Source organism: Mycobacterium sp. E740, from assembly GCF_001672895.1.
GTDB lineage: Bacteria > Actinomycetota > Actinomycetes > Mycobacteriales > Mycobacteriaceae > Mycobacterium.
In genome coordinates this window covers 1-97589 of the sequence record NZ_LZKP01000157.1, presented here as the reverse complement: position 1 = coordinate 97589, position 97589 = coordinate 1, and the positions used below count along the sequence as shown (strand labels likewise).

Annotated in this window: 93 protein-coding genes, 2 tRNA genes and 1 pseudogene; 57 read left to right on the top strand and 39 right to left on the bottom strand. The window is 67.4% G+C overall.

Translation table 11 applies throughout. The features are described 5' to 3' along the window. A partial coding sequence (locus A5663_RS15165; RefSeq protein WP_231976797.1) for a hypothetical protein occupies positions 1-882 on the bottom strand: 882 nt, incomplete at its 3' end. 133 nt (positions 883-1015) lie between these two features. Further along, entirely contained in the window at positions 1016-1870 is an 855-nt protein-coding gene (locus A5663_RS15160) for a Bax inhibitor-1/YccA family protein (protein ID WP_068150553.1), read from the bottom strand. Between the two features lie 175 nt (positions 1871-2045). On the opposite strand from A5663_RS15160, the gene A5663_RS15155 reads away from it, so the two are divergent. Genes A5663_RS15155 through A5663_RS15145 form a run of 3 tightly spaced genes read left to right on the top strand, consistent with a single transcriptional unit; the run spans position 2046 to position 5593 of the window. Continuing rightward, the gene (locus A5663_RS15155; protein WP_068150503.1) at positions 2046-3095 is read left to right on the top strand and encodes an enoyl-CoA hydratase/isomerase family protein; all 1050 of its coding nucleotides are present in this window, start codon (positions 2046-2048) and stop codon (positions 3093-3095) included. Then, positions 3092-3868 carry an enoyl-CoA hydratase gene (locus A5663_RS15150; protein WP_068150500.1) on the top strand — a complete coding sequence of 259 codons (777 nt, stop codon included), beginning with the start codon at positions 3092-3094 and terminating at the stop codon, positions 3866-3868. The genes A5663_RS15155 and A5663_RS15150 overlap by 4 nt, the downstream gene beginning before the upstream one ends. Before the next feature lie 9 nt (positions 3869-3877). Further along, positions 3878-5593, top strand: coding sequence for an alpha/beta-hydrolase family protein (locus A5663_RS15145; RefSeq protein ID WP_068150497.1), 1716 nt, complete (start codon positions 3878-3880; stop codon positions 5591-5593). Here A5663_RS15145 and A5663_RS15140 read toward each other — a convergent pair. Both A5663_RS15140 and A5663_RS15135 read right to left on the bottom strand, forming a co-directional pair. Then, complete coding sequence (locus A5663_RS15140) at positions 5590-5970, bottom strand: rhodanese-like domain-containing protein (RefSeq protein WP_068150550.1); 381 nt, start codon at positions 5968-5970, stop codon at positions 5590-5592. The two genes, A5663_RS15145 and A5663_RS15140, sit on opposite strands and share 4 nt — an antisense overlap. An 8-nt stretch (positions 5971-5978) precedes the next feature. Beyond that, entirely contained in the window at positions 5979-6524 is a 546-nt protein-coding gene (locus A5663_RS15135) for a cysteine dioxygenase family protein (RefSeq protein WP_068150494.1), read from the bottom strand. A 252-nt stretch (positions 6525-6776) separates the two neighbouring features. On the opposite strand from A5663_RS15135, the gene lpqV reads away from it, so the two are divergent. Both lpqV and A5663_RS15125 read left to right on the top strand, forming a co-directional pair. Next, positions 6777-7214 carry a lipoprotein LpqV gene (gene lpqV / locus A5663_RS15130; protein ID WP_068150490.1) on the top strand — a complete coding sequence of 146 codons (438 nt, stop codon included), beginning with the start codon at positions 6777-6779 and terminating at the stop codon, positions 7212-7214. 28 nt (positions 7215-7242) lie between these two features. Continuing rightward, positions 7243-8229, top strand: coding sequence for a patatin-like phospholipase family protein (locus tag A5663_RS15125; protein ID WP_197503412.1), 987 nt, complete (start codon positions 7243-7245; stop codon positions 8227-8229). On the opposite strand, the gene A5663_RS15120 is transcribed toward A5663_RS15125, so the two are convergent. Together A5663_RS15120 and A5663_RS15115 are read right to left on the bottom strand one after the other, a co-directional pair. After that, positions 8226-9071, bottom strand: coding sequence for a patatin-like phospholipase family protein (locus A5663_RS15120; protein WP_068150487.1), 846 nt, complete (start codon positions 9069-9071; stop codon positions 8226-8228). The genes A5663_RS15125 and A5663_RS15120 overlap by 4 nt on opposite strands. A 23-nt stretch (positions 9072-9094) precedes the next feature. Further along, positions 9095-10144 (bottom strand): dihydrodipicolinate reductase, encoded by a 1050-nt coding sequence (locus A5663_RS15115; protein ID WP_068150483.1) that lies wholly within the window; start codon positions 10142-10144, stop codon positions 9095-9097. A gap of 173 nt (positions 10145-10317) precedes the next feature. Here A5663_RS15115 and A5663_RS15110 point away from each other — a divergent pair, with 173 nt between their 5' ends. The 3 genes from A5663_RS15110 to A5663_RS15100 are packed head-to-tail and all read left to right on the top strand — an operon-like array spanning position 10318 to position 13473. Next, a complete protein-coding gene (locus A5663_RS15110; protein WP_068150479.1) occupies positions 10318-11913 on the top strand; it encodes a serine/threonine-protein kinase in 1596 nt (531 codons plus the stop codon). 42 nt (positions 11914-11955) lie between these two features. Then, complete coding sequence (locus A5663_RS15105) at positions 11956-13146, top strand: lipid-transfer protein (protein WP_068150476.1); 1191 nt, start codon at positions 11956-11958, stop codon at positions 13144-13146. Between the two features lie 18 nt (positions 13147-13164). Further along, a complete protein-coding gene (locus A5663_RS15100) occupies positions 13165-13473 on the top strand; it encodes a hypothetical protein (RefSeq protein WP_068150473.1) in 309 nt (102 codons plus the stop codon). Here the strand turns inward: A5663_RS15100 and A5663_RS15095 are convergent. The 6 genes from A5663_RS15095 to A5663_RS15070 form a co-directional block, all read right to left on the bottom strand. Further along, a complete protein-coding gene (locus A5663_RS15095) occupies positions 13470-14465 on the bottom strand; it encodes a YncE family protein (protein ID WP_231976796.1) in 996 nt (331 codons plus the stop codon). The two genes, A5663_RS15100 and A5663_RS15095, sit on opposite strands and share 4 nt — an antisense overlap. Before the next feature lie 392 nt (positions 14466-14857). Further along, a complete protein-coding gene (locus tag A5663_RS15090; protein ID WP_068150469.1) occupies positions 14858-15274 on the bottom strand; it encodes an STAS domain-containing protein in 417 nt (138 codons plus the stop codon). A gap of 70 nt (positions 15275-15344) precedes the next feature. Next, complete coding sequence (locus tag A5663_RS15085) at positions 15345-15794, bottom strand: ATP-binding protein (RefSeq protein ID WP_068150466.1); 450 nt, start codon at positions 15792-15794, stop codon at positions 15345-15347. Between the two features lie 32 nt (positions 15795-15826). Continuing rightward, positions 15827-16174, bottom strand: a complete 348-nt coding sequence (locus tag A5663_RS15080; protein WP_068150463.1) for an STAS domain-containing protein — start codon at positions 16172-16174, stop codon at positions 15827-15829. Positions 16175-16301: 127 nt separating this feature from the next. Then, on the bottom strand, positions 16302-17234 hold the full coding sequence (locus A5663_RS15075; RefSeq protein ID WP_231976798.1) for an esterase family protein: 933 nt from the start codon (positions 17232-17234) through the stop codon (positions 16302-16304). Between the two features lie 100 nt (positions 17235-17334). Beyond that, positions 17335-17616, bottom strand: a complete 282-nt coding sequence (locus A5663_RS15070; protein WP_231976795.1) for a DUF732 domain-containing protein — start codon at positions 17614-17616, stop codon at positions 17335-17337. Between the two features lie 222 nt (positions 17617-17838). Between A5663_RS15070 and A5663_RS15065 the strand changes: the two genes are divergently transcribed. Together A5663_RS15065 and A5663_RS15060 are read left to right on the top strand one after the other, a co-directional pair. Then, complete coding sequence (locus A5663_RS15065) at positions 17839-18207, top strand: hypothetical protein (RefSeq protein WP_068150457.1); 369 nt, start codon at positions 17839-17841, stop codon at positions 18205-18207. 63 nt (positions 18208-18270) lie between these two features. Further along, on the top strand, positions 18271-18930 hold the full coding sequence (locus tag A5663_RS15060) for a hypothetical protein (RefSeq protein WP_197503411.1): 660 nt from the start codon (positions 18271-18273) through the stop codon (positions 18928-18930). A 10-nt stretch (positions 18931-18940) separates the two neighbouring features. Here A5663_RS15060 and A5663_RS15055 read toward each other — a convergent pair whose 3' ends face one another. Then, the gene (locus A5663_RS15055; RefSeq protein WP_068150451.1) at positions 18941-20179 is read right to left on the bottom strand and encodes a M48 family metalloprotease; all 1239 of its coding nucleotides are present in this window, start codon (positions 20177-20179) and stop codon (positions 18941-18943) included. 11 nt (positions 20180-20190) lie between these two features. Next, a complete protein-coding gene (locus tag A5663_RS15050) occupies positions 20191-20739 on the bottom strand; it encodes a TetR/AcrR family transcriptional regulator (RefSeq protein ID WP_068150447.1) in 549 nt (182 codons plus the stop codon). Between the two features lie 185 nt (positions 20740-20924). Here A5663_RS15050 and A5663_RS15045 point away from each other — a divergent pair, with 185 nt between their 5' ends. Further along, positions 20925-22136 carry a cytochrome P450 gene (locus tag A5663_RS15045; protein ID WP_068150443.1) on the top strand — a complete coding sequence of 404 codons (1212 nt, stop codon included), beginning with the start codon at positions 20925-20927 and terminating at the stop codon, positions 22134-22136. Here A5663_RS15045 and A5663_RS15040 read toward each other — a convergent pair. Further along, the gene (locus A5663_RS15040; protein WP_068150440.1) at positions 22129-22782 is read right to left on the bottom strand and encodes an SDR family oxidoreductase; all 654 of its coding nucleotides are present in this window, start codon (positions 22780-22782) and stop codon (positions 22129-22131) included. The two genes, A5663_RS15045 and A5663_RS15040, sit on opposite strands and share 8 nt — an antisense overlap. A 160-nt stretch (positions 22783-22942) precedes the next feature. Between A5663_RS15040 and A5663_RS15035 the strand changes: the two genes are divergently transcribed. The 3 genes from A5663_RS15035 (at position 22943) to A5663_RS15025 (ending at position 25252) form a co-directional block, all read left to right on the top strand. Further along, on the top strand, positions 22943-23614 hold the full coding sequence (locus A5663_RS15035) for a LuxR C-terminal-related transcriptional regulator (protein ID WP_068150436.1): 672 nt from the start codon (positions 22943-22945) through the stop codon (positions 23612-23614). A gap of 152 nt (positions 23615-23766) precedes the next feature. Beyond that, positions 23767-23994 (top strand): hypothetical protein, encoded by a 228-nt coding sequence (locus tag A5663_RS15030; protein ID WP_082974157.1) that lies wholly within the window; start codon positions 23767-23769, stop codon positions 23992-23994. A 49-nt stretch (positions 23995-24043) separates the two neighbouring features. Then, complete coding sequence (locus A5663_RS15025; RefSeq protein WP_068150434.1) at positions 24044-25252, top strand: hypothetical protein; 1209 nt, start codon at positions 24044-24046, stop codon at positions 25250-25252. Positions 25253-25273: 21 nt separating this feature from the next. On the opposite strand, the gene A5663_RS15020 is transcribed toward A5663_RS15025, so the two are convergent. Together A5663_RS15020 and A5663_RS15015 are read right to left on the bottom strand one after the other, a co-directional pair. After that, positions 25274-25894, bottom strand: coding sequence for a TetR/AcrR family transcriptional regulator (locus A5663_RS15020; RefSeq protein ID WP_068150431.1), 621 nt, complete (start codon positions 25892-25894; stop codon positions 25274-25276). Beyond that, positions 25887-27140, bottom strand: coding sequence for a cytochrome P450 (locus A5663_RS15015; protein WP_068150429.1), 1254 nt, complete (start codon positions 27138-27140; stop codon positions 25887-25889). Before A5663_RS15015 ends, A5663_RS15020 begins: the two co-directional genes overlap by 8 nt. A gap of 389 nt (positions 27141-27529) precedes the next feature. On the opposite strand from A5663_RS15015, the gene A5663_RS15010 reads away from it, so the two are divergent. From A5663_RS15010 to A5663_RS22675, 5 genes are all read left to right on the top strand, one after another. Continuing rightward, positions 27530-28210 carry a TetR/AcrR family transcriptional regulator gene (locus A5663_RS15010; RefSeq protein WP_068150532.1) on the top strand — a complete coding sequence of 227 codons (681 nt, stop codon included), beginning with the start codon at positions 27530-27532 and terminating at the stop codon, positions 28208-28210. Continuing rightward, a complete protein-coding gene (locus A5663_RS15005; protein WP_068150428.1) occupies positions 28207-29145 on the top strand; it encodes a R2-like ligand-binding oxidase in 939 nt (312 codons plus the stop codon). Before A5663_RS15010 ends, A5663_RS15005 begins: the two co-directional genes overlap by 4 nt. Positions 29146-29266: 121 nt before the next feature. Next, positions 29267-29818, top strand: coding sequence for a hypothetical protein (locus A5663_RS15000; protein WP_231976794.1), 552 nt, complete (start codon positions 29267-29269; stop codon positions 29816-29818). Beyond that, the gene (locus A5663_RS14995) at positions 29815-30372 is read left to right on the top strand and encodes a hypothetical protein (RefSeq protein ID WP_068150423.1); all 558 of its coding nucleotides are present in this window, start codon (positions 29815-29817) and stop codon (positions 30370-30372) included. Before A5663_RS15000 ends, A5663_RS14995 begins: the two co-directional genes overlap by 4 nt. Continuing rightward, complete coding sequence (locus A5663_RS22675) at positions 30369-30884, top strand: hypothetical protein (protein ID WP_231976793.1); 516 nt, start codon at positions 30369-30371, stop codon at positions 30882-30884. Before A5663_RS14995 ends, A5663_RS22675 begins: the two co-directional genes overlap by 4 nt. Here the strand turns inward: A5663_RS22675 and A5663_RS14985 are convergent. After that, a complete protein-coding gene (locus A5663_RS14985) occupies positions 30841-32160 on the bottom strand; it encodes a hypothetical protein (RefSeq protein WP_068150526.1) in 1320 nt (439 codons plus the stop codon). The two genes, A5663_RS22675 and A5663_RS14985, sit on opposite strands and share 44 nt — an antisense overlap. 393 nt (positions 32161-32553) lie before the next feature. Between A5663_RS14985 and A5663_RS14980 the strand changes: the two genes are divergently transcribed. Further along, positions 32554-32627 (top strand) — tRNA-Leu (locus A5663_RS14980). Between the two features lie 261 nt (positions 32628-32888). Here the strand turns inward: A5663_RS14980 and A5663_RS14975 are convergent. Further along, positions 32889-33257 carry an STAS/SEC14 domain-containing protein gene (locus A5663_RS14975; RefSeq protein ID WP_068150521.1) on the bottom strand — a complete coding sequence of 123 codons (369 nt, stop codon included), beginning with the start codon at positions 33255-33257 and terminating at the stop codon, positions 32889-32891. A gap of 181 nt (positions 33258-33438) precedes the next feature. Here A5663_RS14975 and A5663_RS23595 point away from each other — a divergent pair, with 181 nt between their 5' ends. Genes A5663_RS23595 through A5663_RS14945 form a run of 7 tightly spaced genes read left to right on the top strand, consistent with a single transcriptional unit; the run spans position 33439 to position 41539 of the window. Further along, positions 33439-33537, top strand: coding sequence for a potassium ABC transporter ATPase (locus tag A5663_RS23595; RefSeq protein ID WP_231976792.1), 99 nt, complete (start codon positions 33439-33441; stop codon positions 33535-33537). Continuing rightward, on the top strand, positions 33534-33623 hold the full coding sequence (locus tag A5663_RS23590; RefSeq protein ID WP_068150420.1) for a potassium-transporting ATPase subunit F: 90 nt from the start codon (positions 33534-33536) through the stop codon (positions 33621-33623). Before A5663_RS23595 ends, A5663_RS23590 begins: the two co-directional genes overlap by 4 nt. Then, positions 33623-35293, top strand: coding sequence for a potassium-transporting ATPase subunit KdpA (gene kdpA, locus A5663_RS14965; RefSeq protein ID WP_068150417.1), 1671 nt, complete (start codon positions 33623-33625; stop codon positions 35291-35293). Before A5663_RS23590 ends, kdpA begins: the two co-directional genes overlap by 1 nt. A gap of 2 nt (positions 35294-35295) precedes the next feature. Further along, positions 35296-37446, top strand: a complete 2151-nt coding sequence (gene kdpB / locus A5663_RS14960) for a potassium-transporting ATPase subunit KdpB (RefSeq protein WP_068150415.1) — start codon at positions 35296-35298, stop codon at positions 37444-37446. 1 nt (position 37447) lies between these two features. Beyond that, a complete protein-coding gene (locus A5663_RS14955; protein ID WP_068150411.1) occupies positions 37448-38320 on the top strand; it encodes a potassium-transporting ATPase subunit C in 873 nt (290 codons plus the stop codon). Further along, positions 38313-40850: a sensor histidine kinase KdpD gene (locus tag A5663_RS14950; protein ID WP_068150408.1), complete on the top strand. Its 2538-nt coding sequence runs from the start codon at positions 38313-38315 to the stop codon at positions 40848-40850. Before A5663_RS14955 ends, A5663_RS14950 begins: the two co-directional genes overlap by 8 nt. A gap of 11 nt (positions 40851-40861) precedes the next feature. Next, positions 40862-41539, top strand: a complete 678-nt coding sequence (locus A5663_RS14945) for a response regulator (protein WP_197503413.1) — start codon at positions 40862-40864, stop codon at positions 41537-41539. A gap of 49 nt (positions 41540-41588) precedes the next feature. Here the strand turns inward: A5663_RS14945 and A5663_RS14940 are convergent, their stop codons facing one another. The 4 genes from A5663_RS14940 to A5663_RS14925 all read right to left on the bottom strand — a co-directional run bounded on the left by A5663_RS14940 (position 41589) and on the right by A5663_RS14925 (position 46298). Further along, positions 41589-43184 (bottom strand): NAD(P)/FAD-dependent oxidoreductase, encoded by a 1596-nt coding sequence (locus A5663_RS14940; RefSeq protein WP_068150404.1) that lies wholly within the window; start codon positions 43182-43184, stop codon positions 41589-41591. Beyond that, a complete protein-coding gene (locus A5663_RS14935; RefSeq protein ID WP_068150401.1) occupies positions 43181-43957 on the bottom strand; it encodes an SDR family oxidoreductase in 777 nt (258 codons plus the stop codon). Before A5663_RS14935 ends, A5663_RS14940 begins: the two co-directional genes overlap by 4 nt. Before the next feature lie 28 nt (positions 43958-43985). Next, positions 43986-45362: an HNH endonuclease signature motif containing protein gene (locus A5663_RS14930; protein ID WP_068150398.1), complete on the bottom strand. Its 1377-nt coding sequence runs from the start codon at positions 45360-45362 to the stop codon at positions 43986-43988. Positions 45363-45437: 75 nt separating this feature from the next. Further along, positions 45438-46298, bottom strand: a complete 861-nt coding sequence (locus tag A5663_RS14925; RefSeq protein ID WP_068150393.1) for an alpha/beta fold hydrolase — start codon at positions 46296-46298, stop codon at positions 45438-45440. A 34-nt stretch (positions 46299-46332) separates the two neighbouring features. Between A5663_RS14925 and A5663_RS14920 the strand changes: the two genes are divergently transcribed. The 8 genes and pseudogenes from A5663_RS14920 to narI all read left to right on the top strand — a co-directional run. Beyond that, complete coding sequence (locus A5663_RS14920) at positions 46333-48213, top strand: propionyl-CoA synthetase (protein ID WP_068150388.1); 1881 nt, start codon at positions 46333-46335, stop codon at positions 48211-48213. A 269-nt stretch (positions 48214-48482) separates the two neighbouring features. Next, positions 48483-48968, top strand: coding sequence for a DUF4383 domain-containing protein (locus tag A5663_RS14915; protein ID WP_068150384.1), 486 nt, complete (start codon positions 48483-48485; stop codon positions 48966-48968). Between the two features lie 81 nt (positions 48969-49049). After that, a complete protein-coding gene (locus A5663_RS14910; protein WP_068150381.1) occupies positions 49050-49472 on the top strand; it encodes a DUF4383 domain-containing protein in 423 nt (140 codons plus the stop codon). Positions 49473-49630: 158 nt separating this feature from the next. Further along, positions 49631-50839 carry a NarK/NasA family nitrate transporter gene (locus A5663_RS14905; protein ID WP_156744494.1) on the top strand — a complete coding sequence of 403 codons (1209 nt, stop codon included), beginning with the start codon at positions 49631-49633 and terminating at the stop codon, positions 50837-50839. Next, positions 50836-54525, top strand: a complete 3690-nt coding sequence (locus A5663_RS14900) for a nitrate reductase subunit alpha (protein WP_068150375.1) — start codon at positions 50836-50838, stop codon at positions 54523-54525. Before A5663_RS14905 ends, A5663_RS14900 begins: the two co-directional genes overlap by 4 nt. Beyond that, positions 54522-56186 (top strand): nitrate reductase subunit beta, encoded by a 1665-nt coding sequence (gene narH, locus A5663_RS14895; protein ID WP_068150372.1) that lies wholly within the window; start codon positions 54522-54524, stop codon positions 56184-56186. Before A5663_RS14900 ends, narH begins: the two co-directional genes overlap by 4 nt. After that, complete coding sequence (gene narJ, locus A5663_RS14890; protein ID WP_068150369.1) at positions 56186-56839, top strand: nitrate reductase molybdenum cofactor assembly chaperone; 654 nt, start codon at positions 56186-56188, stop codon at positions 56837-56839. The genes narH and narJ overlap by 1 nt, the downstream gene beginning before the upstream one ends. Then, a pseudogene (narI, locus tag A5663_RS14885) lies at positions 56838-57572 on the top strand (respiratory nitrate reductase subunit gamma); the annotation flags it as partial. The gene narJ and the pseudogene narI, both read left to right, overlap by 2 nt. Before the next feature lies 1 nt (position 57573). Here the strand turns inward: narI and A5663_RS14880 are convergent. After that, positions 57574-58236: a metalloregulator ArsR/SmtB family transcription factor gene (locus A5663_RS14880; RefSeq protein WP_068150363.1), complete on the bottom strand. Its 663-nt coding sequence runs from the start codon at positions 58234-58236 to the stop codon at positions 57574-57576. Between the two features lie 90 nt (positions 58237-58326). Here A5663_RS14880 and A5663_RS14875 point away from each other — a divergent pair, with 90 nt between their 5' ends. The 7 genes from A5663_RS14875 to A5663_RS14845 all read left to right on the top strand — a co-directional run bounded on the left by A5663_RS14875 (position 58327) and on the right by A5663_RS14845 (position 64492). Next, on the top strand, positions 58327-58785 hold the full coding sequence (locus A5663_RS14875) for a DoxX family protein (protein WP_068150356.1): 459 nt from the start codon (positions 58327-58329) through the stop codon (positions 58783-58785). Positions 58786-58879: 94 nt separating this feature from the next. Beyond that, positions 58880-59218: a ferredoxin gene (gene fdxA / locus A5663_RS14870; RefSeq protein WP_068150518.1), complete on the top strand. Its 339-nt coding sequence runs from the start codon at positions 58880-58882 to the stop codon at positions 59216-59218. A gap of 60 nt (positions 59219-59278) precedes the next feature. Then, positions 59279-60688, top strand: coding sequence for a wax ester/triacylglycerol synthase family O-acyltransferase (locus tag A5663_RS14865; protein ID WP_068150352.1), 1410 nt, complete (start codon positions 59279-59281; stop codon positions 60686-60688). 5 nt (positions 60689-60693) lie between these two features. Next, positions 60694-61140, top strand: coding sequence for a pyridoxamine 5'-phosphate oxidase family protein (locus A5663_RS14860; protein ID WP_068150350.1), 447 nt, complete (start codon positions 60694-60696; stop codon positions 61138-61140). A 24-nt stretch (positions 61141-61164) separates the two neighbouring features. Continuing rightward, positions 61165-62130, top strand: a complete 966-nt coding sequence (locus A5663_RS14855; RefSeq protein WP_068150347.1) for a nitroreductase family protein — start codon at positions 61165-61167, stop codon at positions 62128-62130. A 26-nt stretch (positions 62131-62156) separates the two neighbouring features. Continuing rightward, on the top strand, positions 62157-62792 hold the full coding sequence (locus tag A5663_RS14850) for a response regulator transcription factor (protein ID WP_068150343.1): 636 nt from the start codon (positions 62157-62159) through the stop codon (positions 62790-62792). Next, complete coding sequence (locus tag A5663_RS14845; protein WP_068150339.1) at positions 62789-64492, top strand: GAF domain-containing sensor histidine kinase; 1704 nt, start codon at positions 62789-62791, stop codon at positions 64490-64492. The genes A5663_RS14850 and A5663_RS14845 overlap by 4 nt, the downstream gene beginning before the upstream one ends. On the opposite strand, the gene A5663_RS14840 is transcribed toward A5663_RS14845, so the two are convergent. The 9 genes from A5663_RS14840 to A5663_RS14800 form a co-directional block, all read right to left on the bottom strand. Continuing rightward, positions 64489-65478: an NAD(P)H nitroreductase gene (locus tag A5663_RS14840; RefSeq protein ID WP_068150515.1), complete on the bottom strand. Its 990-nt coding sequence runs from the start codon at positions 65476-65478 to the stop codon at positions 64489-64491. The two genes, A5663_RS14845 and A5663_RS14840, sit on opposite strands and share 4 nt — an antisense overlap. 85 nt (positions 65479-65563) lie before the next feature. Next, on the bottom strand, positions 65564-66514 hold the full coding sequence (locus tag A5663_RS14835; protein ID WP_068150335.1) for a Ppx/GppA phosphatase family protein: 951 nt from the start codon (positions 66512-66514) through the stop codon (positions 65564-65566). Further along, a complete protein-coding gene (locus tag A5663_RS14830) occupies positions 66507-67004 on the bottom strand; it encodes a DUF501 domain-containing protein (protein ID WP_068150332.1) in 498 nt (165 codons plus the stop codon). Before A5663_RS14830 ends, A5663_RS14835 begins: the two co-directional genes overlap by 8 nt. After that, positions 66997-67686: a septum formation initiator family protein gene (locus tag A5663_RS14825; RefSeq protein WP_068150329.1), complete on the bottom strand. Its 690-nt coding sequence runs from the start codon at positions 67684-67686 to the stop codon at positions 66997-66999. Before A5663_RS14825 ends, A5663_RS14830 begins: the two co-directional genes overlap by 8 nt. A gap of 15 nt (positions 67687-67701) precedes the next feature. After that, complete coding sequence (eno, locus tag A5663_RS14820) at positions 67702-68991, bottom strand: phosphopyruvate hydratase (RefSeq protein WP_068150513.1); 1290 nt, start codon at positions 68989-68991, stop codon at positions 67702-67704. Positions 68992-69061: 70 nt separating this feature from the next. After that, on the bottom strand, positions 69062-69793 hold the full coding sequence (locus tag A5663_RS14815) for a lytic transglycosylase domain-containing protein (RefSeq protein WP_068150325.1): 732 nt from the start codon (positions 69791-69793) through the stop codon (positions 69062-69064). A 109-nt stretch (positions 69794-69902) separates the two neighbouring features. Next, positions 69903-70955: a nucleoside triphosphate pyrophosphohydrolase gene (locus A5663_RS14810; RefSeq protein WP_082974154.1), complete on the bottom strand. Its 1053-nt coding sequence runs from the start codon at positions 70953-70955 to the stop codon at positions 69903-69905. An 83-nt stretch (positions 70956-71038) separates the two neighbouring features. Then, positions 71039-74677 (bottom strand): transcription-repair coupling factor, encoded by a 3639-nt coding sequence (mfd, locus tag A5663_RS14805; protein WP_068150322.1) that lies wholly within the window; start codon positions 74675-74677, stop codon positions 71039-71041. Between the two features lie 61 nt (positions 74678-74738). Beyond that, positions 74739-75344 carry a TetR/AcrR family transcriptional regulator gene (locus A5663_RS14800; RefSeq protein WP_068150510.1) on the bottom strand — a complete coding sequence of 202 codons (606 nt, stop codon included), beginning with the start codon at positions 75342-75344 and terminating at the stop codon, positions 74739-74741. An 86-nt stretch (positions 75345-75430) separates the two neighbouring features. Here A5663_RS14800 and A5663_RS14795 point away from each other — a divergent pair. The 9 genes from A5663_RS14795 to A5663_RS14755 all read left to right on the top strand — a co-directional run bounded on the left by A5663_RS14795 (position 75431) and on the right by A5663_RS14755 (position 82752). Beyond that, positions 75431-75502, top strand: a tRNA-Gln gene (locus tag A5663_RS14795). 86 nt (positions 75503-75588) lie between these two features. After that, a complete protein-coding gene (gene glmU / locus A5663_RS14790) occupies positions 75589-77061 on the top strand; it encodes a bifunctional UDP-N-acetylglucosamine diphosphorylase/glucosamine-1-phosphate N-acetyltransferase GlmU (protein ID WP_068150319.1) in 1473 nt (490 codons plus the stop codon). Positions 77062-77137: 76 nt separating this feature from the next. Then, on the top strand, positions 77138-78118 hold the full coding sequence (locus A5663_RS14785) for a ribose-phosphate diphosphokinase (RefSeq protein WP_068150316.1): 981 nt from the start codon (positions 77138-77140) through the stop codon (positions 78116-78118). After that, positions 78119-78463 (top strand): arsenate reductase (glutaredoxin), encoded by a 345-nt coding sequence (gene arsC / locus A5663_RS14780; RefSeq protein ID WP_068150313.1) that lies wholly within the window; start codon positions 78119-78121, stop codon positions 78461-78463. Next, positions 78460-79137, top strand: coding sequence for an LpqN/LpqT family lipoprotein (locus A5663_RS14775; RefSeq protein ID WP_068150308.1), 678 nt, complete (start codon positions 78460-78462; stop codon positions 79135-79137). The genes arsC and A5663_RS14775 overlap by 4 nt, the downstream gene beginning before the upstream one ends. Before the next feature lie 24 nt (positions 79138-79161). Continuing rightward, the gene (locus A5663_RS14770; RefSeq protein ID WP_068150306.1) at positions 79162-80073 is read left to right on the top strand and encodes an oxidoreductase; all 912 of its coding nucleotides are present in this window, start codon (positions 79162-79164) and stop codon (positions 80071-80073) included. Positions 80074-80168: 95 nt separating this feature from the next. Then, a complete protein-coding gene (locus A5663_RS14765; protein ID WP_068150303.1) occupies positions 80169-80867 on the top strand; it encodes a 50S ribosomal protein L25/general stress protein Ctc in 699 nt (232 codons plus the stop codon). Between the two features lie 6 nt (positions 80868-80873). After that, positions 80874-81452, top strand: a complete 579-nt coding sequence (pth, locus tag A5663_RS14760; RefSeq protein WP_068150302.1) for an aminoacyl-tRNA hydrolase — start codon at positions 80874-80876, stop codon at positions 81450-81452. 61 nt (positions 81453-81513) lie between these two features. Then, entirely contained in the window at positions 81514-82752 is a 1239-nt protein-coding gene (locus A5663_RS14755; RefSeq protein ID WP_068150299.1) for a S9 family peptidase, read from the top strand. Between the two features lie 100 nt (positions 82753-82852). On the opposite strand, the gene A5663_RS14750 is transcribed toward A5663_RS14755, so the two are convergent. The 5 genes from A5663_RS14750 to A5663_RS14730 form a co-directional block, all read right to left on the bottom strand. After that, positions 82853-84487: a fatty acyl-AMP ligase gene (locus A5663_RS14750; protein WP_068150295.1), complete on the bottom strand. Its 1635-nt coding sequence runs from the start codon at positions 84485-84487 to the stop codon at positions 82853-82855. Between the two features lie 324 nt (positions 84488-84811). Next, on the bottom strand, positions 84812-85774 hold the full coding sequence (locus A5663_RS14745; RefSeq protein ID WP_068150292.1) for a 4-(cytidine 5'-diphospho)-2-C-methyl-D-erythritol kinase: 963 nt from the start codon (positions 85772-85774) through the stop codon (positions 84812-84814). A gap of 46 nt (positions 85775-85820) precedes the next feature. Continuing rightward, positions 85821-86744 carry a 16S rRNA (adenine(1518)-N(6)/adenine(1519)-N(6))-dimethyltransferase RsmA gene (rsmA, locus tag A5663_RS14740; RefSeq protein ID WP_068150289.1) on the bottom strand — a complete coding sequence of 308 codons (924 nt, stop codon included), beginning with the start codon at positions 86742-86744 and terminating at the stop codon, positions 85821-85823. Continuing rightward, entirely contained in the window at positions 86741-87868 is a 1128-nt protein-coding gene (locus A5663_RS14735; protein ID WP_068150285.1) for a resuscitation-promoting factor, read from the bottom strand. The genes rsmA and A5663_RS14735 overlap by 4 nt, the downstream gene beginning before the upstream one ends. A gap of 89 nt (positions 87869-87957) precedes the next feature. Continuing rightward, complete coding sequence (locus tag A5663_RS14730; protein ID WP_068150509.1) at positions 87958-88806, bottom strand: TatD family hydrolase; 849 nt, start codon at positions 88804-88806, stop codon at positions 87958-87960. A 24-nt stretch (positions 88807-88830) separates the two neighbouring features. Between A5663_RS14730 and metG the strand changes: the two genes are divergently transcribed. The 5 genes from metG to A5663_RS14705 are packed head-to-tail and all read left to right on the top strand — an operon-like array spanning position 88831 to position 95130. Next, positions 88831-90378, top strand: a complete 1548-nt coding sequence (metG, locus tag A5663_RS14725) for a methionine--tRNA ligase (protein ID WP_068150281.1) — start codon at positions 88831-88833, stop codon at positions 90376-90378. Positions 90379-90386: 8 nt separating this feature from the next. Next, entirely contained in the window at positions 90387-91736 is a 1350-nt protein-coding gene (gdhA, locus tag A5663_RS14720) for an NADP-specific glutamate dehydrogenase (RefSeq protein WP_068150277.1), read from the top strand. 49 nt (positions 91737-91785) lie between these two features. Further along, positions 91786-92967 (top strand): NAD(P)/FAD-dependent oxidoreductase, encoded by a 1182-nt coding sequence (locus A5663_RS14715; protein ID WP_068150274.1) that lies wholly within the window; start codon positions 91786-91788, stop codon positions 92965-92967. Next, positions 92964-93869 (top strand): RNA polymerase sigma-70 factor, encoded by a 906-nt coding sequence (locus A5663_RS14710; protein ID WP_068150271.1) that lies wholly within the window; start codon positions 92964-92966, stop codon positions 93867-93869. The genes A5663_RS14715 and A5663_RS14710 overlap by 4 nt, the downstream gene beginning before the upstream one ends. 13 nt (positions 93870-93882) lie before the next feature. Further along, positions 93883-95130: an aminodeoxychorismate synthase component I gene (locus A5663_RS14705; RefSeq protein WP_068150268.1), complete on the top strand. Its 1248-nt coding sequence runs from the start codon at positions 93883-93885 to the stop codon at positions 95128-95130. Here A5663_RS14705 and rsmI read toward each other — a convergent pair. Continuing rightward, positions 95086-95922, bottom strand: coding sequence for a 16S rRNA (cytidine(1402)-2'-O)-methyltransferase (gene rsmI / locus A5663_RS14700; RefSeq protein ID WP_068150264.1), 837 nt, complete (start codon positions 95920-95922; stop codon positions 95086-95088). The genes A5663_RS14705 and rsmI overlap by 45 nt on opposite strands. Before the next feature lie 24 nt (positions 95923-95946). On the opposite strand from rsmI, the gene A5663_RS14695 reads away from it, so the two are divergent. Beyond that, positions 95947-97488 carry a dolichyl-phosphate-mannose--protein mannosyltransferase gene (locus tag A5663_RS14695; RefSeq protein ID WP_068150261.1) on the top strand — a complete coding sequence of 514 codons (1542 nt, stop codon included), beginning with the start codon at positions 95947-95949 and terminating at the stop codon, positions 97486-97488. Positions 97489-97589 lie beyond the last annotated feature (101 nt).

The following is a 97589-nucleotide window of genomic DNA, read 5'->3' as shown; positions in this document are numbered from 1 at the left end:
GTGTGCACTCAGATCGCGGAATCGCCTCTTAGCGGCGGGATTTGCGATCTGAACGCACACTAGACGCGCTCGGCGCACCCGATTGACGATGTCGGCCGGATGAGTGCCTGCGACCACGCGAATGTGCGTCCATCCGCGGTACGCAATGAATTCGGACCGCACGATGTCGCTGCCTAGGCGCGAAGGCAGGCGGTGCAGTTCGCCGTCGTACTCCACGGCGATCATCACGTCGTCCCACCCCATGTCGAGGCGGTAGCGAGGTCGCCCGAAGTCGTCATAGACGGGTATCTGGGTACGCGGCCTCGGAAAGCCGGCGCGGATGAGCAGAAGGCGCAACCAAGTTTCGCGCGGCGACTCCCCGCCTGGGTCGTACAGGTCGAGAACTGGTTGGACCCGCGGCACCCCCGGCGATCCCCGGTGTCGCCGGGCGAGGCCGGCAGCGGCGTCACGATCGAAGCGGGTCGCATTGCCGAGCGCGTCGAGGAAAGCGACGGCTTTGTCGCCGCGAGTCAGTCGCGCCAGGTCGAAAGCCGTGCGCTCCGGCGTCGTCACGGGTATGCCCTCCACCAGTTGCCACTCGTCATCGGCCACCGTGTCTCGGCGCGTCAGAATCCCGTGCGGCGGACGCGCATTCGACCAGAGGAGTTCGATCGCAATGTCATCGGCAACGTATTTCGAACCGAGCAGCTCGGCGGCGGCGAGACCGGCCACCACCCCGCGGCGACGAGTCCACAGCCAGGCTGCGATCGTCCGTTGCCTCAACGCCGGCGACACGCCGCCAACGAGGTACACGTCGGGGAACAACGCCTGATAGCGGGTTCGCAGCTGATGCTTGTTGGCGACGAGCCCATCGCGCAGCGCCTCGCTTCCCAGAAAGGGCATCTCCACGCCCCGCACTGAAGCGCATCGCCCCGACAGAACCGCTCGGTGACGCCGCCCGTGACAACTGGTCTGTGGATAACAGCAAAAACGAAAAAGCCCGGCACATTTCGTGCCGGGCCTTCTCGTCAGGCTGCTAGTCGCTGTTGAAGTACGACAGCAGCCGCAGGATCTCGATGTACAGCCAGACCAGCGTGACGGTCAGACCGAGCGCGATGCCCCACGCCGCCTTCTCCGGCGCACCGGCGCGGATCATCTGATCGGCCGCGTCGAAGTCGATCAGGAAGCTGAACGCGGCCAAGCCGATGCACACCAGCGAGAAGACGATCGCGATCGGGCCACCGGCGCGCAGGCCCATGCCCTCACCACCGCCGACACCGAACATCGCCAGCACGAGGTTGCCGAGCATGAGCACCACGACGCCGAACAGGCCGGCGACGATCATGCGGGTGAACTTCGGCGTCACCCGGATGGCACCGGTCTTGTAGACGACCAGCATGCCGAAGAACACGCCGAACGTGGCCAGCAGCGCCTGGGTGATCAGCGCGCCCGCGCTGCCGCCGGCGACGACGACATTGCCGAACACCCACGAGATCGCGCCGAGGAACAGACCCTCCAGCGCCGCGTAGCTCAAGACGATCCCGGCGTTGTCCTGCTTACGGCCGAACGTGGCGATGAGCACGAGCACCAGGCCACCGAGTGCGCCGACCATCGTGAACGGCATCGCCAGGCCGGGGTTCATGCCGACCAGGAAGTAGGACACGACCGCGACAGCGCCCAGCACCGCCAGCGTGATGCCGGTCTTGGTGACGACGTCGTCGATGGTCATCGGCCGAGCGACGCCCGCCTGCCGCTGCTCGGGATACTGCGTCACATAGGGGTCGGCGTGTACCGCCTGCGCACCGTAGCCGGCGGCTCCGGTACCGAATTGCGCATATCCGCCCTGCGTCTTCGGCAGGGATCGAAATACCGGGTTGCTGGATTCCCGCACCGTCGGTTCCTCTCCTGAGATGTGGTTCGACATTCGCGAACACACCGTCAACGATCCATGTCGCTGGTCGGTTCCCTGCTACCGGACGAACCTGGTAGCCAAACTTCCCAGCCTCTTCACAGGAAACCCTACCCGCAGACACCGCAGGCCGGGCAACGTTCTAGATTGCATAGCCGTGGGCGAAAACGAGGATGTCCTAGTAAGTGTCGATCGCGGCGTCGGCCTGATCACCCTCAACCGGCCCAAGGCCATCAATTCGCTCAACCACGCGATGGTCACCGCGATGTCACGCGTCCTCGCCGAGTGGAAGGACGACGACGACGTCACTGCCGTCGTGATCGACGGCGCCGGCGAACGTGGGCTGTGCGCGGGCGGCGACATCGTCGCGCTCTACCACAGCGCCAAGGCCGACGGTCCGCATAAGGGACGCGAAGCGCGAACGTTCTGGTACGACGAATACCTGCTCAACGCCCAGATCGGTCGTTTCGGCAAGCCCTATGTAGCGCTGATGGACGGCATCGTCATGGGCGGCGGCGTCGGGGTCAGTGCGCACGGCAGCGTCCGCGTCGTCACCGACACCACAAAGATGGCCATGCCGGAGGTCGGCATCGGCTTCGTGCCCGACGTCGGCGGCACGCTGATCCTGTCGCGCGCGCCGGGCCTGCTCGGCTATCACGCCGCGCTCACCGGGGCGAACTTCGACGGCGCCGACGCCATCGCGATGGGCTTCGCCGACCATTTCGTGCCCCACGACCGCCTCGCCGACTTCAAATCCGCCGTCGTCGCCGACGGCATCGACGCCGCCCTTGCCGCACACGCCGTCGAGCCACCGCCGAGTCAACTTGCCGCACAACGAGACTGGATCGACCACTGTTATGCCAACGACACGGCGACCGACATCGTCGCGGCGCTGCGCGGCCACGGCGCGGGGCCGGCGGGTGAGGCGGCCGACCTCATCGAGACCCGCTCCCCGATCTCGGTCTACGTCGCGTTGGAAGCCGTGCGACGCGCCGCGAAACTCGACACACTCGAAGACGTGCTGCGCCAGAATTACCGGACGTCGTGCGCCTCGTTGCTCAGCCACGATTTCGTCGAGGGCATCCGCGCGCAGGTCGTCGACAAGGACCGCAACCCGAACTGGTCGCCCCCATCGCTGGCGGCCGTCACCACCGCCGACGTCGAGGCCTACTTCGCGCCGGCCGACCGCGAACTGGAGTTCCCATGACCGATTACGAAACGATTCTGGTGACCCGCGAGGACCGCGTGGCCACCATCACCCTGAACCGGCCGAAGGCGCTCAACGCGCTCAACAGCCAGGTGATGCATGAAGTCACCACGGCAGCAGCCGAATTGGACAGCGATCCCGGCATCGGCGCGATCATCCTCACCGGCAACGAGAAGGCCTTCGCCGCCGGTGCGGACATCAAGGAGATGTCGAGCCTGAGCTTCGCCGACGTGTTCGGCGGCGACTTCTTCGCGGCCTGGGGGAAGTTCGCCGCCACCCGCACCCCGACGATCGCCGCCGTCGCCGGCTACGCGCTGGGCGGCGGCTGCGAGCTGGCGATGATGTGTGACCTGCTGATCGCCGCCGACACCGCGAGATTCGGGCAGCCCGAGATCAAGCTCGGCGTGCTGCCGGGAATGGGCGGCTCGCAACGGCTCACCCGGGCGATCGGCAAAGCGAAGGCCATGGACCTGATCCTGACCGGCCGCAACATGGACGCCGAGGAAGCCGAGCGCGCGGGCCTGGTCTCGCGCGTCGTGCCCGCCAACTCGCTGCTCGACGAGGCCAACGCTGTCGCCAAGACCATCGCCGGGATGTCGCTGTCGGCGGCGCGGATGGCCAAAGAAGCCGTCGACCGCGCATTCGAGACGACCCTGGCCGAGGGACTCCTCTACGAGCGCAGGCTGTTCCACTCGGCGTTCGCCACCGAGGACCAGACCGAGGGCATGACTGCCTTCACGGAGAAGCGCGCACCGAACTTCCGCCACCGCTAATCTGCGGGGGTGACCGACACCCGCGACGACACCGACACGACGGTAGAAGAACCGCCGCGGGCGGAACCAGGCCGGAAGTCATCCGGCAAGCCGTGGTGGGTGCGCCACTACACGTTCACCGGAACCGCGCTGGGCCTGGTCTTCATCTGGCTCTCGCTGACCCCGTCGTTGCTGCCGCGCGGCCCGCTGTTCCAGGGCCTGGTCAGCGGCGCTGCAGGCGCTTTCGGATACATGCTCGGCGTATTCGTGGTGTGGCTCACGCGCTACATGCTGTCGAGGGACAGTAGCCCGCCTGCGCCGCGCCAAGCGTGGATCGCCCTGGTGATCATCGGCATCGTCGGGCAGATCCTGATGATCGTCTATTTCCACATTTGGCAGGACGAGGTCCGCGACCTCAACGGTGTTCCGCGGATGGGCTTCTGGGACCATCCGCTGACCGCTGTGCTGTCGATCGTGACACTGTTCGTGCTCGTCGAAATCGGCCAGTTGATCGGCCGGCTGGTGCGCTTTCTGGTACGGCAACTCGAACGCATTGCGCCGCCGCGGGTTTCGGCCGTCGTCGTTGTCGTGCTGTTGCTCACCCTGAGCATCGCGCTGCTCAACGGCGTGGTGGTGCGCTTCGCGATGAGCACCATCAACAACACGTTCTCCGCAGTGAACGACGAGAACGATCCGGACTTCGACGCGCCGACCTCACCGTTGCGGTCCGGCGGCCCGCAGTCGCTGGTGAGTTGGGAGTCGCTGGGCCACCAGGGCCGGATCTTCGTGGCGGCCGGACCGACAGTCCAGCAGTTGTCGGCGTTCAACGGCCGACCGGCCATCGAGCCGATCCGGGCTTACGCGGGACTGCATTCTGCGGCCGGCATCCGGGCTACCGCACAGCTGGCGGCCCGGGAACTGCAGCGGACCGGCGGGCTGAACCGCGACGTGGTGGCGGTGGCCACCACCACCGGGACGGGATGGATCAACGAGGCGGAGGCCTCGGCGCTGGAGTACATGTACAACGGCAACACCGCGATCGTGTCCATGCAGTACTCGTTTCTGCCGAGCTGGTTGTCGTTCCTCGTCGACAAGGAGAACGCGCGGCAAGCGGGGCAGGCGCTGTTCGAGGCCGTCGACGGGTTGATCCGCGAGATGCCCGAAGCGCAGCGACCGCGGCTCGTCGTGTTCGGCGAAAGTCTCGGCTCGTTCGGCGGTGAAGCACCGTTCCTGGCGCTCAACAACCTCGTCGCGCGCACTGACGGCGCCTTGTTCAGCGGTCCGACGTTCAACAATACGATCTGGACGCAGCTCACCCGCGATCGCGATCCCGGTTCGCCGATGTGGCTGCCGATATACGACAAAGGTGAGAACGTCCGGTTCGCTGCCCGCGCCGAGAACCTGGGCCGCCCCGACGAACCGTGGCGCCAACCCCGGGTGGTCTACCTCCAGCACGCGTCGGATCCAATCGCGTGGTTCAACCCGGATCTGCTGTTCGCCGAACCGGATTGGCTCAAGGAGCCGCGTGGCTACGACGTCTCCGGGCGGATGCAGTGGATCCCGGTGGTGACGTTCCTTCAGGTGTCAGCGGACATGGCGGTGGCCGTCGATGTTCCCGACGGGCACGGCCACGTCTACGTCGAGGACGTGGCCAATGCGTGGGCCGCGATCCTGCAGCCGCCGGGCTGGACGCCACAGCAGACCGAGCGCCTGCGCCCGCTGCTGTCGAGTGACGAGAAGGATTAGGCCGGAACGGTTTCGGCGATCAGCGCGTGGTATCCGCCGACGACGTCGGTCGCGCGATGCAGCCCGAGGTCGAGCAGCGATGCCGCGGCCAGGCTCGAGGTGTAGCCCTCCGAGCACAGCACCACCCACTCAACGTCGTCGTCGACGGCTTGCGGCAGCCGGGCATCGCTGGTCGGATCGCAGCGCCACTCGAGCACGTTGCGCTCGATCACCAACGCCCCCAACGCCGCGGGCACCTCACCCTCGAGCGCACGCTGGGCCTGCGGCCGGATGTCGACCAGGATCGCGCCCCGCTGCACCGCCGCGGATGCCTCCGAAGCAGGCAACCGGCGCAGCCGGGCGCGAGCGTCGTCAAGAACACGGTCGATACGGCTGATCGCCACGGTCATCCCTCCGGCGCGTCGGTGAGCTCGGTCCGATTGCGGCGCAGCGTCTTCCGATCGGTCACGTCGTAGTACGACATCGCAGTGAGCGGCGGCGAATAGGCATGCACGCTCAGTGCGGGCGCGACCGCAGCCGAGCTGTCCCGCTCGGGCGCCCACACCACGTCGTGCACCCATCCCAGCGGGAAGGCGGCCTGATCGCCCGCCGACAGCCGGCGCTGGCGCAACGCCCCACCGTCCCAACGAGTCTCGCGCAGCGCTCCCGACACCACGGTCAGTGCACCGAGTGAGCCGCCGTGGTCATGCAGTTCGGTCGAGCGGTCCGGCACCCAGCTGATCAACCAGATGTCGAGTTCGTCGTCGCCGTGCAGGCGCGTGAACCACCGCTCGTCTGGCGGCGGGCCACCGACCGGCAGCAGGTGGTCGAAGCGGCCGCTGAGCACGTCATCGGCGGCGCGGTCGCTGGCGAGCAACAGATCGGGTAACCGCAACCGCGTCGGCGCGGACACCGCCGGCGCGACGGAAGGCAGGACTGCAGGGGAGGCCATGAGAGCTCCAAGAGGGACGACACGGGCAGGGACGGGCGTTAGGCCCGACAACACCGCCGACGTCCACTGGTCACGACGAGAAGTGTGGCAGTTCGTCGCGCTTCCCTGCCATGGGCGGCGGACGGGCCCGCAGCGGCGAGCCTCGTAGCCGCAGGCCAGACCGCACGCACAGGGACCTCGCGCATACATTCACCATGAGCGAAACCCTCGGTCGGTGTCTGCCGCCATGGGCCGATTGCCTAGATTGGCGTCATGCGCAGGCACTCTGGTCTCACCGCGGCTGCCGTCGCGACCGCGATCCTCATCGCAGGCTGCTCGTCGGAAAGCGGCACCGCTCCCGAGGAGCCCTCGGCCCCGACCGCGTCGACGTCGGCGGCCCACGGTCCGGAAACCAGTGCTGCTGCACCAGGTTCCGTCGCAGTCTCCCCCGGCGGTGTGACCACCGCGGTCGGCGCTCCCGCCGATTCGACCGAGGACGAGTACTTCGCGGCATGCAACACAGCACGGCAGTGGATGGCCGCGCAGGGTGGCGAGGCGAAGACGCAGGTCGAGCCGTATCTCCGCATGCTGCAGTCCACGGACTCGGCGGGCCCCGGCACCTACGACACGGCCTGGTCCAAGTTGACGCCACCCCGGCAGGCCGCGGTCATCGTCGCCGTGCAGGCAGCAGCCGACGGCCTCTGCGGATAGCGCCCGGGCCGCGCGCGACAATGGCGGCATGGCTGGCAAGCGGGTGGCGCTGGCGCTGGGCAGCGGGGGTGCCCGCGGCTACGCCCACATCGGGGTGATCGAGGAACTGCAGGACCGCGGTTACGAGATCGTCGGTATCGCCGGGTCGTCGATGGGCGCACTGGTCGGCGGGTTGCAGGCCGCGGGGAAACTCGACCAGTTCGCCGAGTGGGCGAAGTCGCTCACGCAGGGCGCGGTGCTGCGCCTGCTCGATCCGTCCATCACAGCCGCGGGCGTGCTGCGCGCGACCAAGATTCTGGACGCGGTGCGCGACATCCTCGGCGAGGTCAGGATCGAGGACCTGCCGATCCCCTACACCGCGGTGTCGACGGACCTGATCGCCGGCAAGTCGGTGTGGCTGCAGAGAGGACCGGTGGACGCCGCGATCCGGGCATCGATCGCGATCCCGGGAGTGATCGCGCCGCATGTGCTCGACGGTCGCCTGCTCGCTGACGGCGGCATCCTCGAACCGCTGCCGATGGCCCCGATCGCGGCCGTCAACGCCGACCTGACCATCGCGGTGTCGTTGGCGGGCAGCGAAGCCGGCGGCACCGACGAACCGGCCGAACCGGGGTCGCGCGCGACGACCGAATGGCTGGCCCGGATGTGGCGCAGCACCACGTCGCTGTTCGAGTCCAACGCCGTGCTGGGGCGCTTCGGCGCCGGCGCCGACGAAGACTCCGAATCCGCCGAGGAACTCGTCGACGCGACCAAGGAAGTGGCGGCCGTGCCCAAACTGGGCAGCTTCGAGGTGATGAACCGCACCATCGACATCGCGCAGGCGGCGCTGGCCCGCCACCAGCTGGCCGGTTACCCACCCGATCTGCTCATCGAGGTGCCCCGTACGGCGTGCCGGAGCCTGGAGTTTCACCGCGCGGCGGAGGTGATCGACGTCGGGATCGAGTTGGCGGCTGCCGCGCTGGACGCGTTCGATCAGCCCGATCGTCCCGAAAGCTCAACTGGCACAGAGAGTTAGAGGCCGAGGTAGGCGGCCACGTCCGCAGCGACACGCCTGCCCTGTCGGCGCCCGGCGTGCGCTGACGGAATCCGGCAGGCGGGGTCGAGCGGGTTGGCTCCGAAGGCCGCCAGGGCGTCGTCGGCGGCGAACACGGCGAAGGCGTTCCGCGCGTCGACCTCGTCTTTGGCGCCGGAACCGAACGGCGAAGGCGACGAGAGGCCCTGTGGGATCAGCGCGACCACCACGTCGCAGTCGTCGGCGAGCGCGAGGTTGACGGTGCTGCCGACGCCACCGTCCATGAACCGCCGCGCTCCGATGGTCACCGGCGGCCACACGCCCGGCACCGCACAACTCGCCGCCACCGCGTCCACCAGTGCGACCCCCGACGCACGGTCGAAGGCGACCAATTCGCCGGTGGCGGTGTCGATCGCCGAGATGCGCAGCTCACGGTCCGGCCAGTCGTGTGACGGCAACCGGTGCTCGATCACCTTGCGCCGGACCGGTTCGGTCACGGTGTCGGCCGCCAGCGCGATCGCCCCGATCCGCTGCAGCTTCTCGGTTTTCGAGCCGGGCGTTGTCATCGCCCGGAGGAAGACCTCGGTGATGTCCTCGATACTGGCGCCGGGGTCGATCTCCGCGGACTCCACCGCCGTCTGCCTGTCGAACAGGGCCGACAGCGCGAGCCCGCTGCCCAGTTGCGCCGCGACCGCCGATCCGGCCGAGGTGCCGACCAGCACGTCCGAGGCCAGCAAGGCGTCGGCCGCCGCGGGCGACTCGTCGGCGATGCCGGCCAGGACGCCGGTCTCCCACGCGATACCGGCCAGGCCGCCGCCGGCGAGTACCAGTGCTCGTCTCGTCACAGCCCTCGAGTGTGCCAGCTCGGCTACCCGAGCCCCGGTGCCGCCTTGCCGCTGATCAACGGCAGCTCGAGATACGTCGCGATCCCGGGTTCGGCGGCGCACACGGCGGGCACGGAGTTCACGCAGTGTGCCGCGGTACCCACGATGCCGTACTCCGGGCCCTCCCCGCCGACGGCCGACTGGAAGCCCTTGACGACGATGTTGACATCCGGGTTGCCCCGCACCTCCATCTCATAGCGCTGCCCTTCGGGGCCGAAAGTCCATGCGGGATCGAGGTTTTCCTCCCCCATCAGCCAGTTGACCGTGACGCGAACGACCGGCTCGTCGTCGACGACGGCCTCCCAGTGGAACTTTCGCCCCGCGACCTGTCCCGGCTCGATGACCCCGATCGGAGACTCGATCGGCGCCGTCGCGACGGCGATCTCCTGCGTCGAGCGGACTCGCGAGTCCGCACGGAAACCGACCTTGTCCACGATCATCTTCACGGCCTGGATGAAGCCGCCGTCGAGCAGCTTCTGCATCGGTCCGCTGAGCGCCTTGTCCGGCACCTCGCCGAACCCCATCACGTGCCGGACGACGTCGGGGGCGTCATAGGTCCGCAGGTCCGAATATTCCTCGGCGCGAACGAAACTCACCGCGGTGGAGAAGGCGGAGAAGAGCAGCGGGAACTTCTCGCTGATCCCGCCGGGGGCGATTCCGGTGCCGTGCAGCGTCGCGTTCCCCGCGATCGCGGCCTCGCGAAGCGGGGCGGCCTGCCGGTCGCTCGGGTAGACCCAGCCGACGGGCGTGATGACGTTCTTGCCCGAGCGCAGCAGGGCCGCCACCTGATCGGCGTCGGGCAGCAGCGGTGAGTAGATCACCGCGTCCGCGTCGAGCCCGAGGATGTCTTCGACGCTGTTCGTCGCGGTGACGCCAAGAGGTTCAGTGCCGATGATCTCGCCGACGTCCTTGCCCGCCTTGTCCGGCGAGTGCACCCAGCAGCCGGCGAGCTCGAGTTCAGGGTGTTCGAGCACTCCTTTGATCGCTGCGACGCCCACACCCCCGGTTGCCCATTGCACGACCCGCAGGCCCATACCGACTCCTTCGCAGCCGAACTAGAACACGTTCTACTCCTGCAGGTTTACACCACGAACCGCACGCGCGACCACGAGTTCACGTTCGGCGATAGAGCCGCATCCGGCGCACTCCCCGATTAGGGTGTTTTCGCCGGCTACCGCACGGCTGCCGCACCGCCCAAGGAGCATCGATGACCGACCCCGAGCGGGAGGGATCACGAGTCGGCTCCCAGATCGGCCCCTATCGGCTGCGGCGGCTCTTGGGCAAGGGCGGCATGGGTGAGGTGTACGAAGCCGAGGACACGGTCAAGGACCGCATCGTCGCGTTGAAGTTGCTGCCCGAGTCTGCCTCGAGCGACCCTGTGTTCCGCAAGAGGCTACAGCGCGAGGCACACTCGGCGGGCCGGCTGCAGGAGCCCCATGTGGTGCCGATCCACGATTACGGCGAGGTCGACGGCCTGCTCTACGTCGACATGCGCATGATCGACGGCACCGATCTGCGCAAGGCGCTCAAGGACTACGGTCCGATGGCGCCCGCGCGTGCGGTGGCGATCGTCAAGCAGATCGCCGCCGCGCTCGACGCCGCTCATGAGAGCGGCATCATGCATCGGGACGTCAAGCCCGAGAACATCATCCTGACCCGCGACGACTTCGCCTACCTCGTCGACTTCGGCATCGCCAACGCCGCCACCGACGAGAAGCTCACCGAACTGGGCACCGCCGTCGGCACCTACGCGTACATGGCACCGGAGCGGTTCACCGGCGACGAGGTGACCTCCCGGGCGGACGTGTACGCGCTGAGTTGTGTTCTGCACGAATGTCTCACCGGTTCCCAGCCGTTCCCCGGCGACAGCGTCAGCGTCGTCATCACCGCCCACCTGATGCAACCCGTCCCGAAGCCCAGCCAACAGCGGCCCGGCGTCCCGGCCGCGCTGGACGCGGTGATCGCCCGTGGCATGGCCAAGAACCCGCAGGACCGCTACGCCACTGCCGGCGACCTGGCCGCCGCGGCGAATGACGCTCTGACACAACGGGATCAGGATCAGACAGCGACGATATTGCAACGCAGCCAGCCGGCGCCGAGCGCGCCGCCACCAGCCGGCTGGCACCACACACCGCCACCAATGCCCCGACCGCCGGGTCTTGCCGGCCACCCGGGACCGCCGGGACCGCCACGCCCGCCGCGCAAGAACACGACGTGGATCCCGATCGCCGTGGCCGCTGCCGTCTTTGCGTTGGTGCTCGGCGCAGTCGGGATTTGGTTCCTCGTCAAACCCGACGACGAGTCGTCCGCGTCGGCCACGAGCGACACCGAGCGCACGACATCCAATGAGCGCACCACCCGGCGCAGCGCACCGAACCCCGACTCGTTCGACGCCAAGCTGCTCGAGCTGCTGCCGAGCGGCTACGACGACACCGTGTGCGAGGCAGTGCACCCGCCGGCCACCGGCGCGTTGGCCACCGTTGATTGCCGGCCACCCGCCGCCGATGGCAGCCCTCCAGACGGGCGATACTCGCTGTTCGCCGACCAGCAGACCCTCGACAAGGCTTTCGACGACTCCGTCGCGGCGAACTCCGAACTGCTGACGTGCCCGAACAGCGACGTCGGCTCACCGACCACCTGGCACTACGACGCGACGCCCGACCAGGTCGCAGGTCGCATCGCGTGCGGCGTCTTCGACGGCAACCAGGACGTGGCGTGGACCAAGAACGTGGATCTGCTGCTGGGTGACGCGCAGAGCGACAACCTCGACGAGTTGCACAAGTGGTGGTTGAAGTACGGCTGACAGGTATGTTTCTGTCAGCGCAGCGCAGCGAAAGGATTGCCCATGGCTGAGCGAGTGTTCGTCGTCGGCGTCGGAATGACGAAGTTCGAGAAGCCCGGCCGCCGCGAGGGCTGGGACTACCCCCAGATGGCCAAGGAGTCCGGCACCAAGGCACTCGAGGACGCCGGCATCCACTACTCCGAGGTGCAGCAGGGCTTCGTCGGCTACGTCGCGGGCGACTCGACATCGGGCAACCGCGCGCTCTACGAACTGGGCATGACGGGCATCCCGATCGCCAACGTCAACAACAACTGCTCGACGGGTTCGACGGCGCTGTTCCTTGCCGCGCAGACGATCCGCGGTGGGCTCGCCGACTGCGCGATCGCGCTCGGCTTCGAGAAGATGCAACCCGGTTCTCTGCAGGGTGGCCACGACGACCGCGAATCGCCGATGGGCAGGCACGTGAAGGCGATGGCCGAGATCGACGAGTTCGGGTTTCCCGTGGCGCCGTGGATGTTCGGCGCCGCCGGCCGCGAGCACATGCGCCAGCACGGAAGCACCGCAGAGCATTTCGCGAAGATCGGCTTCAAGAACCACAAGCATTCGGTGAACAACCCCTACGCGCAGTTCCAGGAGGAGTACACGCTCGACGACATCCTGGCCGCGAAGATGATCTCCGATCCGTTGACCAAGCTGCAGTGCTCGCCGACCTCCGACGGCTCGGGCGCCGCGATCGTGGCCAGCGAGGCGTTCGTCGACAAACATGGTCTCGCGGGCCAGGCGGTGGAGATCGTCGGCCAGGCGATGACCACGGACTTCGAGTCCAGCTTCGACGGCAGCGCCAAGAACCTCATCGGTTATGACATGAATGTCAAAGCGGCACAGCAGGTTTACGAGCAGTCCGGGCTCGGGCCCACCGACTTCCAGGTGATCGAGCTGCACGACTGCTTCTCGGCCAACGAGCTGCTCCTCTACGAGGCGCTCGGGCTGTGCGCTGAAGGCGAGGCCCCGAAGCTGATCGACAACAACGACACGACCTACGGCGGGCGCTGGGTGGTCAACCCGTCGGGCGGGCTGATCTCCAAGGGCCATCCGCTCGGCGCGACGGGCCTGGCGCAGTGCGCGGAGCTGACGTGGCAGCTGCGCGGGACGGCCGACAAGCGACAGGTCGACAACGTCACCGCGGCGCTTCAGCACAATATCGGCCTGGGCGGCGCTGCGGTCGTGACCGCATACCAGCGCGCCGAGCGCTGATGGAGCATCATTGAGGCGATGAGGATCATCCGCGTACTGGCCGCCGCCGCGGGCGCCTGTGGACTACTGGCCGCGCCTGCCGTACTGGCGTCGGCGCAGCAGGAGACTGCCGCCGAAGTGATCGAGAAGCTGCAGAACCAGGGGTACACCGTCCGCATCGACAAGATCGGCACCGGCCCGATGGACAAGTGCGTCGTCACCAGTGTGCGTAACCCGCAGCAGTTCACCCAGTTGAAACCGCTGCTCGGCGGCCATCAGGACGGGGTGCTGTTCCCCGAGGTGATCAGCCAGCCGGTCTCGGTATCGCTGGACTGCAGCGCCCGCTAGCGAAGCGCCGGTTCGAGTTCGCGGACGTCGGCGGCGACGATCGGATCGGTCGCCACGAAATGCGAGTACAGCAGCGGCATCGCCGAGTCGACGGCGAACATCGTCACTCCGCCCGCATAGTCGGCGACATACACCCGGCCGGCGCGCGAGTCGACCGTCACACAGGACGGGCGGCCCTCGACGGTGACAGTGTCGACAACCTTCAACGTGAGTGTGCACAGCACCGCGACGCGGTCATAGTCGACGACGTAGGCCCTGGTCCCGTCCGCTCCCATCGCGAGTTGCGTGGGCGCGCCGCCCAGTTCGACGACGCGGGTGATGCGACCCGTCGACAGATCCACGACGTGCACCAAGCCACCCCGGGCGCGGTCCGAACTCAGGACATAGGCGGTGTCATCGGCGACAGCGATGTCGCGGATCGGTGAGCCGATCCGCACAGCGCGTCCCAGCCGTCCGGTCTCGAGTTCGACGACCACCACCGCGCTGCCGCGGGCGTCGGTGGTCGCGACATAGAGATGCGTGCCGCGCGCGTCGAGCGCCAGGGCGTCGATGCCGATGCCGGCGCCAGTAGCGACGTCGATCGTGCCGACCCGGTCGGCCGGGATGTCGATCACCGCGACGTTGATGTAGCCGTCACCGGTTCGCCCGGCGTACACCCGCTTGCCGTCGGGGCTGACGGCCAGTGCCGTCACGTTGTCTGCCAGCGGATAAGCGGCGATCACCGTCTTCGTGGTGGTGTCGATGACGGCGACCTCGTCCTCCTGGCTCCATGACGACGTGCTCACGTAGGCGCGGTCGTCATGCACGGCGACGGCGAACGGCTCGCCGTTGAGGGCGATCATCGCCTCGGCCGCCAAGGCGCGTCCGTCGAGCACCGCGACGCTGTCGTCGCCGGGATGCGTCACCACGACTGAGCCGGTCCCGGCCGCGGCGATGTCGCCCACGGGTCCCCGATTCAGCGCCGTATGCGCGGCATGAACGTGTTCAGGCATCAAAAAGTCAACCATTGTTCTTCGGTACCTCCGCCGGCATGGCGTTCACCGGCCCTAGACTCCAGGTCATAGCGCACCCGTAGGCGCGATCTCGAAAACGAGTCTAGCGACGGAATCCGACGCGTTTCCGCGCCGAGAACGCCGACCGACGGCGATTGCCGCAACCCTCTCAGACACCGCTTAGAAAAGTCTTCGTTACCTGCCGGCCACCTTCGATGACAAGCCTAATTCCGGCCGCTGAACTGTGGAAACGGTAAATCCAGCATGACTTCGAGAATGAATGTGAAATGGCTCGCTATAACGTTTTCTTATTTTCCGCCGTGAAATTGAGCCCTAGATCACAAAGCGACACGGCAGCAAACCGACCTCAGCGGCCCCGGCGGTCACAATCGCTACGGCTGTCCCACCAACCGCAACGATGCCCGCCCCAAGCGCGTCGGTTCTGACAACAGAGCCCGCGGGATCAACTGCTCAGGGTCGCACAGCGTCAGGACCCTGGCGACGGCCGCGCTGGGCAACACGCTCCAACTCGTCCCCGAGCGGGCCAAACGCGCATTGAGCGCGTGCAGAGCCGCTATGCCGTCGAACGCGAAGAACTCCAGGCCGGAGAGGTCGAGGAGCACGCGACGGGCGTCGCTGACCGCCTCACCTACCGCGGTGGCGAACTCCTTGGCATTAGCGGCGTCGACCTCACCACTGACCGAGACGGTGATACGCCCCGTCCTGCCGCCCGCCCAGGCGCTGGTGGTGACGCTCAACTGGCGCTTGGGCAGAGACGACGGCAGGGAGTGGATGGGCGCGACGGACATCCTGCGCTCGCTTCCTGCGACGGTGACTCAGCATCGCGGCTTTACCCGCCGCGGCCGATGCTCAAACCAGTTACGCGGAAGTCGCGAAGCGCTCTTGTGACAGCAGCGGGCAGTCGTTGAACTGGAGTTGCACGCGCGTACCGGAATCTGATCTGTCGATCGTTGCGCGGTCCGACAGTGCCTGCATCAACTCGATGCCGCGACCGCGGGTGTTCGGCTTGCCGTCCGGCACCTTCTCCAGCCAGCTGCCCTGGTCGCTGACCGTCGTCACAAGCCGGCGATTCCGTCCGTCGTAACGGGCGGTCACCGACATCGTGCCGGGCCTTCCAGACTGGAAGTAGGCGAACTCGGCCGCGTTGGTCAACGCCTCGTTCACCGCGAGCAGCACGTCGCTGAACCGGTCGGCGTCGAACCCGAAATTGGTGCGCAGCCAGTGCGCAAAAGCATTGCGGAACTCGGCAACGGTATGTGCGTCTGCGGGTCCGTTGCTCGAAAATCCAAGTTCCGTCGGAGAGTTCATGGTGAGGTCTGGTTACCCCGTGGGGCCCGTCCTCATGCAGTGAGGTTGTCGAGCGCGACGTCGAGCGTCGAGAAAAGGTCGATCAGATCGGCGATTCCGGTGATCTTCAGTGGTCGGCTGGTGGCCGGCCCGTCCGCGACGACGGCGAACCGGATCTGGGTGCCGTCGGTCTGATTGTGCGTCTCCATCAGCACCTGCATCCCCGCAGACCCGAGAAACTCGACGTTGGTCAGGTCGACGATCAGACCCGTCGGGTCCTTGGCCAGCGCCGCTGCCACGGCGTCCCTCAGTTGAGGCGCCGTGAGCATGTCGAGATCCCCGGATGCGGCGACGACAGCGACGCGGCCCACCCAGTTCTCGTTACAAAGTTGTCCGTCCAACCCTCAACCTCTTGTTTCGGCACCACCGCAGCGGTCATGGCCTCTCACGAGAGGCTGCGGTCTCAACCCGGGCAATAGGGTAGCGAGTTCACCTGACGGACGCACCGGCGGGACCCAACCTGCTCGGTCAGCGTGGAGCGTTCCCGAGAATCCGCACCAGGTCCGGCTTCATCGCCTGCAGCTGCGAACCCCAGTATCCCCAGCTGTGCGTTCCGTCGGCCGGGAAGTTGAAGACCGCGTTGCGCCCGCCCGCTGCCAGGTACTTCTGCTGGAACTCCTTGTTGGTCGACCGCGTGATGTTCTCCAGGAACTGCGCGCTGTACTGGGCGCCGAAGTCCGCGCCGGTGTCGAATTCGGAGATCGCGCCGTTACCGCAGTAGATCCACAGCGCGGTGTTGTTGGCGACCAGCGTCTTGATGTTGACCATCGGGTCGTTGCGCCGCCACGCGGGATCCGACGTCGGCCCCCACATGTTCGACGCGCTGTAGCCGCCCGCGTCCTTCATCGAGAATCCGATCAGAGTCGGCCACAGGCCGTTCGACGGGTTCAGGTAGCCCGACAGTGAGCCGGCGAAAATGAACTGCGTCGGATGCCAGACGGCCAGGGTCAACGCCGCACTGCCCGACATGGACAGCCCGACGACGGCGTTGCCGGTCGGCGCCTGTCCCCGGTTGGCCGCCAGCCACGCGGGCAGCTCCTGGGTCAGGAAGGTCTCCCACTTGTACGTGACGGTGCCGGCGCTTCCCGCCGCCGGCTGGTACCAGTCGGTGTAGAAGCTGGACTGGCCGCCGACGGGCATGACGACCGAGATGCCGGACTGGTAGAACCACTCGAATGCGGCGGTGTTGATGTCCCATCCGCTGGCGTCGTCGCGGGCGCGCAGCCCGTCGAGCAGGTAGACCGAATGCGGCCCGCCGCCCTGGAACTGGACGCGAACGTTGCGGCCCATCGACGGTGACGGCACATCGAGAGATTCCACGGGCAGCCCGTCACGTGAATACGCTGCCGCTGAGGGTGTTTGGACCACCACACCCGCAAAGAGCAGCGCCGCGAACAGCACCGCACAGACCGACTTCACGCCGGCAAGCTAGCAACGCTGTCAGGCCGTAGTCATCGCGCCACGCGCTGCTTGACCAGCTTGTGACCAAACCTCAGCTCGGTCAGCAGTCGAGCTCGATGACCGCGAGGCTGACGATGTCGCCGGCGGCAGGCACCGAGATGCCGAGATCTTTGCTCACCATCATCACCGAGTCGGATGCGGGTACTCCGCGCCCGGCTGCGGCGCAGACCTTGTGCCCCGCGGAGAGCAACTGTTGCGGGGTCAGGAAGACGTATTGATCCTGCAGTTGGCGCAGGAACTCCGATTCGTCCGCAGCTGCCGGCGCGGCGACGGTGACTGCGCCCGCACCGGCGGCGATCAGCGTTCCGATGATGCGTCGCACGGAAATCTCCTTCGAAAGAATCATGTGTCTTGCGGCGCACACGGCAGCGCCGGGAGCGGCGGACGAGCGCGTAGAGCGGACCCCCGAACGCTCTGTTTCTCTCTCTGCCCGCATTGACGGTCGCGTCACACCCTACCTTTGTTAGCGCAGCAAAGCATCTCCACGGCGCTCTTCGCGATACGGTGTGTGCACGCACACAACTTCGCGAGCGAGAGGGTGGCAATGAGGTACAACTCCTTGGCCGCGCGACGATGGATCCTCGCCGGCGGGTTCGCGATCGCGGCGGTGACGCCGACGCTCGGAGTGATCGCGGCCGGCCCGTCGACATCGCCGGCTCAGCTCGCCGACTGCCCGACCGGTGAGGAGCCGGACCTCTACGCCGGCCAGTGCGTTCCGTATCTGGTGCCGAACTCGCACAATGCTGCTGCCACCGCCGTGACGAGCGCCGGATGTCCGCCCGGCGTCAGCGGCGCGGAATGCGGCGGCACGACCGGCAACGAATCCGGTTCCCCGCAGCCCCGGATGCCGGCAGTTGTCCCCCCGCAGCAGCCGGAAGAGGAACTCGCGCAGGTCGTCACGCCGGGGTACTAGCGTCGTCGCCGGTTTCTCGGAAACCAACGGAAGTCACCGTCGGCCTCAACTACTTTGGCTTGTGTGGAACCACCCCACAGCCACGTACGGGACGCTTCCGCTTCGGTGGTACACCACGGGGATTACCTGCACCGCCGCGATGACCACACCCTGTGCGGGCTGGCGCTCGCGAGCCCGACGCCGCTCAGCCACCCGGCCGCGCCAGAAGAACTATGCGCGGACTGTGAGGCGAAACTGACGGAGTACCACCTCGCGTGGTGGCGTGAGCGAGCCCTGACATTGCAGGCCGAGCTCGATGAACTGCGCGCCACGTACGGCGCTGTGGCGCAGAACCTCGAGGCTGCCGCCAATCGAGAAGCGCGCGCCGAGCCCGCCGACGTCGAGCCGGTGTCCTTGCTCGACCATGTGCGGGTCGAACTGTTGGCACTGTGCCGGCAATGCGAAGAAGCGGTCCCCTACTGGCGGTTGAAAACCGCCATGCAGGCGTTCAGCGACAAGCTCAGCGGCGACGAGCGAGTTCTCCTGGCCCAGGAGATCGGTGCCGACGGCTCGCTGATCCGTTGGTGCACAACAGAAGTCGTCACTCTGGGCTGGCAGGTCAGCAACAGTCCGGTCCAGGGCGAGGCCGAGGAGATGTGGGACGCGTGGACCCACGATGCGTACCAGACGCCGAAGAAGAACAAATGGCGACTCGGCCGCGGGCGGTCGCAGGACGCCAGTTGAGCCGACCGGCCTAACGGCGGGCGTCGGCGGCTTTTGCCATCTCGATCCGCTGCATCGCCGGCGGGTGCGTACCGCGAAACAGCAGCACCCACACCGGCGGGTCGGGATCGACGAGCCCGGTGAGCGAGAAGTGTTTCTGAGCCGCGACGGCGCTTGCCGGATCGTCGGTGACGCGCAGCGCGAGCCAATCGGCTTCCGCCTCGTAGTGGCGTGAGACGAAATTCTGTGCAGGCAGCATCAGCACTGAGAATGCGAATGCGCATACCAGGGCAAGCGGTACCACGGCCGGGTTCCGGATGCCTCCGCGACGCTCGGTGGCCCAGGCGATGGCCGCCAGGACCGGGATCACGAAAAGAGCGAACCACGCGCAGCGCTTCCAGACGTGATTGCGCGCGACGTGAGCCAGTTCGTGCGCGGACACCCACACGATCTCGCCCTCCGAGAAGCGACCGTCGAGCAGCGTGTCGTCGAGCACGACGTGGCGTGTCGGGCCAATGCCCGACACCCGTGCGTTGGCGACCGTCGTGCGACGGCTGGCGTCGGAGACGTCGACGGATTCGATGTGGACGCCGAGCCGGTCCGCGAGCCTTTCGACGTGCGCAGCGAGGTTGTGATCAGTGACCGGTGTGAAGCGGTTGAACAGCGGCTCGATCACGAGTGGCTGGGCGAGCACGACCAGCACGGCCAGTACTGCGACGGCGCCGCTTGCGAAAACCCACCACCGTCGTCCGATGCGCACGGCGAGGTAGACCACGGCGGCGACCGCCAGCACCACTACGACCGTCGTCACCAGAAGCCCGAGCGACCGGTCCACAAGCCACGCCCCGTAGGCCTGCGACCTGAGGCCGTAGCGCCGATACCACCAGAGCTCGACCGCATCTATCGGCGTCGTCGCAAGCCAGACGGCAATCCAACAGCACGCCGCGACTGCCGCGCCGCACCGCACATGAGCCGTCGGCGGCAATCTCAACAAACGCCGGACGACGGCGGCGAGGCGGCGGCCTTGCCAGGCGAGCACTGCGAGTACCGCCAGCTCCACAAGAGTCGACACGACCCAGAACCAACCGGCCACGGAAGTGAACTGGTGTATGCGGTCGAGTTCGGTCGTGGAGAAGTAGCTTTCGGTGTCGAGGTGCGGCATGTCGAGCACCGGCACCTCCGTACGCAGGAGCAGGAACGCCGACGCCATCCACAGCGTCGCGCCCAGCACGAAACCCAGCAGCGTTCGTCGTCGCGCGAGGCTGGGCATTCGTATCGGCATCATCCGGCGAAGGCGGGGGCGATGAAACGTCGCAGCAGCCGCTCCTCGACGGCTTCGTCGGCGGTCGGCCAGTAGGCGAAGGACACGACCACGCGAACGATCCACTGCGCCGCCTCCGGATCGTCGTCGGTGATTCCGGTGAGGTCTGCGGCGATTCTGCGCAGCACGGTCGACGAATGCAGGTCGCCCAATTGTGTTGCAGTGCCTGGGGAAAGCGTCAACCGCCGAATCGGGTCCGCCCTGATCTGGTCGAGAGCCACCTTGATCGCGGTGATGACCCGCTCCGATCCGCTCAGCCCGTCGACCGCCTGGCGAACCGTATCGACGACCCGCGCGGCAAGCCGCGTCAGCACCGCGTCGCGGATTTGCGTTTTCCCTCCGGCATAGCGGTAGATCGTGGCCCGGGAGCAATGCAGCCGGGCCGCCAGGGTGTCGATGTCGAAGGCATCCAGTCCCCTGGCGACGACGAGTTCGGTGGCGGCGTGATAGATGCGGTCGGCGGCGGCCTCGCGGCGGGTGCCGCCGACAACCCAGTCTTCGCGAGCCATCTATCCCCCATGCGTTCGGTGTAGGCACATCTTCTCAATGTTGAGACGAATTCGCGGGTTGATCTCAGAATCGATGCAGGTGAGCGGGTGCTCGGTGAGACGGTACCGTCTGGCGGTGCGCGCTCGGGATTTCGACTTCGGCGGAATGTGTTGACGTGCAACCGGGTTCGCGTCAGCGTTGGAGAATGGATGGTGCGCTCGGACTCGCGCTCTTCGACGATCGCTACGTTCAGGACCCGTATCCGCTGTATGCGCGGATGCACGAGACCGGACCGGTCCACCGCGTCGGGAACTCAGGCTTCTACGCCGTGAGCAGTTGGGACGCCGTCAGCGAGGCGATCAATCGCTGCGACGACTTCTCCTCGAACCTCACCGCGACCATGGTCTACCAACCCGGGAGCGGCGTGTCGGCCTTTCCGGTCGGTGAACTCGGCGGCCCCACCCAAGCGCTGGCGACGGCCGACGAGCCGTCGCACGCGGTTCACCGGAAAGCGTTGCTGCCGCAGCTGGCCGCCAAGCGCATCCGTGCCTTCGAGCCGTTCATCGCGGACACCGCCGGGGTGATCTGGGACAGCCACGCCGGCGGCGGAAGCATCGAATGGATGGCGGCGATGGCCAACCGGTTGCCGATGATGATCGTCGGGCGAATCATCGGCGTGCCCGACGCTGACGTCGACAGGCTCATCCGGTGGGCCTACTCCGCGACCCAGGTCGTCGAGGGACTCGTCACGCAGGATCAGATGGAAGCTGCGGGCGTCGCGGTGATGGAACTCGGCGCCTACATCACCGAACAGTTCAGGCAGGCGGCGGCGGACCCGCAGGACGACCTGCTGGGTGACCTGGCGGCGGCGTGTGCCGATGGCAGGCTCGACGACATCACGGCGCTCGCCATGATGATCACGCTGTTCAGCGCCGGCGGGGAATCCACCGCCTCGCTGATCGGTTCCGCGGCATGGCTTCTCGCGTCCCGCCAAGACATGCAAGAGCAGGTGCGCGACGAGCCGCAACTGCTCGACGCGTTTCTCGAAGAGACACTGCGTTATGAGCCGCCGTTTCGTGGCCACTATCGACATGTGGTGAACGACACCGAGCTTGGTGGCGTCGAGCTGCAAGCGGGCTCACGGCTTCTGCTGTTGTGGGGTGCGGCAAATCGCGATCCGGCACACTTCGACGACCCCAACGAGTTTCGCTTGGATCGGACTGCCGGCAAGGGACACATCAGCTTCGGCAAGGGCATTCATTTCTGCGTGGGAGCGGCGCTGGCCCGGTTGGAGGCCAGAATCGTTGTCGCCCAGTTGCTCGAGCGGACATCCTCAGTGGAAGCGGCTGATGTCGGCCGGTGGTTGTCGAGCCTCCTGGTGCGCAGGCTCGAGCGTCTCGAGTTGTCACTCAGCTGAGGTTGCTCAGTGCATCTTCGATCGGCACATCGCCGTTGTTGAACTCGATGGTGTTGCCGACGGTGCTGTCGTCGGCGAGGCAGGCCGCCGCGACCAGCGCGACGTCTTCTCGTGAGACGTCCCCGTCAGCGGCTTCGGGTCCGACGGCGATGCGGCCGGTGGCCGGCTCGAGGGTCAGCCGACCGGGCCCGAGAATTGTCCAGCGCAGGGTGCTGGCGCGTAGGTGCCCATCGGCAGCGGCCTTCGCTTCGGCGTAGTGGAAGAACGAATTGTCCTTCGGGACACCATGTTTTGGCCCGGCGCCGAAATAGGAAACCATGATGAATCGGGGCACTCCGGCGCGCTCGGCCGCGTCGATGACGCGGATTGCGGCGTCGCGGTCCACGGCGTAAGTGCGCGTCGGGTTGCCGCCGCCGGCACCGGCGGAGAACACGACCGCGTCGTGTCCGGTCAACATGTCGGCGAGCGCGTCGGTGTCGAGGTTCTCGATGTCGGCGACCACCGGATCCGCTCCCGTCGCCCCGACGTCGTCGGAGTGACCCGGGTTGCGGAAGACCGATTTCACTTCGTCGCCGCGGTCGGTGAGGATTGCGGCCAGCCGCAGGGCGACCTTGCCGTGGCCACCGATGATCAGGACGCGTGCCATGACCCCAATGTAGCCGCGGGTGCCGGTTGGTGCCGTGATGCGCTTTGTTGCCTCGCAGAGGTTTTCGGTTCGATTTGACTCAAGCCGAACTCACGCCCGGCGAAGCGGTGCTTTCATGGGGCGAGCAACTGCAACGCGCGATGTAGGGGAGATCTGTGGGGTGACATCGCCAATCGAAGGTGAACGTTCGACATCAATCGTCATCGTTGGCAGCCATCGCGTCGTATACGCCGGCATCGAGGCGTTGTTGAATCGACACCCGGGCATCGACATCATCGGCTATTTCGCCGGTCCGGCGGAGTTCGCGGCGGCGCACTGGACCGCGACGCCGGGCCCGGTGGTGTTGTTCGACCTGCCGTGTACGGGCGGTGGACCAGACTTGGATGCGCTTCGTCAGATCTGCGACTCAGGCCACCGCGTCATCGTCTACACGTGTCTGGTCGACGACGACGTCGTATCAGCCGCGCTGTCCGCGGGCGCCGTCGCGTGTATTGCCAAAGACGAGCCCGAACACGCGCTGGCAGCGGCGATCCATGCCGCGCGCGGCGATCGTCCGCAGATCGTCCCGAGGATGGCCCAACTGCCGCGCAATGGCCGTCGGAGGGCCCGCCCGCATCTGAGCCGCCGAGAACAACAAGTGCTCATCGCCTGGTTTCAGACCGAGAACAAGGATGCGGTTGCCGAAAGGTTGTACATCGAGCCGTCCACGGTGGCGACCCACCTGCAGAGAGTGCGGGCGAAGTACGCGGCAGTCGGCAGACCAGCACCGACCAAGGCGGCTCTGGTCGCAAGGGCGATCCAGGACGAGATTCTCAGCGTCGACGATCTGTGACGTTCGAGGCCGGTGTCATCTGAACAGATGAACTCGCCGATTTTCTGGCAGTTAGCTGTATAACGCTTGCGTTAATAAAGCCCAAGCCGCGGTCGAGCCGACGCTTCGTCGGAAATACGCGGTGGCCGGGTAAAAGACGAAAGGGCACAAGCATGATGAAAGCGATCGCCGCCGGGGCGCTGGCCGTGGGCGGGTTGCTGACTCTTGGCGTGGGCGTGGCAAACGCCGACGAGGTCCAGGTGGAGGGCGGGTACGCGACGCTGGCCGCCTGCCAGGTCGACGGTCCTAACGTCGAGATCGCCCAAGGAGACGCCAATTACGGGCATTGGGATTGCCGCCAGGACGGCGATGGCCTCTGGTACGTGTGGTTGAGCAGTTGATGGCAGCAGGGCCGACGGACAGGGGTTCCGCAGTCGACAGAAAGATCGGATGAACGAAGTTCGAAGCACCGTCTACCGGCGCTGCGCTCTCACCCTTGCGTCGGTCGCGGTCACGACGACCGTGTGTCTCGGAGCGGTACCGTCCGCTTGGGCCGATCCGTTCGACGACGACGGCGGCTCATCCGAGATCGCGGGCGATTCCGGTTCCCACGACGACCCTGCCGACGGGCCTGCCGCGCCGGACCTCGGCGAGCCGGGCGGCGACCAGCCCGGCTCCGCACCGGAGGCTCCTGGTCCCGACGCGGATCAACCGGGCCCCGCCGGAGCGCCGGAGGATCCGGGTGACCCGGGTTCGAACGTCGCCGACCCCGCCGTCGATGCCGACACTTCCGCACCCGACATCGCCGAGGTGTCGCAGGAGGCCTTCGACGAGGCGCAGCACACCGATGCGGTGGATGTCGACTCGTCGGCCGCATCCGAGACTGAGGTCACCGAGCTCACCGAGTCCCTCGACTCGATGGTCAGCACCACGACCAGCTCCACGTCGTCGACGTGGAGCAGCCAAGTGACGCAATGGAACTCGTCGTGGACGACGTATGACAACTGGTACCGTCCGGTCTTCACCAATCCGTACAGCACGCCGCTTGAGCTCATCTACTTCTACGACAACGCCACCCGGGTCTTCGAGGTCCCGTCGATGCAGCGCGCGGTGCTCACCGCCCCTGATGCAGGTGTTTATAGCTTCACTGCGGTGAACCGGGATTCATCGGGTAAGCCGGCGACGGTCTCCACCGGGAGCTTCTCCGGTGGTGGTTACCGGCCGGCCCCGGGTCAGCCGCCTCCCGCAAAGCCCAAGCCGCCAACGACTTTCAAGAATGTCCTGGTGCAACTCAAGTACAACGACGGGGCGTCGAAGCCGTTCCGGGTCAAGACTCTGGCAGACCTCGGCGACGATCCGTCGGTCGGCGGCCGCCGTGTGCTGCTCGACGGCGAGACCCCCGCATGGGGAACGTGGAGCAAGACCGGTGGCGGTGAGCGCTTGTTCGAGGTCACCAGCACCCAGCAATTGCCCGGCCTCAGCAAGCCGTCGCAAAGTCCACTGCCGGGGTATCAGGTACAGCTTGCCAACGACGAGGCGGCCCCGGCAGAGAAGACGTGGGTCACACCGTTGGTCATCGTCGCGGCCGTCGCCGCAGTGCTGGCGGTCGGTGCGGTTCTGTTCTTCGTGCTGAGGCGCGGGCAGCGTACGGCGCCGTAGCGCACGATTCCGCAGAGACGTTCAATAGATCGACAGCGACTGCAGCCGTCGATAGAGGATCGCTGGACCGAGCCATCGCGCAACAAAGCGGCGTAGTTCGATCCCGTCGCGTGGTTGCCGGCCGGGATCGGTCAGGAGGGACTGCACTGTGCGCAGGGTCATTTCAACGAGTTCATGAAGCGCGGCGGTGTCGAAGCCGTGCAGCTTCCAATCGACTTCGAGGCGGCGGAAGAACGACAAGCAGAATGTGACCGCCGTGTCGGAAGTCAGCGACGTGACGGCTTCGCCTTCATCTCGGCGGGTCAGCAGACTCTCCAGCTGAGGGTCACCGGAGAGGTGCTCCACGCCGAACGAAACGCTCTCGACCACTGCGGCGACCGGGTCGTCAAGCCCTCTCGCGTGTTCTGCAACCTGGTCGAGGAACCCGTTGACGGCGCGCATCGAGCTGGCGATGAGCAGCGCGTCAGCATTGGGAAAGTAGCGGTACACGGTTTGGCGAGTGACACCGAGCCTGCGGGCGACGTCGGCCAGACGTATTGCCGGTCCGCGTTCGGCGACCTCTTCGTCAACTGCGGTCAGAATTCGCGAGATCGCCTCCTCGTCCGAGGATGGGGTCACACCCGCCCAGCCCCGACTACGCATGTGCCGTCACCAGGCTTTCGCAGGTGAATTCGATCGGAAGAGTTGTCGGACCGGTCATTCCCAGCAGTGATTTCCACGGTGCCGCACCGACGCGCTGGGGAGCGGTGAGCCGGCGCGTGAGGACTGTGAGTGCTTCCGCCAGTTCACGGCGGGCGAGGTTCGCCCCGAGACAGTAGTGCGCGCCACCGCCGAAGGTCAGAATTGCAGGCACACCCTGGCGCGCGATGTCGAAGCGGTCCGCATCGTCATAGATCGCTGGATCACGATTAGCCGCAAGGGTATTCGCGAATACAAAGGTTCCTGCTGGAAAGATGTAACCACCGAACTCGACGTCCTCGACGGCGACTCGCGGCACGATACTGGCCGCGGGCGAGTGGCGCATGCTCTCCTCGACCGCCTGCATGGCAAGTTCCGGGTGGTCGCGCAGCTTCGCCCATTGATCTGGATGTTCGCAGAGCACCTGCACCGATGCGGCCAGTTGGTTCCGGGTCGTATCCGTTCCGGCCATCAGGAAGCCGGCCGCCAGCATGCGCAGCTCGCCGAGATCGAGACGGTCACCGTCGCTTTCGGCGCGGATGAGTTCGGAGAGCAGATCATCGGTCAGACTGTTTCGACGGGCGGCGACCATGTCGTCGACGTAGGCGTCGAGCTCCCCCCATGCACGCATGATCGCGGACTCGTCGAAGGCGGCATCCGGCTGGAAGTTGAAAGCTTTGAAGATTTCCTCCGTCCAGTCCGAAAACAGCTGCCAATCCTCGCGAGGCGCACCCAGCAGTGCGCAGATGATCGGGGTGGGATACGGACGCGCGATGTCGGTCACGACATCGCACCGTCCCGCTTCCGCCACCTGATCGATCAGCCCGTTCACCACCTCGTGGATCGTGTCTTGTAGACGTGCTGTCGCGCGCGGAGTGAACGCCTTGGAAACCAGTTTGCGCAAACGAACATGTGGGTCTCCCTCCAAACCCAGGAGGCTGTTGGCCAGCTTGTCGTACAACGGGCCCGACGTTATGCCTTGCGCTGCCAGGGTGATACCGGGAGGAAGGCGGAATCTGTTGTCGCGCAGTATCTCCCGAACCGAACTGTAAGACAGGATTTCTGGGCCGAGAGGGCCTATTGCGATGGGCGCGCACGATTGCGCCCTTCGGACATCATCGAGGATGTCATGTGGGGTGGCCGTGAGGCTGTAGTCCAATGTGGGCAGCCCAGCTTCAAAGACGCTAGGGGCGGCACGGTGAGCGTTCATCGATGCCTCGACTTCCCTCGGAGGCCCGTTAGGGTGGGTAGAGACGTATTGAGCATAAGTGTATGACCATCGGCTGAACTGGTCAACGCATTTTCGCATATGCGCTGTTACGAGGCAGTTACTGACCGCTGTGGTCATACGTTTTAACTTTTAGCGTCTGACCAGGTGAAACGGCCTGAGACTCGATCGTCGCGTCGATGATCGCCTTGCCAGCGCAAACCGTATTGCTGCGGACAATGATCCTGACGCACAACGGTTCTCGATTGGTTGCGGCCTCACATCGCGCCGGTCGAGGGCCCTTGTGCGTTTGGGCTGTCACCGTCCGCCGCCACTTGACCGTGACGCCGATCACAGTAATATGACCAGTGGTCATCCGTGAGGAGGTGGCGATGCCGACGGTGACATGGGCCCGAGTCGACCAGAGCCGCCGCGCCGCTGTGGTCGAAGCCGCAGAGGCCGAGTTCGGCGCGCACGGCTACTCGCAAGGCAGCCTGAACGTCATCGCGCGCCGCGCGGGTGTCGCAAAGGGCAGCCTGTTCCAGTACTTCGCGGACAAGCGCGACCTCTACGCATACATCGCCGACCTCGGCAGCCAGCGGGTGCGTGCACACATCGAAGATCGAATCCGCGAGCTCGACCCGAGCCGCCCGTTCTTCGAGTTCCTCACCGATCTGCTCGACACGTGGGTGGCATACTTCGCCGACCATCCACAGGATCGCGCGTTGCACGCCGCGTCGAGCTTTGAAATCGACACCGACGCCCGCGTTTCGGTGCGCACGGTCATCCACCGCCACTATCTGGAGGTGCTGCGTCCGCTGGTGCGCGGTGCGCACGCGCGCGGCGATCTGCGTGCCGATTGCGACACTGACGCGCTGCTGTCGCTGCTGCTGATGATCTTCCCGCACATGGCGCTGGCCCCCTACGTGCGCGGCATGGATCCCATTCTCGGGCTCGACGACCCCACGCCGGATCAACCGGCGCTCGCGGTGCGCAGGCTCGTGTCCGTCCTCGCGGACGCATTCTCTTCCCACAGCCCAGCCGAAAAGACGACCAAGGAGGTCCAAAGATGACACGGAAGAATTCGGCGTCGCTCGATGCGGGTGGCCTCAACTGGGACAGCCTGCCGTTGAAGTTGTTCGCCGGCGGCAACGCGAAGTTCTGGAATCCCGCCGATATCGACTTCTCCCGCGACCGGGAGGATTGGGAGTTGTTGAGCGAACGCGAGCGCGATTACGCCGCTCGACTGTGCGCGCAGTTCATCGCCGGCGAGGAGGCCGTCACGCAAGACATCCAGCCCTTCATGGCGGCGATGCGGGCCGAAGGACGTCTGGGCGACGAGATGTATCTGACCCAGTTCGCGTTCGAGGAGGCCAAGCACACCCAGGTGTTCCGGATGTGGCTGGACGCCGTCGGGTTGACCGACGACTTGCATCACTACCTCGACGAGCTCCCGGCGTATCGGCAGATCTTCTACGAGGAACTGCCGGCTTCGTTGGAGGCGTTGAACGCCGACCCGTCCCCCGCCGCGCAGATTCGCGCATCGGCGACCTACAACCACGTCATCGAAGGCATGATGGCATTGACGGGATACTATGCGTGGCATCGTATTTGCGTGGACCGCGGCATTCTGCCCGGCATGCAGGAGTTGGTGCGGCGCATCGGTGACGACGAGCGGCGCCACATGGCATGGGGCACTTTCACTTGCCGGCGCCACGTCGCTGCGGACGACTCGAACTGGCAGGTGTTCGAGGAGAGGATGAATCAACTCATCCCGTTGGTCCTGCAGAACAGCGATGACGGGTCCGCACTGTACGACGAGGTTCCGTTCGGATTGGCGGCAGACGAGATCAAGCAGTACGCAAGTGACAAGGGAATGCGCCGATTCGGCACCATCAGCAGTGCCCGGGGCCGCCCTGTCGGTGAGATCGACCTGGACTACTCGCCGCTGACGCTGGAGGACAGCTTCGCCGACGAGGACAGGAAGGCGCTGGCCGCCTCGGCGTAGACGGTGTCTCCAGTCGGTCGAACCAAAACCTGACGGATCCCTACTAGCATCCAGCAACGTGGGTGGCGAACCTCCGGTCCGCGTGACGCGGACGCGTCGAGTGGCGCAGAGGTTGTCCCGATTGAACTTCGCGAAGCTCAGACGCGTCGCGCTTCTGCTGGTTCTGGCAGCCACCGCCGCGTTCGGCGGCCTCGACACGGTCGATAAGCGCGTCACCCCGTTCAGTGTTGCGGAGAAGTTCAGCGACGGTCAGTTCACGATCACCGTCGAGCGAGCGCGGTTCCTGCGCGAACTCAAGGGCGGCATCGCGACCATCGGCACCGCCCAGCCGGGCAAGGTGTACCTCGGCGTGGTGGCGAACATGGAAAACACCGGCACCGTGCCCGGACGCCTGCGCAATCTCTTCGACCTGCAGGATCTGCCCGATGCAGAATTTTTCGGAGCGTTTCGGTACCGCGACGGTTCATCGCTCCAAACCCTGGGCCCGGGCCTGACCGAACAGTTGGTGTTCACGTGGCTGCTGCCCGAATCGAGCGCGCAGCCGGTTAAGGCGGTGACGATCCGGGTGTGGAAGAAGGTGTATACGCAACTGATGGTCACGTACGGCGGCAAGGAGTGGATCGATACCGACGATTACGGCCAGAGTGTCGTTCCGGTGCAGGGACTCACATGAAACCGCGCACGCGTCGGGCGCTGGTCGTGATCGCCACTGTCATCACGATCGCCGCGGCCGCCGTGGTATGGCAAAACCTTCCGACACCGCCGGACATCACCGGACCGTTCGACGTGCACGGCGACGCGGGGCAACGCACCGCCGGCCGCGATATCGCGGTGACGGTCACCGACGTCCGTGTTACCCCGATGGTGAATTCCGTTGCTCCCGCGGGCATTTGGGTGGTGGTCGATGCCACCGTGGAGGCGCCGATCAGCACCGAGCTGCCCCGCAGTGATTTGATCGTCGGGCCGAATACGTACACCCCCACCGACCGCTTCTTCCTCAAGACCCTCCGCAACGACGTCAGTCCCGGATTCGAGCAACGAGGATCGTGGGTGTTCGACGTCGCGCCGGCGTTGGTTGCGCCCGGGTCGTCCGAGCCGGTGACGCTGCGGGTGTGGACGGGTTTCGACGAGCAACTCGATTCTCGACTGATCATCGATATTCCGCGTGCGGACATCGACCGAGCACAGGCCGTGACACTCGAACCTCCCGGGGACAGTGCCTCATGAGAAGTTGGTTGTCAGCGCTGTGGGTGCGGAACCTGATCGGGGCCGTCGTTGCGGTGGTGGCACTAGTCGTCGTCATCGCGACCACGCTGGGCGATCAATGGGTGAAGTACCGCCAGACGACGGTGCCCGAAGTTGTTGTGGCGAAAGGCCAATCAGGCACCGCCGGCGGGTTCACCTGGAGAGTCGAAACGATCAAGCACATGAACCGCAAACCCCTACGGTTCGGACCCGACCTGCCCGATGGTGCTGTGCTGACGGTCATCACGGTGGACAGGTCGGGTCCGGCACGCGAGAATCCGGCGACCTGCGATGGTGTCATCACCGACGGCGCACGACGGTGGGCGTCCGAGAAGGCGGGCGGAATCGCACCGATGCCACGCGACGGTGTCTCTATGCGATGTGAGAGACCCGGCCCGCAGCAGTTCGCATTCGTGCTGCCCCAGCACGTGGTGCCGACTGCACTCGACGTCACGACCTCTGAGGGTCGACTTCTGGTGCGGATGCTGCTGTAGCGTCTTCCTTTTCGAGCTGCTCGAGGCAATACGCCACCGTCGATGCGATCAGACAGATTCGCAGCGGTTCGATGATCAGATGCGAGGCGACGGCGATCGTCTCGGCGAAGCCGTGCCAGAAGTTCAACGGATGCGGTCCGAGAAGCCATGCCACGAACCGGAATAGATACCCGTTGCCCACTTCGGGGTGGTAGAAGGCGCCCGACATGTCGAGCCATGCCAATCCGAGGTATCCGAAGATGTACAGGGACAGGGCGAACACGCCGCCGTGGAGGATGAGGCGCGCCGAGTCGGCGATGGTGCTGTAGTTGCCCAGCTTGGAGAGCAGCCAGGAGCGCACCTTGTCGCCGAGTGTTTTGGGCACGTCCCATCCACGCTCTTCGAGCCTCTTTCGGCTCGCGGCCGCGCGGTCGATCATCACGTCGGCGCGCCTGCCCACAACGCGGCGGGCGGCGCGGCGCCAGTCCGGCATGGATACGCCGTACACGATGCCTGCGACGGCGAGCCAGAGTAGCGGGATCGTGGCTCCCCCGAACACCGTCCGCAGCACCGCCATTGCGGCGTCCCAGACGGCCTCCAGACCCGCAAAGTGCGAAAACAACTCGGCGCGTGTGTCGTTGAACCAAACGATGATCCGCCGCTCGCCGATCCAGCCCATCGGGTTGATCACCCAGCCGACACCTTCGCTGGCGGCGAAAGTCAAGGTGAGGAACACCCAGAGAGCGTCGACGTAGACGCGTACGGCGATCATCCAGCCCGGCAGCTTGTCTTTCAGCTTGCTGAGGACATAACGAAGGACCAACGCCGAAATGATGATGGCCCATGTGGTCGTGCTGACCGGCAGCTGGTCGGGATGAAGCTGGGTGGGGGGCTCGCTCGATGTCAGAGCCTTGGTCACGGAATCGTTGATGCGATAGTTGAGCGCGACCGTCTCGAACTCGAGCCAGTCCTCTGCGAACAGCTTCCACGCCAGATAGATCGCGAAGAACGGCACGATGATGTTGGCGAACACGTCGATGCTGCGGGCCGACCGCCGCGGCAGCGCCGCGAGCGCGGGAATCGCCGAGCGCAGCACCAGGAACATCGCCACGTATGAACCGAGCCGCGCCATACCGGCGAAGGGCATGATCAGCGAGGCCCAAACGTCGTTGTCCCAGCCGACCCAGGCCGCCAGTTCGATGGCGCCCTTGCGCCCCAGCCACCCCAACAGATACAGCGCCGCGAGTTGCGGAAAGTGGCGCCACCACAAGTCGAACGGTCGCAACACGTAGCGCACGGCCACATCTTAGGGCGGTTGCGGTCGCGGCCGCGGGCTGACGAGCCGATCCGCTCGCTGCGTCGGGTCAGCGCCTCGGTAGGTTTGACTCACCCGCTAAGCGCTGCAAATGACGGAGACGCTTTTTCCTGCTCAAGCACAATGGGATGCGCGACAGGCAGCAGAGGCCTCTCAGCAAGCTCGAGCGCGGCCTGACTTCGGTCTGTTCGTTGAAGGGCGTGTATTCAACTGGTGAAAGATTGCGTTATCTATCGTCGCTCTAATCCCAGTTCTGAAGCTAATTCAGTACCTGTGGCGACGGTTCGGACCAAAAAAGGAGCCGATCTATCTCGTACCGACCTATGACCCGCGGCGATAGATTGCTACAGGCGAACAGCTAGGCTTATCGCTGCTGCCCCCGTAGTCCAATCGGTAGAGACACGACACTTAAAATGTTGCCAGTGTGGGTTCGAGTCCCACCGGGGGTACGTCAAGCCGTCCGCCCAATGTATCAAATCCTTGTCAACGAGCAGCCCTGAGAAGCTTTGCGCCGCTGGTGATCTGCGGAAATGCTGAAAATCTATGACTGTTCTTGAGTCCGCGGCCTCTGCCAATTGGGCTATGGGGCTTTGAAGCTCAGCATGCCGATCAGCACGCTACCCAATCCGCCGAGTGTTGGGTTGTCCGACGCCCAAGCCGATAAAGCGTCGGTCAACCCAACACTCGGGCCCGGTTCGGACCCGGCGTCCTCAGCCGGCCGCCCACTCCTTCGCTCGATCGAGCTCATCGAGCCCGAACAGCGCAATCTCGCCCGGCACCATCCACGCCAGCGCGTGCAACGCGTGGCTGACCCATTCGTGATCGGTCACGACCGCGATCCGTTTGAACGCCGAGTGGTGCTGAAACACCGCGCCCAGTCCGATCTTCAGATCCTCGACCAGTCCCCCGCGCCCGAACCCTTCGTAGTCGTCCGCGATCACCTCGACGATGCGGATCTCCCCGGCGTCGATCATCTCGTCCATCGCCGGTTTGAACTCCCGCAACTCGTCGCCGCTGATCCTCCCGGACACGCGAAAACCCGTCACGCCCGCCGGCATGTCCGACAGCACTTCGATCATCGAACCCACCTTTCATAGCCGTTGCTTCACCGTACTGCGGCACGGCAACAGAAGCCGTAAAGGTGTGAACCGTCGGCGTTAAGAAACCGTCAACGACCCTCGTCGCGGGCACCGCCGAGGTCTAGCTTCAGCTTGGCCCTCACAGAGGGGGCCTCGGATCCGGTGCCACGACCGCGAATTCATGAAAGGAGACGAGATGGGTGTCCTGATGTTCGTCGCGCTGACAGTGCTCTTCTTCGCCGTCCTCGGACTCACCCAGAAGCTGGTCGAGCGACTGTGAGTCACGAGAACCTCGTCGGCATCGTGCTCGCTGTCCTGACCGCCGGCTTCCTGTTCACCGCTCTGCTGTTCCCGGAGCGATTCTGATGACCGACACCACCGCTGGGCTTCTGTTCCTCTTGTCACTGGTCGTCGCGCTGGCGGCCGTTCACGTTCCGCTCGGCGACTACATGTACCGCGTCTACAGCACCGACCGCCACCTGCGCGGCGAGCGGTGGATCTACCGGCTGATCGGCGCCGACCCCGGAAGCGAGCAGAACTGGGGTGCTTACGCCCGCAGCGTGCTCGCCTTCTCCGCAATCGGCATCCTCGCGCTGTTCGCCTTCCAGTTGATCCAAGGCAGACTTCCGCTGCACCTCGACGACCCGGCGACCCCGATGACACCGGCACTCGCATGGAACACCGCCGTCAGCTTCGTCACCAATACCAACTGGCAGGCCTATTCGGGCGAGTCCACCCAAGGACACCTGGTCCAGATGGCGGGCTTGGCCGTGCAGAACTTCGTCTCCGCGGCCGTCGGCATGGCCGTCGCGATGGCGTTCGTACGAGGACTTTCGCGACGCAGCACCGCCTACCTCGGCAACTTCTGGGTGGACCTGGTGCGCGGCACAATTCGCGTACTGCTTCCCATCTCGGTCGTCGGCGCCGTCGTCCTCGTCGTCGGCGGGGTAATCCAGAACTTTGACCTGCATACCCAAGTGGTGAGCACGCTCGGGGGCGCCCAGCAGACCATCCTTGGCGGGTCCGTCGCCAGTCAGGAAGTCATCAAGCTGCTCGGCACCAACGGCGGCGGATTCTTCAACGCCAACTCCGCGCACCCGTTCGAGAATCCGACCGCCTGGACCAACTGGGTGCAGATCTTCTTGATCCTGCTCATCCCGTTCTCGCTGCCGCGCACCTTCGGCCGCATGGTCGACAGCAAGAAGCAGGGCTACGCGATCGTCGCCGCGATGGGAATCATCGCGACCCTCAGCGTCAGCCTGATGATGGTGTTCCAGCTCCAGGCCCACGGCACGGTTCCCACCTCGGTCGGCTCCGCGATGGAAGGCGTCGAACAGCGTTTGGGCGTGGCGAATTCGGCCGTGTTCGCCGCGGCGACCACCTTGACCTCCACCGGTGCAGTCGACTCGTTCCACGACTCGTACACCAGCCTCGGCGGCATGGTCACGATGTTCAACATGCAGCTCGGCGAGGTCGCTCCCGGCGGTGTCGGCGCCGGCCTCTACGGTATGTTGATCCTGGCGATCATCACCGTTTTCGTCGCCGGTCTCATGGTGGGACGCACACCCGAATACCTCGGCAAGAAGATCACCCCTCGCGAGATCAAGCTCGCCGCAACCTATTTCCTCATCACACCGCTGATCGTGCTGACCGGAACCGCACTCGCCATGGCAATGCCCGGCCAACGGGCCGGCATGCTGAACACCGGACCGCACGGGCTGTCAGAAGTGCTCTACGCGTTCACATCCGCGGCGAACAACAACGGCTCGGCGTTCGCCGGTCTGGCCGTCAACACAGAGTGGTACAACACCGCACTCGGAACAGCGATGCTGTTCGGCCGGTTCCTGCCCATCATCTTCGTGCTCGCCCTCGCCGGAGCGCTGGCCGAGAAGGGCACGACGCCGGAGTCGATCGGCACGCTGCCCACGCACCGACCGCAGTTCGTCGGCATGGTCACCGGCGTGACACTGATTCTGGTCGCTCTCACCTTCCTGCCGATGCTCGCGCTCGGCCCGCTTGCCGAAGGAATCCACTGATCATGGCTGCCACGACAGTTGAACGAAACCCTGAACGCACACAACCCGTCTCGCCAAGCCGGGGCGGACTGCTCGACCCGAAGCTGCTGTGGGCGTCGATGCCCGAGGCACTGCGCAAGCTGAACCCGCGCACCCTGTGGCGTAACCCGGTGATGTTGGTCGTTGAGGTCGGCGCGGCATGGAGTACGGTTCTCGCCATTGCCCACTCCTCGTGGTTCGCATGGTCGATCGTGTGCTGGCTGTGGCTGACGGTGATCTTCGCCAACCTCGCCGAAGCCGTCGCCGAGGGGCGCGGCAAGGCACAGGCCGACTCCCTGCGCAAGGCGAAGACGGCCGCGACGGCGCGGCGGCTCATCGACTGGCGGGCCGGCCTGCCCGGCCGCGAGGAAGAGCTCGCCGCCACCCTGCTGCAACCGGGCGACATCGTCGTCGTCGAGGCCGGACAGGTCGTCCCCGGTGACGGTGACGTGGTGGAAGGCATTGCTTCCGTTGACGAATCCGCCATCACCGGCGAATCGGCGCCGGTCATCCGGGAATCCGGCGGGGACCGCTCGGCCGTCACCGGCGGTACGACCGTGCTGTCGGACCGAATAATCGTCAGGATCACCCAGAAGCAGGGCGAGAGCTTCATCGACCGGATGATCGCGCTCGTCGAGGGCGCCAACCGGCAGAAGACGCCCAACGAGATCGCGCTCAACATCCTGCTCGCCGCGCTCACGATCATCTTCGTGTTCGCTGTCGCGACGCTGCAACCGCTGGCCATCTACTCCAAGACAAACAACCCCGGCGTGCCGGACTCGTTGGCGCTGAATGCAAGCGGCGTGAGCGGCATCGTCATGGTCGCCCTGGTCGTCTGCCTGATCCCGACGACGATCGGGGCGCTGCTCTCGGCGATCGGCATTGCCGGCATGGATCGGCTGGTGCAACGCAACGTACTCGCCATGTCCGGCCGCGCCGTCGAAGCGGCCGGTGATGTCAACACATTGCTGCTGGACAAAACCGGCACCATCACGCTGGGCAACCGGGAGGCCTCCGGATTCATACCCATGAGCGGCGTGTCGGAAGAAGTGCTGGCCGACGCGGCGCAATTGTCCAGCCTCGCCGACGAGACACCCGAAGGCCGATCAGTCGTCGTCTTCGCCAAGCAGCGCTACGGCCTTCGGGCCCGCCCCGCAAGGGAACTCGAGAGCGCACACTGGGTGCAGTTCAGCGCCACCACCCGCATGTCCGGTGTGGACCTTCCCGACGGGCGAAAGTTGCGCAAGGGCGCAGCCAGTTCCATCGCAGAGTGGGTCCGCAACGAAGGTGGACGGACACCTGCCGAATTGGGAGACGTCGTCGACGCCATTTCGGCCGGCGGTGGCACGCCGCTGGTAGTCGGCGAAGTCGTCGAGGAGAACGGTGTCCGCACCGCAGGGGTGTTGGGCGTCGTTCACCTCAAGGACGTCGTCAAGGACGGGATGCGGGAACGCTTCGACGAGATGCGCCGGATGGGCATCCGCACCGTGATGATCACCGGCGACAATCCCTTGACCGCCAAGGCTATTGCCGACGAGGCCGGAGTCGACGACTTCCTGGCCGAGGCCACCCCCGAAGACAAGATGGCCCTGATCAAGCGGGAACAGGCCGGCGGCAAGCTCGTGGCCATGACCGGTGACGGCACCAACGACGCGCCCGCGCTGGCGCAGGCTGATATCGGCGTGGCCATGAACACCGGAACATCGGCCGCCAAGGAAGCCGGCAACATGGTGGACCTGGACTCGGACCCGACCAAGCTCATCGAGATCGTCGAGATCGGAAAGCAATTGCTGATCACCCGTGGCTCGCTGACGACGTTCTCGATCGCCAACGACGTCGCGAAGTACTTCGCGATCATCCCCGCATTGTTCGTGAGCCTGTTCCCCGGCCTGGACCTGCTCAACGTCATGCGGTTGCACAGCCCGCAGTCGGCGATCCTGTCCGCGGTGATCTTCAACGCGATCGTCATCGTCGCGCTGATCCCCCTGGCATTGCGCGGCGTACGCTACACGCCGAGCAACGCCTCGAAGCTGTTGAGCCGCAACCTCTGCATCTACGGCCTCGGCGGCATCGTCGCGCCGTTCATCGGCATCAAGCTCATCGACCTTGTGATCAAGCTCCTGCCGGGGATGTGACATGAAATTCTCGTATGTGGTTCGGCAACACTGGGCGGCGCTGCGCGCGTTGCTCGTGCTCACCGTCATCGTGGGCATCGCCTATCCCGTCTTCGTCTGGCTTGTGGCACAGTCGCCCGGCCTGCGTGAGAACGCCAACGGCTCGATCACAGTCGTCGACGGAAAGGCGTTGGGCAGCAGGCTGATCGGCCAGGCGTTCACCGACGGCCAAGGCAACGCGCTGCCGAAGTACTTCCAGAGCAGGCCGTCCGCGGCCGGTGCCGGCTACGACCCCATGGCGTCCGGTGCGAGCAACCTCGGGCCGGAGAGCATCGTCGACACGCCCGGCAAGCCGAGCCTGCTCACCCTGGTCTGCCGGCGCAGCGCCGCGGTGGGCCAGCTGGAAGGGGTCGACGGTCGCCGGCCCTTCTGCACCGGAGGCGGTGTCGGCGCGGTGTTGTCGGTGATCGGTCCGCGCGACTCACGCGGAAACGTCGTGACGCCGACGCGAGTGGTCAGCGTCAACGAACCGTGCACCACGACGCCCACGCCGTTCCTGAACGCCTACGAGGGCGTTCGCGTGGAGTGCGCCAAGTCCCAGGAGGACTACGGCATCGGGCAGATCGTCCCCATCCGCGGTGACGCTCGTGTCGATCCCGCGGTGCCTGCGGATGCGGTCACGTCGAGCGGCAGCGGACTGGACCCGCACATCTCCATCGCCTACGCCGAGCTGCAGGTGGCCCGGGTGGCGAAAACGCGCGGCGTGAGCGCCGACGTGGTCCGGCGGGTGGTGGCCGAACACACCGACGCGCGCGTCCTCGGCTTCTTGGGCGAGCCCGAAGTGAACGTGCTCGAACTCAACATCGCGCTCGACAAGCTGGCCGCGGGTGGATGATGGGCATGTGACCGACCAGCCCGGCAGGAAGCGCGGTGAGCTGCGCATCTACCTGGGCGCGGCGCCGGGTGTCGGTAAGACCTTCGCGATGCTGGGCGAGGCACATCGCCGCTTGGAGCGAGGCACCGACCTGGTCGCCGCGGTGGTGGAGACGCATGGCCGCAGCAAGACCGCCGATCAACTGGCGGGCATCGAGACGATCCCGCCGAGGCTGATCGAATACCGCGGCCGACAGTTCGCCGAGCTCGACGTCGAAGCGGTGCTCGAACGCGACCCAGAGGTGGTGCTCGTCGACGAACTGGCCCACACCAACACGCCCGGGAGCAAGAACCCGAAACGCTGGCAGGACGTCGAGGAACTGCTGGAGGCGGGTATCACCGTGATAACCACGGTCAACGTCCAGCACCTGGAGAGCATGAACGACGTCGTCGAGCAGATCACCGGCATCGAGCAGAAGGAGAAGATCCCCGACGAGATCGTGCGCGCCGCCGATCAGGTGGAACTCGTGGACATCACCCCGGAAGCGTTGCGCCGCAGGCTGGCCCATGGAAACGTCTACGCGCCCGAACGCGTCGATGCGGCGCTGTCGAACTACTTCCGCCGCGGCAACCTCACCGCGCTGAGGGAGTTGGCGCTGCTGTGGCTCGCCGACCAGGTCGACGCCGCGTTGGAGAAGTACCGCGAGGAGAATCGGATCACCGCGACGTGGGAGGCGCGGGAACGCGTCGTCGTCGCCGTCACCGGTGGCCCCGAGTCGGAAACGTTGGTGCGCAGGGCGTCTCGGATCGCCTCCAAGGCCAGCGCCGACCTGCTGGTCGTGCACGTCGTCCGTGGCGACGGCCTCACGGGTGCCTCCGCTCCTCGGATGGGCCGCGTGCGTGAGTTGGTCGGCAGCCTCGGCGCGACGCTACACACGGTCGTCGGTGACGATGTGCCCACCGCGCTGCTGGACTTCGCCCGGGACGAGAACGCCACCCAACTGGTGATCGGCACCTCGCGACGGTCGCGGTGGGCCAGGATGTTCGACGAGGGAATCGGCGCGAAGGTCGTTGCCCGGTCGGGCTCGATCGACGTGCACATGGTGACCCATCCCGAAGCGCGTCAGCACTCGTTGCGGTCGGCTGTCTCACCGCGCCGCCATCACATCGCGTCCTGGGCGGCAGCGCTCATCGTCCCGTCGGCGGTGTGTGCGCTGCTGGTCCTTGCTCTCGACCCGGTCCTCGACGTCGGAGGCAAGAGCGCCCTGTTCTTCGTCGGCGTTCTGGTGGTCGCGCTGTTCGGAGGTGTTGCACCTGCAGCACTTTCGGCAGTGTTGTCCGGACTGCTGCTCAACTACTTCCTGATCGAGCCGCGTCACACCTTCACGATCGCGCAGCCCGACAACGCGATCACCACCGTGGTGCTCCTCGCGGTGGCGGTCGCGGTCGCCGCCTTGGTGGACAACGCCGCCAACCGCACCCGCGAGGCGCGCCGAGCGGCACAGGAAGCAGAACTGCTTGCACTGTTCGCAGGTGCGGTGCTGCGCGGCGCCGATCTCGGCGCGCTGCTGGAACGGGTGCGCGAGACATACTCGCAACGTTCGGTCAGCCTGTTGCGCATAGACGAAACGAACTCGGCCGGCAACGTCGTCGCGTGTGTCGGCAGCGATCCGTGCGTGGAAGTGAGCACCGCCGACACGGCGATCGACGTCGGCGACGACGAGTTCTGGATGCTGATGACCGGCCGCAAACTGCCGGCCCGCGACCGCAGGGTATTGGCCGCCGTCGCGAAACAGGCTGCGGGACTGGTCAAGCAGCGCGAGCTGACCGAAGAAGCGAGCCGGGCCGAGGCGATCGCCCAGGCCGACGACTTGCGGCGCTCACTGCTGTCCGCGGTGAGCCACGACCTGCGCACGCCGCTGGCCGCGGCCAAGGCCGCGGTGTCCAGCCTGCGCAGCCACGATGTCGACTTCTCCGTAGAGGACACCGCCGAACTGCTGGCCACGATCGAGGAGTCGGTCGACCAGTTGACCGCGGTGGTGGGCAACCTGCTCGACTCGTCGCGGCTGGCCGCAGGAGTGCTCAAACCCGAGCTGAGCCCCGTCTACCTCGAGGAGACGGTGCAGCGCGCACTGCTGGGGATCAGCAAGGGCGCGACCGGGTTCCGGCGTCGCGGACTGGACCGGGTCAAGGTCGAGGTCGGTGACGCCGTCGCGCAGGGCGACGCCGGCCTGCTGGAACGCGTGCTGGCCAACCTGATCGACAATGCGCTGCGCTACGCGCCCGATGGGCCCATTCGGATATCGGCGGGCCGCGTCGGTGACAAAGTGCTGCTCGCTGTCGTCGACGAGGGGCCAGGCGTTCCGCGGGGCACTGCGGACAGACTGTTCGCGCCGTTTCAGCGGCTCGGGGATCACGACACCAGTGTCGGTCTCGGTCTCGGGCTGTCGGTTGCCCGCGGCTTCGTCGAGGCGATGGGAGGAACGATCGCCGCGACCGACACGCCCGGTGGTGGTCTGACTGTCGAAATCGAGCTGGCGGCGCCGTCGTGACGCCCGCCAGGATTCGAGTGCTCGTCATCGACGACGAGCCGCAGCTACTGCGGGCCTTGCGCATCAACCTGTCGGTGCGGGGCTACGAGGTGTTCACCGCGGCGAGTGGCGCCGAAGCTCTCCAGACCGCCGCCGATCACCGGCCCGATGTGATCATCCTCGATCTCGGGCTGCCCGACATGTCCGGCATCGAGGTGCTCGAAGGGCTCCGCGGCTGGCTCACCGCGCCGGTGATCGTGCTGTCGGCGCGCACCGACTCCTCCGACAAGGTGGAAGCGCTCGACGCCGGTGCCGACGACTACGTGACGAAACCCTTCGGCATGGACGAGTTCCTGGCCCGGCTGCGGGCCGCTGTGCGGCGCGGTTCGGCGGCGACCGCGACCGACGAGCCGGTGGTCGAGACGTCGTCGTTCACGGTCGACCTCGCCGCCAAGCGGGTGATCAAGCACGGTGCCGAGGTGCACCTGACGCCCACCGAGTGGGGGATGCTCGAGATGCTGGTGCGTAATCGCGGCAAGCTGGTGGGCCGCGAGGAGCTCCTCAAGGAGGTGTGGGGACCGGCCTACGCCAAGGAGACCCACTATCTGCGGGTCTATCTGGCGCAGCTACGGCGCAAGCTCGAAGACGACCCGTCACACCCCGTGCACCTGCTGACCGAAGCCGGCATGGGTTACCGATTCCAACAGTGAGCATCGTGGTCAAGTACGGATGTCCAGCAGGTTCTTGTCGCTCACCGGTTCATCGCGTCAGCAGCGACAGGACCGCGCGGTTGAGCTGACGCCGAGGCCAACCCAGCCGCCCCGCACCCGCGAGTGCGGCACGCGCGGCGTTGCGTCCGCAGACACCGTGCACTCCCCCGCCCGGCGACGCACCGGCGCTGCCGAGATACACGTTCTCGATCGGCGTTTCGGCGCCGCCGAAGCCGGGAAACGGCCGGAAGATCAACTGCTGGAACAACTGCGACGTACCGCCGTTGACCGCACCGGCGTGCAGGTTGGCGTCGCTGGCCTCGAGGTCCGACGGCCGCTGGATCGTCTTGCCCACGATGTGGTCTCCGAATCCGGGCGCATGCTTCTCCAAAACCATGTCCACGGCGACGGACAGCTGATCGGCGGATGCGTCGTCGGCGACACCGCGCGGCAGATGCGTATACGCCCAGGCGCTTTCGGTGCCTTCGGGCGAGCGGGTCGGATCGGACGTCGTCATCTGGCCGAACAGCATGAACGGGTGCAGCGGCACGGTGCCGGTGTTCAGGTCGGCCATCCACCGGATCAGCCCGTCGTGGTCCGCGCCGATGTGCACGGTTCCGGCTTCACTGAGGCTCTTGGAACGCCACGGGATCGGCGCGTCCAGCGCGTAGTTGATCTTCAACACCGGTGTGTCCCAGACGAAGCGGTCGATGCTCTCCAGCACGGACTTGGGAAGTTCGTGGGCGGGGAGCAGCCGGCCGTAGAGCATCGGCGCCGAGGTGTCGGCGATCACCGCCCGGCGCACCCGCACGGCTTCGCCGCCGGCCGTGCGAACGGACACCGCGCGGCGGCCGCGGACGTCGATGCCGTCGACCTGCTGCCCGCACCGGATCTGGGCGCCCGCCGACGTGGCCCGGTTCACCAGCGCCGCCGCCAGCTGCCCGGCACCGCCGACCGGGACGGGGAAACCCCCGTCCTGGGCCATCATGATCAGCATGTAACCCATGACGCCGCTGCCTGGGGCATCAATCGGAACGTCGGCGTGCATTGCGTTGCCCAACAACAACAGTCGCGCGGCCTCGCCGTCGAACAGGTTCTCGGCCATCACGCCGGCGGGCAGCAGCATCAGGTGCGCCAACCGCAGCGCCTCGGCGGTCCCCAGCTCGCGGAGCAGGCCGACCGCTCCGCGCATCGGCGGAAACGGTGCGAACAACGTCTCCAGTAGCGGCTCTTTGATGCGCTGCCACTGGGTGAACAGCTCACGCCAGCGCGCCCCGTCACCTGGCGTCCGCCGCTCGAGATCTTCTGCGGTGCGGTCGATGTCGCGCCAGATCAGCGGCGCGTCGTCGTCGTCGGCCGAGCGCGCGTGGCCAACGACAGCGGGTGAGTGCGACCAGCGCAGCCCGTGGTCTTCGAGATGCAGCGCCGTCAGGGCCGGAGACGTGACCGACAGTGGATAGAACGCGCTGTACAGGTCGCTGACGTAACCGGGGAACAGTTCGGCGCTCTTCACCGCGCCGCCTGGCTGCTGCTGTGCTTCCAGGACGAGCACGTCCCAGCCCGCGTCGGCGAGCATCGCGGCGGCGACCAGACCATTGTGGCCGGCTCCGATCACCACTGCGTCAGCGGTCGGTGGGAGACTCACCTCGAGATCAGCCTGTTCGAGATCGCCTTCACGGAGTCCGGGAGCACGCGACTCACGAGGCCCATTCCCTTTGAAAGCGGCGACGCGGCAACGACTTTCTTCTTGCCGCCCATCAGCGCGTCGTACCCCTGCTTGGCGACCTTGTCGGCGTCGTCTTTCGGCATCCGGCCCACGAGCGTGTCCAACATGCCGGCGCGACGGAAGAAGTTGGTGTCGGTCGGCCCCGGCATCAACGCTGTGACCATGACGTCGGTGTCGCGCAGCTCGTCCTGCAGCGCCTCAGCCAGCGACTGCACGAACGACTTCGACGCGTTGTAGATCGTCTGGTACGAGCCCGGCATCACCGCCACGACGGATGAGGTGAACAGCACCTTGCCGGAGTTCGCGTTCACCATGTCGGTGAGCACGCGCTTGGCCAGCTGGGTGGTTCCCCGGACATTGAGGTCGATGATGTTGAAATCCTCTTCGAGCGTCCGGTCGACGAAGCGGCCGCCGCCGCCGGTGCCGGCGTTCAGTGCAACCGCGTCCAACCGGCGACCGTTTTCGGTGGCGGTGCGGTAGAGCCGGTCGACGTCGTCCTCCTTGCGAAGGTCGGCCCGTACCGCGCGGACTTCGCAGCCGTTCGTCGCGAGCTTCTCGGCGCTGGCGTGGATGGCGTCACTGTCAGCCGCCACGACGAGGTCGTAGCCGTCGTCGGCGAACAGCTTCGCCAACTCGAACCCGATTCCGCTCGAGGCGCCGGTGACGAGCGCGAGTGGTCGTGCCTGTGCCATGGTGGCGGGCTACCCGACGCGGCAAGCGTCAAACGCCGCCGCTCTCGTCCCCGTCGTCGGGAGCCAGGTAGCGCTGGGGGTGGTGGTAGTTGTTGACTCGGGCCTGGCCGGTGTCGAGTTGCGGTGGCGGTAGCCATTCGGTGCGGCCGTCTTCGCGTTTTCGGGTCCGCCACCCGCCGGGCTTCACGCGGCGATTGTCGGGCCCGCACGCCAGTGTCAGCTCGGTGATGTCAGTCCGGCCGCCCGCAGCCCAGTCCTCGCTCGCGTGATGCACCTGGCACTGATAGGCGGGCGCCGTACATCCCGGGCGGGTGCACCCGCGGTCCCTGGCATACAACACGATCCGCTGCGCTCTGTTCGCCAAGCGTTTGGTCCGACCGAGGTACAGCGGCTCTTCGGTGTGTTTGTCGAACACCGCCAGATAGTGATGCGCGGCCGCCGCCTGGCGAATCACTTCGCTCATCGGCACCAAGCTGCCGCCGCCGGTGATGCCGTGGCCGGTCCCGGCTTCGAGTTCCTGCAAGGTGGCGGTGATGACGATCGTGGCCGGCAACCCGTTGTGCGAACCCAACTGCCCGGAGGCCAAGAGCGCACGGCACATCGCGTTCAACGCATCATGATTGCGCTGCCCGACCGAGCGCACGTCCGACTGAACGGCCTCAGCCGAGGGCTCACCGTCCACGCACGGGATCTCGTCGTCGGGGTTGTTCCTCCCCGGGGCGGCGGCCTTGGCCAGCATGGCTTCGAGCGCCGCACCGGTCGCCGGATCGAGCAGTCCACGCACCTCGCGCATGCCGTCGCTCTGCTGCGGTCCAAACTTCAGCCACCGCTTACGCGCGCGCAGCTCATCGGAGAAGTCACCGTCCTGATCCAATAGGTGAGCCAACCGTGTGGCGGCCTGGCGCAACTCCTCGGGCGTGTGGCGGGCCGCGATCTCGGCCAGGTGCGCCTCCGCGGCCTCGCGTACGTCAAATCCGACTGACGCGGGCACCTGCTTGTCGAAGAAATTGCGGATGACCCGCACGTGTTCCACACCGATCTCACCACGCGCCTGCGCGGCCGCGGTCTGCGCGAGCACCGGTTCCAGCACTTCACCGGTCATCGCGCGGCGCGGCGCCAACTCGTGTGCCTCCTTGACCCGCTTGGCGGCATCGGTCTTGGAGATTCGCAGCAACACCGTCAACGCCGCGGCAGTGCTGGGCTCACCCAGCTCGGCCACCGGCGCCCGCTCGAGCGCGGCGACCATCCGGTGCCCCAGCGCGGCCTGCGCGCGCGTGAAGCTCTCCCACTGGGCGGTCACCGCGAACTGCTCGGCGGTGCTCAGCGCATCGAACGACTCGGACAGCAAGGCACCCAGCTCAGCGGACATGTCCGCGATGCGTGCACTGATCCGGTCCAACGACATACCCGAACACTAGTTCGAGTCACCGACAAGTCCACCCGCATGTGTGACCACTGAAACCAAAGAGGCACAAGGGGTTTAGCGGCGCGTCTCCTCCGCCAAGGCGATCAGCTTCGCGCGCACCAGATCCGGTCGCTCGTCGACGACGAAATGGCTGGCGTCGACCGCGTCGAGTTGGTAGTCGTCCGCGTCGGCCGTCTCCTCCGCGGCGAGCGACGGATGGACCGCGGTGTCGCGGAGCCCGAACAGGCACCGGATCGGCACCGTCGCCCGCGGCGGAGGCGGGCCGAAGCCTGCGGCGGGCAGCTCGCTCAGCAGGAAGCTGCGGTACGCGTCCCTGCCGGCGCGCGCGACCACCGGGTCCCGGAAGCGGTCCACGTAGACCCTGGCGGTCTCGGGGTCCAGCTCAGACGCGATCCTGAACGCCAGTGCCACGAAGGGGGTGTGCCGCTGCACCGGCACGCCGAAGGTCGCCATCGGCACCTGGTACCAGAACCGCCACAGGTGCGGGGCCACGACGCGGGGCCTCACCCAGGGGTGTGCCATGTTCATCGGCAGATAGCCGTCGAAGCGCTGCGGCTCCGACAACACCATGCGGTATCCGGCATAGGCACCCCAGTCATGGCCGACCAGCAACACGCGCTCGAGGCCGAGCGCATCGAGGAGCGCCAGCACGTCGGCGGCCACGTCGTCCTTCTTCCACCGGTGCGGCGCGGGCCCGGACCAGCCGAAGCCGGGCAGGTCCGGGGCGATGATGCGCAAGCCTTCGGGCGGATCGGCCAGCAGGTCCCGATACACCCAATGATGTTGCGGCCAGCCGTGCAACGCCACGACGGGACGCCCGTCGGCGGGACCGGCTTCGGTGACGTGGAAGTGCACGCCGCGGGCGTCGACGAAAGATCGCCGCGCCCCTTCGATCGGCGGGGGCGCAGAAGTCATAACGGGACTATAGGCGTCGCGCTACCGTTCCGATATGGCCGGATACCGAGCACTGTTCGACGCGAGCATCGCCGATCCGCAAGCATTCTGGGCAGACGCCGCGCACGCGGTGACCTGGATCCGCGAGCCGCAGCAGATCCTCGACGACTCCAACCCGCCGTTCTACCGCTGGTTCCCCGACGGGGAGCTGAACACGTGCGCCAACGCACTCGACCGGCACGTCGAAGACGGCCGCTCCGACCAGCCGGCGCTGATCTACGACTCGCCGGTCACCGGGTCCAAACGCACCTACACCTACCGCGAATTGCTCGACGAGACAGCCAGATTCGCCGGTGTGCTGCGAAATCTCGGCGTCGGCAAGGGCGACCGCGTCGTCATCTATCTGCCCATGGTGCCCGAAGCGGCGATAGCGATGCTGGCGTGCGCCCGGCTGGGTGCGATCCACTCGGTGGTGTTCGGCGGGTTCGCCGCACACGAACTCGCCGCGCGCATCGACGACGCCCGCCCCTCCGTCGTCGTCTCGGCGTCGTGCGGTGTCGAACCGACGCGCACCGTCGAATACAAGCCGATGCTCGACGCGGCACTGCAGATGGCCGAGCACCGAACCCCCAATTGCGTTGTCCTGCAGCGCGATCACCGGCACTGCGAGTTGATCCCGAACCGCGACCACGACTGGCAAGAGCTCATGGCCGACGCCGAGCCCGTCGGCCCGGTTCCGATGGCCGCCACCGATCCGCTGTACGTGCTCTACACCTCCGGCACCACGGGCAAACCCAAAGGCATTCTTCGGGACAACGGCGGGCATGCCGTTGCGCTGCTGTGGAGCATGCGCAACATCTACGACACCCATCCCGGCGACGTGTTCTGGGCGGCCTCCGACGTCGGTTGGGTGGTCGGCCATTCCTACATCGTCTACGGACCGCTGCTGCTGGGTGCGACGACGGTGCTCTACGAAGGCAAACCCGTTGGCACGCCGGATGCCGGGGCGTTCTGGCGCGTCGCCGCCGAGCATCGAGTCAAGGCGATGTTCACCGCACCGACCGCGATCCGGGCGATCAAGAAAGAGGACCCCGACGGCGTCCACGTCGGCAAGCACGACCTGTCCGCGCTGCGGTATCTGTTCCAGGCCGGCGAACGCCTCGACCCCGGCACGTACCACTGGGCTTCGGAGAAACTCGGCGTCCCCGTCGTCGACCACTGGTGGCAGACGGAGACGGGCTGGTCGATCGCGGCCAACCCGATGGGCCTTGAGCCGCAACACATCAAGCCGGGATCGGCAGCGGTGGCGATGCCTGGCTACGACGTCCGGATCCTGCACCCGGACGGCTCGGAGTGCCGGCCGAACGAAGAGGGATCGATCTGCGTGCGACTGCCGCTGCCGCCGGGCACGCTGCCGACACTGTGGGGCGACGACGACCGCTACGTCGCCTCCTATCTGTCGGCGTTCCCCGGCTATTACCTCACTGGCGACGGCGGATACGTCGACGAAGACGGCTTGCTGTTCGTGATGGGACGGACCGATGACGTGATCAACGTCGCCGGGCACCGGCTGTCGACGGGATCGATCGAGGCGGTACTGGCGGCCCATCCGGCGGTCGCCGAGTGCGCGGTCATCGGCGTGAGCGACGAGATCAAAGGCCAGGTGCCCCGGGGCTTCGTCGTGCTCAAGGCCGGTGCTCAGGTTGACGGGTTGGCCGGGGAACTCGTCGAGGCGGTGCGCGAGAACATCGGCGCGGTGGCATCTCTGAAGATCGTCGACATCGTGCCGGCGCTACCGAAGACCCGCTCCGGCAAGATCCTGCGCAAGACGATGCGCGGCATCGCCGAAGGACGTGACGAACCGGTCCCGTCGACGATCGAGGACCCGACGGTGCTCGATGCGCTCAAGCCGATCCTGCAGGGCGGCCCCGCTTGAGGCGCCCGCAGACATCGTCATATCGGCATATATTCGATGTCACGCCCGTGAATTCGCCGACGTGCCACGGACGTCACAACCAAGGGAGTTGATCTGCGATGGGTACACCAGCGGTCAGAACCAAGAGCGGCTGCACCTGCCACTGTCACAAGTGCGACCAAGGCCATCACTGCGGCAACCCGCCCAACTGCTACATCAAGAAGTAACACTTCACGTTTGCATCATCTTTCCCCGGGTAGTTCTCGGCTCACCCGAGGAAAGGAACAACCATGGTCAGCAGTCACCCGCCGGGTCGCACCGCGGCGTCACGATACGACGCACCCATTCAGAAGGCGGCACTGGCCGTCGGCGCGGTATTCCTGCTCGTCGGCATCCTGGGCTTCATCCCGGGTATCACGACGAACTACGACACCATGACCTTCGCCAGCCACCACTCGGACGCTCACCTGCTCGGCATCTTCAACGTCTCGATCCTGCACAACATCGTGCATCTCGCGTTCGGCGTGGCCGGCCTGCTGATGGCCCGGACGTTCAACGGCGCCCGGAACTTCCTGATCGGTGGCGGCATCATCTACGTGGTCCTGGTGATCTACGGCATCGTCATCAACTACGACAGCGCGGCGAACTTCGTGCCGGTCAACACCGCCGACAACTGGCTGCACCTGGCGCTCGCGATCGGCATGATCGGCCTGGGCGTGTTGCTGTCACGTCGGGTCGGCGATACGAATGCGCGACTGAACCGCAACACCCGCTGACGCCGACGACGCCCGGTTAGCGGCCGCGCTCGAGGGGTATCACCTGCGCATACGTCAATAACGACGGGGGCGGAGGCGAGGATGGCGAAGGCCCCGAAGTACATGGCCGTGCAGGCCGCGGCGCTGTTCATGGGTCCGGTGTTGATCGCGCTCGGTGTGCTCGGGTTCGTCCCGGGCGTCACGCACAACTACGACCGCCTGGCGTGGGTCGGCCACGAATCCGGCGCCAGCCTGTTCGGCGTGTTCGCGGTGTCCGGCGTGTACAACACGGTCAACGTGGTGATCGGCGTGCTCGGGCTGGTGATGGCCCGCTCGTACGCGGCGGCGCGGGCCTACTTCCTCGGCGGCGGCCTGGTGTACGTCGTGCTGTGGGCGCACGCGATGGCCGTGGCGCGCGCGTTCGAGTGGATGCCGTTCGCGTTCGCCGTGATCATGATCATCCTCGGGTTGACCCTGGCCGGGCAGCGCGACCCGACCAGACGCCGCCGCAGGATTCGCGCCTGAACGCAGCTGCGCGAAACCTCAAGTGAACGGCCGGGATTGACGGGCGCGAGCCGGCACCATGCCCGCGCTCTTCGCGATGTCCGCTGTGTCCCAGCGCTTTACCCCAAAGCAGCGCGAGCGTTTGAAACACGTGGTTGTCTGGATAGGTGGACTCGACGATGGTGGAGGAAACCGGCGCTCGACGCAATGTGAACCTGGCTCTGGCCACCTGGGTTTCCGCGATCAACTTCTGGGCCTGGAACATGATCGGCCCGCTGTCGACCACATACGCGGGCGACTTGTCGCTGAGCAGTGCCGACGCCTCGATGTTGGTGGCGACGCCGATCCTGGTCGGCGCGCTCGGCCGAATCGTGGTCGGTTCGCTGACCGACCGCTTCGGTGGTCGGGCCATGTTCATCGCAATCTCGGTGATCTCGATCGTGCCCGTGCTCGCGGTCGGCGCCGCCGGCTCGGCCGGGTCCTATCCGATGCTGCTGGTGTGCGGGTTCTTCCTGGGCATCGCCGGCACCATCTTCGCCGTCGGCATCCCGTTCGCGAACAACTGGTTCGACGCGTCGCGTCGCGGCTTCGCCACCGGCGTGTTCGGGATGGGCATGGTGGGCACGGCGCTGTCGGCGTTCTTCACGCCCAGGTTCGTTCGTTGGTTCGGGTTGTTCCCGACACACGTGATCATCGCTGTCGCGTTGGCGCTCACCGCCGTTTCCTGCATGTTGTTCATGCGCAACTCGCCGGTGTTCACCCCGAACACCGACCGGGTGCTGCCCAAGCTGAAGTCCGCCGCGAAACTGCGCGTCACGTGGGAGATGTCGTTCCTCTACGCGATCGTGTTCGGCGGCTTCGTGGCGTTCAGCAACTACCTGCCGACCTACATCAAGACGATCTACGGTTTCTCGGCCGTCGATGCGGGGGCGCGGACGGCCGGTTTCGCGCTGGCCGCGGTGCTCGCCCGACCGGTGGGCGGCGCGCTCGCGGACCGCTTCGCACCGAAGTACGTGGTGCTGGCGTCGTTCGGGGGCACCGCGCTGATGGCGCTCGTGGCCATGCTGCAGCCGCCGCCGGACGTGTTGTCGGCGGCCACGTTCATCACGCTCGCCGTGTTCCTCGGGATCGGCACCGGTGGCGTGTTCGCCTGGGTGGCGCGTCGGTCACCGCCGAAGTCAGTCGGATCGGTCACCGGAATCGTCTCGGCAGCAGGAGGTTTGGGCGGCTACTTCCCGCCGCTCGTGATGGGTTCGACATATGACCCGGTCGAGAACGACTACTCCGTCGGGCTGATCCTGTTGGTGGCGACCGCGCTGGTCGCGTTGGCCTACACCGCCTTGCGGCTGCACGCCCACGAGCCGCAACCCCAGGAGGCACCGAAGTGACCAGCACGCCGCCCCACATCGGCGGACGCATCGAGGAACTGCTCGAACGCAGCGGCCGCTTCTTCACGCCCGGTGAGGCGTCCGACGACGGGCGCACCGTGCACCGCCGCGGCGGGCGCGAAGGCGACATCTTCTACCGCGACCGGTGGAGCCACGACAAGGTGGTCCGCTCCACCCATGGCGTGAACTGCACCGGGTCGTGCTCGTGGAAGATCTACGTCAAGGACGGCATCATCACCTGGGAGACACAGGAGACCGACTATCCGTCGGTCGGCCCGGACCGCCCGGAATACGAACCGCGCGGTTGTCCGCGCGGCGCCGCCTTCTCCTGGTACACCTACTCGCCGACGCGGGTGCGTTACCCGTACGCGCGCGGTGAGCTCGTGCGGATGTACCGCGAGGCCAAGGCGCGGCTGAAGGATCCGGTGTTCGCGTGGGCCGACATCCAGGCCGATCCCGAGCGCCGCAGGCGCTATCAACAGGCCAGGGGCAAGGGCGGCCTGGTCCGGGTGAGCTGGGCCGAGGCCACCGAGATGATCGCGGCGGCCCACGTGCACACGATCAAGCAGTACGGGCCGGACCGCGTGGCGGGCTTCTCGCCGATCCCGGCGATGTCGATGGTGTCGTTCGCCGCAGGCTCCCGGTTCATCGAGCTGCTGGGCGGCGTGATGACGTCGTTCTACGACTGGTACGCCGACCTTCCGGTCGCCTCGCCCCAAGTGTTCGGCGACCAGACCGACGTGCCGGAGTCCGGTGACTGGTGGGACGCGTCGTACCTGATGATGTGGGGCTCCAACGTGCCGGTGACACGCACGCCGGACGCGCACTGGATGACCGAGGTGCGCTACCGCGGGACCAAGGTCGTCAGCGTCAGCCCCGACTACGCCGACAACACCAAGTTCGCCGACGAGTGGATGCCGTGCGCGGCCGGCACCGACGGTGCGCTGGCCATGGCGATGGGCCACGTGGTGCTCTCGGAATTCTTTGTCAAGCAACGGGTTCCGTTCTTCGTCGACTATGTGCGAAAGTTCACCGACCTGCCGTTCCTGGTCAAGCTCGAGGAGCGTGACGGCATGCTCGTCGCGGGCAAGAACCTCACCGCGGCCGACCTGGGGCACGACACGGAGAACGCGGCGTTCAAACCGGTGCTGCTCGACGGCGCCACCGACACGGTCGCGGTGCCGCACGGCTCCCTGGGTTTCCGCTTCGGCGACGACGGTGTCACCAAGTGGAACCTCGAGCTCGGTGACCTGGTGCCGGCGTTGACGGTGCTGCACCCCTCCGGCGGTGAGACGGCGGAGGTCACGTTCCCGCGCTTCGACACCGTCGACGGCCACGGCGAGACGTTGGTCCGTGGGGTTCCGGTGCGACGCATCGGTGAGCATCTGGTGTGCACCGTGTTCGACCTCATGCTCGCGCAGTACGGTGTGGCGCGCCCCGGGCTGCCGGGCGACTGGCCCACGGGCTATGACGATCCATCCCGGCCGTACACCCCGGCGTGGCAGGAGCAGATTACCGGAGTGGCTGCGGCACAGGCGATCCGGATCGCCAAGGAGTTCGCGCGCAACGCCGAGGAGTCCAACGGCCGGTCGATGATCATCATGGGCGCCGGGATCTGCCAGTGGTTCCACGGCGACGCCACCTACCGCGCGGTGCTCGCGCTGGTGTTGCTCACCGGTGCCATGGGCCGCAACGGCGGCGGTTGGGCGCACTACGTAGGGCAGGAGAAGTGCCGTCCGGTGACGGGCTGGTCGGCGTTGGCGATGGGTACCGACTGGTCGCGTCCGCCGCGCCAGATGCCCGGCACCTCCTACTGGTACGTCCACACCGACCAGTGGCGCTACGACGGCTACCGGGCCGACGCGCTGTCGAGTCCGCACGGCCGCGGCCGGTTCCGGGACCGCCACACCATGGATGTCCTCGCCTCGTCGACAGCGATGGGCTGGAGCCCGTTCTATCCGCAGTTCGACCGCTCGAGCCTGGACGTCGCCGACGACGCCCGCGAAGCCGGGCAGGACGTCGCCACCTACGTCACCGAACAACTCGCCGCGGGGGAACTCAAGCTGGCCGTCACCGATCCCGACAACCCGGCGAACTGGCCGCGGGTGCTGTCGGTGTGGCGGGCCAACCTCCTCGGTTCGTCGAGCAAAGGCAACGAGTACTTCCTGCGACACCTGCTGGGTACCGACTCCAATCTGCAGGCCGCGCCGACTCCGGAGTCGTTGCGGCCCAACGACATCGCGTGGACGACGGATATCCCGGAGGGCAAGCTCGACCTGCTCATGTCGATCGACTTCCGGATGACCTCCACCACGCTGCTCTCCGACGTGGTGCTGCCCGCGGCCACCTGGTACGAGAAGCACGACCTGTCGAGCACCGACATGCACCCGTACGTGCACGCGTTCAACCCGGCCGTCGACCCGCCGTGGGAGACCCATTCCGATTTCGAGGCGTTCGGTGCCATCGCCCGGGCGTTCAGCTCGCTGGCGGCCAAGCATCTCGGGGTGCGCAATGACGTGGTGCTCGGGGCGCTGCAACACGACACGGCCGGCGCGATGGCGTATCGCGGTGGAGTCGAGAACGATTGGCGTGCCACCGGGCAGACACCGGCGCCGGGAAAGACGATGGGCCCACTGGCTGTGGTGGAACGCGACTATCCGGCGGTCGCCGAGAAGTGGGCGACCTTGGGACCGCTCGTGGAGCGCCTCGGCCTGACGACCAAGGGCATCACCTTCCACCCCGACAAGGAAGTCGAGGAGCTGGCTGCCAAGTTCGGCGTGATGAACTCCGGTCGCGCACAGGGCCGCCCGGCGATCAACACCGCCGAGCGGATGGCCGAGGCGATCCTGGCGCTGTCCGGCACGACCAATGGCCGGCTGGCCGTGCAGGGGTTCCGCGAGCTGGAGCGACGCACCGGCCGGCGACTGGTGCATCTGGCCGAGGGCAGCGAGGAACGCCGGATCACGTTCGCCGACACCCAGGCCCGGCCCGTTCCCGTGATCACCAGCCCCGAGTGGTCCGGCAGCGAGACCGGCGGCCGCCGGTATGCCCCGTTCACCGTCAACATCGAGGAACTCAAACCGTTCCACACGCTGACCGGCCGCATGCACTTCTACCTCGACCACGACTGGCTCGAGGAACTCGGCGAGCAGCTGCCGATCTACCGTCCGCCGCTGGACATGTCGCGGTTGTTCGGCGCGGCCGCGGTCGGTGCGCACGACGGGGTGGCGCTGACCGTGCGCTACCTGACCCCGCACTCGAAGTGGTCGATCCACTCCGAGTACCAGGACAACCTGTTCATGTTGTCGTTGTCGCGCGGCGGCCCGACCATGTGGATGAGCCCGGTGGACGCCGCGAAGATCTCGGTGCGCGACAACGACTGGGTCGAGGCGGTGAACCGCAACGGCGTGCTGGTGTGCCGGGCGATCGTGTCGCACCGGATGCCCGAGGGCGTGGTGTTCGTCTACCACGCACAGGAGCGCACCATCGACGTGCCGCTGACCGAAACCACCGGCAAGCGCGGGGGCATCCACAACTCGCTGACCCGCCTGCTCATCAAGCCCAGTCACCTCGCCGGCGGCTACGCCCAGATGTCGTTCGCGTTCAACTATCTCGGCCCGACCGGCAACCAGCGCGACGAGGTGACCGTGGTGCGCCGGCGCAGCCAGGAGGTGAGCTACCAGTGAAAGTCATGGCGCAGATGGCGATGGTGATGAACCTCGACAAATGCATCGGCTGCCACACGTGTTCGGTGACGTGCAAACAAGCCTGGACCAACCGGCCGGGCACCGAGTACGTCTGGTTCAACAACGTCGAAACCCGTCCGGGAAAAGGCTATCCGCGCACCTATGAAGACCAGGAGCGGTGGCGCGGCGGCTGGGTCCGCGACAAGCGCGGCCGGCTACGGCTTCGCGACGGCGGCCGGCTGAGCAAGCTGCTGCGGATCTTCGCCAACCCGAAGATGCCGAGCATCAGCGACTACTACGAACCATGGACGTATGACTACGAGAACCTGACGAACGCGCCGTTGAGCGACCAGATGCCGGTTGCGCCGCCGCGCAGCCTGATCAGCGGTGAGCCGATGAAGGTCGAATGGTCGGCCAACTGGGACGACAGCCTCGGCGGCTCACCGGAGATCGTGCCGGGCGATCCGGTGCTGCAGAAGGTCAGTGAACAGGTCCGTCTCGAACTCGAGCAGACGTTCATGTTCTACCTGCCGCGCATCTGCGAACACTGCCTGAACCCGTCCTGCGTGGCGTCGTGCCCGTCGGGCGCGATGTACAAGCGCTCCGAGGACGGGATCGTGCTGGTCGACCAGGACCGCTGCCGCGGCTGGCGGATGTGCGTATCCGGATGTCCTTACAAGAAAGTGTATTTCAACCACAAGACCGGCAAGGCCGAGAAGTGCACGTTCTGCTATCCGCGCATCGAGGTCGGGTTGCCGACGGTGTGTTCGGAAACCTGCGTGGGCCGGTTGCGGTACCTGGGCCTGGTGCTCTACGACGTCGACCGGGTGCTGGAGGCGGCGTCGGTCGAGAACGACGCGGACCTGTACGAGGCGCAGAAGTCGATCATCCTCGACCCGCACGACCCGGCGGTGGTCGCCGGCGCCCGGTCCGAAGGCATCTCGGAGGAGTGGATCGAGGCCGCGCAGCACTCCCCGGTGTACGCGCTGATCCACCGCTATCAGGTTGCGCTGCCGCTGCATCCGGAGTACCGCACCATGCCGATGGTCTGGTACATCCCGCCGCTGTCGCCGGTGGTCGACGCGGTCGCCCGCGACGGCCACGACGGCGAGGAGTTGGGCAACCTGTTCGGCGCGCTCGACGCGCTGCGCATTCCGATCGAGTACCTCGCCGGGCTGTTCACCGCCGGCGACACCGCGGTGGTCGAGGGCGTGCTGCGCCGACTGGCCGCGATGCGCTCCTACATGCGCGACATCAGCCTCGGCCGGGAGACCCAGCCGCACATCCCGCAGGCCGTCGGGATGACCGAAGAGCAGATCTACGAGATGTACCGGCTGCTCGCGCTTGCGAAATACGAAGAGCGGTACGTCATTCCGACCGCGTACGTCGCCGATGCGCACGCACTCGAGGCGCAGGCGCTCGAGGAGCCGGGCTGCTCGCTGTCGTTCGAGGGCGGCCCGGGCATGTACGAGTCGGGCCCGTTCGGCGAGGCGAGCGGCGAGCCGGTCCCGGTGGCGGTGGAGAGCTTCCACGCGCTGCAGCACCGGCAGACCAGCGAGGGCATCGCCGTCACCGAGTCGCGCCCGTCGCGGGTCAACCTGCTCAACTGGGACGGCCGCGGCGAGCCCAGCGGAATCTTCCCCGCCCGGAGTCCGGAATAGTGAAACTACGCCGCTCTCAACGAGATTGTTCGCTCGAGCATCGGCTCGTGTGGCAGGCGGCCGCGTTGCTGCTGGCCTATCCGGATGACCAGTTGGCCGACCGGCTGGCGACGGTCGAGCAACTGCGCGGCCACCTCGCGGGCCGGCCGGCCGAGCTGCTCGACGCCACCGTCGCCGCGTTGCGGACCGCCGACCCGATGCGCGCGCAGATCGACTACGTCGACACCTTCGACCTCAAACGCCGCTGCACGATGTACCTGACCTACTGGACCGCCGGCGACACCCGCAACCGCGGCAACCACATGCTCGCGTTCGCGCGCGCCTACCGCGGGGCCGGTGTCGAGCCGCCGCAGCGCGAAGCGCCCGACTATCTGCCGGTGGTGCTCGAGTTCGCCGCCACCGTCGACCCCAGCGCGGGCCGACGGCTCCTCGCCGGGCACCGGGTGCCGATCGACTTGCTCCGCGACGCGCTGGAGCAGTCGCGGTCGCCGTACGCCAACGCGGTGGCCGCCGTCTGCGAGACGCTCCCGTCGCCCACCGACGCGGAGACCAAGCGGGCGCTGCAGCTTGCTGCGGCCGGCCCACCGACCGAATCGGTTGGGCTGCAACCATTCACATTGACGGTGCCGCCGCGACGGACCCAGGGAGTTTGAGATGTCGGGTTGGGAGATCTTCTGGGACGTCGTGCCGTACGTGACGCTCGCGATCGTCGCGGTCGGGATCTGGTGGCGGTACCGCTACGACAAGTTCGGCTGGACCACCCGCTCGTCGCAGCTCTACGAATCGCGGTTGCTGCGCATCGGCAGCCCGATGTTCCACTTCGGCATTTTGGTGGTGATCGTCGGGCACATCATCGGGTTGGTCATCCCCGAGTCGTGGACCGACGCGGTCGGGCTCAGCGACCACGCCTACCACGTACAGGCGATGGTGCTCGGCGCCATCGCCGGCATCACCACGCTGGTGGGCATCGCGCTGCTCGTCTTCCGTCGCCGCACCACGGGCCCGGTCTTTCTGGCCACCACCCTCAACGACAAGGTGATGTATCTGGTGCTGGTGCTGGCGATCGTCGCCGGGCTGGCGTGCACGCTGATCGGCGCGACGCCCGTCGGCGCCGAACACGACTACCGGCAGACCGTCTCGCCGTGGTTCCGGTCGATCTGGATCCTGCAACCGCGCGGCGACCTGATGGCGCAGGCGCCGCTGTGGTTCCACATCCACGTGATGATCGCGTTGACGTTGTTCTGCCTGTGGCCGTTCACGCGGCTGGTGCACGTGTTCAGCGCGCCGATCGGCTACCTGTTCCGGCCCTACATCGTCTATCGCAGCCGCGACGTCGTCGACCGGGGCGAGCTGGTCGGTTCGCGGCCGCACCGGCGCGGGTGGTGACTCAGCCGCCGTGCACCACCACGCAGCACCGGCCTTCCTGCGGGTTCAGTTCCGCATGGGCCTCCGACTCCGGACTTCCCTCGATCACTCCCTCGATCAGCTGAAGGTTCAGCCCGCACACGACCTCGAGGTGGTCCTTCGCGACTGAGTGGAACGGGCAGTTGCGCAGCGTGACACATCCGTCGGCGTCAGCTTGGGGCAGGTATCCGCAGTCGCGCAACGCCGCCAGCACGTCGCCGTCGGCGTCGACCGCAGCCCGTCGCCCCGTTTCGCGGGCGGCGTCGTTCAACGCCGAGCGGACCGATCCCCCGGCGTCCTGCTCGATCGACGCGACAAGCAACCGCGCGAGCAACAGGTAGTCGCGGGGCGGCACGCTGACGACGATCTCCTGTGTTGTACGGGAGTAGAGCTTGGCCGGGCGCCCGGCACCCGGGCCACCGCGCCCGGGCGGACGCTGATAGCTCACGGCGAGCAGGCCGGCCTCGGCGAGCTTGTCGAGGTGGTAGGCCGCCAGTGTCCGACCGATTCCCACGGCGGCGGCCGCCGCGTCACGCGTTACCGGGGCGTCATGGTCCACGACGTACTCGTGCAACCGGCGGCGCAGCGGGTCATCGAGGCTGTTCAGCGCCGCCAATGAGATGGGGTCGTCGAAGCGGCGGGCCATGCCGAAACTCTAACACCAACAAGTATTGACAAACGGCCCGAGCAGGTGTGGTCTAAAAGACGTCATAGTTTGTTTTAGAAAGGGGTTGCCATGACCACTTCCGACGTCCGACCCGGGACCGGTACTACGACGGCAGGACCGCTGGACCGAGCCCGCTCCGATCCGGCCTATGCGGCCTACCTACTGCTTCGGGTGGGCTTCACCGTGCTGCCGATCGTGATGGGGCTCGACAAGTTCACCAACCTGCTGACCGACTGGGAGGGCTACCTCGCGCCGTGGATCGTCGACATCAGCCCGTTCACCGCGCACCAGACGATGCTCATCGTCGGGGTGATCGAGATCGTCGCCGGCGTCGCGGTGGCGGTCAAACCCCGCTACGCCGCGTACGTCGTCGCACTGTGGCTGGCCGGCATCATCGTCAACCTGGTGACCTACTCGGGCTTCTACGACATCGCGCTGCGTGATTTCGGCCTGCTGCTCGGCGCCTTGACCCTCGGACGCCTGGCCGCGGTGTACGACGCGCCCTGGCACCGCCGCGCCACCGGGTAGTGCCGCCGACCGCACAGCCGTAGGGACTTTGGTCCTCGAAACAGCAGTCCTTCGACCCGCGACCCCCATGCTCCGCGATTCCTACACTGCGGCAATGACCTACGTGATCAGCAGTGCCTGCGTCGATGTGATGCACAAGTCGTGTGTGGCCGAGTGCCCGGTGGATTGCATCTACGAAGGCGCGAGAGTCATGTACATCAATCCCGACGAGTGCGTGGACTGCGGCGCATGCAAGCTGGCGTGCGAGGCCGACGCGATCTACTACGAGACCGACCTGCCCGCCGACGAGCAGCAGCACCTCGCCGATAACGCCGCGTTCTTCGCCGAGGTGCTGCGCGGCCGTGACGCGCCCCTGGGAACTCCCGGCGGCGCCGCCGGACTCGGCGCGGTGGGAGTGGACACCCCGCTGATCGCGGCGATGGCCCACGGTTGACGGCCGAAGTAGGGACCTAAGCCCCTACTGCCGCCCGCGCCGGCGTCCGACAGTAGAAGCATGGAGCAACTCACGACGCTGGACGCGGGATTCCTGCAAGCCGAAGACTCTGACCCTCACGTGAGCCTCGCGATCGGGGCGATCGCGGTCCTGGCCGGCCCGATGCCCGACTTCGACACGCTCGCAACCGAACTCGCCGAGCGGCTGCTGGCTGTCCCGCGCTTCCGGCAGACCCTGCGCACGCATGCGCTCGATCTGGGCGCGCCGGAGTGGATCGACGACGAGGTCGACGTCAGCCACCACATCCGTCGCGCGGCGTTGCCCCGCCCCGGCGACGACGCGGCGTTGTTCCGCTGGAGCGCCGAAGTCATGGAGCGACGGCTGGACCGCGACCGCCCGCTGTGGGAGTGCTGGATCGTCGACGGCCTGGCGTACAACCGGTGGGCGATCCTGATGAAGATCCACCACTGCATCGCCGACGGTGTGGCGGCGACGCATCTGCTGACCCAGCTCTGTGACGGCCGTGGCGGCGAGACCTTCGCGACGGACATCCGCGCCGCGCACGCACCTGCGCCGCGCGGCCTACGGCTACCGACGTTGTCCCTGAACCCCGTCGACTGGATGACGTCGGCGTGGCGGACGTCGCGCGGGGTGACGTCCGCCACCACCCAGGCGCTGCAGGGCGCCGTGGAGATCGCGGGTGGACTGTTGCGGCCCGCGGCCACGTCGTCACTGACCGGACCGGTGACCGACATGCGCCGGTACGCCTCCGTCGAGGTGAGCCTGGCCGACGTCCACCGGATCTGCGACCGCTTCGAGGTGACGGTCAACGATGTTGCGCTGGCAGCGATCACGGACAGCTTCCGGACGATGCTGATGCGTCGCGGCGAGGAGCCCCGGCGCAATTCGCTGCGCACCCTGGTGCCGGTGTCGGTGCGGTCCAACGACGCTTCCGACAAGCCGGACAACCGCGTCTCGCTGATGCTGCCGTACCTGCCCGTCGACAAGGCCGACCCGATCCAGCAGCTGCGCACCGTGCACGATCGGCTGACCAAGACCAAGGCGAGCGGACAGCGCGAAGCCGGCAACATCTTCATCGCCGCCGCCAACGTGATCCCGTTCGCGCTGACGGCGTGGCTGGTCCGGGCGCTGACCCGGCTCCCCCAGCGCGGGATCGTCACGTTGGCGACGAACGTGCCCGGGCCCCGTAAGCGGTTGCAGCTGATGGGCCGTGAGGTCGTCCGCCTGCTGCCGGTGCCGCCGCTGGCGCTTCAGCTGCGGACCGGCATCGCGATGCTGAGCTACGCCGACCACCTCGCGTTCGGCATCATCGGCGACTACGACGCCGCGCCCGACGTCAACGAGCTCGCCGACGGCATCGAACAGGCCGTGAGCCGGCTCACCGATCTGAGCATCGGTCACTGGCGTTCCACCCCGGTCGGTACCCTGGCGCTGGTCCAAGGAGGTTGATCGCAGTGACCAAAGGCCAGGAGCTCGAGACCCTCAACCGCAGGCAGTGCCTGGATCTGTTGCAGGCAGTCCGGGTGGGCCGGCTCGTCTTCACCGAGGACGCGCTGCCCGCGGTGCAGCCGGTGAACTTCCGGTTGTGGCATGACGATGTCGTGATCCGGGTCGCCGGGGGGCCGAAACTGGCCGCCGCCACCGACAATCAGGTGGTTGCCTTCCAAGCCGACGAACTCGACGCGGACCTGCGCACCGGGTGGAGTGTGACCGTCGTCGGACACGCAGAGCCGATCACCGCGGTGGATCAGCTGGTGGAGTTGGCCGGTACGTTTCTTCAGCCGTGGGTCGAGGGGCGCCGCGACCACTTCGTGCGGATCCGCACCGAGAAGATGACCGGACGCCGGTTCCGGGAACGCGGTCTGCCGCACTATCGCGGGGCGGACGAAGATGCGTCCTGACATCGCGGGTGGACCGCACCGGCCATGACCACGACGGTCGACATCGGAGTGATCGCGAACGCCGTCGAGTTGGCTTGCCGCGCTCCGTCGTTGCACAACAGCCAACCCTGGCGCTGGATCGTCTCCAAAGGTTCGATCGAACTGCACGCCGACCGCAGCCGGGTGATCCGCTCGGCGGACGACTCGGGCCGTGAAGCGCTCATCGGCTGCGGCGCGGCGCTCGACCACTTCCGCGTCGCGATGGCGGCCGCCGGCTGGGACACCGCCGTCGAGACGTTCCCCGATCCGGACAGCCTCGACCACCTCGCGTCGGTCACCCTGCGCCCGCGACAGTCCGTCCCTTCGGTGATGCGCGAACGCGCCGACGCAATCCTGCGACGGCGCACGGACCGGCTGCCGTTCCGAGCGCCCGACGAACCGCTGGAACTCCTACTGGCGAACGCGTCCGACTCCTTCGTCGACATCCTCGCCGCCCAAGCGCATGCCGAGCTGGCCGAAGCGGCTCGACTCACCGAGTCGCTGCGCTCCAACGACGATCTCTACCATCGCGAACTGCAGTGGTGGACTGCGCCGTTCCGACTTTCCGAGGGCGTTCCGCCGAGCGCCCTGGTGTCGGAGTCGGAGCGCCGGCGGGTCGGCGTCAACCGGAACTTCCGGCCCAGCGGACACCTCGACCGCCGACCGGCGACGGCCCGGGATCAAGCGCACATTCTGGTGCTCTCCACGCCCGCCGACACACGAGAGGACGCCTTCAACTGCGGCCAGGCCCTGTCGAGGTTGCTGCTCGACCTCACGGTGGCCGGAATGGCGACCTGCACGATGACCCACCTCACCGAGATCGAGGCCGGTCGCGAGGTCGTCCGGCGGCTGACGGGGCGCGACGCGGTGCCGCAGGTGTTGATTCGCGTCGGCAGAGCACCCACGATCGAGGACACGCCGGCACCGACCCCGAGGCGGTCGGTGCGCGAAGTGATGGAGACTCGCCGCTAACGGCGTTGAGTTGGGAGGGACTTCAGGTGGTCACGGTCTTCTTGGTCGACGACCATGAGGTCGTCCGACGCGGCCTGGTCGACCTGCTGGGCTCGGACCCGGAGCTGGAGGTCGTCGGCGAGGCCGGGTCGGTGGCCGAGGCCATGGTCCGGATCCCGGCTCTGCGACCCGATGTCGCGGTCCTCGACGTGCGACTGCCCGACGGCAACGGCATCGAGCTGTGCCGAGACCTGTTGTCCGACCTGCCAGATCTGCGTTGCCTGATGTTGACGTCGTACACCTCCGACGAGGCGATGCTCGACGCGATCCTCGCCGGCGCCAGCGGTTTCGTCATCAAGGACATCAAGGGGATGGAACTCGCGCAGGCGATCAAGGATGTCGGCGCGGGCCGATCTCTCCTCGACAACCGGGCCGCTGCGGCGTTGATGGCGAAGCTGCGCGGCTCGGCCGACCGCAAGGACCCGCTGTCCGGGCTGACCGACCAGGAGCGCACACTGCTCGGGCTGCTCGGCGAGGGGTTGACCAACCGGCAGATCGCCGCGCGGATGTTCCTGGCGGAGAAGACGGTCAAGAACTATGTGTCGCGGTTGCTCGCCAAACTCGGCATGGAGCGCCGGACCCAGGCCGCGGTCTTCGCGTCCAAGCTGGACCGCAAACCATGACCGACCGGTCGGATGGCGGCCGGTCGCTGCGAGGCACCTTGTCGCAGTTGCGGCTTCGCGAGCTGCTGGCAGAGGTGCAGGACCGGGTCGGCCAGATCGTCGACGGCCGCGACCGACTCGACGGGCTGGTGGACGCCATGCTGGCGGTCACCTCTGGCCTCGACCTCGACGCGACACTTCGCACGATCGTGCACACCGCGACCGATCTGGTCGACGCGCGATACGGCGCGCTCGGCGTCCGCGGTGACGGCCACGAACTGGTCGAGTTCGTGTACCGGGGCATCGACGAACCCACCCGCGAGCGGATCGGGCACCTGCCCGAAGGGCGCGGCGTGCTCGGCGTCCTGATGGACGACCCGAAACCCATTCGGCTGGAAGACATTCGCCAGCATCCGGCGTCGGTCGGCTTTCCGCCGAACCACCCGCCGATGCGGACCTTCCTCGGGGTTCCGTTGCGAATCCGCGACGAGGTGTTCGGCAATCTCTATCTCACCGAGAAGGCCGACGGCCGGCCGTTCAGCGAGGACGACGAGATACTGGTCGAGGCGTTCGCCGCCGCGGCCGGAATCGCGATCGAGAACGCCCGCCTCTACGAACAGTCCCGGGCGCGGCAGTCATGGATCGAGGCCACCCGCGACATCGCCAACGAGATGCTGTCCGGCGCCGAGCCGGCGGCGGTGTTCGACCTCATCGCGTTGCAGGCGCTGAACCTCACCGGCGCGGACGCCGCGGTCGTCGCGATGCCGGCCGATCCCGACGACCCATCATCGGATGCGGCCGAACTGTCCGTTGCCGCGACCGCGGGGACGCTGTCCGGCGCACCCGTCACCGCTTTTTCCCTGCACGACAACCCGATCGGTCAGGCGTTCCGCGACGGGATGCCACGCAAGTTCGGCTCGGTCGACGTCGGCCTCGGCACCGGCGCGGGACCGGCGCTCGTCCTGCCGCTCCGCACCACCGACACCGTTGCCGGCGTGGTCGCGGCGGTTCGAGGGCGAGACGCGTATCCGTTCACCTCAGAACAACTCGAGATGATGGCCGCCTTCGCCGACCAGGCCACGCTCGCCTGGCAGCTCGCTGCATCGCAGCGCCGGATGCGCGAGCTCGACGTGCTGACCGACCGGGACCGTATCGCGCGCGACCTGCACGACCACGTGATCCAGCGGTTGTTCGCGGTCGGCTTGTCACTGCAGGGCACCATCCCGCGGGCGCGGTCCGCCGAAGTGCAACAACGACTTTCGGATTGTGTGGACAACCTGCAGGAGGTCATCCAGGAGATCAGGACCACGATCTTCAACCTGCAGAGCGACCATTCGGTCGCCACCCGGCTGCGCCAGCGGCTGGACGGCGCGATCGCCGAGTTCTCGGTTCCGGGGCTGCGCACCACCGTCCAGTTCGCCGGGCCGCTCTCGGTCGTCGACGCGACGCTGTCCGACCACGCCGAAGCCGTTGTGCGAGAAGCCGTCAGCAACGCGGTACGGCACGCCGGGGCCACCTCGATGGGCGTCGGCGTCAGGGTGGACGACAACCTCACCATCGAGGTCAGCGATGACGGCCGAGGCTTACCCGACGACGTCACGGGCAGTGGGTTGGCGAACCTGCGCAACCGTGCCCGTGAGGTCGGCGGGGAGTTCACCGTCGAGGGCCGCCCGGACGGCGGAACGCTGCTGCGGTGGTGGGCCCCCCTGACCGGACGCTAGTCGACCGAGTAGTCCGGCCACTCCACCACATCCGACAGCGCGCGCCGCGGAGTCGACGGCAGCGGATCGGCGTTCACCGGCGCCCACCCGATGCGCAACAGCATCTGTGGGTAGCCGCTGTCACCGAAAACGTCCTCCCGCAACGCTTCCCTGGTCTCCGGGATCTCGAGCGGCTCGGTGACCGGGCAGCACGCCAGCCCCAGCGCGGTCGCGGTCAGCAGCGTCAGACTGGTGGCCTCGCCGGCCCGCAGCCTCGCCAGTGGGCTGTCGTCCTTGGTGCCCAGCGCCAGCACGGTCGCCGAGTCGTCCTCCGGCGAGACCTCCGGCGGCTGGGCCAGCGCGGGACCGGCGAAGAGCCGACCCGGTATGGCGGCGTGCGGATTCGACTCGGGGGTGTTGCGAGCCGGGACGCCGGCCAACGATGCGTGGCGTCCGCTCCACGCCGTCAGCTCACGCAGGTAGTCGTCGTCGGCCACATGCTGTTGCACGGCCTCGGCCACGATGTGCTGCAGCTTCGGAAGCAGTGCGACCTCGCGCAGCATCACGCCGCACCGCGCAGCCCGTGCACCCATCAACGCGATGTCGGCCTCCGGGACGCACCACGAGTTGTACAGCCTGCGGTCGGTGCGCCGCCTCGGGATCGCTGCGGCAAGGACGATGTCCACCTCGCCCGGCACCTGCGGGCGCACCTCGATCGAGGCGAGGTGTTGTGGTTCACCAGGATTCGGGAACCGGTGCACCTTGGCATGCCAGCCGAGCGCTGCCAGCGCGACAACCGCGTGGTGCAGGGCGATGCCGCAACTCAGCAGCAGGTCGCGGCTGTCCGGATCGACATTGGGCAGGTGCCGGTCCGGATCGGCGTACAGGTGCAGGCTCTCGTCGCACACCCGCCACCGCCACGGCTGCGAATTGTGGATGGACGGCGCCCTGGTCGCGAGCGACAACGCCGTGCGGATGGTGTCGTGATCGGGAAAGTGAGCGTTCATGGCGGTTCGTGCTTCCTGTGTGAGAGTTTCGTTCTCGTACTCCACACTCGTCTCAGGCGACGCGGCCGGCTAGGGACGAAGGTCCTCAGTCGGCGATGGAAAGCGCGATCCCGTCGAGGATGTCGTGTTCGCTGACGGTCAGCTCGTCGATGCCGGCCCGCTCGCGCAACGCGTGCGCCAGCTCCTCGACGATGATCGCGCCGCCGCCGATGACGTCGACGCGGCCCTCGTGCATAGGCCCGAGCGCCGCGCGCTCGACACGTGGCATCGCGATCAATCCGTCGCACACCGTGAGCAGTTCGCCGAACGGAACCCGCGACAGGTGGATGGCGGCCGGGTCGTACGCCGGCAGCTGCTGCGCCAACGCCGACAGCGTGGTCATGGTGCCCGCCACGCCGACCCAGGTGCGGGCCCGTTCGACCGGCACGGCGCGGAACGCTTCAGCCAGACCCTCGCGGACCACCTCTCGCGCAGCCGCGACCTCGGCGGCCGTCGGCGGATCCGAGTGCAGGCACCGCTCGGTCAGCCGGACGCAACCGATGTCGGCCGAGTGGCTGGCGACGACGCCGGCGCCGTCCGATGAGCCCAGCACCACCTCCGTCGATCCGCCGCCGAGATCGACCACCACGAAAGGGGCTGCAGCCGAGTCCAATTCGTCGATCGCGCCGCGGAACGACAACGCGGCCTCCTCGGTGCCCGTGATCACCTCGGCGACGGCGCCCGGCACCACCTCGCCCAGCACCTCGGCTGTCATCTCGAAGAACACGTCACGGTTGGCGGCGTCCCTGGTCGCCGATGTCGCGACCATCCGCACCGCCGACACGTCGTGGCGGCGCATCAGCTCGACATAGTCGGCCAGCGCCACCCTGGTGCGCGCCAGCGCGTCGGCGGCGAACTGCCCTGTGGCGTCGACTCCTTGACCCAGCCGGACGATCCGCATCTCACGGTGCACGTCGGTCAGGCCGCCCTCGAGGCAATCGGCGATCAGCAGACGGATCGAGTTGGTACCGCAGTCGACAGCCGCGACCCTAGTCACGGGCCCACCTCCCGGGCTCGAGGATTCCCGCCATCGCGGGGTCGTCGGCCAACGCGGCCAGCGCCTCGTCGCCGAGCGGATTGGTGCCCGGACCCTTCGCCAGCGAGTGGGCCATCAGCACGTGCAGGCACTTGACCCGGTCCGGCATGCCGCCGCCGGAGAACGACGTGCCCAACGGTTCGATCGCGTCCCGCTCGGCGAGGTACGACTCGTGCGCGCTGCGGTATGCCTGTGCCAGTTGCGGATCGGCCGTCAACCGCTGCGTCATCTCACGCATCAGACCGGAGGACTCCAGCCTGCTCGCGGCCGCCGTCAGCGCGGGATGTGTCAGGTAGTACAACGTCGGAAACGGTGTTCCGTCAGGAAGTTTCGGCGAGGTCTTGACGACGCCGGGCTCGCCGTTGGGGCACCGGTAGGCGATCTCGAGGACGCCGCGGGGCTCACGGCCCAACTGCCGCGCGACGGCGTCGAGGTCCGCGGGCTCAACCACCGGGTGCTGGCGTTGGTTGAGGGGCGCCGGGCGCGGCCGGCGACACCACCGGCGGCGGCGCGGGCGAAATCCCGTGCGGCGCATCGGCAATCGTGCCCCACAGGGCGGTGTACCACGGCTGGTCGCGGTTCACCGTTGCCGGCCCTTGGTCCGGTGTGCCCGGCACCGCGGCATTCGCGGGCAGCTGCACCTGGTACGGGATCTCGCCGGGCATGACGAAGCCGAGGCGCTCGCGGGCCTGCGCGGCGACGAACACCGGGTCGGCCAGCTTCACCTTCTGTTGCTCGAGATCGGCGATCTGGGCCCGCAGCTGCTCCTCGGTGGCCTTCAGTTGCTTCATCTCGGTGCGCTGAGCGAAATAGGTACGCACCGGCCCGGCGATGGTCAACGTCAGCACGCACACCACCGCCGCCAGGATGGCCGCGCGCCGCGCCGCCGACCCGAACCGTTGCTCGGACTGCCGTTCGGCCGAGTCGGCGATGGCGCGCCGGATGACGACGCTGGTCTCGGCCGGGCTCGCTTCGTCCTCGGATTCAGCCGCCGCGCGCGATTCGGCTGCGCGCGCCTCGCGGCGTGCCGCCGTGCGCGGACGGCCCTTTCCCGTGTCACCGGCCTTACCCGACTTACCGGGTCGGGAGGTCGGTGACCGACGTTTCGGGTCGGGCCGTTTCGCTTCGGGCACGGGCTATCCCACGGGCTACTTCGGGTCCACGGCGAACCGGGGGAACGCCAGGTCCCCGGCGTAGCGGGCGGCGTCGCCGAGGTTCTCCTCGATGCGCAGCAGCTGGTTGTACTTCGCGACGCGTTCACTGCGGGCGGGCGCGCCGGTCTTGATCTGCCCGCTGCCCACCGCCACCGAGAGATCGGCGATCGTGGTGTCCTCGGTTTCGCCGCTGCGATGGCTCATCATCGTGCGGTATCCGCTGTTGTGGGCGAGCGCCACCGCGTCGAGCGTCTCGGTCAGCGTGCCGATCTGGTTGACCTTGACCAGAAGCGCGTTGGCGGCGCCGCGCTGGATGCCGTCCTCGAGCCGCTCGGGGTTGGTGACGAACAGGTCGTCGCCGACGAGCTGAACGCGGTCCCCGATCGCCGCCGTCAACGCGATCCAGCCGTCCCAGTCGTCCTCCGAGAGCGGATCCTCGATCGAGACCAGCGGATAGGTGTCGAGCAGCCCCGCGTAGAACTGGCCCATCGCCTCGGCGCTGCGCACCTCGTTCTCGAAGCTGTAGCCCTGCTCGTCGGAGTGGAACTCGGTGGCGGCCACGTCGAGGGCGAGCGCCACGTCGGAGCCGGCTTTGAAGCCCGCTGCCTCGATCGCCGACAGGATCAGGTCGAGCGCGGCCTTGGTACCGGCCACGTCGGGGGCGAAACCGCCTTCGTCACCCAGCCCGGTCGAGAGCCCCTGCTTCTTGAGCACCGACTTGAGCGAGTGGTAGACCTCGGCACCCCAGCGCAGTGCCTCCTTGAACGACGCCGCCCCGATCGGCGCGACCATGAACTCCTGCACGTCCACCCCGGTGTCGGCATGCGCGCCGCCGTTGAGGATGTTCATCATCGGCACCGGCAGGATGTGGGCGTTCGGGCCGCCGATGTAGCGGAACAAGTCGAGGTCGGCGGCGTGCGCGGCGGCCTTGGCGACGGCCAGCGAAGCGCCCAGGATCGCGTTCGCCCCGAGCCGCGACTTGTCGGGGGTGCCGTCGAGATCGAGCAGTGCCTGGTCCACCAGCCGCTGGTCGTCGGCCTGCAGTCCGATGATCGCGGGCCCGATCTCGTCGAGCACGGCTTCCACGGCTTTCTCGACGCCCTTCCCGCCGTAGCGGGAGCCGCCGTCGCGCAGTTCCACCGCCTCGTGCTCACCCGTCGAGGCGCCCGACGGCACCGCGGCCCGGGCGAACGAGCCGTCTCCCAGCAGAACCTCGACCTCGACCGTCGGGTTCCCCCGGGAGTCGAGAATCTCTCGGGCTCCGACCTGATCGATAGTGGGCACTGGCGTCTCCTTGGTCGTGTTGGTGCGCGTCAAACGACGAGCCTAGAGCGTCGGTGTCCGACCGGCGTGTCTAGAGGGGGTGTCCGTTCGCGTACGCGGTCGCCCAGTCCCGCACGGTCCGTGCGTACTGGTCGGAGAGGTTGTAGGCGCGCAACGCGTTCATCCATCCGCGCGGCGTCGACAGGTCCTTGCCCGTCCAGCACAGATAGCCCGCCGCCGACAGCGCCGCGTCGTCGATGTTGTCGGCGCTGATCTGGCCGTCGTTGTTGGCGTCGACGCCGTAGAGCCGCCAGGTCTCCGGGATGAACTGCATCGGACCCATCGCGCGCGCGAACGGCGAATCTCCGTCGTGGCTGATCGCGGCGTCGTCGAGGATCTCCAGGTTTCCGTTGGTGCCGTCCAGCCACACCCCCCGAATAGGCGGCTCGACGTCGCCGTTCGGCTGGATCGCCGCGCCGCGATACGTGCCGTGGTGGCTTTCCACCTGCCCGATGCCCGCCAACGTCGTCCACGCGAGCTTGCAGTTCGGGTTCTCCACCTCCGCCACCCGGGCCGCGTACGCGTACGCCTCGAGCGCCTGGACCGGTATGCCCAGGGCCGGCGCCCGCTCCGCGGCCCACGCATGGAGCTGATCGGCCGGGCGGCCCTTGGCGTAGGTGTCGATCTTGGGCACCGGATCACCCGCCGGGGGCGGCACGCCCTCAGGGATGGGGGTGCCCAGCTGCCATGAGCAACTAGAAGCCAAGAGCAGCGCCGTCGCCCCCAATACGGCGACAGCACGCAGCCAACGCACCGGCGACACCAGATCCCCTCAACCAACTTCGGTTGCTGCCCATGTTCCCACGCGTTCGGGACATGGCGGCTCAGCGGTGAGAGCGATTCGGGTGCGCAAAATGATCGTTCGGCGACGGTTAACGCGCCGAATCCCCCGTCCGGACGGCCTCGGCTGCTTCCTCGACCACTTCCTCGGCCGATTCATCGGCCACTTCTGCCTCACTGGCCTCAGCGGCTTCGTGCGGCCTGTCGGACGGCCAGTGCGCGCGCCACTCTTCTTCGGTCACCCGGCCCAGAGGCGCGGCGTCGAGTTCGTCGGGCACCACGTCTGCGCGCCGGCCCGCGGTGATCGCGCGTTCGGTCCACCGCACCGTCTCCATGAACCGCAACACAGCGGACCGCAGCGCGTTCTCGGCGTCGCCGGCCATCCACACCGTCACCGACGTGACCGCCTTGGGGATCAGGTCGGCGGGAAACCCGGCCGCGGTCACTCGTTCAATGACCTTCTGCGCCAACGCAAGCGCCGGCTGGGCCGTCGGCACATCGTCCATCACGGAGTGGCGCGGCTTCTCGAGCGCCTTGCGCTGTTCCCACTGCGCCAACTGCTCTTCGAGCGAGATCGGCTGACCGGCGAGCACTGCGGGCACCCGATTGCCCAGCTTGCGCACAAGCGAGTCCGCGACGTCGTCGATCCCGAACGCGTTCTGCGGCGAGTCCTCGGCGATGCGCGCGTGAAAAAGCACCTGCAGCAACACATCTCCGAGCTCGTCACGCAACGCATGGGCATCGCCGCTGTGGACCGCGTCGAAGACCTCGTAGGTCTCCTCGAGCAGATAGCGCCGCAGCGAGTCGTGCGTCTGCTCGCTCTCCCACGGTCCCGAGATGCGCAGTTTGTCCATCATCGCGACGGCGTCCACGAGGCGCTCCCCCGGCACGGCGTCGGGCGCGGAGATCACCTTGTCCCCGGCGGCCAACCGGGCCCGGACCGCGGGGTGACCCCGGTCCGAGGACAGCAGCACGGGAGCGGCTTCCTCTTCCGGCGCGCCGGAAAAGCATGGCCGCGCCGCAGGCAACGACCAGGGCACCTTGACCGGCATCTCCTCGGTGTACTGGACATCGCCGGCGAGCAGGCCGATCGCGTCGACGGGAATCAGCGAGGGGCGGCGGGGGTCGACCAGAACGACGGTCATCGGGTGCACCCCCTCACGCGTTTCGACGAGATCGCTGATCTCTCGGTTATACCAACATCAGGCCCCGACTCGTGCCGGCGCAGTCAGGCCGATGACTCCGGCAACGCCGTGATGTCGACACTGCCCTGCGGCTTCCCGTCCAGCGCGAGCACCAGATCGGCGACCATCTGCGCCAGTTCGAGGTCGCGGATCCTCGGCGCACCGACGCCGTCGCCCGCCCGCGGGATCGGCACCTGAACCGTCGACGTGGTGGCCCGGTAGTTGGCGCTCGGATACATCCGCTTGAGCCGAAGTTGCTGCGAGTCCATCAACTGCAACGGCGACAAGCGCACCGTCGACTCCGACACCGAGCTGACCTCGGTGATGCCGGACGCCTTGAGCAACAACCGCAACCGGGCGACGGCCACCAGGCGCCGCGCGGGCTCAGGCAGCGGCCCGTACCGGTCGACCAGTTCCTCGACGACGGCGTCCACCGCGGCGTCGTCGGCGGCGGCCGCCAGCCTGCGATAGCCCTCCAGCCGCAGCCGGTCGCTGCCGATGTAGTCCGGCGGCAGGTGCGCGTCGATGGGCAGGTCGATCCGCACGTCCTTCGGTTCTTCCGGCGCGGCAACGGTTTTCCCGTCCGCCGCCGCCCGGTACGCCTCGACGGCCTCGCCGACCAGGCGCACGTAGAGGTCGAAGCCGACGCCGGCGACGTGACCGGACTGCTCGGCGCCGAGCACGTTGCCCGCGCCGCGGATCTCCAAGTCCTTGAGCGCGACGGCCATTCCCGCGCCCAGTTCGTTGTTCTGCGCGATGGTCGCCAACCGGTCGTAGGCGGTCTCGGTGAGCGGAACCTCGGGCGGATAGAGGAAATACGCATAGCCGCGTTCGCGGCTGCGCCCGACCCGGCCGCGCAGCTGATGTAGCTGGGACAGGCCGAACGTGTCGGCGCGTTCGACGATCAACGTGTTGGCGTTGGAGATGTCCAGGCCGGTCTCGACGATCGTCGTGCAGACCAGGATGTCGAATTCGCGGTTCCAGAATCCCTCGACGGTGCGCTCGAGTTGCTCTTCGGGCATCTGGCCGTGTGCCACGACGACACGGGCCTCCGGTACCAGCGCCTGTAGGCGCGCGGCGGCCTGATCGATCGAGCGCACCCGGTTGTGGATGTAGAACGCCTGCCCGTCACGCAGCAACTCGCGACGCAGCGCCGCCGCGATCTGCTTGTCATCGTGCGGCCCGACGTAGGTCAGTACCGGATAACGCTCCTCGGGTGGGGTGAGGATCGTCGACATCTCCCGGATGCCGGCCAGGCTCATCTCCAGCGTGCGTGGGATCGGGGTGGCGCTCATGGTCAGCACGTCGACGTGGGTGCGCATCGACTTGATGTGCTCCTTGTGCTCGACGCCGAAGCGCTGCTCCTCGTCGACCACGACCAGGCCGAGGTCCTTCCACGTCACGCCGGTCTGCAGCAACCGGTGGGTGCCGATCACGATGTCGACGCTGCCGTCCTTCATGCCCGCGAGCACCGCTTTGGACTCGGCGGGCGTGGTGAACCTGCTCAGACCCTTCACGGTCACCGGGAACCCGGCCATGCGCTCGGAGAAGGTCTGCAGGTGCTGATCGGCCAGCAGCGTCGTCGGCACCAGCACCGCCACCTGCTTGCCGTCCTGCACCGCCTTGAACGCCGCCCGCACCGCGATCTCGGTCTTGCCGTAGCCGACGTCGCCGCAGATCACCCGGTCCATCGGGATCGGCTTCTCCATGTCGCCCTTGACCTCGGTGATCGCGGTCAGCTGGTCGACGGTCTCGGTGAAGCCGAACGCGTCCTCCATCTCGGCCTGCCACGGGCTGTCGGGGCCGAACGCGTGGCCGGGCGAGGCTTGGCGCTTGGCGTACAGCGACACCAACTCCTGCGCGATCTCCCTGACCGCGCGGCGCGCCTTGGTCTTGGTGTTCGTCCAGTCGCTGCCGCCGAGCCTGCTCAAGGTCGGCGACTCGCCGCCGACGTACCGGCTCAGCTGGTCGAGCGAATCCATCGGCACGTAGAGCTTGTCAGCCTTCTGACCCCGCTTGGACGACGCGTATTCGAGCACCAGGTACTCGCGTCGGGCGCCGCCGACGACGCGCTCGGTCATCTCGACGAACCGGCCGATGCCGTGCTGGTCGTGGACCACCAGGTCGCCGGCCGTGAGCGCCAGCGGATCGACGACGTTGCGTCGCTTGGCGGCCAGCTTCTTGCCCTCGGTGGCGGTGACGCGGTTGCCGGTCAGGTCGGTCTCGGTGATCACGACGAGATTCGCGCCGGGGATCACCACACCGTCGTGCAGCGGGCCCTTGAACACGCCGACGACGCCTTCTTTCAGCGGGGCGCCGGCCTCCAAAAGTATTGCGGGCGTGTCTGATTCGCCGAGCTGCTCGACGACGCGCTGTGCGGTGCCCGCGCCGGGGGTCACGATCGCGGCGTAGCCACCGATCACGACGTGGGCGCGCAGCATCGCGAAGATCTCGGTGATGTTGCTCTGCTGGCCACGGGCCGAGGGCGCCGGCCGGAGGTCGACCTCGAGGGCGTTCTCGTCAGACAGCTGGCTCAGCGTCCACCACGGATGCCCGCAGGTCCGGGCGGCGGCCCGTGCGTCGTCGAGTTCGACGAACCCCGATGCGCCCAGCGCCTCCAGATCGATCGGGGCATCGCCGCCGACTGCGGCAGTCGACCAGGACGCCTCCAGGAACTCGCGACCGGTCTTGATCAGGTCGGCGGCCCGGGTGCGGACCTTCTCCGGGTCGCAGATCAACAGCGGCGTTCCGGCGGGCAGGTGGTCCGACAGCGTCGACAACTCGGTGTGGCGCAACAGCGGCAGCAGCGCCTCCATACCGTCGACGGGAATGCCCTCGGCCAGCTTGGCCAGCATGTCGGGCACGGTGCCGGGAAGCGTGTTCTCCGACACGGGGTGTTCGCGGGCCAGCTCGACGGCGCGCTCGCGCACGTCGTCGGTGAGCAGCAGTTCGCGGCACGGCACCGCGATCACAGTGTCGACGTCGATCTCGGGGATCGAGCGCTGGTCGGCGACGGCGAACATCCGCATCTCGGACACCTCGTCACCCCAGAACTCGACGCGGACCGGATGCTCGTAGGTCGGCGGGAAGAGGTCGAGGATGCCGCCGCGCACCGCGAACTCGCCGCGCTTGCCGACCATGTCGACGCGGGTGTAGGCGAGTTCGACCAGCCGCGCGATGACGTCGTCGAAATCCGATTCCTGCCCGACGGCGAGCGTGACCGGATCGACGGCGGCGACGTCGGGCGCCATCGGCTGCAGCAGCGAGCGAGCGGTGGTGACCACCACGCGCAGCGGCGGGCCGAGACGCTCGTCGTCGGGGCGTGCGAGCCTGCGCAGCAGCATCAGCCGCGCACCGACGGTGTCGACGCCGGGTGACAGCCGTTCATGCGGCAGCGTCTCCCACGAGGGGAACAGCGCGACGGCGTCGCCGAACACGCCGCGCAGTTCAGCGGTCAGGTCGTCGGCTTCGCGGCCGGTCGCGGTGACGACCAGCAGCGGTCGCGCGGTCGTCGCCACGGCGCACGCGACGAACAGCCGGGCGCTGGCCGGGCCGACGATGGCGAGATCGGCGGGCATGTCGGCGGCACGACGCGAGAGCTCGTCCAGGGAGGGGTCGCGTAACGCCAGTTCGACAAGCCCGGCGATCGGGGTCGGGACAGCAAGGGTCCCCGATGCGGTCATGATGCCTCCATCGTAGGCAAGCGCCGAAGTGCCTGCCGCGACGAGGGTTTGCGTGCCTACGTCACTCGTCGAGCAGCAGCGGGTCGTTCTCCAGATGCATCAACCCGTTCCAGCACAGGTTCACCAGATGCGCGGCCACGACTTCCTTCTTGGGCTCGCGCACATCGAGCCACCACTGCGCGGTCATCGACACCGAGCCGACCAGCGCCTGGGCGTACAGCGGCGCCATCTCCGGATCCAGACCGCGACGGGAGAAGTCGCCGGCCAGGATCGAGGACACCTGGTTGACGGCCTCGTTGAGCAACGTCGAGTAGGTGCTGCCCGACGTGATCGCCGCCGGGGAGTCGCGGATCAGGATGCGGAAACCGTCGGTGCGCTCGTCGACATAGGTCAGCAGCGCGAGCGCGACGCGTTCGATACGCAACCGGGAGCGGTTGTTGGTCATCCGGGTGAGCGACGAGGTGATGCCGTCGAGCAACGCCGACATCTCACGGTCGACCACCACCGCGTACAGCCCTTCCTTGCCCCCGAAGTGCTCGTACACGACGGGCTTGGAGACGTTCGCCCGCTGGGCGATCTCCTCGATCGAGGTGCCCTCGTAGCCGCGCTCGGCGAACAGCGTTCGAGCGATGTCGATGAGCTGGTGGCGCCGCTCGGCGCCGGTCATCCTGGCGCGCGGTGCCCGCACCTCTTTGTCGAGTGCTGCCACGCCTATCAGGTTAGATGCTTCGACTAACATCACGGGTTGGTCAATCCGTCGTGGTGTAATCGGCAGCACCTCTGATTTTGGTTCAGATAGTTCAGGTTCGAGTCCTGGCGACGGAGCACTTTTGCCGCGAGCGACCGCAAAATGACACTGTTGACGGCGTGTCGGTGCACAAACACGGTCACTCGGCGGAGAGGAGAGCCAGATGACGGCTTCTACTGGCGCAGCGGTCGTCGTCCTCGCGGCCGGGGCCGGCACGCGGATGCGGTCCGACACCCCGAAGGTGCTGCACTCGCTGGCCGGTCGGAGCATGCTCTCGCACGCGCTGCACGCGGTGGCCGAAGTCGCGCCTGAGCACGTCGTCGTCGTGGTCGGCAAGGACCGCGAGCGCGTTTCGCAAGCGGTCGGGCAGCTCGCCGAGAAGCTCGGCCGCCACGTCGCGACGGCGGTGCAGGAGGAGCAGCTGGGCACGGGCCACGCCGTCGAATGCGCTCTGTCGGCGCTGCCGCCGGAGTTCGCCGGGACCGTCGTCGTCACCTCCGGGGACGTCCCGCTGCTGGACCCCGGCTCCATAGCTGGCCTGATCGCCACGCACAACGCCGAGTCGGCGGCCGTCACGGTGCTGACCACCACGCTTGCCGACCCGACCGGGTACGGCCGCATCCTGCGCACCGCGGCCGGCGAGGTGACCGGCATCGTCGAGCAGGCCGACGCCGACCCGGCGCAGCAGGCCATCACCGAGGTCAACACCGGGGTGTACGCGTTCGACATCGCCGCGCTGCGATCCGCGCTGAAGCGGCTGAACTCGGACAACGCTCAGCATGAGCAGTACCTGACCGACGTCCTGGCGATCGCCCGTTCCGACGGGCACGCGGTGCGCGCCGAACATGTCGGGGACCCCATGCTGGTGGCCGGCGTCAACGACCGCGTGCAGCTGGCGGCGTTGGGCGCGGAGCTGAACCGGCGCATCGTCGCGGCGCATCAGCGGGCGGGGGTGACGGTCATCGACCCGGCGACCACGTGGATCGACGTCGACGTGACGATCGGCCGCGACACCGTCGTGCAACCGGGCACCCAGCTGCTGGGCACGACCGAGATCGGCGCCCGGTGCCGGATCGGGCCGGACACGACCCTCGAAGACGTCGAGGTCGGCGACGACGCATCAGTGGTGCGCACCCACGGCCAGCTGGCCGTGATCGGTGCGGGCGCGGCGGTCGGGCCGTTCACCTACCTGCGGCCGGGCACGCTGCTGGGCGCCGACGGCAAGCTCGGCGCTTTCGTCGAGACCAAGAACGCGACGGTAGGAAGAGGCACCAAAGTGCCACACCTCACCTACGTCGGCGACGCAGACATCGGTGAACACAGCAACATCGGCGCCTCGAGCGTGTTCGTCAACTACGACGGCGAGCGCAAGAGCCGCACCACGATCGGCTCGCATGTCCGGACCGGATCGGACACCATGTTCGTCGCCCCGGTCACCATCGGCGACGGCGCCTACACCGGCGCAGGCACCGTCGTGCGTGACGACGTGCCGCCGGGAGCGCTGGCTGTATCGGCCGGTCCGCAGCGCAACATCGAAGGCTGGGTCGCGCGCAACCGGCCCGGCTCGGCGTCGGCCGCCGCGGCGCAGGCGGCATCAGATTCAGCGCGGGACTCCGAGGACGCCGCCACGTCGTGAGCCAGTTGCCGGATGTTCGCGATCCGGCAACCCGTACCATTGAGCGGTATCGATCCCCCGACCTTGAGGGCGCACTGTGGGCACCGAGTGGACCGACAACCGCAAAAACCTGATGCTGTTCTCCGGTCGGGCGCACCCCGAACTCGCTGAGCAGGTCGCCAAGGAACTCGACGTGCCGGTCACGGCGCAGACCGCCCGGGACTTCGCCAACGGCGAGATCTTCGTCCGGTTCGACGAGTCGGTGCGCGGCTGTGACGCGTTCGTGCTGCAGAGCCACCCGGCGCCGCTGAACCAGTACCTGATGGAACAGCTCATCATGATCGACGCGCTCAAGCGTGGCAGCGCCAAGCGCATCACCGCGATCCTGCCGTTCTATCCGTACGCCCGCCAGGACAAGAAGCACCGCGGACGTGAACCGATCTCCGCGCGGTTGGTCGCCGACCTGCTCAAGACCGCAGGCGCGGACCGGATCGTCACCGTCGACCTGCACACCGACCAGATCCAGGGCTTCTTCGACGGCCCGGTCGACCACATGCGGGCGCAGAAGCTGCTCACCGGTTACATCGCGGAGAACTACGCCGACCACGACATGGTCGTCGTCTCGCCGGACTCCGGAAGGGTCCGCGTCGCCGAGAAGTGGGCGGACGCGCTGGGCGGCGTTCCGCTGGCCTTCATCCACAAGACTCGCGACCCGCTGGTGCCCAACCAGGTCGTGTCCAACCGCGTCGTCGGCGATGTGCGCGGCAAGACCTGTGTGCTGACCGACGACATGATCGACACCGGCGGCACGATCGCCGGTGCGGTCAAGCTGCTCAAGGCCGACGGCGCCGGTGACGTGATCATCGCCGCGACGCACGGCGTGCTCTCCGATCCGGCCCGCGACCGGCTGGCCGATTCCGGGGCGTGCGAGGTGATCGTCACCAACACGCTGCCCATCGGCGAGGACAAACGCTTCCCGCAATTGACCGTGTTGTCGATCGCGCCGCTGCTGGCCAACACGATCCGCGCAGTGTTCGACAACGGGTCGGTCACCAGCTTGTTCGACGGGTCGGCGTAGATGCCGGACAGCGTCATCTACCACAACCCGAAATGCTCGACCTCGCGCAAGACCTTGGATCTGCTGCGCGAGAACGGGATCGAACCGACGGTGGTTCAGTACCTGAAGACGCCGCCGAGCCGTGAAGAGCTGGCGAAGATGATCTCCGACGCCGGCATCGACGTTCGCACCGCGGTGCGCAAGCGTGAATCGCTCTATGCGGAGCTGAATTTGGCGGACGCGACCGACGACGAGCTGCTCGACGCGATGGCCGCCAACCCGATCCTGATCGAACGGCCTTTCGTCGTCACCTCGAAGGGCACCCGCCTGGCCCGGCCGATCGACGCGGTGCACGAGATTCTGTGAGGCTCAAGGCCTTTCGCTTTGCCGCGGTTGGTGTCGTCGCGATCGCGGTCGCCTCGGGCTGCGGCACCGAGCCGCCGAACTATCAGTCGGTGTGGTCGACGTCGTCGTCGCCGACGCTTAGCACTTCGGCCGAGGGTGACAAGCCGATGTCGGTCGCGGCGTTCTTCGAGAAGGCCGGCGTGGCCGGCCAGCCCGTGTTTCCGGAGAAGCTCAAAGACCTGACCATCACGTTCCCCACGCCGCAGGGCTGGGCGCCGTACTTCAACACCAACTTCGCGCCGGGCACCCGGGTGATCGCCAAGGGTGAGACGTACCCGATCGCGATGCTGGTGGTGATGAAGCTGACCGGCGACTTCGATCCGGCCGAAGCCATCAAGCACGGTTACGTCGACGCCGAGATGTCGCAGAACTTTAAGCGCCTCAACGCCTCGATGGATGACTTCAAGGGTTTCCCGTCGGCGATGATCGAAGGTAGCTACGACCTCAACGGCAAGCGGATGCACAGCTACAACCGCATCGTGATCGCGACCGGCGCGCCGCCGGCCAAGCAGCGCTACCTGGTCCAGTTCACGGTCACCGGATATGCGGACAAAGCGGTCGAGGAAGCACCGGACATCGAAAAGATCATCGGCGGTTTCAACGTCGAGGTGCCCAAGCCGCCGCCGCCGAAGTGACTCGTGCCGCACTAGGGTGGTCGCATGAGTGAGTGGACCGCTGCTGATCTTCCGTCCTTCACCGGGCGCACCGTCATCGTCACCGGCGCGAACAGCGGCCTGGGCCTGGTCACGGCGCGCGAACTGGCCGGCGCCGGCGCCAAGGTCATTCTCGCCGTGCGCAACACCGCCAAGGGCGACGAGGCCGCCGCGACGATCACCGGGCAAGCCGAGGTCCGCAAGCTCGATCTGCAGGATCTCGAGTCGATTCGGGCGTTCGCCGACGGCATCGACTCGGTAGATGTGCTGGTCAACAACGCCGGGATCATGGCGGTGCCGTACGCGTTGACGGTCGACGGGTTCGAAAGCCAGATCGGGACCAACCATCTCGGCCACTTCGCGCTGACCAACCTGCTGCTGCCCAAGATCACCGACCGCGTGGTGACAGTGTCGTCGATGATGCACCTGATCGGCTGGATCAGCCTCAACGACCTGAACTGGAAGGCCCGGCCGTACCTGGCGTGGCCGGCCTACGGCCAGGCGAAGCTGGCGAACCTGCTGTTCACCAAGGAGCTGCAGCGCCGCCTGAGCGCGGCGAACTCGGCGGTCAAGGCGATCGCCGCGCACCCCGGCTATTCCGCGACCAACCTGCAGGGCCAGACCGGCAACCGGTTCGGCACGCGGTTCTGGCATGCCGGCAACCGGCTGTTCGCCACCAGCGCCGAGTTCGGCGCCCGCCAGACGCTCTACGCGGTGGCCGAGGACCTGCCGGGCGACACCTTCGTCGGTCCGCGGTTCGCCAGCCGCGGACCCACCGGTGCGACCCCGTTCCGGAGTCCACTGGCCCGCGACGGGCGCACCGCCACGTCGCTGTGGGAGCTCTCTGAGCAGCTCACCGACACCAAGTTCCCCTCTGATTTGGGCCTGAGCAGCAGTTCCGGCTACCCTTGCCGGTGATCACGGCGAGGGTGGCCTGCCACCGTTATCGACGCGAACCTCTTTTCAGTGGTTGAGCCCTGGCCGTGCCGAGACACGACAGGAGCACCCACCTCATGGCAAAGACCGCCACGAAAGCCAACAATCTGACCGCTTCGGTCCGCACCGAGACCGGTAAGGGCGCATCACGCCGCGCGCGCCGCAACGGCAAGGTGCCCGCCGTGCTGTACGGCCACGGCACCGACCCGCAGCACCTGGAGTTGGACGCTCACGACTTCTCCGCCGTGCTTCGCCACGCGGGCACCAACGCGGTGCTGACGCTCGACATCAACGGCAAAGAGCAGCTCGCGCTGACCAAGGCGCTCGACATCCACCCGATCCGCCGCACGATCACCCACGCCGACCTGCTGGTCGTGCGCCGCGGCGAGAAGGTGACCGTCGAGGTCACCGTCGTCGTCGAGGGTGAGGCAGTGCCGGGCACGCTGGTGACCCAGGACGCGAACACGATCGAGATTGAGGCCGACGCGCTGTCGATCCCGCAGCAGCTGACGGTCTCGGTGGAGGGTGTCGACGCCGGCACGCAGTTCACCGCGGGTTCGATCGAGCTGCCGTCGGGTGTCACGCTCGTGTCGGACCCGGAGATGCTGGTGGTCAACGTCGTCGCCGCGCCAACCGCCGAGGAGCTCGAAGCGGAGGGCGGCGGTGCCTCGCTCGAGGAGCAGGGCGCCGAGGTCGCCGAGGCCGAAGCCGCGCAGGCCGAGGCGGAGGGCGAGGGCGAATCGGCCGAAGCGGCGCCTGCCGAAGAATCCGAGTAACCGGCCATGGCCGAACCACACATCGTGGTCGGCCTGGGCAACCCGGGGCCGAAGTACGAGACGACGCGGCACAATCTCGGGTTCCTCGTCGCCGACATCCTCGCCGATCGCATGGGCTCGGGATTCAGGGTGCACAAGAAGTCCGGCTCCGAGGTGGCCACCGGCCGCATCGCCGGTCGGTCGGTGGTGCTGGCCAAACCGCGCACGTACATGAACGAATCGGGCCGGCAGATCGGGCCGTTGGCCAAGTTCTATTCGGTCTCCCCCGCCGACATCGTCGTCATCCATGACGAACTGGACATCGAGTTCGGCCGGATCCGGCTGAAGTCCGGCGGCGGTGTGGCCGGGCACAACGGGCTGCGCTCGGTCGGTTCAGCCTTGGGCAGCAACGACTTTGCGCGCGTCCGCATCGGTATCGGGCGGCCGCCCGGCCGGATGGACGGTGCGAAGTTCGTGCTCTCGACGTTTACTCCGACCGAGTGGAAGGAAGTACCGACGATATGCGAGCAGGCGGCCGATGCGACCGAACTCCTTCTGGCACAAGGGCTGGAGCCCGCGCAGAACGTCGTCCACGCCTGGGGCTAGCCTCTGCGCTTGTGTCCAAAGTCCCTACCCCACTGGAGGGTTCTGATTTAGCGTGGGCGATATGACAGCAGCCGGGCACGACGACGCGAACAAATCGGAGACAAGTCCCGCCTCGGCCCCTCCGGGTGTCGGCGCGCTGGGAAATGTGTTCGGTCCGCTCGAACGCACCGGCCGCTACTACGCCGAATCCTGGCGCGACTACTTCGGCCGGCCGGATACCGGGGTCCCGATCGCGCGCCCGACGTTTTCGTTGGCCACCCATGCGTTTCGGGACGAGATCGTGTTGCTCGGACTTCGCGCGAGCCGGCCACTCAGCGCAGTGGATGCGTTCTCCCGCATCACCCGCGAGACGGAGGAGGCTGTCGACTTCTATGGACAGCAGGGCTGGCTGGACGACCCCAGGGGATTTTTCGCGCCTCCGCCCCCGCTGAAGGACATCGCTGTCAGAGAGGTCAAGGGGCGCAGGCATTCCCACCAGCGAGTGGCGTTCGACAGCGGTTATGCTCCCCATCCCGGAGAGCCCGGCGCTGAGCGTTACATGAGCTACGCCGCCAATCGGCGCGAGTACGCGTTGATGCTGCGCCACCCCGAACCGCGACCGTGGCTGGTGTGCATCCACGGCGCCGAGATGGGCCGCGCCGCAGTCGACTTGGCCTTGTTCCGGGCCCGCTGGCTGCATCGGGACCTCGGCCTGAACGTGATCCTGCCGGTACTTCCGATGCACGGCCCGCGCGCACGCGACCTACCCAGGGGGGTCGTCTTTCCCGGCGAGGACATCCTCGACGACGTCCACGCCGCGGCGCAGGCGGTATGGGATGTCCGTCGGATACTGACGTGGATTCGCGGTGAAGAGCCCGACTCGCCGATCGGCCTGAACAGCATCTCGCTGGGCGGTTACGTCACATCGCTGGTGGCCAGCCTGGAAGAGGGCCTCAAGTGCGCGATCCTCGGCGTGCCCGTTGCCAACCTCGTCGAGCTCCTGGGCCGGCACGCCGGCCTGCACCCGGGCGATCCACGCCATGAGGCGATCACCCTGGCCGAACCGATCGGCCGGATGACCTCGCCGCTGAGCCTGACTCCCCTTGTGCCGCAACAGGGCCGGTTCATCTATGCCGGCCTCGCCGACCGCGTGGTCCACCCGCGCGAACAGGTTTCGCGGTTGTGGGAGCACTGGGGGCGGCCCGAGGTGGTCTGGTACCGCGGCGGTCACACCGGGTTCTTCCAAGCGCGTCCCGTGCAACGGTTCGTCGAGGCAGCACTCGTCCAGTCGGGCCTGGTCGACCGCGCCCCGCGCCGCTGATCGACGCTTTCTGCGTCGTCCTAGGCGAACGTGCCCAAAGTGCTGAAATCCCGCGGCGTGTCGTGCGCAAACACGCACGCTCGCGGCAGAAAGGAAAGGGCTAGGTGACCAGGGAGACCGAGGTACTGCGGCGCAGCTTGCCCGACGGCGTCTTCGGGATGGTTCCCGGGCCGAGCACCACGACGTTGCGGGGGCGGACGTCGACCTCGGCGACCACCTCATGGGCCACCTGATGCTCGATGCGACGCACCGCGGCGGGATCCTGCCACGCGTTGGACTCGACCGCGACGGCGAACGTCTCACGCGAGTGGCCGGCATCGAGTCGCACGGCGACCGCGCAGCCCGGCCGAACGCCCTCGACGCGGCAAGCAGCGCGCTCGATGTCGGTCGGATAGATGTTGCGGCCGGCCATGATGATGACGTCCTTGACTCGGCCGCACACGATGATGTTGCCGTCCTCGGTGATGTAGCCGAGGTCGCCAGTGTCGTACCAGCCGTGCTCATCCTGCGCGGGGATGAAGCCGCCCATGGTGATGTACCCGGGGGTCAGCGACTCACCGCGCAGCTCGATCACCCCGACGCCGCGCGGCGGCATCACGTTGCCGTGCTCGTCGATGACGCGGGCCTCGAGGTCGCGCAGCAGCGGTCCGAGCGAGGCCAGCCGCCGGGTGTTGCCCTTGGTGGCGGGCACGGCGCGGCGCAGCGCGGCCAGCAGGTCGGCGTCGACCTCGTCAACCACCAGACCCGCGCCGCACGGCGAGAACGACACCGCCAGCGTCGTCTCGGCCATGCCGTAGGCCGGCAGGATCGCATCGGGCTTGAGCCCGAACGGCTTTCCGGCGTCGAGCAGGTCCTCGACGTCGGCGGGCTCGACGGGCTCTGCCCCTGAGAGCGCGAAGCGCAGCGTCGACAGGTCGAACTCGCCCGGCTTGGCCTGGCGGCGCAACCGCTTGGCGAACAGCGCGTAGGCGAAGTTCGGCGCCGCGGTCATCGTGCCCTTGTACTTGTCGATGAGCTTGGCCCACAGCAGGGTGTCGCGTAGGAAGTCCATCGGCGTGACCTTGACCAGCTCCGCGCCGAAGTACATCGGGATGGTGAGAAAGCCGACCATGCCCATGTCGTGGAAGCAGGGCAGCCAGCTGACCATGACGTCCTTGTCGACGTCGTACTGCGCGCCGATGAACATCGCCTCGGCGTTGGAGTAGATGTTGCGGTGCGTGATCTGAACGGCCTTGGGAGAACCGGTGGAACCGGACGTCAACTGCATCAGCGCCAGGTCGTCCTCGCCGACCTCGATGGGGTCGGTCGGTTCCGAAGCCAGCAGGTCCGCCACGGTGAGGACCAGGATGTCCTTTTCTTCCAGCACCGGGATCGCGACCTCGAACGGCTCGGACACGATGACGGCCTTGGCCTCGATCATGCCGATGACGGTCATGGTGTCCTCGGCCCACACGGCGAGGTCGGTACGCGGCGTCGGCTGGTGCAGCATGGTCAGGCTGGCGCCGCGCATCCACAGGCCCTGCGCGGTCGGCGCGATCTCCACCGGGAGGCCGGCCAGCACGCCGACGGCGTCACCGAGGCCGATGCCCGCCTTCTCCAGGCCGCCCGCGATGCGGCGGGCCCGCTCGTGCACCTCGCCCCAGGTGTGGCGGACGGGCTCGTGGGGCTCACCGGTCACCATGCCCGTCGTGGCGTTGCGGGCGTTGCGATACATCTTCTCGGTGAATCGGCTCACGACGACCTCCTCGGTTCCCGGAGCCGCAGCGCCGGAGCAAATGCCTTGTTCTCATGCTCCGCCTGATCAGGGGCGCGACCATGGAGGCGCGCACACAAATCGGGAGCGGTTGAGTCTCGAATCGGTGATACACCGGAAGCTAGGGTGCGTCCGACGAGACGCCCACCGAGGTTGCCGGCGGGGAAGAAAGTCGCGTCCGATTCATGACCGCTAGTTTTCACCGTCGTTCATCTTAAGCAACTCTTAAGTAGCCGCCAAACCGGCGCGAGAATTGAGGTCTGGCTCACACCCGACCGTTACGGAAACGATGCCGAGCGCTCGACGTCACGCCGTCGACGGCGCGGGCACGACGCGAGCGCCCTGAACGGGGCCGCTGGCCACCCGCACCGTGCGGCACACCCCCGCGCCGGCAAGCTCTGCCCCGACGTCGACCGCCGCGCCCGCCGTGGCGCACAGGAACGCGCACGTGGGGCCCGAGCCCGAGACGATGCCCGCCAACGCGCCCGCCTCCTTGCCCGCGCGCAGCGTGCGCCGCAGTCCGGGGTCCAGACGCAGCGCCGCCGGCTGCAGGTCGTTGCCGAGCAGCGGGGCCAACCGGGCCGGATCGCCGGAGGCCAGCGCGGCGAGGACGGGCTCGGGGTCATCGAGCCTCGGCGGCACCTCGCGATCCGCGTCGCGCAGCCGGTCGATCTCGGCGAACACCGCGGGCGTCGAGAGGCCCCCGTCGGCGAACGCCAGCACCCAGTGGAACGTCGTGCGGGCGAGCACGGTCGCCAGCTCCTCACCGCGTCCGGTGCCCAGCGCCGTACCGCCGTGCAACGCGAACGGCACGTCGCTGCCGAGTTGAGCCGCCAGTGCGTGCAGATCCCGCCTGGGCACCCCCAGCTCCCACAGCGTGTTCATCGCCACCAGCACCGCCGCGGCATCCGCGCTGCCGCCCGCCATCCCGCCGGCCACCGGGATGGACTTCTCGATCAGGATCGCCACATCCGGAGCCCGGCCCACGTGTTCGGCCATCAGCTCGGCCGCGCGCCACGCGAGGTTGCGCTCGTCGGTGGGCAGCGACTCCGCGCCCTCGCCCGCGACCTCCAACGACAACACATCGGCGTTGCGGACGGTGATCTCGTCGAGCAGCGAAACGGCGTGGAACACGGTGGTGAGCTCGTGATAGCCGTCGTCGCGACGGTCGCCCACCTCCAGGTAGAGGTTGACCTTGCCCGGCACCCGGACGGTGACCGACCCGGTGGGAACCCACTCCGAGGCGGTGTTTCCGTTCCAGCCTGACACGGCACGACCCTATCGGAGCCGCACTAGCCTGCACTGCCTCGCAGTGTCAGCACACGCCGATCGAGCCCTGCTGCTCCTGCTCGTGAGGTTCGTCGACCTGCGGCTCGTCGGCTCCTCCGGACCGCTGCAGCAGCCGCACGAAGTCGGCGATCGAAAGCGTTTCACCGCGGCGCGACGGGTCGATGCTGGCGGCGAGCAGCCTGCGCGCCGACTCGTTGCCCGAGCCGGCCCATTCGGCGAACGCGTTGCGCGCCGTCTTGCGGCGCTGCCCGAACGCGATGTCGATCAGGTTGAACACCTTGCGGCGGAAGGCCTCGTCGGTGGGCCACGGCGGGGTCTCGTGGCGTTCGATGCCCACCAGCCCCGAGTAGACCCGCGGGATCGGCCAGAACACCGTCGGCGACACCATGCCGTGGCGGCGGACGTTGCCGAAGAATCGCACCTTGGCGCTGGGCACGCCGTACTCTTTGCCGCCCGGTTCGGCGGCCAGTCGCTCGGCCACCTCGGCCTGCACCATCACCATCACGCTGCGGATCGACGGGAACTCCGCCAGCAGGTGCAGCAGCGCGGGGACGGCGACGTTGTAGGGCAGGTTGGCCACCAGGGCCGTCGGCTCGCCGTCCAGCTCTTCCTGGCGCAGGGTGAGCACGTCGCGGTTGAGCACGGTGAACCGGTTGATCTCGCTGTGGGAGTGGTCGGCGATCGTGGTCGGCAGCTGCCGGGCCAGCACGGGGTCGATCTCGACGGCGCTGACCCGCGCGCCGCGGTCGAGCAGGGCCAGCGTCAGCGAGCCCAGCCCGGGGCCCACCTCGAGGACGTGGTCCTGCTTGTTGACTCCGGACGCCGAAACGATTCGCCGGACGGTGTTGGCGTCGTGGACGAAATTCTGACCGAAGGCTTTACGCGGCCGGAAATCGATCTCTTTGGCCAGTTGCCGTATCTCAGTCCGTCCGAGTAGTCGAATGGTCAGCGCGCCCCAATCCTCCCGCTACAAGTCGGCCACGCTCCCCAACCTTGCCGCGCCCGAGTGACTTCAGCAATCGCGATTTGTTCTTCTCTTGTTGCCAAATCAGCTCTCGAAGCATACCTCAGACCGCCGTTGCGCTCCCATGTGTTCTGGTCGAACTGGACGCCGCCGTAGAAGCCGTTGCCGGTGTTGATAGCCCAGTTACCTCCGGCTTCGCAGCGAGCCAGCGCGTCCCACGTCGCAGCGTTGGACACCTCGGGAACGTCGGTGCCGGGCTTGGTGCCGATCCGCACCACGCCTTCGACAGCGGGCGTCACGACGACATTGGCTACTGGCAACCTGCCCGTCTCGGCACCGTTGAGCTTTGCGACCGCAAAGATCACGTCCTGCGTGCCGGGCACTCCCGGGTTCTCGACGACCTCGCGGCTCTGGTTCAGCTCCGGGTCCTCGATGCGCTTGAGCGCCGGCGGCAGCGGCACACGCTGGGCGACCTTCTCGATCCGGTTGCGCGTGACGTCGATCTGCATGCCGTCGACCACAGGCGCCGACGCGGCCGGCACCACGGTGTCGCGCTGCTCCAGCGGCGCGCCGGCCTCGGCCAGCAGATTGCCCACGTTCGGCGCGGCCAGCGTCACGGTGCGCGGCGCTCCGCCGTCGTTGATGTGCACAGTCTTGGCGCTGACAACGGGCAGCGACATGCCGGCCAGCGGAACCCGGCTGCCGCGCGAGGCAGCGGCCGGCGCCGTGTCGGTCATCTGCAACTGGGCGAGCGCCTCGTCGACCGTCGACGCGGTCGTCCACACCTGCCGGCTGTCCTGGCCGTCGAGGGACACCTGCAGCGGACGGCTGCGGCGCAGCACGATCGTCTCGTCCTGACGCACCGGCTGGTCGGCGGACGGGTACAGGTCGTCGCGCTCGCCGACGTCGAACCCGTTCTCCTGGATGACGTCGATGACCCGTGACTTCATGGTCGCCACCGTGGTGGCCGAGCCGTCGACCTCGAGGGTGACGGTCTTGTGCGCGGCGACCGCGTAGCCGCCCGCGGCGGTCAGCGCAAGCAGCGTCGCACCGACCAGAAGGCGTAGCGATGGTGAGCGCGCTTCATGGAGTTTTGTGAAAGTGTTCAAAACGTCGTCTATCTCCGAATATCGGACAGAGCGCGGCTGCCTGGTAGCACTCCGGTTTGATCACAAGACGGTAACGGAGTGCCCTGGCGTCAGCAACTCGTGAGGCCATAGGCGCCGACGGCCGCCGTCGTGGTTTCCTGCGCGATGACTTCGGCCGGCTTGCCGATCGTCTCCGCCAGCGCACGGACAGTGTATGGCAGGCAGTACGGCTCATTCGGCGCGCCGCGGAACGGGTGCGGCGTCAGAAACGGCGCGTCGGTCTCGACGAGTAGTTGCCCAGGCGGGATCAGTGCCGCCGCTTCCCGCAGCTCACCGGCGTTTTTGAAGCTGACTGTGCCCGACAGACTCAGTAGCCAGCCTTGGTCGACGCATTTTCGCGCCATGTCCGGACCCGACGAAAAACAGTGGAAGATCACAGTCGCCGGGGCGCCCTCGGCGGCCAACACGTCGAGAACCTGCTCGTCGGCGTCCCGGTTGTGGATCATCAGCGGCTTGCCTGTGCGCTTGGCGAGGTCGATGTGCCACGCGAACGCATCGCGCTGCGTCGCCGGTTGCGCGCACCCCTCCAATTTCTCCGGCCAGTACAGGTCCAGGCCGGTCTCACCGATGGCGACGACCCGGGGGCGGCCGGCGAGTCGCTCGACGACGGCCTTGGCTTCCTCGGTCAGCGAGTCGGCCCGCGTCGGGTGCAGCGCAACCGCGGCGTAGACGCGGTCATCGGCGTCGGCGGCCTCGGTGACCCACCGCGCCGAGTCGAGGTCGTCGGCGATGGTGACGACGGCCTGCACCCCGACGGCGGCGGCGCGGTCGACGATCGCGGTAACGCTCGCCGCGTCGGTGGCGCCGCACGCATCGAGGTGGGTGTGGGCGTCGATCAGCGGGCGCAACGGCGCCGGGGCGGGTGGCCGCTCGCTCCTGCCTGAACGCTTCGGGCTCACCGCCACACCATAAGCTGAGGCCAAATGAGCGACCCCTTCTACATCACCACGGCGATCGCCTACCCGAACGGCGATCCGCACGTCGGGCACGCCTACGAGTACATCGCCACCGATGCGATCGCCCGCTTCAAGCGCTTGGACGGGTTCGACGTCCGGTACCTGACCGGCACCGACGTGCACGGGCTGAAGATGGCCGAAGCCGCGCAGGCGCAAGGCATCCCGACCGCTGAGCTGGCGCGGCAGAACTCAGATGTGTTCGAGCGGTTGCAGAAGAAGCTCAACATCTCCTTCGACCGGTTCATCCGCACCTCCGACGCCGACCACTACGAGGCGTCCAAAGAGATCTGGCGGCGGATGAACGACGCCGGCGACATCTACCTCGACTCCTACCGGGGCTGGTACTCCGTTCGCGACGAACGGTTCTTCACCGAGGCTGAGACCAACATCGGCGCCGACGGGGTGCGGGTGGCCGCAGAGACCGGCGCGCCAGTGACGTGGACCGAGGAGCAGACGTACTTCTTCCGGCTGTCGGCCTACGCAGAAAGGCTGCTCGCCCACTACCGCGCCCATCCGGAGTTCATCGAGCCCGAGGTACGGCGCAACGAGGTCGTCAGCTTCGTCTCCGGCGGCCTCAAAGACCTGTCGATCTCACGCACCACCTTCGACTGGGGCGTGCCGGTGCCCGACCATCCCGATCACGTGATGTACGTGTGGGTGGATGCGCTGACGAATTACCTGACCGGAGTGGGGTTTCCGGACACGGCGTCGGAGACGTTCCAGCGGTTCTGGCCCGCAGATCTGCACATGATCGGCAAGGACATCATCCGGTTCCATGCCGTCTACTGGCCGGCGTTCCTGATGTCGGCGGGAATTCAGTTGCCGCACAGAGTCTTTGCGCACGGCTTCGTGCTCAACCGTGGCGAGAAGATGAGCAAGTCGGTGGGCAACATCATCGACCCGGTGAGCCTCGTCGACACGTTCGGGCTCGACCAGGTGCGCTACTTCTTCCTGCGTGAGGTGCCGTTCGGCCAGGACGGCAGCTACAGCGAGGACGCGATCGTCGGGCGCATCAACGCCGACCTGGCCAACGAACTGGGCAACCTGGCGCAGCGCTCGCTGTCGATGGTGGCCAAGAACCTCGACGGCATCGTGCCGGAACCGGGAGATCTCTCCGCCGAGGACGCGGCGCTGCTGGAGTCGGCAGACGCGCTGCTCGACCGGGTGCGCGGCCACTACGACGCCGTCGCGATGCACCTTGCGCTGGAGGGGATCTGGTCGGTGCTGGGGTTGGCGAACAAGTACTTCTCGGCCCAGGAGCCGTGGGTGCTGCGCAAGTCCGAGTCGCCAACAGACCAGCGACGCTTCGGTACCGTGCTGTACACCACGCTCGAGGTCGTGCGGATCGCGGCGCTGCTCACGCAGCCCGTGATGCCCGACTCGACGGCCAAACTGCTCGACCTGCTCGGTCAGGATCCCGACGCCCGGACGTTCGCCGCCGTCGGGACCCGACTGAAGCCAGGCACCGCCCTGCCGGCCCCGACCGGCGTGTTCCCCCGCTATCAGGCTGAGTGAATCGAAAAGTGAACGGACTACACGACAAGCTGCACGACATCTACGAAGAGGTCGCGCGGCGCAACGCCGGTGAGACCGAGTTCCACCAGTCGGTGTTCGAGGTGCTGACCAGCCTCGGACCCGTCGTGGACAAGCATCCCGAATACGTCGACTCGGAGGTGATCCGGCGGCTGTGCGAACCGGAGCGCCAGATCATCTTCCGCGTGCCCTGGGTCGACGACCGCGGGACAGTGCAGATCAACCGCGGCTTCCGCGTCGAGTTCAACTCGGCGCTGGGCCCGTTCAAGGGCGGCCTGCGGTTCCATCCGTCGGTGTACCTCGGGATCGTCAAGTTCCTCGGCTTCGAACAGATCTTCAAGAACTCGCTGACGGGCATGCCGATCGGCGGCGGCAAGGGCGGTGCTGATTTCGACCCGAAAGGCCGCTCCGACAACGAAGTGATGCGGTTCTGTCAGTCGTTGATGACTGAGCTGTACCGCCACCTGGGCGAGTACACCGACGTGCCCGCCGGCGACATCGGCGTCGGGATGCGCGAAATCGGTTATCTGTTCGGTCAATACAAGCGGATCACCAACCGCTACGAGTCCGGTGTGCTGACCGGCAAGGGCATGACCTGGGGCGGTTCGCAGGTCCGCACCGAGGCCACCGGATACGGGACCGTGTTCTTCGTCAACGAGATCCTCAAGGCCGCCAACGACAGCTTCGAGGGCAAGCACGCGGTGGTCTCCGGGTCGGGCAACGTGGCGATCTACGCGATCGAGAAGATTCAGGAACTCGGCGGCACCGTGGTGGCCTGTTCGGATTCGAGCGGATTCGTCGTCGACGAGAAGGGCATCGACCTCGACATCCTCAAGGAGATCAAGGAGGTTCGCCGCGGCCGGGTAGCCGACTATGTCGAGATGCGTGGCGGCGCAGCGCAGTTCGTCGAGGACCGCAACGTGTGGAGCGTGCCGTGCGACATCGCGCTGCCGTGTGCGACGCAGAACGAGATCAACGGCGACGAAGCGCTAGCGCTGATCGCCAACGGCTGCCGGATCGTCGCAGAAGGGGCGAACATGCCGTGCTCGCCCACCGCGGTCAAGCACTTCACGGCGGCCGGCGTGACGTTCGCGCCGGGAAAGGCCGCCAACGCGGGCGGTGTCGCCACCAGTGCGCTGGAGATGCAGCAGAACGCGTCGCGCGACATCTGGACGTTCGCCGACACCGAGATGCGGCTGGAGCAGATCATGCGCCGCATCCACAACCGCTGCCTGGTCACGGCCGAGGAGTACGGCCAACCCGGCAACTATGTCGCCGGGGCGAACATCGCCGGGTTCATCCGGGTGGCCGACGCGATGCTGGCGCTCGGCCTGGTGTGATTCACGTCACGTTCTGTCACGCCGCGGACCGCCGCGGTGTCTAGAGGGCATGACTGAACACAACACACACATCCAGGTCGTCGTCATCGGTGGCGGCTACGCCGGGGTGATGGCCGCCAACCGGCTCGCCCCGCACGCCCGCGTCACGTTGGTGAACCCGCGCGCGCAGTTCGTCGAGCGGATCAGGCTGCACCAACTGGTGGCCGGCAACGACGACGCCGTCGTGGACTACGACTCCGTGCTCGGTAAGGGCATCCGACTCGTTGTCGACTCGGCACAGCGAATCGACAGCGCAGCGCGACAAGTGCAGCTCGGCTCGGGCGGAACCCTGGAGTACGACTACCTGGTCTACGCCGTGGGCAGCAACGGGGCCGCATCGAGTGTGCCCGGCGCAGCTGAATTCGCTTATCCGATATCCGAATTCGAGCACGCCGAGCCGTTGCGCGCGGCGCTCGCCGGGGCGGCCGCCGACGCACCGATCGTCGTCGTGGGCGCCGGTCCCACCGGGCTGGAAGCCGCCTCCGAACTCGCCGAGCAGGGCCGCCGCGTCGCGCTGGTCTGCGGAAACGTGCTGGGCCCCTACCTGCACACGGCGGGGCGGCGCGCTGCGAGCAGGCGGCTTGCCGAACTCGGTGTCTCCGTGATCGACGGGCCCGGCGCCGTCGTGACTGCGGTCAGCGCAGGTACCGTGACGCTGTCGGACGGCCGTGAGTTGTACAGCGCCGTCACGATCTGGACCGCGGGATTCGGGATTCCCGACCTGGCAGCGCGCAGCGGGCTGGCCACCGACGCGATCGGCCGGTTGCTCACCGACGAGACGCTGACCAGCGTCGACGATCCGCGCATCGTCGGCGCCGGCGACGCGTCGGCCCCGTCGGACCTGCCGTTGCGCATGAGCTGCCAGGCGGCGATCCCGCTGGGCGCCCAGGCCGCGAACACGGTGCTGAGCCGGATCGCCGGTGCCGAGCCGGCGGCACTGAACCAAGCGTTCACCGGCCAGTGCATCAGCCTCGGCCGCTCCGCGGGGCTCATCCAACTCGCACATCTGGACGACCGGGCCATGCGGTTGCACATCGGCGGCCGGACCGCTGCGGCTGTCAAGGAGGCGGTCTGCAAGGGCACCATCTCGTTCTTGTCCCGCGAGGCCCGCAAGCCAGGGAGCTACTTCTGGCTCAAGGGCGGCAAGCGCAGCCGGCAGGCGGCGGTGGCCCGGGAAACGCTGACCTCATGAACACGGCGCCGGGTGATGGCCACGCCGAACGATTCACGCTGCTGCGCCCGCTGCTGTTCACGATCGCTTATGAGATCCTCGGCAGCGCAACGGAATCCGATGACGTGCTGCAGGACAGCTACCTGCGCTGGGCCGAGGTCGACCTCGCGACGGTGCGCGACACCAAGGCCTACCTAGCCCAGCTCGTCACCCGGCAATCGCTCAACGCGCTGCGGGCGCAGTCCCGCAGGCGCGAGGACTACGTCGGCCCGTGGCTGCCTGAGCCGTTGCTGCTGGAAGCTAACGACCCCTCGGCCGACGTGGTGCTCGCGGAGTCAGTCTCGATGGCGATGCTCGTCGTGCTCGAGACGCTGAGCCCCGACGAGCGGGCGGTGTTCGTGCTGCGCGAGGTATTCGGGTTCGGCCACGACGAGATCGCCGCCACCATCGGCAAGTCGACGGCGGCCGTGCGCCAAATGGCGCACCGGGCCCGCGAACACGTGCAGTCTCGGCGCAAACGCTTCGAGCCGGTCGACCAGAAACTGTCGATGGAACTGACGGCGCGGTTCTTCGCGGCCGCGTCGAACGGCGACATCGGCGGGCTGCTCGAGATGCTGTCGGCAGACGTGGTGTGGACCGCCGACAGCGACGGCAAGGTCAGCGCGGCCCGGCGCCCGGTGACCGGCGCCGAGAAGGTCGCCAAGCTGATCGTCGGCCTCATCCGGGTGGCCGGCGAGTCGGGCCGCATCGAGCCCGCGACGTACAACAACGCGCCGGCGCTGAAGCTCTACCTCGGCGACAGCTTCGAAGGGGTGATAACCGTCGAGGTCACCGAAGGCCGCATCAGCCACTTCTACGCGATGCGCAACCCGGACAAGCTGGTAGGGGTGGACGTCCCGCGGGAGATCGCCCGCAGCATCTGAGAAGCTGAGTCCCGTGCGGATCGACCGGCTCGGCGACCTGGGCGACGCCCCGGCAGTGCTGCGCGCCGTCGGATACGCCGCCGCCGAGCGCGGACTCGCTCCCCCCGCCGCACTGATCGGCGACTGGTTCGGGTCGACGGCGATCATCGCGCCGACCGTCGACATCGCCGCCGTCGAGCCGTCGCGCGTCTTCGACGTCGTACCGGGATCCGGAGATGCGGTCGGCGGCGGATGGTTCGGCTATCTGTCGTATCCGGACGCTGCGGCCGACGGTCGCGGCCCGAGAATCCCGTCGGCCGCCGGCGGCTGGTCCGACTGCGTGCTGCGCCGAGACGGCGAGGGTCAGTGGTGGTTCGAAAGCCTCAGCGGCGCAACAATTCCGGCGTGGCTGGTCGAAGCGCTGCGGACGCCCGCCGAACCCAGGCCGTTCTCCGTGGAGTGGGGCGACGCCGACCGCGACGCGCACCGCCACGGGATGCTTGACTGCCTCGACGCGATCGCCGCCGGCGAGGTTTACCAGGCGTGCGTGTGCACGCAGTTCCGCGGGCGGGTCGACGGCGCGCCGCTCGACTTCTTCGCCGACGCCGTGCAACGCACTTCACCCGCACGCGCGGCCTATCTCGCCGGGAGCTGGGGTGCGCTGGCATCGCTGTCCCCGGAACTGTTCCTGAGTCGTCGCGGTGATGCGGTGGCCTCGAGCCCCATCAAGGGGACGCTGCCGCTGTCCGCCGATCCGGCCGCGCTGCGTGCGTCGGTCAAGGACGTCGCCGAGAACATCATGATCGTCGACCTGGTGCGCAACGACCTGGGCCGGGTGGCGATCACGGGGAGCGTCACGGTGCCCGAGCTGCTGGAGGTGCGGCCGGCGCCGGGCGTGTGGCATCTGGTTTCGACGGTGTCGGCCCGAGTCGACGTCGACGTGCCGATGGCGGCGGTTCTCGACGCCACGTTCCCACCCGCGTCGGTGACCGGCACGCCGAAGGCGCGAGCCCGTGAGCTGCTCACCGAATGGGAACCCGTTCGGCGGGGAATCTACTGCGGCACAGTCGGTCTCGCGTCGCCCGTCGCGGGGTGCGAGTTAAACGTCGCGATACGGACCGTGGAGTTCGACGCAGCGGGCAACGCGGTACTCGGCGTCGGTGGCGGGATCACCGCGGACTCGGACCCCAACCGCGAATGGGAGGAGTGCCTGCACAAGGCGGCGCCGATCACCGGATCACGAGCGCGAACGCAGAACCGCATCGTAGAGCTCACGCCGTGACGGTGCGCCCGGATTCGCGGCGATCACGTCGGCGCACGCGTCCTTGACTCGCACGCCGTCCTCGACCAGCTCGTTGACTTCGGCCACGAGCGTGCCGAGGTCCGCCTTCGGAACGGCGCCCGCCAGCACGACGGTGATCTCGCCCAGCACCCCGTCGGCGGCCCACGCCGCCAGTTCGGTGAGTGAGCCGCGCACCACCTCCTCATGGGTCTTGGTCAGCTCGCGGCAGACCACCGCGCGGCGGGCCCCGCCGAGCACCTCGACCGCATCGATGAGGGTTTCGGCGAGCCGGCGCGGCGACTCGAAGAAGACACAGGTGCGCTGCTCGCCCGCCAGCGTCCCCAGCCAGGATCTGCGCGCGGACTGTTTGCGCGGAGCGAAGCCCTCGAAGCAGAACTTCTGGGCGGGCAGACCGGACACCGCGAGCGCCGTCGTCACCGCGGACGGGCCGGGCAGGCAGCGGACCGTCGCACCGGCCTCGATGCACGCCGTCACCAGCCGGTATCCCGGGTCGCTGATCAACGGCATGCCCGCGTCGCTGACCAGCAGCACCGTCGCTCCGGCGCGGATCTCCTCGAGCAGCCCCGACACCCGCGACGCCTCGTTCTGGTCATAGAGGCTGACCACCTTCGCGGTGAGCCTGACGTCGAGGGACTGGGCCAACGTCCGGATGCGGCGGGTGTCTTCGGCGGCGACGACGTCGGCGCTTCTCAGCGCGTCGACCAGCCGCGCCGAGGCGTCGGAGGGCTGGCCCAGCGGCGTGGCGCCGATGAGCAGTCGGCCGGGGGTCATGCCGGACAGCCTACGATCGCACTCGTGACCGCCCCCGCCACCACAGCGCCGCGCGCGGTCCCGGTCATCAGCCCCGCGTCGCAGGTGCCGGTCGCCGACTTCGGTCCCGTCGACCGCCTGCAGGGCTGGGTGATGACGGCCGTCATCGCCGCGCTGGCCGCGGTGACCAGGTTCCTGCGATTGGGGTCGCCCACCGACGCGGGGACACCGGTCTTCGACGAGAAGCACTACGCCCCACAGGCCTGGCAGATGCTGCACAACCACGGCGTCGAGGACAACCCGGGTTACGGGCTGGTGGTGCACCCGCCAGTCGGCAAGCAGTTGATCGCGATCGGCGAGGCGCTGTTCGGTTACAACGGGTGGGGGTGGCGGTTCGCCGGGGCGGTCTGCGGGGTCGTCATGGTGGTGCTCGTCGCGCGTATCGTGCGGCGCATCAGCCGGTCGACGTTGGTCGGCGGCATCGCGGGGCTGCTGGTGACCGCCGACGGGGTCAGCTTCGTCACCTCCCGTACCGCACTGCTCGACGGATTCCTGGTGGTGTTCGTGGTCGCCGCGTTCGGCTGCCTGATCGTCGACCGCGACCAGGTGCGCGAGCGCATGCACGTCGCGCTCCTGGAGGGCCGCACCGGCGAGACGATCTGGGGACCGCGGCTGGGCGTGCGATGGTGGCGCTTCGGCGCCGGCGTGCTGCTCGGATTGGCCTGCGCCACAAAGTGGTCCGGGCTGTACTTCGTCGCGTTCTTCGGTGTCATGTCGCTGGTGTTCGACATCGTGGCCAGGCGGCAGTACCGCGTACCGCGGCCATGGTTGGGAGCGTTGCGGCGCGACCTGGGGCCGTCGCTGTACGCGTTGGTGTTGATCCCGTTCGTGGTCTACCTGGCGTCGTACACGCCGTGGTTCGCCTCGGAGACCGCGATCAACCGCCACGAGGTCGGGCAGTCGATCGGCGAGGACAGCGTGTTGCCGATTCCCGACGCGCTGCGCTCGCTGTGGCATTACACCTACGCGGCGTACAAGTTCCACGCCGGGCTGACCAACGCCGACGGCAACCATCACCCGTGGGAGTCCAAGCCGTGGACCTGGCCGATGTCGCTGCGGCCGGTGCTGTATGCGATCGACAATCAGGACGTGCCGGGGTGTGGCGCGCAGTCGTGCGTGAAGGCCGTGATGCTGGTCGGCACGCCGGCGATGTGGTTCCTCGCGGTGCCAGTCCTCGCCTGGGCGGCGTGGCGGGCGTTCGTCAAGCGGGATTGGCGTTACGCCGTCGCACTCGTGGGCTACGGCGCCGGTTTCCTGCCGTGGTTCGCCGACATCGACCGCCAGATGTACTTCTTCTACGCGGCGACGATGGCGCCGTTCCTGGCGATGATGATCGCGTTCATCCTCGGCGACATCCTGCACAAGCCGGATCAGAACGCCGAGCGGCGGACGCTCGGGCTGATCGCGGTGAGTTGCTATGTCGCGCTTGTACTGACGAACTTCGCGTGGATGTATCCCATCCTGACGGGCATTCCGATCTCGCCGGCGACGTGGAACATGCAGATCTGGCTACCGTCCTGGCGCTAAGCGCTCGTTGCGCCCGCCGTCCGTTGCGCCGAAATAGCATTCCTGGTTGCTATGCAGGCAATTTCACAGCCATACCTTCTCTTTGGCGTGCCCGCCACGCG

What these genes read in the sequence shown, in the direction of transcription:
- A5663_RS15150 (WP_068150500.1), top strand. Translation starts at nt 3,092, where the DNA reads ATGACCGATTACGAAACGATTCTGGTGACCCGCGAGGACCGCGTGGCC.
- A5663_RS15135 (WP_068150494.1), bottom strand. Translation starts at nt 6,524, where the DNA reads ATGGCCTCCCCTGCAGTCCTGCCTTCCGTCGCGCCGGCGGTGTCCGCG.
- lpqV (WP_068150490.1), top strand. Translation starts at nt 6,777, where the DNA reads ATGCGCAGGCACTCTGGTCTCACCGCGGCTGCCGTCGCGACCGCGATC.
- A5663_RS15125 (WP_197503412.1), top strand. Translation starts at nt 7,243, where the DNA reads ATGGCTGGCAAGCGGGTGGCGCTGGCGCTGGGCAGCGGGGGTGCCCGC.
- A5663_RS15115 (WP_068150483.1), bottom strand. Translation starts at nt 10,144, where the DNA reads ATGGGCCTGCGGGTCGTGCAATGGGCAACCGGGGGTGTGGGCGTCGCA.
- A5663_RS15110 (WP_068150479.1), top strand. Translation starts at nt 10,318, where the DNA reads ATGACCGACCCCGAGCGGGAGGGATCACGAGTCGGCTCCCAGATCGGC.
- A5663_RS15105 (WP_068150476.1), top strand. Translation starts at nt 11,956, where the DNA reads ATGGCTGAGCGAGTGTTCGTCGTCGGCGTCGGAATGACGAAGTTCGAG.
- A5663_RS15100 (WP_068150473.1), top strand. Translation starts at nt 13,165, where the DNA reads ATGAGGATCATCCGCGTACTGGCCGCCGCCGCGGGCGCCTGTGGACTA.
- A5663_RS15095 (WP_231976796.1), bottom strand. Translation starts at nt 14,465, where the DNA reads ATGCCTGAACACGTTCATGCCGCGCATACGGCGCTGAATCGGGGACCC.
- A5663_RS15090 (WP_068150469.1), bottom strand. Translation starts at nt 15,274, where the DNA reads ATGTCCGTCGCGCCCATCCACTCCCTGCCGTCGTCTCTGCCCAAGCGC.
- A5663_RS15085 (WP_068150466.1), bottom strand. Translation starts at nt 15,794, where the DNA reads ATGAACTCTCCGACGGAACTTGGATTTTCGAGCAACGGACCCGCAGAC.
- A5663_RS15065 (WP_068150457.1), top strand. Translation starts at nt 17,839, where the DNA reads ATGAGGTACAACTCCTTGGCCGCGCGACGATGGATCCTCGCCGGCGGG.
- A5663_RS15055 (WP_068150451.1), bottom strand. Translation starts at nt 20,179, where the DNA reads ATGCCCAGCCTCGCGCGACGACGAACGCTGCTGGGTTTCGTGCTGGGC.
- A5663_RS15050 (WP_068150447.1), bottom strand. Translation starts at nt 20,739, where the DNA reads ATGGCTCGCGAAGACTGGGTTGTCGGCGGCACCCGCCGCGAGGCCGCC.
- A5663_RS15045 (WP_068150443.1), top strand. Translation starts at nt 20,925, where the DNA reads ATGGATGGTGCGCTCGGACTCGCGCTCTTCGACGATCGCTACGTTCAG.
- A5663_RS15040 (WP_068150440.1), bottom strand. Translation starts at nt 22,782, where the DNA reads ATGGCACGCGTCCTGATCATCGGTGGCCACGGCAAGGTCGCCCTGCGG.
- A5663_RS15030 (WP_082974157.1), top strand. Translation starts at nt 23,767, where the DNA reads ATGATGAAAGCGATCGCCGCCGGGGCGCTGGCCGTGGGCGGGTTGCTG.
- A5663_RS15025 (WP_068150434.1), top strand. Translation starts at nt 24,044, where the DNA reads ATGAACGAAGTTCGAAGCACCGTCTACCGGCGCTGCGCTCTCACCCTT.
- A5663_RS15020 (WP_068150431.1), bottom strand. Translation starts at nt 25,894, where the DNA reads ATGCGTAGTCGGGGCTGGGCGGGTGTGACCCCATCCTCGGACGAGGAG.
- A5663_RS15015 (WP_068150429.1), bottom strand. Translation starts at nt 27,140, where the DNA reads ATGAACGCTCACCGTGCCGCCCCTAGCGTCTTTGAAGCTGGGCTGCCC.
- A5663_RS15010 (WP_068150532.1), top strand. Translation starts at nt 27,530, where the DNA reads ATGCCGACGGTGACATGGGCCCGAGTCGACCAGAGCCGCCGCGCCGCT.
- A5663_RS15005 (WP_068150428.1), top strand. Translation starts at nt 28,207, where the DNA reads ATGACACGGAAGAATTCGGCGTCGCTCGATGCGGGTGGCCTCAACTGG.
- A5663_RS14995 (WP_068150423.1), top strand. Translation starts at nt 29,815, where the DNA reads ATGAAACCGCGCACGCGTCGGGCGCTGGTCGTGATCGCCACTGTCATC.
- A5663_RS22675 (WP_231976793.1), top strand. Translation starts at nt 30,369, where the DNA reads ATGAGAAGTTGGTTGTCAGCGCTGTGGGTGCGGAACCTGATCGGGGCC.
- A5663_RS14975 (WP_068150521.1), bottom strand. Translation starts at nt 33,257, where the DNA reads ATGATCGAAGTGCTGTCGGACATGCCGGCGGGCGTGACGGGTTTTCGC.
- A5663_RS23595 (WP_231976792.1), top strand. Translation starts at nt 33,439, where the DNA reads ATGAAAGGAGACGAGATGGGTGTCCTGATGTTCGTCGCGCTGACAGTG.
- kdpA (WP_068150417.1), top strand. Translation starts at nt 33,623, where the DNA reads ATGACCGACACCACCGCTGGGCTTCTGTTCCTCTTGTCACTGGTCGTC.
- kdpB (WP_068150415.1), top strand. Translation starts at nt 35,296, where the DNA reads ATGGCTGCCACGACAGTTGAACGAAACCCTGAACGCACACAACCCGTC.
- A5663_RS14955 (WP_068150411.1), top strand. Translation starts at nt 37,448, where the DNA reads ATGAAATTCTCGTATGTGGTTCGGCAACACTGGGCGGCGCTGCGCGCG.
- A5663_RS14935 (WP_068150401.1), bottom strand. Translation starts at nt 43,957, where the DNA reads ATGGCACAGGCACGACCACTCGCGCTCGTCACCGGCGCCTCGAGCGGA.
- A5663_RS14930 (WP_068150398.1), bottom strand. Translation starts at nt 45,362, where the DNA reads ATGTCGTTGGACCGGATCAGTGCACGCATCGCGGACATGTCCGCTGAG.
- A5663_RS14925 (WP_068150393.1), bottom strand. Translation starts at nt 46,298, where the DNA reads ATGACTTCTGCGCCCCCGCCGATCGAAGGGGCGCGGCGATCTTTCGTC.
- A5663_RS14920 (WP_068150388.1), top strand. Translation starts at nt 46,333, where the DNA reads ATGGCCGGATACCGAGCACTGTTCGACGCGAGCATCGCCGATCCGCAA.
- A5663_RS14915 (WP_068150384.1), top strand. Translation starts at nt 48,483, where the DNA reads ATGGTCAGCAGTCACCCGCCGGGTCGCACCGCGGCGTCACGATACGAC.
- A5663_RS14910 (WP_068150381.1), top strand. Translation starts at nt 49,050, where the DNA reads ATGGCGAAGGCCCCGAAGTACATGGCCGTGCAGGCCGCGGCGCTGTTC.
- A5663_RS14905 (WP_156744494.1), top strand. Translation starts at nt 49,631, where the DNA reads ATGGTGGAGGAAACCGGCGCTCGACGCAATGTGAACCTGGCTCTGGCC.
- A5663_RS14880 (WP_068150363.1), bottom strand. Translation starts at nt 58,236, where the DNA reads ATGGCCCGCCGCTTCGACGACCCCATCTCATTGGCGGCGCTGAACAGC.
- A5663_RS14875 (WP_068150356.1), top strand. Translation starts at nt 58,327, where the DNA reads ATGACCACTTCCGACGTCCGACCCGGGACCGGTACTACGACGGCAGGA.
- fdxA (WP_068150518.1), top strand. Translation starts at nt 58,880, where the DNA reads ATGACCTACGTGATCAGCAGTGCCTGCGTCGATGTGATGCACAAGTCG.
- A5663_RS14865 (WP_068150352.1), top strand. Translation starts at nt 59,279, where the DNA reads ATGGAGCAACTCACGACGCTGGACGCGGGATTCCTGCAAGCCGAAGAC.
- A5663_RS14855 (WP_068150347.1), top strand. Translation starts at nt 61,165, where the DNA reads ATGACCACGACGGTCGACATCGGAGTGATCGCGAACGCCGTCGAGTTG.
- A5663_RS14845 (WP_068150339.1), top strand. Translation starts at nt 62,789, where the DNA reads ATGACCGACCGGTCGGATGGCGGCCGGTCGCTGCGAGGCACCTTGTCG.
- A5663_RS14840 (WP_068150515.1), bottom strand. Translation starts at nt 65,478, where the DNA reads ATGAACGCTCACTTTCCCGATCACGACACCATCCGCACGGCGTTGTCG.
- A5663_RS14810 (WP_082974154.1), bottom strand. Translation starts at nt 70,955, where the DNA reads ATGACCGTCGTTCTGGTCGACCCCCGCCGCCCCTCGCTGATTCCCGTC.
- mfd (WP_068150322.1), bottom strand. Translation starts at nt 74,677, where the DNA reads ATGACCGCATCGGGGACCCTTGCTGTCCCGACCCCGATCGCCGGGCTT.
- A5663_RS14800 (WP_068150510.1), bottom strand. Translation starts at nt 75,344, where the DNA reads ATGACCGGCGCCGAGCGGCGCCACCAGCTCATCGACATCGCTCGAACG.
- glmU (WP_068150319.1), top strand. Translation starts at nt 75,589, where the DNA reads ATGACGGCTTCTACTGGCGCAGCGGTCGTCGTCCTCGCGGCCGGGGCC.
- arsC (WP_068150313.1), top strand. Translation starts at nt 78,119, where the DNA reads ATGCCGGACAGCGTCATCTACCACAACCCGAAATGCTCGACCTCGCGC.
- A5663_RS14770 (WP_068150306.1), top strand. Translation starts at nt 79,162, where the DNA reads ATGAGTGAGTGGACCGCTGCTGATCTTCCGTCCTTCACCGGGCGCACC.
- A5663_RS14765 (WP_068150303.1), top strand. Translation starts at nt 80,169, where the DNA reads ATGGCAAAGACCGCCACGAAAGCCAACAATCTGACCGCTTCGGTCCGC.
- pth (WP_068150302.1), top strand. Translation starts at nt 80,874, where the DNA reads ATGGCCGAACCACACATCGTGGTCGGCCTGGGCAACCCGGGGCCGAAG.
- A5663_RS14755 (WP_068150299.1), top strand. Translation starts at nt 81,514, where the DNA reads ATGACAGCAGCCGGGCACGACGACGCGAACAAATCGGAGACAAGTCCC.
- metG (WP_068150281.1), top strand. Translation starts at nt 88,831, where the DNA reads ATGAGCGACCCCTTCTACATCACCACGGCGATCGCCTACCCGAACGGC.
- A5663_RS14715 (WP_068150274.1), top strand. Translation starts at nt 91,786, where the DNA reads ATGACTGAACACAACACACACATCCAGGTCGTCGTCATCGGTGGCGGC.
- A5663_RS14710 (WP_068150271.1), top strand. Translation starts at nt 92,964, where the DNA reads ATGAACACGGCGCCGGGTGATGGCCACGCCGAACGATTCACGCTGCTG.
- rsmI (WP_068150264.1), bottom strand. Translation starts at nt 95,922, where the DNA reads ATGACCCCCGGCCGACTGCTCATCGGCGCCACGCCGCTGGGCCAGCCC.